The sequence below is a fragment of the Vibrio sp. 1288 genome, assembly GCF_033344475.1.
In genome coordinates, this window is the sequence record NZ_JAWPOX010000002.1 from 173014 (window position 1) to 287067 (window position 114054).

Annotated in this window: 120 protein-coding genes and 4 tRNA genes (2 of these 124 cut by a window edge); 87 read left to right on the forward strand and 37 right to left on the reverse strand. The window is 45.0% G+C overall.

Annotated elements, in window-relative coordinates; all coding sequences use genetic code 11:
* The 10 genes from uvrY to nspC all read left to right on the forward strand — a co-directional run.
* Positions 1 to 147 carry the 3' portion of a UvrY/SirA/GacA family response regulator transcription factor gene (uvrY, locus tag R8O11_RS02335; RefSeq protein ID WP_005386783.1) on the forward strand. It extends 498 nt beyond the left edge of the window, so 147 of the gene's 645 nt are visible here — the last part of the coding sequence; its start codon lies off the left edge, out of view; it ends in the stop codon at positions 145 to 147.
* A gap of 1 nt (position 148) precedes the next feature.
* A complete protein-coding gene (uvrC, locus tag R8O11_RS02340) occupies positions 149 to 1981 on the forward strand; it encodes an excinuclease ABC subunit UvrC (RefSeq protein WP_025998705.1) in 1833 nt (610 codons plus the stop codon).
* A 46-nt stretch (positions 1982 to 2027) separates the two neighbouring features.
* Positions 2028 to 2585, forward strand: coding sequence for a CDP-diacylglycerol--glycerol-3-phosphate 3-phosphatidyltransferase (pgsA, locus tag R8O11_RS02345; RefSeq protein ID WP_005394805.1), 558 nt, complete (start codon positions 2028 to 2030; stop codon positions 2583 to 2585).
* A 463-nt stretch (positions 2586 to 3048) separates the two neighbouring features.
* Positions 3049 to 3122, forward strand: a tRNA-Cys gene (locus R8O11_RS02350).
* A gap of 36 nt (positions 3123 to 3158) precedes the next feature.
* Positions 3159 to 3234 (forward strand) — tRNA-Gly (locus R8O11_RS02355).
* Between the two features lie 78 nt (positions 3235 to 3312).
* A tRNA-Leu gene (locus tag R8O11_RS02360) sits at positions 3313 to 3399 on the forward strand.
* A gap of 13 nt (positions 3400 to 3412) precedes the next feature.
* Positions 3413 to 3488, forward strand: a tRNA-Gly gene (locus tag R8O11_RS02365).
* An 898-nt stretch (positions 3489 to 4386) separates the two neighbouring features.
* Positions 4387 to 7263 (forward strand): pyridoxal phosphate-dependent class III aminotransferase, encoded by a 2877-nt coding sequence (locus R8O11_RS02370; RefSeq protein WP_262681599.1) that lies wholly within the window; start codon positions 4387 to 4389, stop codon positions 7261 to 7263.
* An 18-nt stretch (positions 7264 to 7281) separates the two neighbouring features.
* The gene (locus R8O11_RS02375; protein ID WP_170891606.1) at positions 7282 to 8526 is read left to right on the forward strand and encodes a carboxynorspermidine synthase; all 1245 of its coding nucleotides are present in this window, start codon (positions 7282 to 7284) and stop codon (positions 8524 to 8526) included.
* Between the two features lie 103 nt (positions 8527 to 8629).
* Positions 8630 to 9763 (forward strand): carboxynorspermidine decarboxylase, encoded by a 1134-nt coding sequence (nspC, locus tag R8O11_RS02380; RefSeq protein WP_213906759.1) that lies wholly within the window; start codon positions 8630 to 8632, stop codon positions 9761 to 9763.
* A 77-nt stretch (positions 9764 to 9840) separates the two neighbouring features.
* On the opposite strand, the gene R8O11_RS02385 is transcribed toward nspC, so the two are convergent.
* Together R8O11_RS02385 and R8O11_RS02390 are read right to left on the reverse strand one after the other, a co-directional pair.
* Entirely contained in the window at positions 9841 to 10353 is a 513-nt protein-coding gene (locus R8O11_RS02385) for a glycine cleavage system protein R (protein ID WP_005376814.1), read from the reverse strand.
* Positions 10354 to 10574: 221 nt separating this feature from the next.
* Positions 10575 to 11477: a DUF3943 domain-containing protein gene (locus R8O11_RS02390; protein ID WP_005376815.1), complete on the reverse strand. Its 903-nt coding sequence runs from the start codon at positions 11475 to 11477 to the stop codon at positions 10575 to 10577.
* A 191-nt stretch (positions 11478 to 11668) separates the two neighbouring features.
* Between R8O11_RS02390 and R8O11_RS02395 the strand changes: the two genes are divergently transcribed.
* Positions 11669 to 12901 (forward strand): CinA family nicotinamide mononucleotide deamidase-related protein, encoded by a 1233-nt coding sequence (locus R8O11_RS02395; protein ID WP_258659025.1) that lies wholly within the window; start codon positions 11669 to 11671, stop codon positions 12899 to 12901.
* Between the two features lie 97 nt (positions 12902 to 12998).
* Here R8O11_RS02395 and yfaE read toward each other — a convergent pair whose 3' ends face one another.
* From yfaE to ubiG, 4 genes are all read right to left on the reverse strand, one after another.
* Complete coding sequence (yfaE, locus tag R8O11_RS02400) at positions 12999 to 13280, reverse strand: class I ribonucleotide reductase maintenance protein YfaE (protein WP_005376817.1); 282 nt, start codon at positions 13278 to 13280, stop codon at positions 12999 to 13001.
* Positions 13280 to 14413, reverse strand: a complete 1134-nt coding sequence (gene nrdB, locus R8O11_RS02405; protein WP_005376818.1) for a class Ia ribonucleoside-diphosphate reductase subunit beta — start codon at positions 14411 to 14413, stop codon at positions 13280 to 13282. The genes yfaE and nrdB overlap by 1 nt, the downstream gene beginning before the upstream one ends.
* A gap of 83 nt (positions 14414 to 14496) precedes the next feature.
* Entirely contained in the window at positions 14497 to 16779 is a 2283-nt protein-coding gene (nrdA, locus tag R8O11_RS02410) for a class 1a ribonucleoside-diphosphate reductase subunit alpha (protein WP_005376819.1), read from the reverse strand.
* Positions 16780 to 17280: 501 nt separating this feature from the next.
* Entirely contained in the window at positions 17281 to 17988 is a 708-nt protein-coding gene (ubiG, locus tag R8O11_RS02415) for a bifunctional 2-polyprenyl-6-hydroxyphenol methylase/3-demethylubiquinol 3-O-methyltransferase UbiG (protein ID WP_017636129.1), read from the reverse strand.
* Between the two features lie 475 nt (positions 17989 to 18463).
* Between ubiG and gyrA the strand changes: the two genes are divergently transcribed.
* The 3 genes from gyrA to R8O11_RS02430 all read left to right on the forward strand — a co-directional run bounded on the left by gyrA (position 18464) and on the right by R8O11_RS02430 (position 22528).
* Positions 18464 to 21184, forward strand: coding sequence for a DNA topoisomerase (ATP-hydrolyzing) subunit A (gene gyrA, locus R8O11_RS02420; protein ID WP_054574746.1), 2721 nt, complete (start codon positions 18464 to 18466; stop codon positions 21182 to 21184).
* Between the two features lie 123 nt (positions 21185 to 21307).
* Complete coding sequence (locus tag R8O11_RS02425; RefSeq protein ID WP_042522844.1) at positions 21308 to 21931, forward strand: tetratricopeptide repeat protein; 624 nt, start codon at positions 21308 to 21310, stop codon at positions 21929 to 21931.
* Between the two features lie 42 nt (positions 21932 to 21973).
* Positions 21974 to 22528, forward strand: a complete 555-nt coding sequence (locus R8O11_RS02430; protein ID WP_318193882.1) for a hypothetical protein — start codon at positions 21974 to 21976, stop codon at positions 22526 to 22528.
* Positions 22529 to 22657: 129 nt separating this feature from the next.
* On the opposite strand, the gene nrfA is transcribed toward R8O11_RS02430, so the two are convergent.
* Positions 22658 to 24085 carry an ammonia-forming nitrite reductase cytochrome c552 subunit gene (nrfA, locus tag R8O11_RS02435; RefSeq protein WP_318193883.1) on the reverse strand — a complete coding sequence of 476 codons (1428 nt, stop codon included), beginning with the start codon at positions 24083 to 24085 and terminating at the stop codon, positions 22658 to 22660.
* Between the two features lie 450 nt (positions 24086 to 24535).
* Between nrfA and nrfB the strand changes: the two genes are divergently transcribed.
* From nrfB to R8O11_RS02510, 15 genes are all read left to right on the forward strand, one after another.
* Positions 24536 to 25138 carry a cytochrome c nitrite reductase pentaheme subunit gene (gene nrfB / locus R8O11_RS02440; protein WP_033905656.1) on the forward strand — a complete coding sequence of 201 codons (603 nt, stop codon included), beginning with the start codon at positions 24536 to 24538 and terminating at the stop codon, positions 25136 to 25138.
* A gap of 1 nt (position 25139) precedes the next feature.
* Positions 25140 to 25826 carry a cytochrome c nitrite reductase Fe-S protein gene (gene nrfC / locus R8O11_RS02445; RefSeq protein WP_033905654.1) on the forward strand — a complete coding sequence of 229 codons (687 nt, stop codon included), beginning with the start codon at positions 25140 to 25142 and terminating at the stop codon, positions 25824 to 25826.
* Positions 25823 to 26794 (forward strand): cytochrome c nitrite reductase subunit NrfD, encoded by a 972-nt coding sequence (nrfD, locus tag R8O11_RS02450; RefSeq protein ID WP_033905653.1) that lies wholly within the window; start codon positions 25823 to 25825, stop codon positions 26792 to 26794. Before nrfC ends, nrfD begins: the two co-directional genes overlap by 4 nt.
* Before the next feature lie 9 nt (positions 26795 to 26803).
* Positions 26804 to 28711 (forward strand): heme lyase CcmF/NrfE family subunit, encoded by a 1908-nt coding sequence (locus R8O11_RS02455; protein WP_033905652.1) that lies wholly within the window; start codon positions 26804 to 26806, stop codon positions 28709 to 28711.
* On the forward strand, positions 28689 to 29222 hold the full coding sequence (locus tag R8O11_RS02460; RefSeq protein WP_318193884.1) for a DsbE family thiol:disulfide interchange protein: 534 nt from the start codon (positions 28689 to 28691) through the stop codon (positions 29220 to 29222). Before R8O11_RS02455 ends, R8O11_RS02460 begins: the two co-directional genes overlap by 23 nt.
* Complete coding sequence (gene nrfF / locus R8O11_RS02465) at positions 29209 to 29619, forward strand: heme lyase NrfEFG subunit NrfF (RefSeq protein ID WP_033905650.1); 411 nt, start codon at positions 29209 to 29211, stop codon at positions 29617 to 29619. The genes R8O11_RS02460 and nrfF overlap by 14 nt, the downstream gene beginning before the upstream one ends.
* A 145-nt stretch (positions 29620 to 29764) precedes the next feature.
* On the forward strand, positions 29765 to 29941 hold the full coding sequence (locus R8O11_RS02470; protein WP_033905773.1) for a hypothetical protein: 177 nt from the start codon (positions 29765 to 29767) through the stop codon (positions 29939 to 29941).
* A gap of 271 nt (positions 29942 to 30212) precedes the next feature.
* Positions 30213 to 30809, forward strand: coding sequence for a GTP cyclohydrolase II (locus R8O11_RS02475; RefSeq protein WP_025767283.1), 597 nt, complete (start codon positions 30213 to 30215; stop codon positions 30807 to 30809).
* 175 nt (positions 30810 to 30984) lie between these two features.
* On the forward strand, positions 30985 to 32247 hold the full coding sequence (locus R8O11_RS02480; protein WP_033905649.1) for an imelysin family protein: 1263 nt from the start codon (positions 30985 to 30987) through the stop codon (positions 32245 to 32247).
* 92 nt (positions 32248 to 32339) lie between these two features.
* Positions 32340 to 33722 (forward strand): di-heme oxidoredictase family protein, encoded by a 1383-nt coding sequence (locus R8O11_RS02485; RefSeq protein WP_033905648.1) that lies wholly within the window; start codon positions 32340 to 32342, stop codon positions 33720 to 33722.
* 10 nt (positions 33723 to 33732) lie between these two features.
* Positions 33733 to 34770, forward strand: a complete 1038-nt coding sequence (locus R8O11_RS02490) for an imelysin family protein (RefSeq protein WP_318193885.1) — start codon at positions 33733 to 33735, stop codon at positions 34768 to 34770.
* Positions 34751 to 35833, forward strand: a complete 1083-nt coding sequence (locus R8O11_RS02495; RefSeq protein WP_033905646.1) for a DUF1513 domain-containing protein — start codon at positions 34751 to 34753, stop codon at positions 35831 to 35833. The genes R8O11_RS02490 and R8O11_RS02495 overlap by 20 nt, the downstream gene beginning before the upstream one ends.
* A gap of 153 nt (positions 35834 to 35986) precedes the next feature.
* Positions 35987 to 37528, forward strand: a complete 1542-nt coding sequence (locus R8O11_RS02500; RefSeq protein ID WP_318193886.1) for a L,D-transpeptidase family protein — start codon at positions 35987 to 35989, stop codon at positions 37526 to 37528.
* 166 nt (positions 37529 to 37694) lie between these two features.
* Positions 37695 to 38243, forward strand: coding sequence for a DUF882 domain-containing protein (locus R8O11_RS02505; protein ID WP_031778936.1), 549 nt, complete (start codon positions 37695 to 37697; stop codon positions 38241 to 38243).
* A 129-nt stretch (positions 38244 to 38372) separates the two neighbouring features.
* Positions 38373 to 39029 (forward strand): MBL fold metallo-hydrolase, encoded by a 657-nt coding sequence (locus tag R8O11_RS02510; protein ID WP_005376855.1) that lies wholly within the window; start codon positions 38373 to 38375, stop codon positions 39027 to 39029.
* A gap of 18 nt (positions 39030 to 39047) precedes the next feature.
* Here R8O11_RS02510 and R8O11_RS02515 read toward each other — a convergent pair whose 3' ends face one another.
* Positions 39048 to 39713, reverse strand: coding sequence for a DUF2982 domain-containing protein (locus tag R8O11_RS02515; protein ID WP_005386825.1), 666 nt, complete (start codon positions 39711 to 39713; stop codon positions 39048 to 39050).
* Between the two features lie 273 nt (positions 39714 to 39986).
* Between R8O11_RS02515 and R8O11_RS02520 the strand changes: the two genes are divergently transcribed.
* The 5 genes from R8O11_RS02520 to R8O11_RS02540 all read left to right on the forward strand — a co-directional run bounded on the left by R8O11_RS02520 (position 39987) and on the right by R8O11_RS02540 (position 45373).
* Positions 39987 to 40391: a hypothetical protein gene (locus R8O11_RS02520; RefSeq protein ID WP_005376863.1), complete on the forward strand. Its 405-nt coding sequence runs from the start codon at positions 39987 to 39989 to the stop codon at positions 40389 to 40391.
* A gap of 414 nt (positions 40392 to 40805) precedes the next feature.
* Complete coding sequence (locus tag R8O11_RS02525) at positions 40806 to 41897, forward strand: TRAP transporter substrate-binding protein (RefSeq protein ID WP_017636112.1); 1092 nt, start codon at positions 40806 to 40808, stop codon at positions 41895 to 41897.
* Positions 41898 to 42012: 115 nt separating this feature from the next.
* Positions 42013 to 42552 (forward strand): TRAP transporter small permease subunit, encoded by a 540-nt coding sequence (locus tag R8O11_RS02530; protein ID WP_053306570.1) that lies wholly within the window; start codon positions 42013 to 42015, stop codon positions 42550 to 42552.
* A 12-nt stretch (positions 42553 to 42564) separates the two neighbouring features.
* Positions 42565 to 43851, forward strand: coding sequence for a TRAP transporter large permease (locus tag R8O11_RS02535; RefSeq protein WP_005376871.1), 1287 nt, complete (start codon positions 42565 to 42567; stop codon positions 43849 to 43851).
* Between the two features lie 151 nt (positions 43852 to 44002).
* Complete coding sequence (locus R8O11_RS02540) at positions 44003 to 45373, forward strand: cache domain-containing protein (RefSeq protein ID WP_318193887.1); 1371 nt, start codon at positions 44003 to 44005, stop codon at positions 45371 to 45373.
* Here the strand turns inward: R8O11_RS02540 and R8O11_RS02545 are convergent.
* Complete coding sequence (locus tag R8O11_RS02545) at positions 45365 to 46393, reverse strand: IS630 family transposase (protein ID WP_225468042.1); 1029 nt, start codon at positions 46391 to 46393, stop codon at positions 45365 to 45367. The two genes, R8O11_RS02540 and R8O11_RS02545, sit on opposite strands and share 9 nt — an antisense overlap.
* A 38-nt stretch (positions 46394 to 46431) precedes the next feature.
* On the opposite strand from R8O11_RS02545, the gene R8O11_RS02550 reads away from it, so the two are divergent.
* Positions 46432 to 47085 (forward strand): response regulator transcription factor, encoded by a 654-nt coding sequence (locus R8O11_RS02550; protein WP_318193898.1) that lies wholly within the window; start codon positions 46432 to 46434, stop codon positions 47083 to 47085.
* Positions 47086 to 47125: 40 nt separating this feature from the next.
* On the opposite strand, the gene R8O11_RS02555 is transcribed toward R8O11_RS02550, so the two are convergent.
* Positions 47126 to 47602, reverse strand: coding sequence for a MarR family winged helix-turn-helix transcriptional regulator (locus tag R8O11_RS02555; RefSeq protein WP_005376877.1), 477 nt, complete (start codon positions 47600 to 47602; stop codon positions 47126 to 47128).
* 387 nt (positions 47603 to 47989) lie between these two features.
* Here R8O11_RS02555 and R8O11_RS02560 point away from each other — a divergent pair, with 387 nt between their 5' ends.
* Together R8O11_RS02560 and R8O11_RS02565 are read left to right on the forward strand one after the other, a co-directional pair.
* The gene (locus R8O11_RS02560) at positions 47990 to 49561 is read left to right on the forward strand and encodes a BCCT family transporter (RefSeq protein ID WP_005376879.1); all 1572 of its coding nucleotides are present in this window, start codon (positions 47990 to 47992) and stop codon (positions 49559 to 49561) included.
* A 231-nt stretch (positions 49562 to 49792) separates the two neighbouring features.
* A complete protein-coding gene (locus R8O11_RS02565; RefSeq protein ID WP_318193888.1) occupies positions 49793 to 51676 on the forward strand; it encodes a methyl-accepting chemotaxis protein in 1884 nt (627 codons plus the stop codon).
* Between the two features lie 72 nt (positions 51677 to 51748).
* Here R8O11_RS02565 and R8O11_RS02570 read toward each other — a convergent pair whose 3' ends face one another.
* The gene (locus R8O11_RS02570) at positions 51749 to 52468 is read right to left on the reverse strand and encodes a 3'-5' exonuclease (protein WP_005376881.1); all 720 of its coding nucleotides are present in this window, start codon (positions 52466 to 52468) and stop codon (positions 51749 to 51751) included.
* Positions 52469 to 52476: 8 nt separating this feature from the next.
* Positions 52477 to 54366, reverse strand: a complete 1890-nt coding sequence (locus R8O11_RS02575; protein WP_033905640.1) for a DUF294 nucleotidyltransferase-like domain-containing protein — start codon at positions 54364 to 54366, stop codon at positions 52477 to 52479.
* A 314-nt stretch (positions 54367 to 54680) separates the two neighbouring features.
* On the opposite strand from R8O11_RS02575, the gene R8O11_RS02580 reads away from it, so the two are divergent.
* Complete coding sequence (locus R8O11_RS02580) at positions 54681 to 55322, forward strand: outer membrane beta-barrel protein (protein WP_151514961.1); 642 nt, start codon at positions 54681 to 54683, stop codon at positions 55320 to 55322.
* Between the two features lie 89 nt (positions 55323 to 55411).
* Here the strand turns inward: R8O11_RS02580 and R8O11_RS02585 are convergent, their stop codons facing one another.
* The 3 genes from R8O11_RS02585 to R8O11_RS02595 form a co-directional block, all read right to left on the reverse strand.
* Complete coding sequence (locus tag R8O11_RS02585) at positions 55412 to 56602, reverse strand: amino acid aminotransferase (RefSeq protein WP_017636105.1); 1191 nt, start codon at positions 56600 to 56602, stop codon at positions 55412 to 55414.
* A 332-nt stretch (positions 56603 to 56934) separates the two neighbouring features.
* Entirely contained in the window at positions 56935 to 57234 is a 300-nt protein-coding gene (locus R8O11_RS02590; RefSeq protein WP_005376885.1) for a hypothetical protein, read from the reverse strand.
* A 245-nt stretch (positions 57235 to 57479) separates the two neighbouring features.
* Positions 57480 to 57710 (reverse strand): hypothetical protein, encoded by a 231-nt coding sequence (locus R8O11_RS02595; RefSeq protein ID WP_017636104.1) that lies wholly within the window; start codon positions 57708 to 57710, stop codon positions 57480 to 57482.
* Between the two features lie 259 nt (positions 57711 to 57969).
* Between R8O11_RS02595 and R8O11_RS02600 the strand changes: the two genes are divergently transcribed.
* Together R8O11_RS02600 and R8O11_RS02605 are read left to right on the forward strand one after the other, a co-directional pair.
* Positions 57970 to 59361, forward strand: coding sequence for a PLP-dependent aminotransferase family protein (locus R8O11_RS02600; RefSeq protein ID WP_258481321.1), 1392 nt, complete (start codon positions 57970 to 57972; stop codon positions 59359 to 59361).
* Positions 59362 to 59459: 98 nt separating this feature from the next.
* On the forward strand, positions 59460 to 59684 hold the full coding sequence (locus R8O11_RS02605) for a hypothetical protein (RefSeq protein ID WP_017636102.1): 225 nt from the start codon (positions 59460 to 59462) through the stop codon (positions 59682 to 59684).
* A gap of 91 nt (positions 59685 to 59775) precedes the next feature.
* On the opposite strand, the gene asnS is transcribed toward R8O11_RS02605, so the two are convergent.
* Entirely contained in the window at positions 59776 to 61176 is a 1401-nt protein-coding gene (gene asnS, locus R8O11_RS02610) for an asparagine--tRNA ligase (RefSeq protein WP_047103214.1), read from the reverse strand.
* A gap of 189 nt (positions 61177 to 61365) precedes the next feature.
* Complete coding sequence (locus R8O11_RS02615) at positions 61366 to 62991, reverse strand: methyl-accepting chemotaxis protein (RefSeq protein ID WP_318121565.1); 1626 nt, start codon at positions 62989 to 62991, stop codon at positions 61366 to 61368.
* Positions 62992 to 63284: 293 nt separating this feature from the next.
* Here R8O11_RS02615 and queD point away from each other — a divergent pair, with 293 nt between their 5' ends.
* Entirely contained in the window at positions 63285 to 63647 is a 363-nt protein-coding gene (gene queD, locus R8O11_RS02620; RefSeq protein WP_318193889.1) for a 6-carboxytetrahydropterin synthase QueD, read from the forward strand.
* An 89-nt stretch (positions 63648 to 63736) separates the two neighbouring features.
* Here the strand turns inward: queD and R8O11_RS02625 are convergent, their stop codons facing one another.
* The 5 genes from R8O11_RS02625 to R8O11_RS02645 form a co-directional block, all read right to left on the reverse strand.
* The gene (locus tag R8O11_RS02625; protein WP_017636099.1) at positions 63737 to 64204 is read right to left on the reverse strand and encodes a GNAT family N-acetyltransferase; all 468 of its coding nucleotides are present in this window, start codon (positions 64202 to 64204) and stop codon (positions 63737 to 63739) included.
* 94 nt (positions 64205 to 64298) lie between these two features.
* Positions 64299 to 66014 (reverse strand): EAL domain-containing protein, encoded by a 1716-nt coding sequence (locus R8O11_RS02630; RefSeq protein WP_318193890.1) that lies wholly within the window; start codon positions 66012 to 66014, stop codon positions 64299 to 64301.
* Between the two features lie 211 nt (positions 66015 to 66225).
* A complete protein-coding gene (locus R8O11_RS02635) occupies positions 66226 to 67587 on the reverse strand; it encodes an L-serine ammonia-lyase (RefSeq protein WP_258476817.1) in 1362 nt (453 codons plus the stop codon).
* Between the two features lie 97 nt (positions 67588 to 67684).
* Entirely contained in the window at positions 67685 to 68938 is a 1254-nt protein-coding gene (locus R8O11_RS02640) for an aromatic amino acid transport family protein (protein WP_005388284.1), read from the reverse strand.
* Positions 68939 to 69283: 345 nt separating this feature from the next.
* A complete protein-coding gene (locus R8O11_RS02645; protein ID WP_318128445.1) occupies positions 69284 to 69883 on the reverse strand; it encodes a CoA pyrophosphatase in 600 nt (199 codons plus the stop codon).
* A 231-nt stretch (positions 69884 to 70114) separates the two neighbouring features.
* Between R8O11_RS02645 and R8O11_RS02650 the strand changes: the two genes are divergently transcribed.
* Together R8O11_RS02650 and R8O11_RS02655 are read left to right on the forward strand one after the other, a co-directional pair.
* Positions 70115 to 70654: a heme NO-binding domain-containing protein gene (locus tag R8O11_RS02650; protein WP_005388282.1), complete on the forward strand. Its 540-nt coding sequence runs from the start codon at positions 70115 to 70117 to the stop codon at positions 70652 to 70654.
* A 7-nt stretch (positions 70655 to 70661) separates the two neighbouring features.
* Positions 70662 to 72362 carry an ATP-binding protein gene (locus R8O11_RS02655; RefSeq protein WP_318193891.1) on the forward strand — a complete coding sequence of 567 codons (1701 nt, stop codon included), beginning with the start codon at positions 70662 to 70664 and terminating at the stop codon, positions 72360 to 72362.
* Positions 72363 to 72673: 311 nt separating this feature from the next.
* Here the strand turns inward: R8O11_RS02655 and pabB are convergent, their stop codons facing one another.
* Entirely contained in the window at positions 72674 to 74038 is a 1365-nt protein-coding gene (pabB, locus tag R8O11_RS02660) for an aminodeoxychorismate synthase component I (protein WP_318193892.1), read from the reverse strand.
* A 270-nt stretch (positions 74039 to 74308) separates the two neighbouring features.
* Between pabB and R8O11_RS02665 the strand changes: the two genes are divergently transcribed.
* The 8 genes from R8O11_RS02665 (at position 74309) to R8O11_RS02700 (ending at position 82198) form a co-directional block, all read left to right on the forward strand.
* The gene (locus R8O11_RS02665; RefSeq protein ID WP_318193893.1) at positions 74309 to 75826 is read left to right on the forward strand and encodes a fumarate hydratase; all 1518 of its coding nucleotides are present in this window, start codon (positions 74309 to 74311) and stop codon (positions 75824 to 75826) included.
* A 174-nt stretch (positions 75827 to 76000) separates the two neighbouring features.
* A complete protein-coding gene (locus tag R8O11_RS02670) occupies positions 76001 to 76186 on the forward strand; it encodes a hypothetical protein (protein ID WP_005376906.1) in 186 nt (61 codons plus the stop codon).
* 256 nt (positions 76187 to 76442) lie between these two features.
* A complete protein-coding gene (locus R8O11_RS02675; RefSeq protein WP_318131913.1) occupies positions 76443 to 77819 on the forward strand; it encodes a YcjX family protein in 1377 nt (458 codons plus the stop codon).
* Positions 77816 to 78856 carry a YcjF family protein gene (locus R8O11_RS02680; RefSeq protein WP_005388274.1) on the forward strand — a complete coding sequence of 347 codons (1041 nt, stop codon included), beginning with the start codon at positions 77816 to 77818 and terminating at the stop codon, positions 78854 to 78856. Before R8O11_RS02675 ends, R8O11_RS02680 begins: the two co-directional genes overlap by 4 nt.
* A gap of 100 nt (positions 78857 to 78956) precedes the next feature.
* The gene (tyrR, locus tag R8O11_RS02685) at positions 78957 to 80501 is read left to right on the forward strand and encodes a transcriptional regulator TyrR (RefSeq protein ID WP_047103197.1); all 1545 of its coding nucleotides are present in this window, start codon (positions 78957 to 78959) and stop codon (positions 80499 to 80501) included.
* A 36-nt stretch (positions 80502 to 80537) separates the two neighbouring features.
* Positions 80538 to 81122, forward strand: coding sequence for a ribosomal protein S5-alanine N-acetyltransferase (rimJ, locus tag R8O11_RS02690; RefSeq protein ID WP_025767303.1), 585 nt, complete (start codon positions 80538 to 80540; stop codon positions 81120 to 81122).
* Position 81123: 1 nt separating this feature from the next.
* Positions 81124 to 81711: an HD domain-containing protein gene (locus tag R8O11_RS02695; protein WP_005376917.1), complete on the forward strand. Its 588-nt coding sequence runs from the start codon at positions 81124 to 81126 to the stop codon at positions 81709 to 81711.
* 13 nt (positions 81712 to 81724) lie between these two features.
* Positions 81725 to 82198, forward strand: a complete 474-nt coding sequence (locus R8O11_RS02700) for a DUF2947 domain-containing protein (RefSeq protein ID WP_017636094.1) — start codon at positions 81725 to 81727, stop codon at positions 82196 to 82198.
* Positions 82199 to 82681: 483 nt separating this feature from the next.
* Here the strand turns inward: R8O11_RS02700 and R8O11_RS02710 are convergent, their stop codons facing one another.
* From R8O11_RS02710 to R8O11_RS02760, 11 genes are all read right to left on the reverse strand, one after another.
* Positions 82682 to 84058, reverse strand: coding sequence for a hypothetical protein (locus R8O11_RS02710; RefSeq protein WP_238778014.1), 1377 nt, complete (start codon positions 84056 to 84058; stop codon positions 82682 to 82684).
* 202 nt (positions 84059 to 84260) lie between these two features.
* A complete protein-coding gene (locus tag R8O11_RS02715; RefSeq protein ID WP_238778016.1) occupies positions 84261 to 85496 on the reverse strand; it encodes a site-specific integrase in 1236 nt (411 codons plus the stop codon).
* Complete coding sequence (gene xisR / locus R8O11_RS02720) at positions 85496 to 85726, reverse strand: excisionase family protein (protein ID WP_014232338.1); 231 nt, start codon at positions 85724 to 85726, stop codon at positions 85496 to 85498. The genes R8O11_RS02715 and xisR overlap by 1 nt, the downstream gene beginning before the upstream one ends.
* Positions 85727 to 85830: 104 nt before the next feature.
* The gene (locus tag R8O11_RS02725; RefSeq protein WP_170890380.1) at positions 85831 to 86046 is read right to left on the reverse strand and encodes a hypothetical protein; all 216 of its coding nucleotides are present in this window, start codon (positions 86044 to 86046) and stop codon (positions 85831 to 85833) included.
* Positions 86039 to 86251: a hypothetical protein gene (locus R8O11_RS02730; protein WP_208870971.1), complete on the reverse strand. Its 213-nt coding sequence runs from the start codon at positions 86249 to 86251 to the stop codon at positions 86039 to 86041. The genes R8O11_RS02725 and R8O11_RS02730 overlap by 8 nt, the downstream gene beginning before the upstream one ends.
* 1 nt (position 86252) lies before the next feature.
* Entirely contained in the window at positions 86253 to 86630 is a 378-nt protein-coding gene (locus R8O11_RS02735; RefSeq protein WP_318193894.1) for a hypothetical protein, read from the reverse strand.
* Positions 86631 to 86681: 51 nt separating this feature from the next.
* Positions 86682 to 87500, reverse strand: a complete 819-nt coding sequence (locus R8O11_RS02740; protein ID WP_238778020.1) for a DUF2303 family protein — start codon at positions 87498 to 87500, stop codon at positions 86682 to 86684.
* A gap of 40 nt (positions 87501 to 87540) precedes the next feature.
* Positions 87541 to 87933: a hypothetical protein gene (locus R8O11_RS02745; protein ID WP_014232330.1), complete on the reverse strand. Its 393-nt coding sequence runs from the start codon at positions 87931 to 87933 to the stop codon at positions 87541 to 87543.
* A gap of 359 nt (positions 87934 to 88292) precedes the next feature.
* Positions 88293 to 89135, reverse strand: coding sequence for a DUF3037 domain-containing protein (locus R8O11_RS02750; RefSeq protein ID WP_238778022.1), 843 nt, complete (start codon positions 89133 to 89135; stop codon positions 88293 to 88295).
* Entirely contained in the window at positions 89132 to 89854 is a 723-nt protein-coding gene (locus R8O11_RS02755; protein ID WP_238778024.1) for a HipA family kinase, read from the reverse strand. Before R8O11_RS02755 ends, R8O11_RS02750 begins: the two co-directional genes overlap by 4 nt.
* 13 nt (positions 89855 to 89867) lie before the next feature.
* Entirely contained in the window at positions 89868 to 90668 is an 801-nt protein-coding gene (locus tag R8O11_RS02760) for a helix-turn-helix transcriptional regulator (protein WP_274616322.1), read from the reverse strand.
* A gap of 35 nt (positions 90669 to 90703) precedes the next feature.
* Here R8O11_RS02760 and R8O11_RS02765 point away from each other — a divergent pair, with 35 nt between their 5' ends.
* The 12 genes from R8O11_RS02765 to R8O11_RS02820 all read left to right on the forward strand — a co-directional run bounded on the left by R8O11_RS02765 (position 90704) and on the right by R8O11_RS02820 (position 95958).
* Entirely contained in the window at positions 90704 to 90916 is a 213-nt protein-coding gene (locus tag R8O11_RS02765) for a hypothetical protein (protein ID WP_020335501.1), read from the forward strand.
* Between the two features lie 31 nt (positions 90917 to 90947).
* Entirely contained in the window at positions 90948 to 91457 is a 510-nt protein-coding gene (locus tag R8O11_RS02770; RefSeq protein WP_065274648.1) for a phage regulatory CII family protein, read from the forward strand.
* Positions 91454 to 91645: a hypothetical protein gene (locus R8O11_RS02775; protein ID WP_238778030.1), complete on the forward strand. Its 192-nt coding sequence runs from the start codon at positions 91454 to 91456 to the stop codon at positions 91643 to 91645. The genes R8O11_RS02770 and R8O11_RS02775 overlap by 4 nt, the downstream gene beginning before the upstream one ends.
* A gap of 32 nt (positions 91646 to 91677) precedes the next feature.
* Positions 91678 to 91839 carry a hypothetical protein gene (locus R8O11_RS02780; RefSeq protein ID WP_238778032.1) on the forward strand — a complete coding sequence of 54 codons (162 nt, stop codon included), beginning with the start codon at positions 91678 to 91680 and terminating at the stop codon, positions 91837 to 91839.
* Entirely contained in the window at positions 91826 to 91999 is a 174-nt protein-coding gene (locus tag R8O11_RS02785; protein ID WP_238778039.1) for a hypothetical protein, read from the forward strand. The genes R8O11_RS02780 and R8O11_RS02785 overlap by 14 nt, the downstream gene beginning before the upstream one ends.
* Positions 91999 to 92199, forward strand: coding sequence for a hypothetical protein (locus R8O11_RS02790; protein WP_238778041.1), 201 nt, complete (start codon positions 91999 to 92001; stop codon positions 92197 to 92199). The genes R8O11_RS02785 and R8O11_RS02790 overlap by 1 nt, the downstream gene beginning before the upstream one ends.
* Positions 92196 to 92489 (forward strand): hypothetical protein, encoded by a 294-nt coding sequence (locus R8O11_RS02795; protein ID WP_238778043.1) that lies wholly within the window; start codon positions 92196 to 92198, stop codon positions 92487 to 92489. The genes R8O11_RS02790 and R8O11_RS02795 overlap by 4 nt, the downstream gene beginning before the upstream one ends.
* The gene (locus tag R8O11_RS02800; protein ID WP_238778045.1) at positions 92489 to 93478 is read left to right on the forward strand and encodes a helix-turn-helix domain-containing protein; all 990 of its coding nucleotides are present in this window, start codon (positions 92489 to 92491) and stop codon (positions 93476 to 93478) included. Before R8O11_RS02795 ends, R8O11_RS02800 begins: the two co-directional genes overlap by 1 nt.
* Before the next feature lie 191 nt (positions 93479 to 93669).
* A complete protein-coding gene (locus R8O11_RS02805; protein WP_238778047.1) occupies positions 93670 to 94368 on the forward strand; it encodes a phage antirepressor KilAC domain-containing protein in 699 nt (232 codons plus the stop codon).
* Complete coding sequence (locus R8O11_RS02810) at positions 94365 to 94673, forward strand: endonuclease domain-containing protein (RefSeq protein WP_238778055.1); 309 nt, start codon at positions 94365 to 94367, stop codon at positions 94671 to 94673. The genes R8O11_RS02805 and R8O11_RS02810 overlap by 4 nt, the downstream gene beginning before the upstream one ends.
* On the forward strand, positions 94670 to 94975 hold the full coding sequence (locus R8O11_RS02815) for a DUF4406 domain-containing protein (protein WP_014232321.1): 306 nt from the start codon (positions 94670 to 94672) through the stop codon (positions 94973 to 94975). The genes R8O11_RS02810 and R8O11_RS02815 overlap by 4 nt, the downstream gene beginning before the upstream one ends.
* A gap of 11 nt (positions 94976 to 94986) precedes the next feature.
* Positions 94987 to 95958, forward strand: a complete 972-nt coding sequence (locus R8O11_RS02820; protein ID WP_238778057.1) for a DUF968 domain-containing protein — start codon at positions 94987 to 94989, stop codon at positions 95956 to 95958.
* Positions 95959 to 95974: 16 nt separating this feature from the next.
* On the opposite strand, the gene R8O11_RS02825 is transcribed toward R8O11_RS02820, so the two are convergent.
* From R8O11_RS02825 to R8O11_RS02835, 3 genes are all read right to left on the reverse strand, one after another.
* A complete protein-coding gene (locus R8O11_RS02825) occupies positions 95975 to 96223 on the reverse strand; it encodes a hypothetical protein (protein WP_238778059.1) in 249 nt (82 codons plus the stop codon).
* Positions 96224 to 96432: 209 nt separating this feature from the next.
* The gene (locus R8O11_RS02830) at positions 96433 to 97038 is read right to left on the reverse strand and encodes a type VI secretion system-associated protein TagO (protein ID WP_065274638.1); all 606 of its coding nucleotides are present in this window, start codon (positions 97036 to 97038) and stop codon (positions 96433 to 96435) included.
* A 195-nt stretch (positions 97039 to 97233) separates the two neighbouring features.
* A complete protein-coding gene (locus R8O11_RS02835; protein WP_140154874.1) occupies positions 97234 to 97506 on the reverse strand; it encodes a hypothetical protein in 273 nt (90 codons plus the stop codon).
* 207 nt (positions 97507 to 97713) lie between these two features.
* On the opposite strand from R8O11_RS02835, the gene R8O11_RS02840 reads away from it, so the two are divergent.
* From R8O11_RS02840 to R8O11_RS02955, 24 genes are all read left to right on the forward strand, one after another.
* Entirely contained in the window at positions 97714 to 98403 is a 690-nt protein-coding gene (locus R8O11_RS02840; RefSeq protein ID WP_238778061.1) for a hypothetical protein, read from the forward strand.
* 70 nt (positions 98404 to 98473) lie between these two features.
* The gene (locus R8O11_RS02845; RefSeq protein ID WP_238778063.1) at positions 98474 to 98764 is read left to right on the forward strand and encodes a hypothetical protein; all 291 of its coding nucleotides are present in this window, start codon (positions 98474 to 98476) and stop codon (positions 98762 to 98764) included.
* Complete coding sequence (locus R8O11_RS02850) at positions 98697 to 99104, forward strand: D-Ala-D-Ala carboxypeptidase family metallohydrolase (RefSeq protein WP_274616323.1); 408 nt, start codon at positions 98697 to 98699, stop codon at positions 99102 to 99104. Before R8O11_RS02845 ends, R8O11_RS02850 begins: the two co-directional genes overlap by 68 nt.
* A gap of 40 nt (positions 99105 to 99144) precedes the next feature.
* Positions 99145 to 99408: a hypothetical protein gene (locus tag R8O11_RS02855; protein WP_238778071.1), complete on the forward strand. Its 264-nt coding sequence runs from the start codon at positions 99145 to 99147 to the stop codon at positions 99406 to 99408.
* Between the two features lie 111 nt (positions 99409 to 99519).
* Positions 99520 to 99762 carry a hypothetical protein gene (locus tag R8O11_RS02860; protein ID WP_238778079.1) on the forward strand — a complete coding sequence of 81 codons (243 nt, stop codon included), beginning with the start codon at positions 99520 to 99522 and terminating at the stop codon, positions 99760 to 99762.
* A gap of 209 nt (positions 99763 to 99971) precedes the next feature.
* A complete protein-coding gene (locus R8O11_RS02865; RefSeq protein WP_238778081.1) occupies positions 99972 to 100331 on the forward strand; it encodes an HNH endonuclease in 360 nt (119 codons plus the stop codon).
* 358 nt (positions 100332 to 100689) lie between these two features.
* A complete protein-coding gene (locus R8O11_RS02870) occupies positions 100690 to 101142 on the forward strand; it encodes a phage terminase small subunit P27 family (protein ID WP_054701170.1) in 453 nt (150 codons plus the stop codon).
* 2 nt (positions 101143 to 101144) lie between these two features.
* Complete coding sequence (locus tag R8O11_RS02875; protein WP_274616324.1) at positions 101145 to 102878, forward strand: terminase large subunit; 1734 nt, start codon at positions 101145 to 101147, stop codon at positions 102876 to 102878.
* Entirely contained in the window at positions 102875 to 103036 is a 162-nt protein-coding gene (locus R8O11_RS02880) for a hypothetical protein (RefSeq protein WP_318193895.1), read from the forward strand. The genes R8O11_RS02875 and R8O11_RS02880 overlap by 4 nt, the downstream gene beginning before the upstream one ends.
* Positions 103029 to 104228 (forward strand): phage portal protein, encoded by a 1200-nt coding sequence (locus R8O11_RS02885; protein ID WP_238778085.1) that lies wholly within the window; start codon positions 103029 to 103031, stop codon positions 104226 to 104228. The genes R8O11_RS02880 and R8O11_RS02885 overlap by 8 nt, the downstream gene beginning before the upstream one ends.
* On the forward strand, positions 104221 to 104835 hold the full coding sequence (locus R8O11_RS02890; RefSeq protein WP_238778092.1) for an HK97 family phage prohead protease: 615 nt from the start codon (positions 104221 to 104223) through the stop codon (positions 104833 to 104835). Before R8O11_RS02885 ends, R8O11_RS02890 begins: the two co-directional genes overlap by 8 nt.
* 32 nt (positions 104836 to 104867) lie before the next feature.
* Positions 104868 to 106070 carry a phage major capsid protein gene (locus tag R8O11_RS02895; protein WP_238778094.1) on the forward strand — a complete coding sequence of 401 codons (1203 nt, stop codon included), beginning with the start codon at positions 104868 to 104870 and terminating at the stop codon, positions 106068 to 106070.
* 61 nt (positions 106071 to 106131) lie between these two features.
* A complete protein-coding gene (locus R8O11_RS02900) occupies positions 106132 to 106344 on the forward strand; it encodes a hypothetical protein (RefSeq protein WP_206970663.1) in 213 nt (70 codons plus the stop codon).
* Positions 106337 to 106669, forward strand: coding sequence for a head-tail connector protein (locus R8O11_RS02905; protein ID WP_238778097.1), 333 nt, complete (start codon positions 106337 to 106339; stop codon positions 106667 to 106669). The genes R8O11_RS02900 and R8O11_RS02905 overlap by 8 nt, the downstream gene beginning before the upstream one ends.
* Positions 106670 to 106675: 6 nt before the next feature.
* Positions 106676 to 107026 carry a phage head closure protein gene (locus tag R8O11_RS02910; protein WP_238778100.1) on the forward strand — a complete coding sequence of 117 codons (351 nt, stop codon included), beginning with the start codon at positions 106676 to 106678 and terminating at the stop codon, positions 107024 to 107026.
* A 2-nt stretch (positions 107027 to 107028) separates the two neighbouring features.
* Positions 107029 to 107466: an HK97-gp10 family putative phage morphogenesis protein gene (locus tag R8O11_RS02915; RefSeq protein WP_238778106.1), complete on the forward strand. Its 438-nt coding sequence runs from the start codon at positions 107029 to 107031 to the stop codon at positions 107464 to 107466.
* Entirely contained in the window at positions 107463 to 107849 is a 387-nt protein-coding gene (locus R8O11_RS02920) for a hypothetical protein (RefSeq protein ID WP_238778108.1), read from the forward strand. Before R8O11_RS02915 ends, R8O11_RS02920 begins: the two co-directional genes overlap by 4 nt.
* A gap of 15 nt (positions 107850 to 107864) precedes the next feature.
* Positions 107865 to 108314 (forward strand): hypothetical protein, encoded by a 450-nt coding sequence (locus R8O11_RS02925; protein ID WP_318193896.1) that lies wholly within the window; start codon positions 107865 to 107867, stop codon positions 108312 to 108314.
* Between the two features lie 13 nt (positions 108315 to 108327).
* A complete protein-coding gene (locus R8O11_RS02930) occupies positions 108328 to 108678 on the forward strand; it encodes a hypothetical protein (protein ID WP_222716487.1) in 351 nt (116 codons plus the stop codon).
* Positions 108679 to 108785: 107 nt separating this feature from the next.
* Complete coding sequence (locus tag R8O11_RS02935; RefSeq protein ID WP_222716486.1) at positions 108786 to 108929, forward strand: hypothetical protein; 144 nt, start codon at positions 108786 to 108788, stop codon at positions 108927 to 108929.
* Positions 108929 to 111115 carry a hypothetical protein gene (locus R8O11_RS02940; RefSeq protein ID WP_238778112.1) on the forward strand — a complete coding sequence of 729 codons (2187 nt, stop codon included), beginning with the start codon at positions 108929 to 108931 and terminating at the stop codon, positions 111113 to 111115. Before R8O11_RS02935 ends, R8O11_RS02940 begins: the two co-directional genes overlap by 1 nt.
* On the forward strand, positions 111105 to 111578 hold the full coding sequence (locus R8O11_RS02945; RefSeq protein WP_238778114.1) for a hypothetical protein: 474 nt from the start codon (positions 111105 to 111107) through the stop codon (positions 111576 to 111578). Before R8O11_RS02940 ends, R8O11_RS02945 begins: the two co-directional genes overlap by 11 nt.
* A complete protein-coding gene (locus R8O11_RS02950) occupies positions 111578 to 113476 on the forward strand; it encodes a hypothetical protein (RefSeq protein ID WP_238778116.1) in 1899 nt (632 codons plus the stop codon). The genes R8O11_RS02945 and R8O11_RS02950 overlap by 1 nt, the downstream gene beginning before the upstream one ends.
* Positions 113464 to 114054 carry the 5' portion of a hypothetical protein gene (locus R8O11_RS02955; RefSeq protein ID WP_238778118.1) on the forward strand. It continues 171 nt past the right edge of the window, so only the first 591 of its 762 coding nucleotides appear in the window; its start codon is at positions 113464 to 113466; the stop codon falls past the right edge of the window. The genes R8O11_RS02950 and R8O11_RS02955 overlap by 13 nt, the downstream gene beginning before the upstream one ends.

The window sequence follows — 114054 nt, forward strand, 5'->3', positions numbered from 1 at the left end:
ACGGATATTTCTGAGCAACTTAATTTAAGTCCAAAGACAGTCAACAGCTATCGCTACCGACTCTTTAGTAAATTGGACATTAATGGTGACGTTGAGTTAACTCACTTAGCGATTCGCCACGGAATGCTGGACACCGAGACCCTTTAGCGTGAATCCTCCTTTCGATTCGGCTTCCTTTCTCAAGACAGTAACTCATCAGCCCGGCGTTTACAGAATGTACAACGCCGAAGCTGTTGTAATCTACGTAGGTAAAGCCAAAGACCTTAAAAAGCGCCTTTCAAGCTACTTTCGAAAAAAAGTAGACAGTGAGAAAACTCGCGCGCTTGTCAGTAATATCGCCAAAATAGACGTCACGGTGACTCACACTGAGACAGAAGCGCTGATCTTAGAGCATAACTACATCAAGCAGTATTTGCCGAAATACAATGTGTTGCTGCGAGATGATAAGTCTTACCCTTATATCTTTATTAGCGGTCATAAGCACCCACGGCTTTCTATCCACCGTGGCGCCAAGAAGCGCAAAGGTGAATATTTTGGCCCCTACCCAGATTCTGGTGCAGTAAGAGAAACATTGCATTTGCTGCAAAAGATATTTCCTGTGCGCCAGTGTGAAGACACTGTCTATTCCAACCGAACGCGCCCATGTTTGATGTACCAAATTGGTCGTTGTGCAGGACCATGCGTTAATACCATCATTTCTGATGAAGAATATGCAGAGTTGGTTGGCTTTGTGCGCATGTTTTTGCAAGGCAAAGATCAGCAAGTACTCAAACAGTTGATTGAGAAAATGGAAGTTGCCAGTCAGCAATTGCGCTTTGAAGATGCCGCTAAATTTCGCGATCAAATCCAAGCGATTAGGCGTGTTCAAGAGCAGCAGTACGTCTCAGAAGACAGCATGGATGATATGGATGTACTCGGGTTTGCTCAGGAGAATGGTATCGCGTGTATCCATATCCTGATGATACGCCAAGGCAAAGTGCTTGGTAGCCGTAGCCATTTTCCGAAAATCCCACAAAATACAAGCCAGCAGGAAGTGTTCGATAGTTTTCTGACTCAATACTACTTGAGCCATAACGAAGCACGTACAATTCCTTCTCGTATTATTTTGAATCAAGAGTTGGCAGAAGATATTGCGCCAATACAGAAAGCGTTAAGTGAAGTGGCAGGCCGTAAGGTTCATTTTCATACGTCGCCAACTGGCTCTCGAGCAAGGTATCTCAAGCTTTCGAACACGAATGCACTAACGGCGATTACCACCAAAATCAATCACAAGATGACGATTAATCAGCGTTTTCATGCGCTTCGCGAAACATTGAAGTTGGAGTCTATAGCTCGAATGGAATGTTTTGATATCTCCCATACGATGGGGGAAAGCACGATTGCGTCATGTGTGGTGTTCAACAACGAAGGCCCCGTAAAGCAAGAGTATCGTCGCTACAACATTACTGGGATTACCGGTGGTGATGATTACGCAGCAATGGGACAAGCGTTGGAGCGCCGTTATTCGAAGCAATTGGACGTAGAGAAAATTCCCGACATCATCTTTATCGATGGCGGTAAAGGTCAGTTAAATCGTGCGCATGACATCATTTCGCAATATTGGGGGGATTGGCCAAAGCGTCCCATCATGATTGGTATTGCAAAAGGCGTTACTCGCAAACCAGGTTTAGAAACGCTGATTACAGTCGATGGGGAGGAGTTTCATTTACCAAGCGATGCTCCTGCGCTGCACCTTATCCAACATATTCGTGATGAAAGCCATAACCATGCTATAGCGGGGCACCGTGCTAAGCGAGGTAAAACCAGACGTACGAGTGCACTCGAAGGGATTGAGGGAATCGGCCCTAAACGACGTCAGGCGTTACTCAAGTACATGGGTGGGTTACAAGAACTTAAACGTGCAAGTGTTGAAGAAATCGCCAAAGTACCGGGAATAAGTCACTCTTTAGCAGAAATTATTTTCCAAGCATTGAAACAATAAGGAAAATCGCGCAACATTAAGCCGCAATGTGTAAGAGAATAATAAAATGCGTTTGAATATCCCGAACATTCTGTCTCTTCTTAGACTGTTCCTAATCCCTGTTTTTGTGGTTGTCTTTTATCTACCTTATTCATGGGCACCGTTTGCAGCAGCAATGGTGTTTTGGGTAGCGGGTTTTACTGACTGGCTTGACGGCATGTTGGCCCGTAAACTTGGCCAAACTTCTCGTTTTGGCGCGTTTATTGATCCTGTCGCTGATAAAGTGCTAGTGGCAACGGCATTGATTCTAATCACGGAACATTATCATTCAATTTGGGTGACCATTCCTGCGGTAACGATGATTGCGCGAGAAATCATTATCTCAGCATTGCGAGAATGGATGGCTGAAATCGGTAAGCGAGCAAGTGTTGCGGTATCTTGGGTTGGCAAAGTAAAAACTGTTTCGCAAATGTTCGCCTTATGGGTGTTGATATGGCGTTACGATGAATGGATGGTTTGGCTAGGCTTTGCGGCCTTGTATGTGGCAACTTTCTTGACATATTGGTCAATGATTCAATATTTGGCTGCTGCGAAAGACGATCTGTTGAATGAAGAGCACCATTAAATTCTGATGTTAGAAAGCAGGCTTAATAGCCTGCTTTTTTGTATCTAAGACAATCTACAGCATTTTTTGGCTTCTCTCGCTTTTCAATGCTTGCTAACGGCCATGTTTGCAATTTGTATCTGGGGCTTTTGCTTCGATAGAGTTCTATTTGTGATCTAAGTCTTGTTTTTGTCCTTGGAGAGTCTTAGAGAGGCGAGTCTTCTGATTATTAATACTTCAATGCACGCAACGCACGGCCAGCAGTGTAAGGCGTAGCCAAAGTTTTATGATAAACAAGTGTATTTAAGCGATTTTTAGTATTAAAACTAAGCAATCCATCGTCTTTCGCACAAATTCTAGTCAAACGATTTAAAAAAATAAAAATAGTGTTGACTCGATCGCTCGAATCCGTAGAATGCATCCCGTACCCAAGAGAGCACGGCTCGAAAGGGTGGTGAAAAAGCTTAGCTTTATTCACAAATGAGGCGCCTTGGCAGAGTGGCTATGCAGCGGATTGCAAATCCGTGGACCTCGGTTCGACTCCGGGAGGCGCCTCCATTATTCTTTTGAGATCGAATGGCTTTCGAGAAAAATGCGACACTAGCTCAGTTGGTAGAGCGCAACCTTGCCAAGGTTGAGGTCACGAGTTCGAACCTCGTGTGTCGCTCCAAATTTTATTGATATGGCATTTAGCGGTATCAGATGGTGTTTTACTTTTCTGTAAAGGCATAACAAAGAATATTTGTGTGCCCTGGTGGTGGAATTGGTAGACACAAGGGATTTAAAATCCCTCGACGTTCGCGTTGTGCCGGTTCAAGTCCGGCCCGGGGCACCATCTCATATTAAATGCGACACTAGCTCAGTTGGTAGAGCGCAACCTTGCCAAGGTTGAGGTCACGAGTTCGAACCTCGTGTGTCGCTCCAGATTTAAGGCCTAACATGAAAATGTTAGGCCTTTTTCGTATTTTTTTGGAAATCTCAAACTTCTTTTCTGTCACAGACTTCGTTAAGTAGCGAACCCTTTGTCTCATTGACTCAAGTGATTGTTAATTCTGCCATTGCAAAACATCTTAGCTATTCCTACTAGTCTATGTTTAAACCATCACTTGTGGTGAATAACCACTCTTACTCCAGGCAAAGCTGTGACGAGAATGCTATCTTTTTAAATGTTCCGGATATAGAAAGGAATGTTTTACGATTAAGCAGCACAACCTTAAACCTCTGTTGGATGAGGTGATGATATCTCAAGAATATTTGTTTAAATAACAGCTGTTTGAGAGAAGCAGAAAAGCATAGCTCATGAATATGAACATGCGAGTTACGATGGGGTATGTTTTGTTGTGATTTACATCACTGTTACTAATATGAAAAATCGTTGCCAGAAGATTTTATTTTGTGATAAATTCGCGCGCAATCTCGGAGCGTAATTAACAACGTTTGATCTCTGGGGGATACGCGTAGTGACCATTCAAGCTGATTGTGACACTGCGTAGGGTAGGTATCGGCAAAGCCTTTTGTCGATAGACGGGATACTAATGCTGTAAACGCGGCATATTAATGGGAAACCCAACATTGAAACCTTTGAATAAACACACACTAATCAGCTTCATACTGCCGAAATGTCCTGTTTTACAAAACGGGTGCATTACAGAACCTTGATTAATCCCTTTTACATATAAAGCCGCGAGTATCGTGGCGGATGATCTGTATTTGTCATTTATGCACTGACAAATGCGGAGGGGTATTCACACCTCCTGTAATTTCATTCTAATGATTATTAATACAGGATACAGAATTATTATAATTCAAGGGATTATGTAGTATGAGCACTGCCTTTGAAGTCGATAGCAATATCGCAAACATTTTTTCGTCTCAGGTTCCTATCGTTGAGGGAACGTATGACTTAACGCCAGATCAAGTATTGATTGATCAGGCTGAGCATGAATCTGAAGTACGTTCTTATCCACGTCGTTTGCCGATCGCAATTAAACAAGCCTTTGGGTGCTTGGTTGAAGATACGCGTGGACAGATCTTTCTAGACTGCCTTGCGGGGGCAGGCACTCTAGCTTTGGGGTATAACCATCCTGAAATAAACCAAGCTCTGAAAGAGCAATTAGATTCAGGACTGCCATATCAGACGCTAGATATTGCAACATCAGCAAAAACGACGTTTATTCAATCTGTTAAGTCTTTTCTTCCTCAAGAGTTAAGCGAGAACAGCGTTATCCAATTTTGTGGCCCGTCTGGAGCTGATGCGGTTGAAGCTGCTATCAAGCTCGCGAAACAGACTACCGGTCGCAACACTATGTTTGCCTTCCGTGGCGCATACCATGGTATGACTAATGGTACGATGGGGATGATGGGTAACTTAGGCACCAAAGCTCGTCGAACTGGTTTGATGTCGGATGTGCACTTTATGCCTTTCCCATACAACCTGCGTTGTCCTTTTGGGCTTGGCGGTGATGAAGGTGCAAAAGCAAGTATTCGCTATATCGATCGTCTTTTAAACGATGATGAGTCAGGCATTATGAAGCCTGCCGCGATTATCGTGGAGCCAGTGCAAGGTGAGGGTGGTGTTGTTCCTGCGCCAGCATTCTGGCTACGAGAGTTACGTCGTATTTGTGATGAACACGGTATCTTACTGATCTTCGATGAGATCCAGTGTGGTGTTGGTAAAACTGGCTACAATTTCGCGTTCGAAGAGTCGGGCATTGTTCCAGATATTCTGTGTTTATCAAAAGCAATTGGCGGTGGATTACCAATGTCGCTATTGGTTATCAACAAGCAACATGATACATGGAAGCCGGGCGAGCACACAGGTACATTTCGTGGTAACCAGTTAGCCATGGTCTCTGGTGCGAAAGCATTAGAAATTATCCAGCGTGATAATCTTGTTGAGCATGCCAATATTGCGGGTCAGTACTTGCGCTACGGCCTTGAAAGTATTCAAAAGCGTGTGAACTGTATCGCAGAGGTTCGTGGCAAAGGTTTGATGCTAGGCGTGGAGATTAAAAATCCAGACGGTGAGCTCAATAAATTTGGTGAACCTCAAGCGGATAGTGAACTCACACTTTCCATTCAACGCGCAGCACTCGAGCGTGGCTTGATCGTTGAGAAAGGTGGACGCGAAGGCGCAGTAATTCGTTTCCTTCCTCCTCTTATCATCTCGTTTGAGCAAATCGACTTTGTTTTACGTGTATTTGAAGACGCGATTTTAGCCGCTGGCGGTAGTCACATCGAAACTCAGCCACAAGATGAATGGAAGAAGCATTTCATCCACACTGGAGAGATGGGCAGCAATGAATTTGCTTCGGTGATGAATCACACTACTACGGCAATGAAGTCAGTGTTTGAACAAGTGACTGCACCGTATTCAGGTATGGATCCAAAAGCATTGGAAGCAGCGATTCACGACGTTGATCTTGATAATGGAAATGCACCTCTTAAATCCGTTATCGACGATGCTGCTGAGCTGGTCGCGAAAAACGCAATTTTTACTCAACATCCAGATTGTATTGCTCACCTACATACTCCACCGTTGATGCCAGCGATCGCGGCAGAGGCAATGATTGCGGCTTTGAACCAGTCGATGGACTCATGGGATCAAGCTTCATCAGCGACTTATGTTGAACAGAAAGTTGTGAACTGGCTATGCGATAAATATGAGTTAGGTGCAAAAGCGGACGGTATCTTCACGAGCGGCGGCACGCAAAGTAACCAAATGGGTTTGATGCTTGCGCGAGATTGGATTGCTGACAAACTCAGTGCACACTCAATTCAAAAGCTTGGCCTTCCTGAATACGCAGACAAGCTACGTATTGTATGTTCGAAAAAATCCCACTTCACGGTTCAAAAATCAGCGTCTTGGATGGGGTTGGGTGAAAAAGCGGTCATGACTGTCGATGCTAATGCCGATGGAACGATGGATGTCACTAAATTAGACGAAGTTCTCAATCAGGCCAAAGCAGAAGGTTTGATCCCATTTGCCATTGTTGGTACAGCGGGTACAACGGACCACGGTGCTATTGATGACTTAGACTTTATCGCCGATATCGCAGCGAAACATGACATGTGGATGCACGTCGACGGTGCATACGGTGGAGCTCTGATTCTAAGTAGCCAAAAAGCGCGTCTGAAAGGTTGTGAGCGTGCACATTCCATCAGCGTAGACTTCCATAAGCTGTTTTACCAAACCATCAGTTGTGGTGCGCTATTGGTAAATGACAAGTCTAACTTTAGATTCCTGCTTCACCATGCAGACTATTTGAACCGCGAACACGACGAACTACCGAACTTGGTGGATAAGTCTATTGCGACAACTAAGCGTTTTGATGCGCTCAAAGTGTTTATGACGATGCAAAGCGTAGGGCCAAAAGCCCTAGGCGATATGTATGATCATTTGCTTGAACAGACGCTTGAAGTGGCGGACATGATTCGAGATAACAAACACTTTGAGTTGTTGGCTGAACCATCACTATCTACGGTTCTGTTCCGCGCGACACATGAATCAGCGGATCTTGATGAACTGAACAAAACGTTGCGCTTAGAAGCGTTAACACGCGGTATCGCGGTATTGGGTGAAACCATTGTCGACGATAAAACTGCATTGAAATTTACGATTTTGAACCCGTGTCTGACGACGGCGGACTTTGAATCTTTGCTCTCAAAAATCAATACGCTAGCGGCAGAGCTAGTTTAACAAAGGTAACGGAAAACTATGGCAATTCTACAGATTGGTGCAGGCGGCGTTGGCTGGGTAGTTGCACATAAAGCAGCACAAAACAACGACGTTCTGGGTGATATCACAATCGCATCACGTACCGTAGGTAAGTGTGAGAAAATCATCGAATCGATTCAGAAGAAAAACAATCTGAAAGATTCAACTAAGAAATTAGAAGCGCGAGCGGTAAACGCGGACGACGTAGATTCTTTAGTTGCTTTAATTAAAGAAGTACAACCTGACTTAGTGATCAACGCAGGTCCTCCTTGGGTGAACATGTCTATTATGGAAGCATGTTACCAAGCTAAAGTGTCATACCTTGATACATCTGTTGCGGTTGATTTGTGCTCTGAAGGCCAACAAGTACCTCAAGCTTACGATTGGCAGTGGGGTTACCGTGAGAAGTTTGAAGAAGCGGGCATTACAGGTATTCTTGGTGCTGGTTTCGATCCGGGCGTAGTATCGGTGTTTGCCGCATACGCAGTGAAGCATCTGTTCGATGAAATCGATACTATCGACGTAATGGATGTAAACGCAGGCGACCACGGTAAGAAGTTCGCAACTAACTTTGATCCAGAAACGAACATGCTTGAGATTCAAGGCGATTCGTTCTACTGGGAAAACGGCGAGTGGAAACAAGTACCTTGTCACTCACGTATGCTTGAGTTTGAATTCCCGAATTGTGGTTCACACAAAGTGTACTCAATGGCGCACGACGAAGTTCGATCTATGCAAGAGTTCATCCCGGCGAAACGCATCGAATTCTGGATGGGCTTTGGTGACCGTTACCTAAACTACTTCAATGTGATGCGCGACATCGGTCTACTCAGCCCAGATCCACTAACGCTTCACGACGGTACGGTTGTTCAACCTTTGCACGTGCTAAAAGCACTACTACCAGATCCAACATCACTCGCACCAGGCTACACTGGCCTAACGTGTATCGGTACTTGGGTTCAAGGTAAGAAAGATGGTAAAGAGCGCAGTGTATTTATTTACAACAACGCTGATCACGAAGTCGCATACGAAGATGTTGAACACCAAGCTATCTCATACACCACTGGCGTACCAGCGATCACTGCGGCTTTGCAGTTCTTCCGTGGCAAGTGGGCAGACAAAGGCGTGTTCAACATGGAACAACTAGATCCAGACCCATTCCTAGAAACCATGCCATCTATTGGTCTAGATTGGCATGTTCAAGAACTGGATCCAGGACAACCTGTTATCCATAAATTGAAGTAAGAATTTAGCGACTCTTATTTGTACGTTTAAGCCGATGCACTTGCGTCGGCTTTGTTCGATTTTATAGTGCCTTTGCTAAGGCGAAGGGACGTAAGGTATCAAAATGCAACAAAACGAACTAAAAACGCCATACTTCATGATCAATGAAGATAAGCTGATTGAGAACCTAGAGAAAGCAAAACAGCTAAAAGACATCTCTGGTGTGAAGCTTGTATTAGCTCTGAAGTGCTTCTCAACATGGGGTGTATTCGACATCATCAAGCCTTACCTAGACGGAACAACAAGTTCTGGCCCGTTTGAAGTGAAGCTTGGCTACGAAACGTTTGGTGGTGAGACACACGCATACAGCGTGGGTTACAGCGAAGATGACGTTCGCGATGTGGCGGACATCTCTGACAAGATGATCTTTAACTCTCAGTCACAGCTAGCGGCTTATCGTCATATTGTCGAAGGTAAAGCATCGATTGGCTTGCGCCTGAACCCAGGTGTGAGCTATGCAGGGCAAGACTTAGCAAACCCAGCGCGTCAATTCTCTCGTCTTGGTGTTCAGGCTGATCACATCAAACCGGAAATTTTTGATGGTATTGATGGCGTAATGTTCCACATGAACTGTGAGAACAAAGACGTGGATGCGTTTATCGGTTTACTCGATGCTATTTCAGCTCAGTTTGGCGAGTACCTAGATAAGCTGGACTGGGTAAGCATGGGTGGCGGCGTGTTCTTCACATGGCCGGGGTACGATATCGAGAAGTTGGGGTTAGCACTTAAAGCGTTCTCAGAGAAACACGGCGTACAAATGTATTTAGAGCCGGGTGAAGCGATAATTACTAAGACCACTGATCTCGTTGTAACAGTGGTTGATATTGTAGAAAACGTAAAGAAGACGGCGATTGTCGATTCAGCCACAGAAGCTCACCGCTTAGATACGTTGATCTACAATGAGCCAGCGTCAATTCTTGAAGCATCTGAAAATGGTGAACATGAGTATGTGATCGGCTCGTGCTCTTGTTTGGCTGGTGACCAGTTCTGCGTGGCGAACTTCGAACAGCCTCTAGAGATAGGACAGCGTCTGCATATTCTAGATAGTGCCGGTTACACCATGGTGAAACTGAACTGGTTTAACGGTCTACGTATGCCGTCGGTTTACTGTGAACGCTCGAATGGTGACATTCAAAAACTGAATGAATTTGACTACTCTGATTTCAAACGCTCACTATCTCAGTGGTCAGTGAAATAAAACGTATTGAGTATTAGAACGACAAAGAGCAGCTGAATTGCTGCTCTTTTTATTGGGGAAGCGTTAAAGGTATGCAGTTAGCTTTCTACAATTACACGAGTGTCTTCACTCAGAGATTCTAACTCATTGGCTATGTCTTCAATTTCTAGCTCGCTAGGTAGTTTTATCGCCATTTTCGCGCTGAATAAGCTAGAGCTTACCCCTCCGCCTCCAGCAATGAATACACGCTGACAATCCATATCTAAAATTGAGATACCTTGATTATCGAGAACGTGAGTAATTTCATTCACAATACCCGCTCTATCGTTGGCATCTAAACGAAGTTGGAAGATAGTGTCTTCACGATATGAGTGAGGCTCAGAGTCGACGAACCTAACAACAAGAGTCTGACAAGAAGAGAACGCCTGTTTAACGATGTCGGCATTTTCTCTTGGAAGCTCCACTTTGATGACACCTGCAACTTGGTCTTCGATAAAGTTTACTTTGCTGATCAGCCATTTCCCGCCGTTTTCGTGTGTGATTGCAGCGAGCTCTTTAATCGTGGCGGGTGACGCTTGTCCGACAAAATTAACAATAAATACGGTGTTCATAATGTCCCCTCCTGGAATCAAGGTTTGGACGCAGTACGAATAAACGTGCTACTTAAGTTATTGGAATAAATCCTTTTATTTAGTGTAGGTGCTAAGGGCAGGTAATGTTTGATGAAAGTCAATTTTTAACACTAATTCGTGATGGAAATAATTAAAATAATGTTCAGAGCACAAAAAAGCAGCCATCGTAAGGCTGCTTTTTACCGAGTATCAACTTAGGATTAGAAGGTTACTTTTAACTCGACACCATAAAATTGACTGTCGTAGTTTGCGCCTGCGTCCATGGCGAATTTTGCAACATCTTGGTTTCCAAACCAAGGTGATGAATTGAATTGTAGTTCTGCACTACCGCCCCATGCATCAGTTACCCAATAATGAATATGTCCAACAGGGTTTAAGAAGAAGAGCGAAACATCACCTGCGGTTTCAGAGCCCATAACTTCGCCGCCGTTGGCAATAATGTCTTGCTCAGCCGTTAACATCATTTCACCAACAACAGCACCAAAGAACGGTGTAATAAAAATATCCTGCCAAGACGGTACTTCTGCAAACGCCTCTACGCCATACTCCCAAAAGAACGTCGACATAGTTGCGGAGTACAAAAACGACTGAAATTCATTATAGCCAGCGTGACGTGCTGCCGTGTAGTAAACGCCGCCAAAATATGGGTGCATGATGTAGTTGAGGACATGTTCATCGCGATCCCAAACGGGGCCGTCAGAGACATTATCTTTCCACTTTTGCCCCAACTTACTCATGTCTCGGTCTTCTTCGTCCCATTTGGTGATACTTTCTGGAAGAAAAGTCATCATGCCTACGGTCGCGATACTGAGGCCCAGAATGGTGTAGGTTTGCCCCATCAGATAATCCCAGTCTTTATCTTGAGGGATGATGAGATGTTTAGGCTGAAGCCCTGCGTCAAGGTTTAGCGAATCATCATTATTCTGTTCATACATAACACCGCGATTTTGAGCCTCGAAGGTGTACAGAGTCGTCGTTTCGCAGTAACCTGACAAGCAATCAGGTGTGTAAGAAAACTCTGTATGACGGCTTAGGTCATAGTGACTTGCGTGCGCAAGCGCTGACGAAGCCAAGCAAAGGCCTGTTAGAGTCGTCTTGAACATGGATGATTTTGACACAAAGGTCTCCGAGTTAATGGTGTATGTTCGGGCTCGTAATTATCCCTCAAAACATCAATCATTTAAACACTTGACCCTTATTTAGTCCCAACAAACCTCGGCGAGATTTGTCCAAATAAAAAGAAAAATAAGCGCTATAACGAAAATAGGATTGTGCTTACGTTCAGGAGTCAGTTGTGAAAATAGCAATGCTTAGTACTGGTGAGGAAGTCCTCCACGGTGATATTGTTGATACTAATGCGGCATGGTTGTCTAGCCTGTTTTATCAACATGGATTTGGCTTAACAAAGCGCTCAACGGTTGGTGATAGCCTATCGAGTTTGGTTGAAGAGTTTTTAATGCTCAGCTTTAACAACGATGTGGTTATTGTTAATGGTGGTTTAGGCCCTACAACGGATGACATGAGTGCTGCCGCCGCCGCGAGAGCTGCCGATTGTAAACTGGTGCTATTCAAAGAGTGGTTGCAGCATCTAGAAAGTTTGTATGCTCGACGTGGCATCCCTATGCCGGACAGTAATTTAAAGCAAGCAATGCTGCCAGAAGCGGCAGAGATATTGGACAACCCGATAGGCACTGCTTGCGGTTTCAAAATGCTGATTAATGATGCCATTTTTTATTTCACACCGGGTGTACCAAGTGAATTTAAGCTCATGGCAGAGACGCAAATTCTTCCCGATCTGAGAAGAGTGTTTCCCGATGTTCAAGGTTCATGTTGTAGTCGAATCTACACGTTTGGTCTATCTGAATCCGGTATTTCAGATAAGCTAGATCAGCTAAAACTTCCTCAAGGCTATGAGCTAGGGTATCGCTCTTACTTGCCTTTTATTGAAGTGAAACTTTTTGGTCCTTCAGATCAGATTGAACAGCGTTTGAAACTAGTACAGATAATTAATAAACACCTTGAGAGTAATACCGTTAGTATTGACTTACCTATGGTTGAAAATGTCGGCCAGTTGTTGGTCGATAAAGGACTAACGGTGTCGATCTCCGAAAAAAGTAGCAGGGGATACTTAACGTACTGGCTAAACAGTGATGAAAACGCTGAAAAGCAAGTAGGGCATGGTTGGGTACTACCGAGTCTGACTCAGGCGATGGGCAACAGCGGAGATCCATTAGCAGAAACGTTTGCTCTGGCTGGTGCTACGCGAGAGAAGTGTGGGACGGATTTATCACTTGTCACTGGCCATATTGAAGAGGGTGTTTTTTCCGTCGCTTTATCGACACCGTCAGGCGAGTGGGGAGCATTATATAAACTCTCGAAAAAGTATCAGCGAAATGATCAAGTTAAAGTGATCAGTACGGCAGCACTAGACTTGTTGCGTCGCTACCTAGAACGTAAACCGATGTTTGCGCATTATGCATTTTTAGAGAAAGTTAAAGAGATGCACCTCCCGAGCAGTGCTTTATAACCAAAGCTCTCTACAGTAGCCTGAGAGACAAAAAAACAGAGACAAAAAAGCCAAGGTGATTACCTTGGCTTTTGCATTTTATACCGTCGAGTCAACGTTATGCGCGCTGCTTTTCTTTCATCGCGTAGTTAACGCCGCTAAGTGACAAATCTGATTTTGCTTTACAGATACAAGGTAATATTTCATCACTTTGTGTGTAAGCCATGGCAAAACCAACATACTCCACTTCACCAGACTCCAATTTGCAGCGACAGGCGCCGCAGTGCCCATCACGGCAGTTGTATTCTGGTAATAGGCCAGCTTGCTCCATTGTTTCCAAAATCGTATTGGAAGGGTTGGATTCAATGCTGATCAGTTTGTTGATTTTGAGTGTTGCCATTACAGCTCGAATCCTTCGAAGTCATCTGCGCGAACTTCATTGTCAATTTGACCCACAAGGTAAGAAGAGATTTCTGCTTCTTGAGGCGCAACTTGAACGTTATCTGAAGACAACCAAGCGTTAATCCATGGAATTGGGTTGGTTGTTGCTTCTGGATACGCTGCTGGTAGACCTACCGCTTGCATACGAATATTTGTGATGTATTCAACGTATTGGCTTAGGATGTCTTTGTTTAGACCGATCATAGAGCCATCTTTGAATAGATACTCTGCCCACTCTTTTTCTTGCTCAGCCGCTTCTTTGAATAGGTCAAAACAGTCCTGTTTTGCCTCTTCTGCGATTTGCATGAAAGTGAAGTCATCTTGACCGTTACGTAGCAGGTTGATCATGTGCTGCGTGCCGTTTAAGTGAAGTGCTTCGTCACGAGCGATCAGCTTGATGATTTTCGCGTTACCTTCCATTAGTTCGCGTTCTGCGAAAGCGAAAGAACATGCGAAACTGACGTAAAAACGAATAGCTTCTAATGCGTTAACAGACATCAAACAGATGTACAGCTTCTTCTTAAGATCGTACAGACTAACCTTAACCGTTTCACCGTTAAGGACATGCTCACCTTCACCGTAGCGATGGTAATCATTCGTCGCTTGAATCAAATCGTCGTAGTAGTGCGCGATGTCTTTTGCACGCTTCAGAATGTGCTCGTTCTCAACGATATCATCAAACACTACAGCAGGGTCGTTCACGATGTTACGAATAATGTGTGTGTAAGAACGAGAGTGAATCGTTTCAGAGAAAGACCAAGTCTCAATCCAAGTCTCTAGTTCTGGCAAAGACACAAGCGGCAGCAGTGCCACGTTAGGGCTGCGGCCTTGGATAGAGTCAAGAAGCGTTTGGTACTTCAAGTTAGAGATGAAGATGTGCTTCTCGTGATCTGGCAGTTTGTTGTAATCGATACGGTCGCTAGATACGTCTACTTCTTCTGGACGCCAGAAGAAAGAAAGTTGTTTCTCGATAAGTTTTTCGAAAATCTCAAACTTTTGTTGGTCGTAACGTGCAACGTTTACTGATTGACCTAGGAACATTGGTTCCTTCAATTGGTCATTCTTTTTTTGGTTAAAAGTACTGTAAGCCATAATGCCTCAATTCCTTTTAAACCTCCCCGTAAGGGGGAGGTTATCGATAGTCTGTCTTTACGGGTTCGCTAGGTACGGGAAGATTAAATCTTACAACCGCCGCCAGCACAATCGTCATCTTGTGGTTGAACAGCGTCTTTCTGTTCATCTTTCGCGCCATCACGAGTGTTGTGGTAGTAAAGCGTTTTCACACCAAACTTATACGCTGTTAGCAGGTCTTGAAGTAGTTTCTTCATTGGAACCTTGCCAGTCTCGTAACGTGACGGGTCGTAGTTAGTATTAGCAGAGATAGCTTGGTCAACAAACTTCTGCATAATACCCACAAGGTGTAGATAACCGTCGTTCGAACCGATATTCCAAAGCAGTTCATAGCTGTCTTTAAGTTCTGTGAACTCTGGTACAACTTGCTTCAGGATACCGTCTTTCGAAGCTTTTACTGAAACGTAACCACGTGGTGGCTCAATACCGTTAGTTGCGTTTGAAATCTGAGAAGAAGTCTCAGAAGGCATTAGCGCAGTCAGTGTTGAGTTACGTAGGCCGTGCTCCATAATTTCTTTACGTAGGCTGTCCCAGTCGTAGTGCAGCGCTTCGTCACAAATTAGGTCGATATCTTTCTTATACGTATCAATCGGCAGTAAGCCTTTCGCGTAGTTCGTCTCGTCGAATGAAGGACACTTACCTTGTTCTTTCGCCAGTGCTACAGATGCTTTCAATAGGTAGTACTGCATTGCTTCGAACGTACGGTGAGTTAGGCCGTTCGCGCTACCGTCAGAGTATTTCACGCCATTCTTCGCTAAGTAGTAAGCAAAGTTAATCACACCAACACCTAGCGTACGACGGTTCATAGTCGATTTGTATGCCGCTGGTAGAGGGTAATCTTGGTAATCAAGCAGTGCATCTAACGCACGAACAACAAGATCGGATAGCTCTTCGAAATCATCTAGAGACTTGATAGCACCTAAGTTGAATGCAGAAAGCGTACACAGTGCGATCTCGCCTGAGTCATCTTCAACGTTAGTTAATGGTTTCGTTGGCAGTGCGATTTCTAAACATAGGTTCGACTGACGAACCGGAGCGACTTCAGAATCAAATGGGCTGTGAGTATTACAGTGGTCCACGTTCTGGATGTAGATACGACCCGTTGATGCACGCTCTTGCATTAGCAGAGTGAACATTTCAATCGCTTTAACCGTTTCTTTCTTGATTGAAGGATCGTTCTCGTACTTCACGTATAGACGCTCAAACTCTTCTTGGTTTTCGAAGAATGCGTCGTACAGACCAGGTACATCAGATGGTGAGAATAGCGTAATATTGCCGCCTTCAACTAAACGTTGGTACATCAGTTTGTTTAACTGAACACCGTAGTCCATGTGACGAACACGGTTTTCTTCAACACCACGGTTGTTCTTAAGTACCATTAGTGAGCGTGCTTCACCGTGCCACATTGGGTAGAACACAGTAGCTGCGCCACCACGTACACCACCTTGTGAACAACATTTTACTGCTGTTTGGAAGTACTTGTAGAACGGAATACAACCAGTGTGGAATGCTTCACCACCGCGAATCTCTGAGCCTAATGCACGGATACGACCTGCGTTGATACCAATACCAGCGCGCTGAGATACATAACGAACAATTGAGCTTGCTGTTGCGTTAATAGAATCAAGACTGTCGCCACACTCGATCAGAACACATGAGCTGAACTGGCGAGTAGGGGTACGCACGCCAGACATAATTGGCGTAGGTAGAGAAATCTTAAATGTCGATGTCGCATCGTAGAAACGTTTGATGTAATCAAGACGCGTCGCTTTTGGATACTTCGCAAATAAGCACGCTGCTACAAGGATGTATAAGAACTGAGCACTTTCGTAAATTTGGCCCGTAACACGGTTCTGTACGAAGTACTTACCCTCTAGCTGCTTAACTGCCGCGTATGAGAAGTTTAGGTCGCGTTTATGGTCGAGGTACGCATCAAGTTCGTCGAGTTCTGCTTTCGTGTAGTCTTCTAGAATATGTTGATCGTACTTACCCATATCGACGAGGCGAGACACGTGATCATAAAGCGTTGGTGGCTCGTATTGGCCATACGCTTTTTTACGCAGATGGAATACCGCTAGGCGAGCAGCTAGGTATTGGTAATCCGGAGTCTCTTCAGAGATCAGGTCTGCCGCAGACTTGATGATTGTCTCGTGAATATCTGTCGTTGTGATGCCGTCGTAAAACTGGATGTGAGCGCGAAGTTCTACTTGAGAAACCGAAACATTATCTAGACCTTCTGCAGCCCAAGTGATAACGCGGTGGATTTTATCCAGATCGATACTTTCTTTACGGCCATCACGCTTGGTGACGGTAAGTTGTTGGTTCATTCTGCTTTATTTCCCTAAGAAAACTGATAAAAGCCGTATTTTTGTTTGTTTATGTGCAATATGAGTAAAGCTTGCGGCGGCTTTGTGATCAAAGTCTATCTATATATTGTCGCTTAAACACAACATATAGGGGTTCATTTGTTTGCGGGTTACAAGATAGTGCTATTACACTGATTTATCAAGGTACAGATCGGGGATGACTTGTGGATAACTGACAAAATGAAAAAAATCAGTAAGTGAACACTAACCGATGAGAAAAGGGCAGACTTGAATGGTTAAAAGTACGGTTTCGAGATCGGTTTAGAAATAACCGCATGCAAAAATATTTTCCTTGATCTTTGGCCGTTTTTATCTACGAAAAATGGCTTGGTCAAAATGGAATCTAGAGCACGAATTTTAGCCATAAAAAGACAAAAAAAGCGGCAACTTTGTGCTACCGCTTCCGATTCATTTTCTTTAAAAAATGTCAATCACAAAACACATTTTTTAACGCAACAGCGTTCAGTATTTTTTAGTATGAACGATGTAGTTTACATCTACATTACGACCGAGTTTGTAGCTATCATTTAGAGGGTTGTAATGAAGCCCAGTAATGCCCATTTCCGTCAGGTCAGTTTGGTCTATCATCTTCATCATTTCGGCTGGCTTGATAAACTTATCGTGCTCATGAGTGCCTTCAGGAACAATCTTAAGAAGCTTCTCAGCACCGACAATAGCAAATAAGTACGACTTAATGTTTCGGTTCAAAGTTGAGAAAAACACGTGACCACCGGGTTTGACTAGCGCAGCACAAGAGCGGATAACGGAGAGAGGATCTGGAACGTGTTCAAGCATCTCCATACAAGTCACGACATCGTAAGTTCCTGCGTTTTCTATAGCGTGGTCTTCTATTGTGCTCTGAATGTAGGTCAGTTGAGTGCCTGTTTCTAATGCATGTAGTCGCGCGACTTCTAATGGTTCTTTACCCATATCAAGCCCCGTCACAATAGCGCCTTCTTTTGCCATGCTTTCAGCAAGAATGCCACCACCACAGCCGACATCAAGTGTTCGCTTGCCAAACAAGCCATTTGCTTTTTCAAGTACATAGTTCAAACGAAGTGGGTTAATTTGATGAAGCGGCTTAAACTCGCCTTCTAAATCCCACCATCGAGAAGCCATGTCCTCGAATTTCTTAATTTCACTTGGGTCGACGTTTTGTGCTTTAGTCATAATTGGTTTTATTGCATTCAATCTGAGTCCTTTAGAGGGCGCCAGTATACTCCAACGTTTTACACCCAAACAACCTCGATGTGCTTAGTTAAGGGACAATGACAGAGTTCACTGGCGCGGCAATCGAGACAGGTGCCTGTAATTTGTAAAGCGCTAACTATTGTTTTTGCTTCATCCTTGAACTGGTGCCAGTGACAATAACTCTAAAACCTGCATTTTCGCGTTGTGTGGTTAAAGGAATTTACCTCGCTTTTCCGCGTAAAGGGTCCGATTTTGCTCAATATTGACCGAAATATAACCACTAATCAGAAAGATATGGGATGAGTGTGCAAATTCTCGACATTTGATTCATAACCAAGCTCACAACCTGATAAAAGGAGAGGGAAAGTGATGCCGAAGTGATGAATTGTGTGTTATATTTTTGCACCTTACACGTATCGTAATTACGATCAGATAATAGAGGGATAATGGCTCTATGAGCGATTTAGCTAAAGAGATCACGCCCGTAAACATTGAAGATGAGCTTAGAGGTTCATACCTAGACTATGCGATGTCAGTCATCGTGGGTCGTGCTCTTCCAGATGTGCGTGATGGCCTAAAACCAGTACACCGCCGCGTTTTATTCGCGATGAACGTACTAGGCAACGATTGGAACAAACCATATAAAAAATCAGCCCGTGTTGTCGGCGACGTAATCGGTAAATATCACCCACACGGTGATAGTGCTGTGTACGACACAATCGTACGTATGGCTCAGCCGTTCTCGCTTCGTTACATGCTGGTCGATGGTCAAGGTAACTTTGGCTCGATCGATGGCGACTCTGCTGCGGCAATGCGTTACACCGAAGTTCGAATGGCAAAAATTGCCCATGAACTATTGGCTGACCTAGATAAAGAAACCGTAGACTACGTACCAAACTACGACGGTACTGAGCAGATCCCAGCGGTTCTTCCAACTAAAATTCCAAACCTATTGGTTAACGGTGCTTCTGGTATCGCAGTAGGTATGGCAACCAACATCCCGCCTCATAACCTTGGCGAAGTGATTGATGGCTGTCTTGCATACATCAATAATGAAGAAATCACTATTGATGAACTAATGGATTACATTCCTGGTCCTGATTTCCCAACGGCGGCGCTTATCAGCGGTCGTAAAGGCATTGTAGACGCGTACAAAACAGGTCGTGGCAAAATCTACATGCGTTCGAAAGCGGACATCGAAGTGGAGAAGAATGGTAAAGAGACCATTATCGTCACTGAAATTCCTTACCAGGTGAACAAAGCTCGCTTGATCGAAAAGATCGCTGAGCTAGTTAAAGATAAGAAAGTAGAAGGCATCAGTGCACTGCGCGACGAGTCAGATAAAGACGGTATGCGCATTGTTATTGAGTGTAAGCGCGATGCTGTGGGCGAAGTAGTTCTAAACAACCTTTACGCTCAAACTCAGCTGCAAACCACTTTCGGTATCAACATGGTGGCCCTAAACAATGGCCAGCCACAGCTATTCAACCTAAAAGATATGTTGAAGTGCTTCGTTGATCACCGTCGTGAAGTTGTGACACGTCGTACTATCTTCGAACTGCGTAAAGCGCGTGAACGTGCTCATATCCTTGAAGGTTTAGCTCTAGCGCTTGCTAACATTGATGAAATCATTGAGCTTATCCGTAAGGCACCTACACCGGCTGAAGCAAAAGCGGGTCTTATCGCTCGTGGTTGGGATTTAGGCAACGTTTCAGCAATGCTAGAGCGTGCTGGTACAGATGCTGCGCGCCCTGAATGGCTAGAGCCTGAATATGGTATTCGTGATGGTCAGTACTTCCTGACTGAGCAACAAGCACAAGCTATCCTAGATCTACGTTTACATAAACTAACAGGTCTAGAACACGAGAAGATTCTTGGCGAATACAAAACACTTCTAGAAGAAATCGCTGAACTCATGCATATCCTTGCGAGCACTGAGCGTTTGATGGAAGTGATCCGTGAAGAACTTGAAGCGGTTCGTGACGGCTTTGGTGACGCTCGTCGTACAGAAATCACAGCTGCGAGCCATGATATTGACATGGAAGAGCTGATCGCACGTGAAGACGTTGTGGTTACTCTATCTCACGGTGGTTACGTTAAGTACCAAGTACTGAGCGACTACGAGTCACAGCGCCGTGGTGGTAAAGGTAAGAGTGCGACTAAGATGAAAGATGAAGACCATATCGAGCGTCTTCTAGTGGCGAATACCCACGATAACATCTTGTGTTTCTCTACTCGTGGTAAGACATACCGCCTGAAAGTTTACCAATTGCCTCTAGCGAGCCGTACTGCGCGTGGTAAGCCAATTGTGAACATCCTTCCGCTCGAAGAAGGTGAGCGCATTACCGCGATTCTACGTGTAGATGAATTCTCTGAAGACAAATTCATCTTCATGGCAACAGGTGACGGTACGGTTAAGAAAACGCCGTTGAACCAGTTTGCAAACGTACGTTCAAACGGCCTAATCGCTGTGAACCTACGTGAAGACGATTCGTTAATCGGTGTGGATATCACTAACGGCGAAAACGAAATCATGCTGTTCTCTAAAGCGGGTAAAGTGGTTCGCTTTAAAGAAGCAGAAGAGATTCCAGTACTTGATGAAAATGGTAAACCAGTTCTTGATGAGAATGGTCAGCCAGAGATCAAGTTTAAAGGTGTTCGTCCTATGGGTCGTACCGCCTCTGGTGTTCGTGGTATGAAACTGGCTGAAAATGACCAAGTTGTATCACTTATTGTTCCTTCGCACGAAGGCGACATCCTAACGGTTACAGAAAACGGTTATGGTAAACGTACAGCACTTAGCGAGTACCCGACAAAAGGTCGTGGCACTCAAGGTGTAGTTTCTATCAAAGTTTCTGAGCGAAATGGCCCGGTAGTTGGTGCTATCCAGGTTGTTGAAGGTGATGAAATGATGATGATCACCGACGCTGGCACGTTAGTACGTACTCGTGTGGGTGAAGTTAGCCAGGTTGGTCGTAACACACAAGGTGTAACGCTTATCCGTACTGCGGAAGATGAATCAGTTGTTGGTTTGCAACGTATTGAAGAAGTTGATGATGAAGAGCTGCCTACTGATGAAGATGCAGAAGCGTTAGAGTCAACAGACGAAAATACGCAGCAAGACGCTTCAGAAGCTCCAGCTGCTGATGATGCAGAGGAAGGTAACGAAGAGTAATCTTACATCGTTATCCTGATATGAAAAGCCGAGCCTTAGTTGCTCGGCTTTTTTGTATCTGTATCAACGCATTTAAAGTAAGAAATGCGTACACTGACGTTATCTTTGTTTACAGGACGTGTTATGTCTGTTTGGTTTTTCGCTGCCATCACTCTGATGGGGCTGTTTATCGTACTCTTATCACTGAGTGCATCAAAAGTTAAACCTGCTCAATGGTTTGGCTTTTGCCTGTTAGTACTTGTCGTGACGAGTGCCAGTTTCTTATTGCTGCATCAAACTCCGCCTAAACCAATACAAGCGGAAATGTCACGAATGATGACTGCTCGTGACATCATGAAAGAGATTCAAGACCAGTTGCGTGAAGATCCGAACAACGCTGAATTGTGGTTCCAACTCGGGCAGGGCTACCTGCTAGAGGGGGAATTTGATGGCGCGCTGATTTGTTTTGATTACGCGATCCAGCTGACTGAGCCAGTCAGTGCCACGCAACTTGCCGCAAAAGCGACGACCTTGTACTACATTCACCAGCAATCAATGACGCAAGAAGTTAGCTTGCTTTTGGAGCAAGCTTTGCAGATAGAACCGCACAATGAAGCCGCTTTGTCTTTGATCGCAAATGATCATTTTCTGTCATTCCGATTTCAGGAAGCGATTGATGCCTGGGTACTATTATTAGATTCTAATGATCCAAATTTAGATAGGGTGAAAATCATTAACTCTATTAACAAAGCAAAAGAGCTGTTGTAAGCGTACAATTTAACAAGCAATAGAGGGAAAGGTGGGCAACGAATGAAAAATAAAGCACTAAGCATATTGGTTTTGCTGTGCGGCTCTGTGCTGGCGGGTTGTAGCTCTTCCGATCATTCTGGCTCTTCCTCTTCGGTTTATTACTCTTCAGGTTACTATGATCCTTGGTGGTACGATCATGACGACTACTGGATTTATTACTATCCGGGTTGTTGCGACAACGACGACGAATACAAAGAGAAGCTGGAAGAGTGGTGGAATGGTTTAGATGAAGACCAACAGCAATCCATCAAAGACAAAGTCGAAGATTGGAAAGACGACGATATGTCCGCCAATATCGATAACATGAAACGCCAACTTGACGATCATTGGCAATCACTGCCTGACGAGCAAAAGCAAGAGATTCGAACCCAATGGGAGAATCGTCCGGAGCATATTGAACCAGCGACTTTACAAGGCAAGGCGGTGAAAGAAAAGGTTCAACAAAGAAAAGCATTACCGGAAACGAAGATCCAGCGCCCAGTTGCTCGTCCAAATGTGCAGATGCCTAAAGCACGTCCAAATATTCAACCTAGACCTAGGCTTCCTCGTCGCTAGTACATTCGATTTTGTCTCTCGATAGAATCGGGGATGAAGAAATAAAGATAACAAAGAAACAAATAAACAAAAAAAGGGGCGTTCAGTGCGCCCCTTGTTGTATCTATAAATTAACCTCCGCCAGTTAGACTAATACGTGGCTTCGCGTTCAGCCGCTGCTTTATCCCAGTCTGGCGCTACTGTTTCTAGGAAGTGTTTCTTGTCTGCGTTCATTTTCTCCATATCCATGCCCAGTGCTTGTTGTGCTTTCGCTTTGGTCGAGATATCTGGAATTTGAACAGAGTCAGTAATGCCTTTGGTTGCCAGTAAACGAACCAATTTGGTACGGGCGTCAGCAGCGCGATCAACTGCACTACCTAGTACTTCAAGTGCTATCTCAGGAGCATGCATGTGGACACCGTGAGAAGCAATCGCGTAGTCCCAACGCCATTGTGCATGGCGAATATCTTGTAGGATAGGTTCCATCTCTGCTTCTGTTGCACCTGCTTTCCACGCTGCGCCTGCTTCAAAGTGTGCCGCTACGATTTGCTTCTCGGCGGTTAGCTTCATGTTCAGTACTTGCGCTTTGCGAGTCAAGACGATGCCTTGTAGCTGCTCTTTAGTTTGGGTATGGCATTGCGCACAGGTGTCTTCAAAACGATCAAACGGGTTACCCACTTTGTGGTCTGTGTAGACTGTACCGTCTTCTTTGGTCACTTTAGGCATGTGGCAGTCCACACACACCACTTTGTTTTTACCATGAATACCCGCTCTCCAAGTTTCGAAACCTGGATGTTGCGCTTTTAGCATCGGCGCTTTAGATACGGCATGCGTCCAATCTTTGAAATTCAACGCGTCGTAGTATTTCTCCATGTCATTAACGGTGGTGCCCATATCCCATGGGAATTTAACCGCTTTAGTTGGGCCGGTGAAGTAGTATTCAACGTGACATTGAGCGCAGACCGATGCTTGCTTATCTAGGCGAGACTGTTCATCAAAGTTTTTACCAATAGTATCAAAAGCACGCTCGACGTATGGGCGAGTCAGTGCTAGCGCAGGTTCGCCTTTCTTGAAGGCTTCAGAGCCTGTGTTGTGGCAATCGGAACAACCGATAGGGTTGACGATTTCTGAGCCTAAGCGTGCCCATTTACCTTCGAAATAACCGTCTTCACCACGTTCATCAATCACGCGAGCAACGTCTGGGCTTTTACAGCTCCAGCACGCCATCGGCATAGGCCCGGACTTCTCGTCGGTTGGTGCGCCGGTACGTAAGGTTTGGCGAACATCATCAAGTGCGTAAAAGTGACCGCGCGCTTTGTTGTAGTCTTTCGCGAAGCCATAACCTGCCCACAGGATAACCATGTTTGGGTCTTCACTTAGAGCATCTTCAATGTGCTCACTTTCGGATGTTGCTTTCCAAGAATGGTATTGATCAGGGTGGTTCTGTTCAAAGACATCGTTACGAGGATCGATAAAATCCTTCTCTTCTGCCGCTAACGGAGCGTCAACCAAAAATAATTGGCTGGCGAATAAGGTCGCAACCGCAATAGGTGCGCTCATCCAGTGTTTTATGCTCACAGTGTTATCTCCATATTCGTTTTTATTAGCAGCGTTGTGAGGAGCTATTCCAAATAAGAACTGGAGATCTACGATTAATAATATTGCTTAATTGGATAGATGAAATAGTGAGTGAATCTTGTCTTGTTTTAGATCAATTTACACCAGTGATCTCAGTCATGTTTGAATTTATATACCTCTAAAGTGGTAGTTGTTAAGTAATTGTTCTGCAATGCTTTGGGTTTTTAACCTTTTTAAAAATAGGGTGATTCAGTTCGCTTTTTGAGCAGGCGTTTCTACCCCTTATGAATAATAGAGGTATTATAAATATAGGTTTAGCGTTGTGGCTTTCCGAAATAAGAATTGATGTCATTTGAAGATCTAAAAAATATCTTCAGAGGAAATTAATTGTCGCTCAAATAAATAATTGAGAATAGTTATCAATTATTATCGAGCTAAGGAAAGAACAATATGGGCAGTATAAAATTGACCATAGAGACAATGCTGAAACTTCTCTTCGTCTTTGCCATCTATGGTTTCTCCATCGCCGCCCATGCGACTTCTTCAGAGCCGATTGAAGGTGCTCAAGCTGAGCGTCATCAAGTCGAGTTGATCCGTGACCGTGACTACAAGTGTCTGCAATGTCATAAGGATGCAAAAGAGACTCTGAACCTTTCGCATGACCCGCAAGCTCTACTCAGCCAAGGGAAGCAACTTAATTGCACCAATTGCCATAGCAACATTGGTCCCGACCATCGTGAAGGCGCGCCTGATGTGATTAAGTTTTCTGCCGCGCAATCGAAAGAGGTACACGACAAAGTGTTACTTGATCCAAGCATGATTCTTAAAGCTAACAGCCAATGTGTGGATTGCCACGCACCGACACAGCTGAGAGAAAGCCACTGGACGCACGATGTGCACGCCAAAAACCTCACTTGTTCAAATTGCCACGATGTACACGCAGCGAAAACCAAAGCGTTGTCGTACGACAGAAAACAACTGATCAAGCAGTGTGTGGATTGTCACTCTGAATTTGCCGTCGAACCTGAACTTGCCAAAGAAGAGGATAGATAGCATGAAATGTTCGAGAAGAAACTTTTTAGCCGGCAGCGGCGCGTTGATTTTAACTACAGGCGTTGCAGGCACTTCCGTTGTTAGCTCCTCTCTTTATGCCAGCAACAGTGAACAAGCGAAACGCATGGGTATGGTTCACGATGAAAATGCCTGTATTGGCTGTACCGCTTGTACCGATGCTTGTCGCGAAGTAAATAAAGTCCCTGAAGGCGTAACGCGACTTAAAATTCATCGCAGTGAACCGATTGGCGAATTTCCAGATGTGGAATACCAGTTTACTCGCGAATCCTGTCAGCACTGTGATAACCCACCATGTGTGTACGTTTGTCCAACAGGCGCTGCATACAAAGATGAAGCGACAGGCATCGTGGATGTACACAAAGAGAAATGTGTCGGATGTGGTTATTGCCTTGCTGCTTGCCCTTACCAAGTGCGCTTCTTTAATCCAGCCGATCACTCTGCGGATAAATGTAACTTCTGCCGTGATACCAACCTAGCGCAAGGTAAGCAGCCAGCTTGCGTGGAATCTTGCCCAACAAAAGCACTCATCTTTGGTGATTTGAATGACCCAACTAGCGAGGTGAGCAAAGCTATCGAAAGCCATGTTGTCTATCGCGATAAATCGCATTTAGGTACGCAACCTAAACTGTACAAAATTCCGCATAGCAAAGGGGAGGTGTCATCATGAACGGCTTCGAAAGTGCATTCCACTTTGACTCGTTAGTCTGGGATTGGATCATCGCGATTTACTTATTCCTTGCTGGGATGTCAGCGGGTACGGTGATGATTTCAATCTATTTAAAACGCAAAGTGATTGAAGGTGATCCCGCAAAAAACGGCATCATGAAAGCGATGGCTTGGCTCGCACCATTTGGCATCATTGCTGGGTTGGTAATTTTGATTTTCCATTTAACCAAGCCTTTAGAGTTTTGGAAGATCATGATCTACTACAACCCAACGTCTGTGATGTCGATGGGCGTGATCTTGTTCCAAGTGTACATGATCGTGTTGTTTGTTTGGATTGGCGTTATCTTCCGCCATCAAATCATCAGCTTCTGTGAAGGGAAGTTACCAAGCAAACTGCTGGATTTTGCCGATGGCATTTTGATTAAGGCGGGGAAAGCCAACAACGCCATTGAATTGTTCTTGGGCTTCTTAGCCATCGTACTTGCAGCGTACACTGGCTTTCTATTGTCTGCGTTGAAGACTTATCCAATGCTAAACAATCCAGTACTGCCAATCTTGTTCCTGTTCTCTAGTTTGTCCTCGGGCGCAGCGGCATGCTTGATGTTCGGCATCTTGGTGTTTAAAGAGTCGACCAGCAGCCCAAGTGTATCTTGGGTGCACGGATTTGAACGCCCAGTAGTGTTGTTTGAGTTGTTTGTCTTAGTGACCTTCTTTACTGGATTGATCTTCAGCGGTGGTCAGAACGAAGTCGCGGCTTGGAATGCAATTTCGAGTGGATTCTGGGCTCAATGGTTCTGGGTTGGGGTAGTGTTCATCGGCATGATTACGCCTTTGACTCTCAATTGGTTGACGCCTTCTGAAGTGCGCCACAAAGGCAGTTACGTTTTTGTGGTCACGATGTTGAGCTTGGTTGGCGTACTTATGCTGCGTACTTTCATTCTCTATGCCGGTCAAATGACCGTAGTGTAAGGGGGATAAATGGAAGCTGAGCTAGGGTTCTTCTTACTGATATTGGTGGCTGTAACATCGACTTGTGCATCGTTGCTGCATTGGCTACGTCGTGCTATGAGTAAGAAGGCGACATTGCCGCATCAAGTCGCGATGTCCCACATCATTAGCTTAGCTTCCTTCATTTGTTTAGCACTTCTGATAGTCTGCTTCGTGCAAGACAACTTCGCGTTGGAATATGTTGTTACGCATTCCAACAGTCAACTTCCCGTAGCATTCAAGATTGCTGCCGCTTGGGGCGGGCACCAAGGCTCCATGTTGTTTTGGGTCGTCACCCTGAGTTTATGGGCGTCGTTTATTGCATTTAAGTCACCGCTCAACGCCCAATATACTTGTGACTGTTTAGGAATCATGAACGTTCTTATTGCAACATTTGCTTGGTTCACGTTAATGACCTCTAACCCGTTCGAATATGCCCAAGTATTGGCGTCGGAAGGGCGAGATCTAAATCCAATGCTGCAAGATGTTGGGCTTATCATTCATCCACCATTGCTTTATCTCGGTTATGTCGGTTACGCAGCAATATTAGCTTTTGCATTAGCGGCGCTATTGGGTAAACAACCGATGAGCGATTGGTATGTGGTCGCTCGTAGCGCAGCGTTTTTTGCATGGGGAACGCTTACATTAGGTATCTTGGTGGGATCATGGTGGGCGTACAATGAGCTAGGGTGGGGCGGCTGGTGGTTTTGGGACCCTGTGGAGAACGCTTCTTTACTGCCTTGGCTTACGGGTACTGCTTTGTTGCACAGCGGTGTTGTCGCAACACGTATCAGAGGCGCAATTTGGAGCTCCTATGCACTGGCGTTTACCACGTTCTGCCTAAGCATTTTAGGGACATTCGTGGTGCGCTCTGGCGTGCTGACTTCAGTGCACGCTTTTGCGGTGGACCCAACTAAAGGTTTGGTGCTGCTTGGTGTATTGAGCTTGCTTGTCATCATCACTTTTGGCGTACTGATTTTGCGAGGAGAACAACTCCCTCGCTTCAAACTTCAATCTCTAGCGAGCCGAGCTTACACTGCTTATATCGCCAAAGGTCTGCTGGTTATTGCGACTGCCATCGTTTTTCTTGGCACTTTTTATCCGATGGTTTATCAACTGCTCGGCTTAGGGAACATTTCGGTTGGCGCACCTTACTTTAATAGTTTGACCTTTCCATTAAGCATACTGGCTCTGATTGCCTTAGCTTTCATGCCGCTGCTGAAATGGACAAAAGGCACAGTGCCGAGTGTAAGCGCTGATATTGCGATCAGTATTGCGTTATCTCTTGTCTCTGGGATCGGGTTTATCTTCTTAGTGCACGCACTGCATTTCGAAGTATTGCTAACCATAACGTTGGCTACTTGGGTGATTGCGGCGCATCTCGTTATGCTGTTTCGTTGTTCCAATAAGCGCAAACTCATGCCAATCGTGATGGCACATATCGGTTTTGCGCTGGCGGTGAGTGGAGCTGTATTCAACAGTCACTACTCATATGAACACAATTTACGTGTCGAATCCGGCAGTTCTCAGCAAAGGGCGGGGATCACTATCGATTATCATGGTATCGAATGGCTGGTGGGGCCAAACTACACTGCGGAACAAGGACAGATCACCTTACACTTGGAAGATGGCCGCATGCTCAATTTCAACCCGCAAAAGCGTCATTACCCTGTGCGAGTGATGAATATGACCGAGCCTGCGATTCGTTCACTATGGCATGGCGATTATTACGTGACATTGGGTGATAAAGTCGATACTCATGCTTATGCGATTAAAGTTCAGTACCGCGCAGGTATTTGGTGGATATGGTCTGGCGGGCTACTAGCTGTGTTTGGTGCGCTATTAACAGGCCTAAAGAAAAGGAGAGAGGCTATCAATGCGATCGAGAAATACGCTTAAACTCGCAGGTCTCGTTGTGGCTGTTGCCGTGTTTGCAGTAGTAACTGCGGTGGCTTTGTCTGAGCGACCGCATGTTGAATTGTCCCCACAACGAAATTTAGAGACACCTAATTTTCGCTCTACTTCTCTGATCTCTGATGACATGGTTTCTGAGCAGTTGTTCAAAGGCGACGGATATAAATTATTGAATGTTTGGGCATCTTGGTGCGGAGTATGCAAACGAGAGCATGAAGAATTATTGCAGTTAGCAGAACTCGGTGTGCCTATTATTGGGCTGAATTATAGAGATCAAAAACAAGCCGCTCGTGAATATTTGAGCTCTAAACGAAACCCATATATTGAAGTAATAAGTGACCCTAATGGAAAGCTCGCTGTGGAGCTAGGCGTTATAGGAACACCAGAAACTTACTTGATTGATCCAAATGGTCGTATATTGATCAAATATCGTGGAGAGTTAACGGCAGATAAATGGAACGATATATTTTCAGGATATTTGAATGTTTCGATTTAATAATCTTCTCCTCACATTAATCCTATTTACACTATTTTCCCCTTTCACGAGAAGTGCGGATTTAGAGCAGAATGTTGATCTGTTTGAGTTTCATTCTGTTGAAGTGCAACAGCGCGCAACCTCGTTAGCCAAGACATTACGCTGCCCGCAGTGTCAAAACCAAAACCTTGTCGAGTCTAATGCACAAGCGGCTAAAGACCTGAGGTTGAAAGTGTATACGATGGCCAATGAAGGCAGCTCAGATCAAGAAATAAAGGACTATCTAGTTGCTCGTTATGGGAATATTGTTCTGTATCAACCACCATTAAATTATTCCACGGCGCTGTTGTGGATCTTTCCTGTGCTATTTTTGATCTTTTTTGTCTTATATTCGATCCGAATGGTGAAGCGTAATTAATGTGACCGTTATTCCACTATTAAAAATAAATTGTGCACTTAACAAGCAGAATGTTATCATTTTTCCGAATTTATGAAGTTTCCAGTATAAAGAAAATAAAAATTTTGAGCTGGATAAGTAATAAAAGAACGAATAGGTGCACGCAGTGGATTCAGTTATATTACAACTTAAAAAAGACTTCTATTCGCAGATTCGTGCATTGCAATCACCGAACCTGCCTCAAGTTACTTCAACGCTCGCCGTGTTGACCGACGAGGAAATCCAAGAACTCGCAGCAGTTTGGATTGAACTCGCCGTTTGGAAGCGCAGTCAGACCCATTAAAAGATAGACCAAACGACCTTCTTGAAACCCCAGACAAAATTTGTCTGGGGTTTTTTATTGTAGTTTTTTTAAATTGTTATAATATAACAATTGTTCAGTTGGAGAGTGTTTCTCTTTTGCTATCTTGAGTGGATAACTGCCCTCAATTGTGATCTCTATATTGCAAAATGCGGTATCAGTCCCCATAGTTGAAGAGCAACGAGTAAATCCCATGAATGCAATAACGAAAACGCATCAAGCGCATCAAGCAATAAATCGAGTGAGTATAGATATGGCGGAAGTACGTGCCAGAGTAGATTTTAAAGTCGGGGCAAAAAGTAACATTGATGCCGAAATTCTGTCTTTCCATGGTCTGAAGACAGACAAAGAGCATGTTGCTATTATCTTTAAACAAGCGGACCAAACTCAGGACATGCCTTTAGTTCGTATGCACTCTGAGTGTTTGACAGGCGATGTGTTCCACTCTTCACGCTGTGACTGTGGTGAGCAACTAGAAGAGACGATCAATCGCATGGGCGAGTCCGGTGGTATCATCTTGTATCTCCGTCAGGAAGGTCGTGGTATTGGTTTGTACAATAAGATCGATGCATACCGCTTACAAAGCCAGGGCATGAACACGTACGAAGCTAACAACCATTTGGGCTTTGATGATGACCTGCGTGATTTCACAGAAGCAGCACAAATGCTAGAAGCTTTAGGCGTGAATAAGATCCGCCTCGTGACGAACAATCCTAAGAAAATTCGTGAGTTATCTGAGTACGGAATTGAAATTGGCGAGGTTGTCAATACCTCTGCACATATCAAAGATGGCAACGAAAATTATCTGAAGGCAAAAGTCTCTCACGGAAAACATGACCTAAAGGTTTAATCCTAAAGATAAAACTGATAATAAAGTCTGTGAAAAAACCTCATTTTTATGAGGTTTTTTTGTATCTGGAGTTGCAAATAAATTGTAAATTTGTATTATCTTGAGACTAAAGTGCAAATAAGAATAATTAGCACTACCAATACGATAATTGAAAAGCTCAACAAGGATCCTTCAGATGAATGCAAAAAAAGTTTTAGTCCAATCTATTGCTGCATCACTCCTCATTGCCAGTGGTTCTACCGTTGCTGCCACAGTAACTAAACAACAAGTAGTCGAACATTACGCGGACGTTGCCCATGCTGTGTTTGTTGATTCAGTAACAACAGCGAAAGCGCTTGATGTAAAAATCGACGAATTTCTAAAATCACCATCAGCGAAAAAGCTTGAAGAAGTAAAACAAGCTTGGCTAGATTCTCGCGTGCCTTACCAACAGTCTGAAGTTTTCCGTTTTGGTAACGCGATTGTTGACGATTGGGAAGGTCAGCTGAACGCATGGCCACTTGATGAAGGTCTGATTGACTACGTAGCAGCTGATTACCAATACGAATTGGGTAACGAGGGCGCGGCTGCCAACATCATCGCGAACACTAGCCTACAGATCGGTGCTTCTAAACTGGACGTTTCAAAAATCACTCCAGAATTGCTAGCGGATCTAAACGAAGTAGGCGGTTCTGAGGCAAACGTTGCATCAGGTTACCACGCGATTGAATTCTTGCTTTGGGGTCAAGACCTAAACGGCACTAACGCGGGTGCAGGTCAACGTGCTTACACTGATTTCGTTGTCGGTTCTGAGTGTACGAATGGCCATTGTGAGCGTCGTGGAGAGTACCTAAAAGCAGCCGCTGATCTACTGGTTCAAGACCTTGAGTGGATGGAAAAGCAGTGGTCTGCTGAAGTAAAAGGTAACTACCGTGAAGAGCTACTGAACGACTCAGCGGACAATGGTCTACGTAAGATGCTATTCGGCATGGGTTCTCTTTCTCTAGGTGAGCTAGCGGGTGAGCGTATGAAAGTGGCACTAGAAGCGAACTCAACTGAAGACGAGCACGATTGTTTCTCAGACAACACGCATAATTCTCACTACTACAACGAGCAAGGCATCTACAACGTTTACACAGGTACATACAAAGGTGTAAACGGCAAAGAGCTATCTGGTCCAAGTATTGCTGATCTTGTTGCTCAAAAAGATAAGAAAGCCGCGACCGACATTCAAAAGCAGTTTGATACAACACTTAGCCAAGTTGGTGAGCTAGTGACTTCTGCAGAGAAGAATAACCAGCATTTTGACCAACTTATTGCGGCGGGTAACGCACAAGGCAACGCGCTGGTAAACGACACCATCATGTCGTTGGTAGCGCAAACTGGTGCGATTGAGCGAGCGGCAAACATTGTCGGCATCGACAGCCTAAGCCCTGATACTGCTGACCACGAGTTTTAATAAGAAAACCATAATAAATAAGGGCTCTTTTTGAGCCCTTTTGCCGTTTGAGCTCGTTGTTATCACCCTTGTTGTCTATGTAGAGCAATGATATGAAGCCATACCTAATTTCTGCGCTAGCCGCGATCCTTTCTTCTTCTGCCATGGCTTACGATGTTAAGTCTGGTGGCAAAACCAGTGTTAAAAAAGATGGCGCGAATGCCTATTCTCTTCCTGCTGCCAACCTGCCGATGAGCAAACGCCTAGATTTTAGTGTGGGTAACAGCTTTTTCCGCAACCCTTGGGTACAAGCGCCAGCGTCAACAGACGCTCGTGATGGCCTAGGTCCGCTTTTTAACACCAATGGTTGTCAGAACTGTCACATCAAAGACGGTCGTGGTCATCCGCCAGAGAAAGATGATTTACATGCCGTGTCTATGTTAGTGCGCTTAAGCATTCCTGCGATGACGCCAGAACAAAAGAAAGCCTACATCAAAGACGGTGGCATACCTGAGCCGACTTATGGTGGTCAGCTTCAAGATTTCGCTCTGCAAGATCAAACGCCAGAAGGCAAAATCGAAATCACTTACACCGATGTCCCAGTGAAATTTAAAGACGGTACGACGGTGACGCTAAGAAAACCTCATTTGAACATTACCGATCTGGGTTACGGCGATATGCACCCTGATACCGAGTTCTCAGCACGCGTGGCACCGCCAATGATCGGCCTTGGTTTGTTAGAGAGTATTCCCGACGAAACGCTACTTGCTTGGGCTGATGAACAAGATGCCGACAAAGACGGTATCTCAGGCAAAGTAAATAAAGTGTGGGATATTGAGAGGGACAATTTCTCGATTGGTCGTTTTGGCTGGAAAGCAGGACAACCGACGCTAATGCAGCAAAATGCAGCAGCATTTAATGGTGATGTGGGTCTTACGAGCCATTTATTCCCATATGAAAACTGTACCTCGAAACAAAGCATTTGTGACGACATGCCAAATGGCGGCAAACCAGAAGTGAGTGAAAATATTCTCGATTTCGTTGAGTTTTACAGCCAGCACTTAGCTGTACCTATTCGCCGTAATGTCAATGACCCTAACGTGAAACTTGGTCAGCAAATCTTTGCTACGTCTGGTTGTGAAAGCTGCCATAAAACCAGTGTCAAAACGGCGAAACGACCAGAGTTACCAGCGCTTTCTGAGCAGCTTATCCACCCATACACCGACATGCTTTTGCATGACATGGGTGAAGGCTTAGCCGATAACCGTCCGGAATACTTAGCAAACGGCCGTGAATGGCGAACGGCACCTCTATGGGGTATTGGTTATACCGAAGAAGTAAACGGACATACTTACTTCTTACATGATGGTCGAGCTCGTAACCTGATGGAAGCGGTGTTGTGGCACGGCGGCGAAGCTGAAACGGCGAAACAAAATGTTTTAGCTCTGAACAAAAAAGAACGTGATGCTCTCATTGCGTTTCTGAACTCTCTATAAGGACCTAACCATGAAAAAGACACTGTTAGTGAGTGCGATTGCCGCAACGTTAAGTTTGGTTGGTTGCCAATCGACTATCGGTTCGAGCTCTGCCAAGCCTGAGAGTACAAGTCATATTTCTCAAAGCGTGTACGAGGTGGAGTTTCAATCAGCTCAGACGTTTTTAGCGCAAACCACAGAACTTGAACAACGCTTCGCAGATTACTGCGCATCAGAGTCGAAAGATGATGCACAAGTAAAACAGCGATGGCATCAAACTATGCTTGCGTGGATGGCATTACAAGGTCAAGAACGTGGCCCTGCTACGGCGCTGGAGCAAAGCTGGAATGTTCAGTTTTGGCCAGATAAAAAGAACACTACTGGTCGTAAAATGTCTGTATTGACGAAATCTGATCAAGCTTGGAGTGCAGAAGATATCTCCACCCAAAGTGTCACCGTGCAAGGTTTAGGGGCTCTGGAATGGCTGCTTTACGATAAAGCGTCGACCTTATCTAGCAACAGCAATACTTGTGTGACAGGCGTAGCGATTGCAGAAAACCTCGATAACAAAGCGCAGATCATCGCGGATTCTTGGGCAGAGAACCCTTGGAAATCGCTAGAGATGACGGAATGGGAGTCTGAGTACATTTCACTGCTCTCGAATCAGCTTGAATACAGCATGAAGAAGTTGAGCCGACCGCTAGCGAAGATTGGTAAGCCTCGCCCGTATTTCTCAGAATCGTGGCGTTCAGAGACCTCGCTTTCAAACTTAAAAGCCAACCTTCAAGGGATGGAAGCGTTGTACTTTGCTAACGGGAATGGTCTAGATGCGCTACTTAGAGAGCAAGGCCATGCAGATCTCGCAGACCGTGTCGTTCATCAGTTTGAAATGGCGTTAGAAACTTGGCCAGAGGATAAGAGCTTGTTTGCTGCACTACAAACAAAAGAAGGTTATCGCATGGTGCTCGCTCAATACAACAAGCTAGAGCAATTGAAGTACCTGATTCACGAAGAAGTGGCGATCGAGCTTGGCGTAGTTATAGGATTTAATGCAACCGATGGTGACTGATCAAACCCGCCGAACCTTGCTGAAAGCCGCTCTATTCGGGGCGGCTATACCTATGATGCCATTTGGTTGTGCTTCAACAAGCTCACGTGAACCTGCGTTGATCGGCTGTTCTATCATTGGTCGAGATAAATTCGCAGCGGTGGTGGCGGATGAGCATGGTATGCCGCTATCTTCATTGCCGATTCCTGAGCGTGGTCACGGTGTAGCAACCAACCAACAAGGCCACGCCGTAGTTTTTGGTCGTCGACCTGGTACTTTCTTCATGGTGTTTGATTATCGCTCAGAGCAGATGATCAAACTGCAACTAGCAACGCCAAATCGTCATTTTTACGGACATGGTGTTTACTCCCATGACGGCACGTTGCTATTTGCCACAGAAGGGGAGAGGGGGACAAGCCGCGGGATCATTGGTGTTTATGATGTGCAGAAGCAATATCAAAAGATTGATGAGTTAACGGGTTTTGGCCTTGGTCCTCATGAAGTGATCATGATGCCTGATGGCGCACTAGCGATTGGCGTCGGTGGCGTAAACACTAACGGTCGTGAACCTCTCAATCTTGATAGCATGAAACCCAGCCTGAGTTACCTTTCACAGAAGGGTGAGCTACTGGATCAAGTGTCTTTACCGGAACATAAGTTGAGTATTCGCCATTTAGCTCATGATGGTGCGGAAACCGTGCTTTGTGGTCAGCAATATCGTGGTGAGCCGGACGAGTATCCAGCCTTGATCGCCATGCACACGCGTGGTGGTGAAATGCAAGATCTTCAAGCTGAGCCTGAAGAGTGGGCGCGTTTCAATCACTACGTTGCGAGTATTGCAGCAACCGATGAATGGATCTTAGCCACTTCGCCTCCGGGCAGTTGTTATGGTATATGGTCTAAATCTACGGGCAAATTGGTCGAGCTAAGTGCGTTACCAGATGCCTCTGGTGTTGTGGTCTATGGCGATGAGTTCCGAGTCAGCTCTGGGGCGGGAAAAGTGGTAGAGCAAAGGCCTGAAGAGTCAAAAAATACCTTCGCAAGCGGTGTGCAATGGGATAACCATTGGTCGAGAATTATCTAGAAAGATCATTGAGTAATTACTTATAGAGAGTTTTGTTGTCGTTTTCGGCATCAGATTCTTAATTTTAAACCTGCAAGCTGTGAGATATTTGCCATACTTTTTATTATGGCAAGTAGCGCAAGGATCATTTCAGTGTTTGCTAGGGTTTTAATCATGACGGCACTTCTGGTGCCGTTTTGCAGCTTTTCCACCGTCGTTTCTCTCGAAGCTTCAGCGCAAGTCGAGCAAGAGGGAGCGGTACAAAAGCTGTCTGTAGAAAAAATGATCCATTATCCAGAGGTGATTGATCAACTGTATCAAAGCACCAATTACCGTTTGAACTGGGAAAATGAAAGTGATATTGAGCAGTTTCTTTTTCAAGTAAACCTGGTTGCACTTGCGGATGTCACCGATGAATTCGAAAATCAACTTCACCGGATAAACCAAGTAAGGTGGCTGGGAGATAATCTCGACTTCGATTTAGTGATGACAGATTCACTCTTGATGTACCTTAGTTATCTTGAGCAACTCCCCGAAGAAGGGATTAATTGGCTATTTACAGACAAAGCCCATGTTACGTTACCCGCTCCTAGCATCGATACTTTATCGGTTCTGAGTAATGAGATTACGGTTGGCAAACTTGGTCAGTTTTTGGCAAGTCTCCGGTCTCCATTACAAACAGATGATGCTTTCTACTCCGCCTATTCTTCGCTATCGGAACATTCTCAGTACCAATATCCTGCCTATCAACAAACTGGGCTAGCACGTGTTGGCGATATATTAGAAAACAGACCCCTATTGATTGAGCGAATGGAGATCGTAGGCGTAGATGTTTCTTACTTGGATTTAGTCACTGAAGAATATGACGAACAATTAGAGCTTGCGATAAAAGAGTTCCAGCGTATTCATGGTTTGAAAGAAGATGGCGTTATCGGCCCGAATACCATTCGATGGATCAACTTTTCTCCTCAAGAGCGATTGCATCTGCTGGCGTTGAATTCTGAGCGTTCAAGAATTTGGTCGAAAGAAAGGGATAATGTTGTCTTTGTTAACGTGCCTGGATACGAAGTCACGTATTGGCATGACGGTCAACCCTTGTTTGAGTCTAAAGTTGTGGTAGGGAGAGCATCAAGAAAAACACCCATCATGTCGGTGGCATTGGATTCAGTTATTCTCAACCCAACTTGGAACGTGCCTTGGACTATCATGGTTAAAGACATTATTCCTAAAGTAAAACGTAATCCGATGTATTTGATTAACCATAACATTCAAATCATTCGGTCTTGGACTTCGAACGAAATTATTGACCCTACAACCATCAATTGGGCAACGGTGAATCCGAGAACATTTCCTTATCGTATGCGACAGGCGTCAGGCTTACAAAATGCACTGGGATTGTACAAGTTCAATATGCCTAACCCACAAGCTATTTATTTGCATGACACGCCAAGTAAGAACTTGTTTGAACAGGACAGACGCGCATTCAGCTCAGGATGTGTTCGTGTAGAACATGCAGACCGGTTAGCAGAACTTCTGTTCAAAACTCAGGGGTTGGAAGAACGTTTAGCGAAAAAGCGAGAAAGTTCTCGTCGGTCTAACACGTCAGTTCCTTTGGGAGAGCGCATTCAAGTACACATCATTTATCAAACAGCATGGTTGGAAGAGGGAACGCTTTACTACCGTGATGATATCTATAAGTACGATCACCGCAGTTGAAATTTTTAAGGAAAATTTACAAAACGAAGAATTCTCTTTTCGTTCAATAATTAAGCAATAATTACTGCATCTGAAAATCAAGATGGAGCGTTTTATGCATTTGACGTGACAAATGTGTTTGGTTAATGTCCACGACTTGTCTAGTTGTTGAGCACTGTATTTTGAAATGGTAAGTCGTAACTTTTCCCGCCGAGATTTCCTTAAAATGACCGCTGGTGGTGTGGTGTTGGCGTCTGCCCTGCCATCATTTTCTTGGGCTTCACTCCCTGACGAGCCACGTGCGCTGGCGATGAACAATCTTAATACTGGAGAGATCCTCGAAACATGCTATTTCGATGGAAAACGATACATTAATGATGAACTTCAAAGGCTGAATGAGTTTTGTCGAGACCATCGACGGAATGAGGTTCATCCGATGGATCGACGCTTGTTCGATCAAATAAGCCAAATTCAAAAGTTAATTGGTACAGAAGCAGAGGTGATCGTCATTTCAGGTTACCGTTCTCCTGCCACTAACGCCTCGCTGCGCAACGGGTCTTCTCGTGTAGCGAAAAAGAGCATGCACATGGAAGGAAAGGCCATTGATTTTCGTTTAGACGGCGTGAAGCTTTCAACGGTTCGTGATGCTGCATTAAGCCTAAAAGCCGGTGGCGTGGGTTATTATCCAGGTAGTAACTTTGTTCATATCGATACGGGAGCTGTTCGTTCCTGGTAGTGCTAGTTGAGACAAGGTTTCTAGTCTCAGAACGTCGTCGATTACCCACAGTTCAAAGCTTGAAGTCGCTAGGCCTTAGTGTCATAGTTGCGGCAGTTTTCATGCAAATTTATTCGGTATAGGTTATCTATGGCTCTGAAATACCAAGTTGTTCCAGTAACATCTTTCTCTCAAAACTGTTCTATTGTCTGGTGTGACGAAACCATGAAAGGTATTGTGGTTGACCCAGGCGGCGATGAAAAGCAGCTCGCTATGCTTATCAAAGAGCTGGGTGTTGACGTGGTAAACCTAGTGCTAACACACGGTCACTTGGACCACGTAGGTGGCACGGAACCTCTGTCTGCACTGCTTGGCGGTACAGAGATTGTTGGTCCTCACAAGGCAGATAACTTCTGGTTGCAAGGTTTGGAAGGTCAGAGCCAAATGTTTGGTTTCCCGCTGACAGAAGCGTTTGAACCGCACCAATGGCTAAATGAAGGTGACACTGTCACTTTTGGTAATCAAGTGCTGAACGTATTCCACACACCTGGTCATACACCTGGTCACGTTGTGCTTTACAGTGAAGAAGCGCGTTTAGCGTTTGTGGGTGACGTTTTGTTTAACGGTAGCATTGGTCGAACTGACTTCCCACAAGGTGATTTCAATACGTTGATTAGTTCTATCAAAGAGAAATTGTGGCCTTTAGGCAATGATGTCACGTTTGTCCCTGGTCACGGCCCTCAATCGACTTTCGGTCATGAGCGTAAAACTAACCCGTTCGTTGCTGACGAGATGCCGCTTTACTAAAAGTGCGTGTACTAAGCATTATTCTGGCTCGGCGGCAGCTAAGTATCGCCGAGTCAGTCCCACAAAATCCTCAGCCTCACGATCTAGATCACTTGCTGATATAAATAGATCGTAGCCATAAAAGCCTCTCTGATACTTCATCCGGTTGGCGAGCATCGCTAACAAACCTTTGTACTCAATCCCATCTCTGTTTATATACGGTTTAGGGTCAAGCACTATATCCTCAAACTTATCTTCACACTGATTTTGTTTCGCGCCTAAGTAAAGCAGTGCTCGCTGGCTGAGGAGAATTTCTGTCGCTATACGAGGGCAGATTGAATTTAAGTAGGGCGAGTAGTGTTTTAGACGAATACCGATCCAAGGTAGCGGTTGGTGCCACCCTTCCTGTTGGTAGCTACAAATACCGATTGACTCAATATTTCGCCATCGGACGACCCAACCTCCTTTAAAAAGGTGTTGCTGAAAGTGAGAAGCAGTCAGCGTAAAAGTGACTTGGCTTTTCTTAATCATCAAGATGGCGAAACCAACGATTGCAGACATCAAAATGACCGACAACATGGCTTGCTTCCATCCCGGAGAAATGGCAACCAAAAACAAAGTGATGAGTGCAACAAGCAACAAAAGTATTCTGTTGATAGGGGAGTCGGGTTTGAAATGTGAATTTGTTAGGTGCAGCGTTTCCATGCTTATAACCTCATCGAATACTTGTCCAAAAATAAGTGGGTAGCTTTATGTGCATTGATTTGCATTTAAAATAAAACAAACCTCTGTTTTTATACCCAGTATTCAATAAATCCGTTCATAAAATATCTGATTAAATAGTAGACGTTCTATGCTTTGAGCGCATTTTTCATCGCGTTTCGCCGCTAAAACCTACAAATTGCTTGTGAATTTTGGTATAAAACGCGCTTCAAATTTTCATCCCTGCTGAGATGCAGTGAACTGGAGAAATATTCAATGAGACTTGCTCATAAGCGTAAAGTGCAGATGAAACTGCAAAAACGCATTAAAGCGACAGTAGCAAACTTAGCTGCAGCACCTAAAGCAGTGAAGCCTGTTGCGGAAAAAGCAGTAGCACCTTCTGTTGCTGAAAAAGCTGTTGCGGAGAAAGTAGTAGCTGATAAAAAAGTAGCTGCAGTGAAAACAGTTGATGTTGCCCTTACTCCTAAGCAACAACAAGTATTAGACATCGTTATGGCGAATGCTGAAGGTATTAACCCTAAAGGCATCGGTCTAGCTGCAGGTCAAGAAGATACTAAAGCGGCATCATGGGCTACTGGCGCACTAAAGAAGCTTCTTGAAGAAAACCTAGTTCAAAAAGAGCAGTTAGCAGGTAACAAAGTTATCTACAAAGCAGTTTAATTACCGCTACCGTTCTGGATTGAATACCTCGGCCGATGCCGAGGTATTTTTTTATCTTGGTATTGGAAATAATGCATTAAGTACTGACTTTAACACTGCCAATAAGTGGTTTGTCACATTTTCTTAAATACTATGTAAATTTTTTGGCAGAAAAATACGTACGTATTGTTTTTTATTTTTATTCATAGATAAAAACATAATTTATTGATTTTGCTATTAACAGTCTTTTGTCATGACGATTATCCTACGTACTTGTACGTAATACCTTAGGCTAATGCCTTATTGATGAATTACTCGCTTCCGTGTTCATGCCCATTTCGCATTAGACAACATTGTTACATCTTTTATACCGAATACAGCCAATCCTAATGAAATGGATGACAACAATAACCTTGGTGATAAAGGACGTGAACGATGAGTCTAATCCAAAAATCTTTAAAACGAGTGCTCAAAACAACCGCTGTCGCTGCCGCGATGGCACTCGCAGCGACTTCTGTAAACGCTGCTGAAAAAGTCTATCGTTTAAAGCTTGCTGAAACTTGGGGGCCTAATTTCCCAATTTTTGGTGATACCACAAAAAACATGGCCAAAATGGCGGAAGAGATGTCCAACGGACGTTTGCAAATCCGCATTGATTCCGCAAACAAGCATAAAGCGCCTTTTGGGGTGTTTGATATGGTTAAGTCGGGTCAGTATGACATGGGCCACTCAGCGTCTTATTACTGGAAGGGTAAGGTTCCAAACACACTTTACTTCACTTCTATGCCCTTCGGTATGTTGCCAACTGAGCAGTATGCATGGTTTTACTATGGCGGTGGTATGGAGCTGATGGAAAAAGTGTACTCTCCACATAACTTGATGTCTTTCCCTGGCGGTAATACCGATACTCAGATGGGCGGGTGGTTCCAAAAAGAGATCAAGTCCGTCGAGGACTTACAGGGTTTGAAAATGCGTATCCCAGGGTTTGCTGGTGAGATTTTGGCTGAGTTAGGTGCCAAGCCAACGAATATCGCCCCTGGTGAGCTATATACTTCTCTAGAGCGTCGCACAATTGATGCCTTGGAATGGGTTGGTCCATCGCTGGATCTACGTATGGGCTTCCACAAAATCGCGCCTTACTACTACACAGGTTGGCATGAGCCAGCGACTGAGCTTCAGTTCCTCGTTAACAAGCGTACCTGGAATCGTCTACCTGATGACCTAAAAGCGATTTTGCAAGTAGCCATGAAAACGGCCGCTTACGATATGTACACGCAATCGAAACACGAAAGTGGCAAAAACTGGGCATCTATTAAGTCTGAATACCCAAATGTTGAAGTAAAAGATTTCCCACCTGAAGTAGTAGCTGCGTTGCGAGAAGCAAACGATCGTTTGTTGAAAGAACATGCAGAAAAAGATGCTTTGGCGAAAGAGATTCAAGAGTCGCAAGCGAACTATATGAATCAAGTTCGACCATGGTCAGATATTTCGCACCGAGCGTACTTAAACAGTCAAGCTCAACAATAACGTTATGAAGCAGGCGATGCCGAGAGGTTTAGCCTGCTATCGAAGCCCAAGAAAACTTCATAATGAATGCTCCGCACCATAGCGGAGCGCATCTAAACGTTCCACGGAGTTCGGAATGAGAAGTCTTATTTATATTGAGCGATTATTTAACCGCTTTAGCGATTTCCTCGGATGGTTATCCAGCATCCTGTTTATTTTGTTGTTAGCAAACGTTGTGTACGACGTTGTCATGCGTTACGTGTTTAATGATGTGTCTATCGCATTCCAAGAAATGGAATGGCATCTATTCTCTGCCGTGTTCTTGCTTGGTGTGCCTTACGCAATTAAGTCCGGTGGCCATGTTCGCGTCGACATTTTTTATGAACGCTTATCTTACAAAGCACAATCCATCATCGACATCATAGGCACACTATTTTTCTTATTCCCTTTTTGCCTACTGGTAGCTTGGTTTGGTGTTGATTTCGCTAAGGAAAGTTACGCGTTAGGCGAGACGTCTGGTGACCCAGGTGGCTTACCATATCGTTGGATTATCAAAGCGATGATTCCGCTGTCATTTTTCTTTATGGCGGTGAGTGGTATTGGATTGTTACTTCATTCAATCAACAAAATTGTCAACCCTCATCTCATCTATGCCGGTAATAACGGTAAGTCGTAAAAGGAAGTCATTATGATCGGTATAGTGATGTTTTTTGTTGCGCTCTTTGCGCTTCTATTGGGATTTCCCGTTGCCTTTACTTTTGGTGGTATCGCGCTGATTTTTGGTGTTTGGGCTGAAGGCATCGAGATGTTTGCTTTTATGCCATATCGAATTCAGTCCATTATGGAAAATACGGTGCTAATGGCCGTACCGCTGTTCGTTTTTATGGGGCTAGTGCTACAGAAAACGAAGCTTGCTGAACAGCTACTAGAATCAATGGGGCGTTTGTTCGGTGGCGTTCGCGGTGGTATCGCTATTTCTACCGTGTTAGTTGGCGCATTGCTTGCAGCTTCAACGGGTGTGGTAGGCGCATCAGTTGTTGCGATGGGCTTAATATCTCTTCCTGTGATGCTCAAGTACAATTACGACAAAGGTTTAGCGTGTGGGACTATTTGTGCGTCTGGCACGTTGGGCCAAATTATCCCACCTTCTATCGTGTTGATCTTGTTGGGTGATGTACTTGGCGTACCGGTAGGGGACCTATTTCAAGCTGCGATCTGGCCCGGTATTACACTTGTTGGCGCCTATGTGATCTATATTCTCATCTACGCGAAGTTGAACCCTCAAGCCGCACAGGCGATAGAGCGTGATGAGTCGATCAGTCGTAAACAAGAAGTGCTCACCGCACTGAAAGCTGTATTGCCACCTTTAGCATTGATCATCGTGGTATTGGGCTCCATCTTTGCAGGGATTGCAACACCAACAGAGTCAGCGGCACTGGGTGGTGCAGGTGCGATAATTTTATCGCTATTGTATAAACAGTTTAGTTGGTCGATGATTTATGATGCATCAAAAGAGACAGTTAAGGTAACCGCAATGGTCTTTGCGATCTTACTTGGTGCGACCGCCTTCTCAATGGCATTTACCTACACCGGTGGTGATTATTTAGTTGAAGAGTGGATGTTAGAACTGCCGGGTGAAAAGTGGGGATTCCTTATTATTACCATGGTGGTGATTCTGATTTTAGGTTTCTTTATCGACTTCGTTGAAATCTGTTTTATCATCGTGCCAATTATTGCGCCAGTCGCTGAATTGATGGGCATTAATATGACGTGGTTTGCGATTCTTATTGCGATGAACTTGCAGACGTCGTTCCTCACACCGCCATTTGGCTTTAGTTTGTTTTATCTAAAAGGTGTCGCTCCAGCAGGGGTTACTACGCGTGATATCTACAAAGGTGTGATGCCATTCATCGCGATTCAGATTGTTGTGTTGGCGTCTTTGCTGTTTTTCCCAGGTTTTTACGGTATGAGTTAATCACTCGATAATAAAGAGATTTTGTGAACTGAGAGTTTTTACCTTTTGAGACAAGTTGTTAAGCTGTTAATTATGTCTATGCAGACACAATCGATTCGTTTGTACTGCTAAGATAGTAAGCTGTAAAGGCAGCGTTTCATGGAGGGAAGGGATGCCTCTCAAAGCAAAGTTAATTCTGCTGACACTGATACCCGTGGTATTGGTGTCAGCGAGTATCAGCTGGATCTCTATCTATCAAACCAAGACCCTTGGCAAAAGGGAGGTAGAGATCTTTCATCAAAACCTGATCCAATCAAAAGAAGCGGCGCTGAAAGATACGGTCGACGTCGCTTTTGACTCCATTTCTTACATCTACAACGATCCGACTTTAGAAGAGAGTGTTGCCAAAACGCGTGTGAAAGCGATTTTAAATCGTTTGAGTTATGGGTCGGACGGCTATTTTTTTGCTTATGATAAATATGGTACCAACCTTGTACACCCAGTTCTTCCGGAGCTTGTCGGGGAAAACTTACTCTATCTTGAAGACGAAAATGGCGATCGCTTAATCGAAGCATTATTGTATCAAGCGCAATCAGGTGGTGGATTTCATCAGTACCTATGGCAAAAGCCATCTACAGGTGAAGTCGTCCCTAAGCTTAGTTACGCTGCATGGCTCGATAAGTGGGAATGGATGATAGGGACTGGGCTGTATATTGAGGATGTCAGCCGAGAAGTCGCCAATATGCGCGCGGCAGTGAACAAAAATATCGAAACGACATTTTTCTCAGTCGTCGTGATCTTAGCGGTGACCGTTGCTGTAATCATTGTTCTCACTTTGGCGATCAATCTGCACGAGCATCGCCTCGCTGATAAGAACCTGAAAGAATTGGCACATAAAACCGTGATGTTCCAAGAAGATGAGAAAAAGCATTTAGCGCGAGAACTGCACGATGGAATCAATCAGTTGTTAGTCTCCAGTAAATGTCATTTAGACTTAATGAGTCATAGACTTGAAGACGAAAAACTCAAATCCCACTTAGATAAATCACAACGATCGCTCGTCACCGCGATAAATGAGGTGCGGCATATTTCTCATCAGCTCCGTCCAAGCGCCCTCGATGATATCGGTTTAGAAGCAGCACTGACGACCTTGCTACAGGATTTTCATTCCCATTCCGGGATTGATATCGAGAGCAATTGCGATACTCAGCAGCACAAACTGACTTCGGAAGTCGCAACGACGCTATATCGCGTCGCTCAGGAGTCTTTGAATAACATTGAAAAACATGCGCGAGCGAAAAAAGTAACGGTTACTTTGCAAAAAATGGGCAATATGCTGCAATTACTCATACGTGATGATGGCGTTGGATTTGTGGTTAACCAAGCAGTGCACCAACAAGGGATTGGGTTAAGGAACATGCAAGAGCGTGTAGAGTTCATCGGTGGTGAATTTGAGCTAATGAGTGAGCTTGGCTTGGGAACAGAGATTACTGTGCTGCTTAATTTGGATGAAATAGTTTATGGATATACCCATTCAACTTGAAGATGCAGGTTTCAATATCTGAAAGTCATCCGTAATTCTGGATGACAATGAGCCTGCAACTTCTGGTAGCGTTACATCGAAAAACTCTTTGATGGCTGAAGTAAATTCTGGCTTGGAGGAGAAGTAAATATTGTTCCTCACATGCTCATTCATCACTTTCCAAAGCCGCTCGATTGGATTTAAATTTGGACTGTAAGGTGGTAAGTAATGAAGCTCAATATTGAGCACTTTTGCCGCATTTCTCACCAGCTCTGACTGATGATAGGCGGCGCCATCAAGCACTAGGTGAACTTTTTGCTCCAACGGGTAATGCTCCTTTTTGAGCTTCCAGAAGAAGCGAACGATGCTCTCGCTGTTTATCGTCTCATACGTTTCTGTCACCGTTGCGCCAATATTTTGAAGCGGTAACGCACCGATAATATTAAGACGAGTTCGACTGCCTGTTGTCTCAATCACTTTGTCTTGGCCTTTTCGTATCCAGCCATAACTGAGTTTTGTTGACTGCGTAGGATGAACGGCATCCATGAACAGCACAGGGTCTTCGCTGCTTTTTAGCGTCTCGTTATAGTATTCGATAAAGGCTTGCTGCATCTCTGGATTAAACTTGTGCGGTACACCTTTCGGCTTCTTATATGAGAAACCGTGATGATGTAACCACTTGTTCATTCCAGCAACGGTATAACGGATACCAAACTCTGCTTGTACATAAGCGACAATTTGATGGGTATGAAAGTACGTGTTTTCAGCCAGATGTTCGATAAGCTGCACGGTTTGCCCAGCAGAAAGTCGGCTTTGACTACCGCCATTTTCAGGCTTGAGTTTTTCAGAGAGAACATAATCACTGAGATGACGAGCGACGGTCGATTCGTGAATACGAAGAGCTTGAGAAATCATCATCTGACTCCAACCTTCAGAGGCAAGTAAAACTGCTTTGATGCGGTCGCAAACTCGACTATCACGTTCAATGTCGTGCATTTGTTCGAGTTGCAGTTTCTGTTGTGGAGTCAGAGTAATTTTCATGGTGCGTAGCATGATCCTGATTTCATCAGAAATCAAGCATCTTCAATGATCACGGGTATAAACCGATTAGTGTAGTGATTGTCGATGATCATCAAGTGGTATTGGATGGCTTCATGGCTCGTTTGGAGTTAGAGCCTGACATCGAAGTGGTGGGTACAGCAAGCAATGGCTTGGAAGCGATAGAGGTCGCAAAGCACTTGCAACCGGACGTCATATTGATGGATATCAGCATGCCAATAATGAACGGTATTGAAGCGACTGGTGTGATTAAAGAAGCTCGCCCAGAGAGCAAAATACTTATGTTGACCATGCACGATAATCGCGAGTACATCATGAAGGTCATGCAAGCTGGTGCCGTAGGATATATGCTCAAGGAAATCTCGGCCGAGAAAATGGTGCAAGCAATAAAAACGGTTAACCAAGGCTCGACGTATTTCTGTGAATCCGTCACACAAACACTCTTTACCCAAGAAGTGGTGCCTGCCACGCAAAAAACGAATCCTCTCAGCCGCAGGGAAGAAGCGGTACTTAAATTAGTTGCTCAAGGAAACAGCAGCAAGAAAATCGCCACTTTACTCAATATTAGTTATCGAACGGTAGAGACGCATCGCCATAACATTAAGCACAAGTTGGACTTACATTCGACGGCAGAGTTAGCAAAATATGCGTTTGAAACTGGGTTGACTGAGTAGGAGAGTAGTGCCCGCAAAAAGCGAGCACGTGGGAGCGAAACTAATCGGCTTTGGTAATGCTACCAAGCTCTAGCATTGGAGCAACATCGATGTCCTCTGCATTCATCATCGTCGAGATGCGTTGAACGGAAGATAGTAGAAGGGATTGCTCCCATTCTTCCAATTTTTGGAATCGATTAATGAAGTGCTCTTGCAGCGGCGTTGGTGCTTGTTTTAAGGCTTCTTGGCCCTTGCTCGTAAGTACAGCATGCACTTTACGCTTGTCTTGAACACTGCGCTGACGCTCAACAAACTGGCCTCGTTCTAGTCTATCTAGAATGGTCGTTGCGGTCGCTTGGCTCATGTTAGTGTGGCTAGACAACTGTTTAATCGTCACGTTATCTAAGTCATTGATAGCGCGCATCAAAATCAACTGTGGAGCAGTCAATCCAGACTCTTTGCTCAGCTTTTTAGAATGTAAATCAATAGCGCGGATGATCTGACGAATCGAGACCAATACTTCTTCGTACTTTTCCAATTTATTCATCCAGTCTGTAGGGAACATTTATCGAGGCGACACTAACTTAAATGCGCCCTTATTTAAAGGGGGGAAATCAAAAATTACCTCTACAATTTTACGCCGTGTCCTCAATACCATTTTGTCGCGCCTTTTCGACAAAATAAGAAGAGCTAAAATTATTATAGCAATAAATGTTTGTGGTCTAACTATTGTAGTAGTGATTTGTTCTATCAAAGGCCGTAATCACACAGTGAAAAGTAAGTTATTGGATTTTTTAATAGCAAAAAGATAGACAAAAACGTGTCAAATGATAGGATCTTGCGCCTTCACGGAATGCAAAACGTATCGTGTTCGAAAGATTTTTTTGTTTGGTACGTAAAAACACTACAAAAATAGAGAGGAACGATGACAAAGGGTATAGATAAGTACAGTATCGATAGTACCGACTATACGGTAGGTCAGGACAACGTTCAAAAATGGGGTTTTGATGTTCATAACCCAGTTTTTGGTATTAGTGCAGGTTTAATTGCGCTGTTTCTTGTCGCTGCATTAGTTCTAGATGCACATACCGCAAAGACGGCACTTGATGGGCTGAAGTGGAAAATTATTGGTTCATTCGATTGGTTGTTCATTATTGCAGGTAACATTTTCGTTATTTTCTGTTTGGCGCTTATCGTCTCACCAATGGGTAAGATCCGACTAGGTGGTAAAGACGCTGTTGCCGATTACTCGTTTATGTCATGGCTTGCAATGCTATTTGCAGCTGGTATGGGTATCGGTTTAATGTTCTGGAGTGTTGCAGAACCTGTCGCTTACTTCACCGGTTGGTATGAAACGCCACTTGGTGTTGAGGCAAATACACCAGAAGCCGCGAGATTGGCACTGGGTGCAACGATGTTCCACTGGGGCCTTCACCCATGGGCAATTTACGGTGTTGTAGCACTTTCTTTAGCATTCTTTGCCTACAACAAAGGTTTACCACTATCTATGCGTTCGATCTTCTACCCACTTCTGGGTGATCGTGCATGGGGTTGGGCTGGCCACATTGTGGACATTCTGGCTGTGCTTGCGACTTTATTTGGTCTTGCTACATCCCTAGGTCTAGGTGCGCAGCAAGCAGCAAGTGGTATTCATCACGTATTTGGTGTTGAGCCAGGCCTAGGTCTGCAAATCGTCGTTATTACCGTGGTGACTTTACTTGCTGTTGTTTCAGTCGTACGCGGTATCGATGGTGGTGTTAAAGTCATTAGTAACATCAACATGGTTGTGGCGTTCTTGCTACTTCTCCTTGTTGGTCTTATCGGTTGGGCGGCGAGCCTAGGTTCGATTCCAACCACACTTATGGCATATGTAGAGAATATCATCCCACTAAGTAACCCGTTTGGTCGTACGGACGAAGCTTGGTTCCAAGGCTGGACAGTATTCTACTGGGCTTGGTGGATTTCATGGTCGCCATTCGTAGGCATGTTCATCGCGCGTGTTTCTCGCGGCCGTACCGTTCGCGAGTTCATCACAGCAGTTCTACTGGTTCCAACTGCGGTTACCGTTGTTTGGATGTCTGTATTTGGTGGCCTGGCGATCGAGCAAGTTGTTGATAAAGTAGGTGAGCTGGGCACAAATGGCTTGACTGACGTATCACTTGCTATGTTCCAAATGTTTGATGTTCTTCCATTTGGTAGCATGCTTTCTATCATCGCTGTTGTGTTGGTACTTGTGTTCTTCATTACGTCTTCTGACTCTGGTTCACTTGTTATCGACAGTATCACTGCAGGTGGTAAAGTTGATGCACCTGTACTTCAACGTGTCTTCTGGGCATTCATGGAAGGTGCAATTGCGGTTGCTCTGCTATGGATTGGTGGCTCCGAGGCGGTTCAAGCTCTTCAGGCTGGTGCCATTTCTACAGCACTGCCATTTACCTTCATTCTGCTTGCAATGTGTGTGAGCTTATTGATGGGTATGAGAACAGAGCGTCAGTAATTCGGCATTTTATAAAACCGTCTGACTAACAATTAATCAAAAGGCCAGCAATTTGCTGGCTTTTTTTGTGCGGTTTTTATGACGCTAGAGACAAAAAAATGACACATGAAAGTTCATATTTTACAAAGAGTTAATGTGCTATTTTGTTTTTTAAAAATTAGTGAATAGTCGTAAAAAAGTGTGTAATATTCATGCACCTTAACTGTTCTCCCAACTCAAAAAACTATAAATATGAAATTATCATTAAAACAAAAGCTTATAGGCGCAAGCCTTTCTGCTGTTGTTGTGATGGCAACAGCACTTACTTGGTTGTCGGCTGGTCAATTATTTGATCAGACTCGTTCAGGTGTCTATTCACGTGCGCAAAGTCTTAGTACTACTGCGTCAGAGGGAATTTCTGATTGGGTCAATATCCGTAAAGATATTGCCACTGCGTTCAACGATTACTCGACCGAGCAAGACGTTGTTCCTTTCCTACAACAAGCTCGCAAGGCTGGTGGCTTCGATGACATCTTCCTTGGTACACCAAACGGTGATATGTACCGCTCTCATCCGGAGCGTAACCGTGCTGATTACGACCCTCGCACACGTCCTTGGTACAAGGATGCTGATGCCGCAGGTAAGCAAATCATCACAGCCGCATATCAAGACGCAATCACGAATGCACTACTTGTGACCATTGCTGAGCCAGTAATGAAAAATGGTCAGTTTGTTGGTGTTGTTGGTGCGGACGTACTGATCGATCAGCTTATCAGCGATGTGATTAACTTAGATGCAGGTGAAAACGCGCATGCGATGCTAATCGACATGAATGAAGGCACCTTTTTAGCGCATCCAGATAAAAGCTTGACGCTTAAGCCTATCACCAGTGTTCTAAAAGATTTTTCAGAAGAGGCAATTGAGCGCGCCGCCGATGAAGGTCGTATCGAATATACGGTAATCAAAGGAAAAGAGAAGCTTTACTACTTCAATAAAGTTCCTGGTACGCATTGGATGTTTGCGATTGAAATGGATCGCGCAACAGAAGAAGCAGGTCATGCGGTATTGCTACGAGATCTATTGTTTACTGCTGTGGCGATCACGATTGTGGTTATTCTTGCAGTTTCTTGGCTAGTTGGTTTCTTGTTCCGTGACTTGAACCGCGTATCAAATGCACTGGAAGAAATTGCATCTGGCGAAGGTGACTTAACGCAACGCCTAGAACCACGCAGTGATGATGAAGTAGGTAAACTGGCGGAAAACTTCAACCGTTTTGTTGGCAACATGCACACAATGGTTACTAAGCTTAGCCACGTATCTTCTGCGCTTTCAGAGCAAGCACGCACGACAGCACAGCAAGCAGAGGAGCGTAGTCAGCGTATCTCTTACCAGCAAGATGAAATCAACATGGTGGCGACGGCTGTGAACGAAATGGCAGCAGCGACACAAGAAATTGCAGGTAATGCTGATAGTACGGCAAGTAACTCAGAAGAAGCGGTTCAAGCTTGTTCACACGGTTCAAGCCAAGTAACTCAAACGCAAGGCTCTATTCAGAACTTAGCGCAAGAAGTTCAAGTTGCTACTGATGTGATTCAAGAGCTAGAAGCACACGGAAATAGCATCAATACGATTCTATCAACGATTCAAGGCATTGCAGAGCAAACGAACCTACTTGCACTTAACGCGGCGATCGAAGCGGCACGTGCAGGTGAGCAAGGCCGTGGTTTTGCTGTGGTTGCAGATGAAGTCCGCGTATTGAGCCAACGTACTCATGCTTCAACGCAAGAGATTCAAGAAACTATCGAGATGCTACAAGGCACAACAGCCAAAGCGGTCGGTATTATGGGTGACAGTCGTCGTCTAGCTGATACCAGTGTTGATGATGCCAATGCGGCTGCAGCGAGCTTGACGCAAATCCACACTGCTGTTGAGCGTATCAGTGATATGGCAACGCAGATTGCTTCAGCAGCAGAAGAGCAAGCATCGGTAACCACTGAGATCACTCGTAACACTGAAGGTATTCGTGACGTGTCTAACGAGTTGTCAGTCGAAGCTCATCAAGCAGCAGAACAAGCTGCTCACCTGTCTGAGCTATCACACGAACTTGAACAAGAGATTCAACGCTTTAAGCTGTAATCTTGTCTCAAGCTAAGCAAAAAAAAGGAGCCATCTGGCTCCTTTTTTGATCGCTATTAAGCGTGAAGTATATTACAGCCAGAACTCACTGATGGGTTGCTCTTCACTGTAATGATGGGCGATTTGCGCTTGCAGTAGCTCTGCGGTAGCAATTGCATCGGTTAATGCATGGTGAGGCGTATAGTCTGGCAGCCCATAACGGCGTCGAGATTGCGCTAGCCGAACCGATTCTGGTTTTTTCCCTTTTAAACGCTCCCAGAGAGAGCCTGAACGTTTCTGTTGAATCGTTTCTTCAAGGTGCAGCGTATCTAAAACAGGAAACTCAATACCTTCCCCTAAACGGCTTTTGAGCGCTTTATCCAGAAACTCTCTCTCGATACGACGGTAATGAACAACAATGATTTTCCCGCTTAAGCATGGTAGCAGCTCGCTTAAGATATCGCCTAAGTCAGGTGCATCGATCAATTCGCTGTGAGTAATACCGTGTATAATGACTGAATCTTCATCGAGTGCACGCTGTGGACGTACCTTCCAATGACGCGAGTTACGTAGGAAAATTCGCTTCAGGTTAAACGGCACCAAACCAATAGTAATGATGTCATGTTTTTCAGGATTCAAACCCGTCGTTTCGAAATCTAACGCCACGAACTCCACCTCAGATAACGGTGTTTCTGGAGCAGGCGGCTTGTTGCTATAAAACGCAATTAAATTCTCATCCTTCGCCATCTCCAGCTTTTGTTCAAACTTCGTTGGCCACTGAATGGTTGGCTTCTGAAAGAGCTTTTTAATCATGCTAAACCTCACTTAAAGCTCTTGTTCGCTTGGTAGCGGAACTTAAGGAAATTTTGGCCATTGCTTAGGATCTGGAATGCATCCTTTAGGTTGCGACGTTCAAATTCAGAGAGGTTTTCCGGTTCGATATTGTTATCAGGCTCAATGCCTAGTTCCACATCCGTCGCTTGGTGACGAATACGTACCATGGAAATAAATTCTAACGCGTCTTTTAAGTCTTGTGCTCGACCTTTTGGCAAAATGCCAGCATCAATAATGTCGTCAAGACGCTCAAACGAGTTCTGTGCACGTGAACCAACCGCCAGAGAGTGAACGCGAATTAAGTCGACCAGAGGAGCAGTACCGCGACGTTTGAGGTTGATGGAGTTGTTGTGTCTGCCATCTTTTTCCATCACGAAGTCTTTAAAGAAGCCCAGAGGTGGTGTTCTGTTTAGTGCGTTACGAGCCAAACACGCTAAGAAGCGGTTGTTCTTTCGAGCGCGACGAACAATAAAGCTAGTTAACTGTTCTGCCCATTTTAAGCGGCCATAGACGCCATCCAAGTCGAAAAAGATGGAGGCGTTGAGTAGTGCTTTCGGGTTCGGGTTATCAATCCAGTCAGCAAAACACTCTTCCCACTCTGAACGAGTCATGCGCCATAGTGGGTTGGTTGCCATAATATCGCCTGTGCAATATTTGTAGCCACAGGCATCTAACCCATCGCTGACGTATTTTGCTAGGGCTTCGAAGTATTTACCATGTTTCTCTTCTTGATAAGTCTCATCTAGAATGATGGCGTTATCTTGGTCAGTTACCAACAGTTGCTCATCTCGCCCCATTGAGCCAAGTGCAAGGAAACAATAAGGAATTGGCGGTGGGCCAAGCTCTTCTTCTGCCATTTCTAGCAGACGCTGTTTGAAGCTTCGGCCAATGACCGACATCGCGCTACCCACCATGTGAGAGTTGGCATCTTCATTGACCAAACGCACGAAGCTGCTTTTTACTTCTTCGGCAACAACGGCTAAATCTTCGATAGTCTGTTGTTGGAAAATACTACTCACCAACAACAACGAATTCTGAGATTCATAACGAACAATGTCGGTGGTTTCGATAATACCGATTGGTAATTGGTTTTTTACCACTGGTAGGTGATGTACGTTGTAACGCAGCATCGTTAACATTGCTTCATAGATGTAAGCGTTGTGGTCAAGAGACATGACCTCCGTGGTCATCACACTAGACACATCGTCCTGTGGGGACAAACCTTCAGCTAACACACGGGTACACAAGTCACGGTCAGTAATGATACCAAGTACTGGGGACTGTGGATCGTCTTCGTCACGAACGAAATCTGGGTCGACGATAAGTAAAGCCGATACGTTGTCATTCGCCATTTGCTGCGCGGCTTGCTGGATTGTCTGACCACGATCAATCGTATGAGCATCGCCAGTCAGCAAGGTTTTCACTTTCGACGTCGTCAGGTCATTGGCGTCTTTGTTTTCTGAAATGGCTTGGCGTAAACGAGCGCTATTTTCAACTTCAACAAAATCCGCAAAGGAATCAAAGTTATCGTAAATTTCTTGGAAAATGTCACCAGGAATACAGTAGAGCAGGGTATCCTCAATGGCTTTTACCGGAAAGCGGACTTTGTTATTGGTGAGCATGCCCATCTGGCCAAATAGGTCACCTTCGTCAAGGCGATTATACAGCTCACCTTTGCGTCGATAAACTTCAACAACACCGCTTCGCACCACGTATAAATCTTGGATATAGTCTCCAAAATGGATGATGGGGGTATCTTCTCGGTAGTACGAGATTTCGACACTCTCTGTCACCTTGTTTAGTGTTTCTTCAGGGAGTTCATTGAACGGGGGATACTTGGCGAGAAAGTTGTAAATCTCGAGAAGTTCTGCATCCATCGAAGGCGCCTTTTAGTTCGCAAATAATAAAGTAATCTTAACTTAGTTTTAAAACAGAGTCTTATCTGAACCGCGATTTTCGTGCTCAGTCATAAGATTCTGACATATCGCACGATAAGGGAGCTTCATTTTTACTACTATATGGTCACCTCAATTGAAAAAGACGTCGTCGATATGTTTTCTTCGTGATGACTGATTAGATCTTTGGCTGTTTCAGATCGTTATCACGTCTTTAGATTAAGCTATTCTTCTTGAGCCAAGTAGCTCAGGCGATGGAATACAGTGTTTAGATAATTCTCATGAAAGGAAGTCGAATGGTGAGAAATTTATTGCTTGTTTCTTTAGCTGCTTTGCCGGCGATATCAAGCGCAGCGGTTATGGACCAAGCAGAAAAATTTGGGTACGAACACATTCATTTGGATGTTGGTGCCGGAACGACAAACGAAGAATGGTTAGATAACTCTAATGCGACCACAGTTGGACTCGGTGGTAACTATTTGTTTATTGAGAACTGGTTGTTTAATGTTGATTACTCAGCGCAGTTTTTCCATCCGGATGATTTTACTCTTCGCATTGACCGCCTTTTGTTTGGTGGTGGTTACCGTTACGGAGTTACAGAGCAATTCGATATCTACGGGATATATGGAATAGGCGCAATCAAAGCGAAAGCGACGGACGACAAAACGGATAATACGTTGTCTTCCGATAGCGAATTGATTCAAGCTGTAACTGTTGGGGTGAATTACTTGCTCAGTGAAAAGCTTATTGCGACAGCTGAAGTGGAGTTGAACCGTAGTGATATCGTTGATGAGAACAATTTTAAGATCGGTTTTAATTACCAATGGCATAAAGTCATCGGCACTGGTCTTTTTTATCAGTTTAGAGATACTGATTACAGCGGTGAAAGTTCAGATTACGTCAATGAAGTAGGGCTGAGTTTGAAGTTTGTCTACTAGATCGGACGGGTTCGTTTTTGGCGTTAAGTTAAAACAAAAAAGGTCAGCTTATGCTGACCTTTCCTTTTAATAAAGTATGCGACAGTCGATTATAAAACCGCTGCAATGCCTTTACACAGAGGGCCCATATTTGACTTCGTCATACCAGCAACACTGATTCGGCCAGAACCGACAATGTAAATACCGAACTCTTCTTTAAGGCGGTTAACTTGCTCTTTAGAAAGACCAGAGAAAGAGAACATACCATTTTGACGTTCGATGAAACTAAAGTCTGCGTCCACACCCTCTGCTTTTAGTGTCGCTACAAATAGTTCACGCATTTCTTGAATACGGTCACGCATTTCTGCTACTTCAGCTTCCCATTCCGCACGCATTTCGGCGTTGCCAAGAATGTGAGTCACGACAGCGCTGCCGTGTGCAGGTGGGTTAGAGTAGATAGAGCGAATAATGGCTTTAACTTGAGAAAATGCGGTTGTTGCGACTTCTTCTGACTCAGCTACTAACGTGAAGGCACCTACGCGTTCATTGTATAGGCCAAAGTTTTTCGAGAAAGAGCTCGCGACTAGGATTTCTTTGTTGTACTTAGCAAAAGTACGAAGACCTGCAGCATCTTCTTCCACACCTTTAGCAAAGCCTTGGTAGGCGAAGTCGAACAGAGGAAGCAATTTCTTCTCTGCGACAAGTTTCGCCAATGTTTCCCATTCTTCAGCTGTAGGATCGATCCCTGTAGGGTTGTGACAGCAGCCGTGTAGAAGCACGATGTCGCCTTCAGATGCAGATTGCAGATCATTTAGCATCGCATCGAAGTCTTTGTCTTTTGTTTCAGCATTGTAGTAGCTGTATTGTGCCGTTTCGATACCAGCAGCAGTAAATACGCCGTTGTGGTTTGCCCATGTAGGGTTGCTGATCCAGATCTTTACATCGCCTAGTTGACGTTTAATAAACTCGCCGGCAACACGTAGTGCACCAGTACCACCCGGAGCTTGAGCTGTTTTAGCGCGTTTTTCGTTTACAATTTCTGCATCAGAGCCGAAAAGCAGTTTTTGCACTGCAATGCCGTACTCTGCTGTGCCTTCGATGGTTAGGTAAGATTTGGTTTTTTCAGTTTCAACAAGTGCTGCTTCAGCTTTCTTTACTGTCGCAAGAACGGGAGTTTCGCCTTGCTCGTTTTTGTAAATACCTACGCCAAGGTTAATTTTGTCTGCGCGAGCATCTTTTTTAAACTCTTCAGTAAGGCCAAGAATAGGGTCAGCCGGAGCGGCAACTACTTTTTCAAACATAATCTTCATCCATGTTAATCGAAGGGGTGTGCTAACATTTATACCTTTCAGCAATATTGGTTACAACCGTTACTGAAAAGAAAACCTAAAAAAGTTGCGATTTGAAACAGAATTCTAACATAACTAAAGTTTTTGCCATGAAAACGTTTGGTAGGCACAGAGTTTGAAGGGCATTTATGCCATGGTTGGAGAAGTTTTGCACACATCCCAATCGTTTCAATTCAGTGCTTTGCGTTAACGCGTTTATAATTGTCTAGTGAGGATTTGTTGAGACAAAAACGCCCCACCAAAGGTGGAGCGTTTACTGTTAGAAGTATGGATATCGGTTGGGGTTATTTCTTCAGATTGATTTCCGACTCAACCGCATTGGTTTCGATGTCAGGGTTAGAAGAAAGTTTTTCAGTCGCCCAGTCGTTCATATGCTTTAAGATCGCTTTTAATGCGTGCTTTTCGGTTGGTACTTCTGTCTTTTCAACTTCAAGTTTTTGCTTCGGATGCGTACCCGTCGCATCTTCCGCAACGTGTAGCCAATCTGGGTGCCAGTAATAAGGTTGGCCGGAAGGAGAGCTCCAAGAATGTACGCCGTTGGATTCACCTTTGTATTTAATATCTTCTTCGTTGTATTTCGCCATTATTGTTTTCTCTCATAATCCATGAGTTGAGGTGTGCATCACCATTACTATTTAAATGTAACAGATGTAATGAAAATTAATGTGATAACAATCGACTTATTTTGCCCTTTGAACGCTATAGAAGATGCGTACTTCTCATTCAGGAGAATTTACTATTTGGCAGGTTTTAGCTTTATTTGTGTTTAAAGCATACGACGATGGATTCGCCTACCTAATGCTATTCTTGAACGGTGATAGAGCCTAAACTACTCGTCATTCAAGTGTTTGAGAATCGCCGCTTTTGCATGCTCTTCTGTCGCTGTTTCTCCATCAGGGACTTCAAGGTCAGCCTTTTTGTGTTCACCCAAAGCATCTTCAGCGATATGCAGCCAATCAGGATGCCAATAATAAGGGGTGGTACTGCCAGGATGGTCCCAACTATGTACACCTTTATGTTTTCCGCGATACGAGAGATCGTCCATTGTAAAAACTTTCATCGCTTCCTCCTGATTTAAAGACCGTAGCTCGAAGTGAGTTTAACGAACTCAGTCCAACGTAAAACCTTGGCTTTTAGATATTGCAAAGATGTGAGGCAATATGTGTGTAACAGTCAAAGTATGGGATATAAACTCTCACTTCGTGGCTGAAATATCTATTGATAAGCTTGATAAATTACGTTGCTAAATTGAATACTCCCATATCAGAATGCTGGCGCGAAGTATGCTATGGTGCGGCTGTAAGTGAAATGAGGGAAACATGAACCGATACCGTCAACTGGCTGAGCTGTTCAAAACGCAGATTCAGCAAAATACATGGAGAGCAGGGGAAAAGCTGCCATCAGTGCGTGTAACAAGCCGAAACCATTCTGTCAGCGCAGGTACGGTATTACAAGCTTATCAGCTGCTCGAAGCACAAGGTTGGGTCGCAGCGAAACCTCAGTCTGGATACTTTGTGACTGCGGAGTTGGACCGCTTCGAACCGAGTTCTCCAGCCACTTCCGTTTATCGCTCTAGCATCAACGATGAACTTTACGACTACCTCAAAAATCAGGCCTCACCGAATGCGGTGAAGTTTGGCTCCGCGTTTCCAGACCCAGCATTGTTCCCATTAGAAGCGCTAAACCGCAACCTAGCCAGCTCAGGCAGGAAGATGGGGGCAGAGACGTTATTGGATAACTTGCCGCCGGGCTGTGAGTCTCTACGCCGTTTGATTGCTCAACGGTACATCCAACAAGGTATGGTGTTTACCCATGATGATGTTGTCGTTACTTCTGGCGCATTAGAAGCGTTGAATTTGAGCCTTCAGGCCGTGACCCAGCCTGGAGATACTGTTGTAGTTGAATCACCGACGTTTTATGGCGCACTTCAAGCGATTGAACGTTTAGGTCTAAAGGCGATAGAAATAACGGTGGATCCGTTAACTGGACATTCAGTGGATCAAATTGAAGCGACTTTTGCCGACAATGATGTTCGCGCATGTTGGTTAATGACTAACTTTCACAATCCAACAGGAACCTTATTAAGTGACGGGCAGAAGCAACGTATCGTCGAACTGGCTGATAAATACGATGTGTACTTGATCGAAGATGATGTGTATTCAGAGCTTTATTTTTCTGAAAAAAAGCCAAGCTCACTTAAAGCTTTTGATACACAAGAACGCGTGTTGCATTGTGGATCATTTTCAAAAAGCCTTTGCCCTGGCTATAGGCTGGGCTGGGTGGTAAACAAACGCTTCAATGAGCAACTTCAAAAGCTGCAACTTATCTCGACGTTGTCAGGCAGTGCACCAATCCAGCAGGGTATCGCGCATTACTTACAAAACGATAGTTATGATAGCCATCTTAGAAAACTGCGAAAGAATCTTGAGCAGCGGCAATTGGCGTTTATTGAACTGGTTGATAAGTACTTTCCCCAATCGATTCGTTACACGCAACCGGAAGGCGGCTATTTTCTTTGGATAGAACTGCCGAAAACAAAGTGCGGAAAAGCGATTTATCAAAAGTTATTGGAAGCGAACATCACTGTAGCATTTGGTCAGTTGTTTTCTATCGCTCCAAATTATGAGAACTACCTGAGGCTTAATACATCGTTACCTGTAAATGATGAATTAGAACAAGCCGTGAAGACGGTCGGAGAATTACTTCATTAGCCAACTGTTTACCTGTTTTTTGCTCAAACTGTATCAGTGGACGATACCGAAGCTGTGTTTCAATCATGGGCAGACAACCATTTAGGTTAGGAGCCGTAATGAAAAAGCAGTTGGTAAAGCATGAACTTAGGTTGATGGGTGTTGCTATTTTTAGCGCATTTTTGTTGGTGTTTGCACACTTGATATTGGCGAAATCTTTCTCTCATATGGTTTGGACGGAATACACTGCTGCCGTTATCCCATTTGTGATGTTTGGCTTGTGTGTGGTTGGAGTAAAATACGCAGCGCGAGCAGATGAGGATGACGATGAAAATAACAACTAGAGTGCATACACCGGTTGCTAGAAAATCATTCGTACAAAATAAAAGACCTCCACATGGGAGGTCTTTTTAATTCAATATCACTAAAAAGTGATTAGAAGTTCGCAGAGCGAGGAGTACGTGGGAATGGGATCACGTCACGAACGTTGCCCATACCAGTGACGTAAGATACTAGGCGCTCAAAGCCTAGACCGAAGCCTGCGTGTGGCACTGTACCGTATTTACGTAGGTCGCGGTACCAGCTCATGTGTTCAGGATCGATACCCACTTCACGCATACGTGCATCTAGAATGTCTAGGCGCTCTTCACGCTGAGAACCACCGATGATTTCGCCGATGCCCGGTGCTAGAACGTCCATCGCTGCAACTGTTTTACCGTCATCGTTAGCACGCATGTAGAATGCTTTGATGTCTTTCGGGTAGTTCTTAACGATTACAGGTGCTTTGAAGTGTTCTTCAGCAAGGAAACGCTCGTGCTCAGAAGACATATCGATACCCCATTCAACTGGGAATTCGAACTCACGGCCTGAATCAAGAAGGATCTGGATTGCGTCAGTGTAGTCAACCTGCGCGAAGTCAGAAGAAACGAACTGCTCTAGACGAGTGATTGCTTCTTTGTCGATGCGTTGAGCGAAGAACTCAAGGTCATCGCGACACTCTGCAAGCACTGCTTTAAACACGTACTTGAGCATGTCTTCAGCCAGTTTCGCTACATCATCCAGTTCTGCGAACGCAACTTCAGGCTCAACCATCCAGAATTCTGCTAGGTGGCGGCTTGTGTTTGAGTTTTCAGCTCGGAAAGTAGGGCCGAAAGTGTAAACTTTGCTTAGCGCACAAGCGTAAGCTTCTGCGTTTAGCTGACCAGATACGGTTAGGAACGTCTCTTTACCGAAGAAGTCTTCGTTGTAGTCCACTTTACCAGCGTCAGTGCGAGGAAGGTTTTCCATGTCTAGCGTAGATACGCGGAACATTTCACCAGCGCCTTCAGCATCTGAAGCCGTGATCAACGGCGCAGATACCCAGAAGTAACCTTGCTCGTGGTAGAAGCGGTGGATTGCTTGAGATAGGCAGTTACGTACACGTGCTACTGCACCGATTACGTTTGTGCGCGGACGTAGATGCGCAACTTCACGTAGGTACTCGATTGAGTGACGAGTTTTTGCCATTGGGTAAGTTTCAGCATCTTCAACCCAACCAACCACTTTAACGCCAGTGGCAGCAAGTTCGAAGTCTTGACCCTTTGCAGGAGATTCAACAATCTTACCAGTTACTTCAACAGAGCAGCCAGTCGTTAGCTTTAATACTTCGTCTTCGTAATTATTAAGATTATTTGGGACCACGGCCTGAATCGGGTCGAAACAAGAGCCGTCATATATGGCAAGGAAAGAGATTCCAGCTTTGGAATCACGACGTGAACGGATCCAGCCACGAACAGTCACTTCGCTGTCTACTGCTAGCTGACCTTTCAATACGTCTGATACAGGCGCGTAAGTCATGTTTTCAATATTCTCCATTGAGGTAAAAATTCAACTCAACGCTTACTTAAACTACTTGTCTGATAACATTTTTGTTCAAAAAACAAGCTAAGCGCTGAGTTGGGTAGCATTTTACAGATTCAACGAGACATATTACCTGTCAATTCGCTCGCATCAACCTTTATATTCGTTTTGATGGGGAGAATCTCTCTATTTATTCACTCTTTTGTGCTCTGAAAGTGTGAATTGGTTTAGTAATTGCTCTAAACGTTCGGATAGATGCTCTAAATCAACACTAATATCACGCGTGTGCGATGCCGATTGCGATGTGTCGTTAGCATGCAGTGTGATCACATCTATTTTAGATTGAATATGCTGACTTACATCAGATGTGGTTTGCGTCTGGTTTTGGATATCTTCTGCATGTCTGAGCACTTGGCGCATTTCGTCAACAACGTTATGCATTGTGGCTGATAGTGCCTCGACATCGACAGAGCGTTGATGAGCAAACTGGCAGACGGTATCAACAGAAGTTAATGACTCTTCACTTCCTTGCTGGAATTGAGAAATGATATGTTCAATATTACCAGTGGCTTCAGCCGTCCTAGAAGCCAGGTTACGCACTTCTTCCGCGACGACCGCAAAACCGCGTCCTTGCTCTCCGGCACGGGCGGCTTCGATAGCAGCATTCAACGCGAGCAGATTGGTTTGTTCTGCAATACCCTTAATAACCACAAGAATGGACGACACTTCTTCGGTTCTTTGATTTAGAGAGCTGATTTTTTCCCGTACGGTATCAATGTTACTTACTAGTTGTTTGATGTCTTCACTGACGTTGTGTGCTTGGCTTGCACTATGAGTGGCGACATCAACGGTGTGATTGACCAAAACAGTAGCGTTGTTAGTCGAGTCCTCAACCGCAGTTTGTTGCTGCAACATATCGGTGATATTACTTTGTACTTCGTTGGTCTCTAGCTGTTGGTTATTGGCCGCTTTATCTGTGGACTGCGCGACAGCAGTTAGTTTACTCGCGGAGTCGGCAAGTGAGTGAGAGGTGTCTTGCACACGTTCTAAGCTTTCGGAGACCGTATCCATGAATGAATTGATTGCTGTAGAAAGTTGGCCCACTTCATCCTGTTGGTGATGCATAAGTCGTTGAGATAGATCTTTGCTATGGCTCACATTCGACATGAATTTCGACGTTCTTTGAATTGGTCGTACAATGATTTTTTGAATCAAACTCATCGTTATGATGAAGCCCACAAATGCGATTACGGCCATTATTCCCATCGCAAACATTGCCTGTTTACTGATCATTGAATTGACATGATTCATGTTGTATTCCAAGCGAATCGCGCCCAACACTTCTCCTGCTGGTGCAACGTGGCAAGAAACGCAGTTGGTGCCACGGTAATTTTCGCTCGATTTCATTGGTAGCGCGACTACTAACCCTTTGCCCCAATCGGCTGAGATTGGTTCAATCACCAGTTCACCATTCAACGCTCGTTGATCAATATCATCGACAGGCTGCTGGTTTTGTTGCCCAGGTCCGTAAAGTTTGGTCACAGTATCAGCTCGCAACACGCGAACTGCTTCAATGCCTTCTTGGGTCAGGGCCTTTTGACGTAAGGTTTCTTTTTGCGACATGGTGCCCGTAAGCATCATCATATTTAGGCTATCGAAATAATTGCTAGCCTTATCATGGAGTTGTTCACTAAGAACATCATTGATTAAGGTTTTTTGTTGATGGTATTGGTAAGCCGTAGAGGCAGCTAGAACGCAGCTGAAGACAGCAATTAACGCCAGTAAGAGCTTAAAAGTGATAGTTGAGCGCATAAACTTATAAGTGTAATTGGAACGAACTGCACAATATTAATGTGCACAAATGCGCACTGCGAACAACGAAATGAATGATTGTGACCCCACACATGTTGGGGATATGTAATTGTGATGTGAGTGCTGTGTAATCAAATGTTTGGCGCGTGACAGAAATACGGCGCTTTGGTGTGAGTGATAGCAAAGAGGCAGGGAACTAGCGGAAGTTTTTGCTACGCTTGTATGGGGTAACGCTTGTCTCTTGGCAGCGAATTCCTTAGTATTGCCTGTCTTTTTAAAGCCTGAGAATCAAGATGAAAACAGAATTATACAAAGAGTTTATGTTCGAAGCAGCACACCATTTGCCACACTTACCAGAAGGTCACAAGTGTGGTCGTTTGCACGGACACTCTTTCCTTGTTCGTCTTTATGTAGAAGGTGAAGTTGATCCACATACAGGTTGGGTAGTGGATTTTGCAGAGATCAAAGCTGCATTTAAACCAATTTACAATCGCTTAGACCATTACTACCTAAACGACATTGAAGGGTTAGAGAACCCGACTAGCGAAGTATTAGCAAAATGGATTTGGCAGCAGCTTAAGCCAAGCTTACCACTGCTAAGTAAAGTAGAAATCAAAGAAACGTGCACAGCTGGTTGTATTTACAAAGGTGAATAAGTCACTTTCCATTGAGCATTAAACAAAGGCAAGCGAGAAGCTTGCCTTTGTTGTATCTGAATGCCCCAATTTTGATTAGGCTTCGCCTGCTAGCTTAGTGGGTGTCGTAGAATCCATTCTTTTTCATTATCACCCAATGTTGTTTCCTCTGTATTAATGAATCCGCACGCATCAAAAAAACTGATAGCGTATTGCTGACTTTGTGGGACAGTGGCGCAAAGAGAGGTGCTTTTAGGGTTAATGGTATACGCATAAAGGAACAGTTTACGCAATGCCTCACTCCCAACCCCTTGACGTTGGAAACGTTGATCAATCATCAAGTATTTAAGCTCCAGTTCGTATCGTTTAGCAAACGGCGCATGTTGGGAGAAACCTTTATCGATAACAAGGTAGCCTACTAATAGATCATCAGAATAAATCGTAAAGAACGCCTCTGACTTACTACGTTTTTGATAAGCCATTTCAAACGGTGTAAAAAATCCTTTTTGCTCTTCTTGCACATCCAATTGCATCAAACTTGAAAAATCTTTCAGTTTGGTGGGTTTAATCGCAATCATCGCTCAATCACAAATTGGCGGCATACCGTTATGCCACCACGAGTTTTTATAGAGTATTAAATCTATTTTAAGTAACTAACCGAGTGAAGAAAAGCTAGCAATGAAGAGGATAATAATAACCTTGGTGAATGTATGCGCCCAATGTTGTGAGTAAGTGAGCACTGTCTGCCGTTTCTACTCCTTCAACAATGACCGTGCAGCGATACGTATTGCCCATAGCCATTAACTGACGCAAGGTTTCTATCTTTTTATCATCAGTTTTTAGGCCAATAACAAATTCTCGGTCGATTTTGAGATAGTCCGGATTCAGCTTGCTGATAAGCGCCACATTATTATTGCCGGTGCCAAAGTCATCAATACTGATTTTACAATCCAGAGCTTTTAGTTTCGCGACATTGCCATAAATCTCAGAGGTATAGTACATCGATGCATTTTCTGTGATTTCGATTGTCAGCAAACGGCAATCCCGATTAGATAGCTCTCTATATAGGATTGAAAAGTTACGCCCTCGCAGCAAAGAAGGACAAACGTTAATGCTGATAGGGATGGGCAACGCTTTTTGTTTGGTGTAGATGGAATCAATCACCAGTAAGGTATGAGTTAGCAGCAATCCATTGCGTATCAGTGTTTCAATAAACCGTTGCGTATTTTTTACCTTAAACCGGGAGAGGGCTTCGTAGTGCACAATCTTTTGTGCCGAAGTGTTATAAATCGGCTCCAGTTTTATTTTGAATTGTCGAATTGCGCACAAGTAAGCCATAAAGGCTTGTAGGGAGCGGTGACGCAGTATAATGAGAAAAAGTAAGCTCAGTAGAATGATACTTTGAAACGGTCCAGAGATGTAATACACCTCTTTATAGCCACTATTCTTTACGTGATAATTGAAAAAGCGTTCATTGGTGTTACCAATCTCTAACGACGTTCCGGTATTCGTTGATAGCTTCATACCAGAAAGAAAAAAACGTGAAATATGATTTTCAACATTGTCGGATAAGTTAATGTTTTTAACACGAACCAAAACAGTTGCGTTATTTAAGTCAAATGATTGTGTCGTGTAATTGTTATTGTTACTCCACTCTTCAAAGGCTTTTTTGCTGACAGGGACAACGGTTTCTGGAGTGACTAAGCATCGAATATTGAAACGATCTAGCATCATGCTCGATTCCACCAACTTCACATTATCAAATAGCGACTTCAGTTCGCCTTCATTAGCAAAGCAACTCCTGCGGGAAAGGCTCTCTGCAATTTCGAAGGCGTTATCCAGATAATTATGTTTAACGATGCTGTTTATCGCGTAGTAACAGATAGCAAAGAAAATGATCGCAGTGATCAACACAACCCACATTGCTTCTGAATAGATCTTTTTATTACGCAGGCAAATACGAAGCGCTTTGCGAAGACTATTGGTTGTGTATTGATTGATCTTCTGTTGATGTTCGATGCCATTCTGATGGTTGTTTTGCATAGTAAAAGGGATGAAGTATCCGGTCCGGTGAATGTTTTCGATAATGTTTTTGTTAGTGGTTAAATGTTCTTCCGTGAGCTTGCGAAATTTCTTTCTTAGAGCGGCCACCGCGTTTTTAAAGCCATTTTCAGGCAGTGTCATTTTGTATTGTTGAGTGATTTTGCTTTCTATTAACCGCTGACTAATCGGCGTATTTAAACTGCCGTATGTGGCGATAGTTGACAGAATGGCGTACTCATTTGGGTTGACAGGAATGGAGTGGTGGAGTGACTGATTGAGCTCTAGAGATATTTCGTTTTCGGACAAGCAAACGCAGATTTGGTTTCCAATTTCAAACCTAATCATGTGTTGATGTGCTCCAAGTTTAATTTTTGGCTACGTTATCAATAAAGCTAGGGAAGAGATGTGATTTTTTACTGAGATATCCATAATATTTGGATATATTCAACGTTTTAGGTTTTTTTTACTTGTCCTGATAACGCATTTTCCTGGGTTTTTTAGGTATAAAAAAACCCGAGCACAGACTCGGGTTTTGATTGGTATTCAGAAAGGCGTGTTAGCAAATCACTTTGATTGCTAGACCACCTTGAGATGTTTCGCGGTATTTCGCGTTCATGTCTTTACCTGTTTCTAGCATGGTTTCGATAACCTTATCTAGAGAAACAGTTGGAGCTGAAGAGCGACGTAGTGCCATGCGAGTAGAGTTGATTGCTTTTACTGCCGCAATACCGTTACGCTCAATACATGGAACCTGAACCTGACCTGCAACTGGGTCACACGTTAGACCTAAGTTGTGCTCCATCGCGATTTCTGCTGCCATACATACTTGCTCTGGGCTACCACCCATAAGCTCAGCAAGGCCTGCTGCTGCCATAGAACATGCCACGCCAACTTCACCCTGACAGCCAACCTCTGCACCAGAGATAGACGCGTTACGCTTGTAAAGACCTCCGATTGCGCCAGAAGCTGCAAAGTAACGGATGTAATCTCTTTCAGTCACAGTTTGGATGAACTTATCGTAGTAAGCCAGTACCGCAGGAATGATGCCACACGCACCGTTAGTTGGTGCTGTAACAACGCGGCCACCTGCTGCGTTCTCTTCGTTTACTGCGAAAGCGAACATGTTTACCCAATCAACAACAGACATTGGATCATTTGTTGTCTTTTCTGAAGTAAGTAGCTGCTGGCGAAGTGCTGCTGCACGGCGAGGCACACGCAGTGGACCAGGCAAAATACCTTCTTCATTCATACCGCGATCCATACACTCGCGCATTGTGCGCCAGATGTTCGCGAAATAAGTACGAGTTTCTTCATCTGAATGAAGCGCATGCTCATTCTTCATGGTTAGTGCGCTGATGGACAATCCACTTTCGTGGCATTGGTTAACCAGTTCCTCTGCCGTTGTAAACGGGTAAGGTACTTTTACTGGGTTTTCAGCTTCTTTACCGAAATTTTCTTCATCAACGATGAAACCACCGCCGATAGAGTAGTAAGTTTTTGAGTACGCCTTTTCGTCATCAATCCAAGCGTGGATCTGCATGCCGTTTTCGTGTAGCTCTAGGTTTGTTTTGTGGAAGTTCATTCCACCTTCACGTGGGAACGATACTGTGTGACAGTGCATGCCAACAGGAAGGCGTTCAGTTTCTTCTACACGAGCGATAAAGCCCGGGATAGAATCGATATCAACTTTCTCAGGAGTGTTGCCTGCAAGACCCATGATGATAGCAATATCTGTGTGGTGACCTTTCCCTGTCAGTGATAGTGATCCATAAACGTCAACGGTGATTTTAGTGATGTCGCGCAGTTTTCCCATTGCACGAAGATCATCAATAAACTCTTTACCCGCTTTCATTGGGCCTACAGTGTGTGAGCTTGAAGGTCCAACACCGATTTTATAGATATCAAAAACACTAATCATATCGATTACCTCAGAAGAAAGCCTCCCAAGGGGAGTTGGGAGGCTTAATTTTATCGTTATATTTTTGGATTAATCATACTGCAACGGGCAGAGATGATTAAAGAGCGCCGTAGATTACAGAACTAATTGCAGCAAGACCACAGATTGCTGTGAAAATTTGCACAGGTGCTGAAGTTTTGTACTTAGCCATCGCAGGAACTTTTTGCATTGCGAAGATTGGCATCAAGAATAGGATTGCCGCAATCATCGGTGCACCCATTGTTTCAATCATACCTAGGATGCTTGGGTTAACGATAGCAACGATCCAAGTTGTGATTACAATGAAGATTAGAGACATCTTCTCGATCTTGCTTACTGGTGATTTTGAACGAGATTTCACTAGACCAACTAGACCTTCGTGCGCGCCTAAGAAGTGGCCAAAGTAGCTAGAGGTGATCGCTGCGAAAGCAACCAATGGACCCATGTAAGAGATCAGTGGAGATTCATGCACGTTTGCTAGGTAAGAAAGAACAGAGATGTTTTGCTCTTGCGCTGTTGCTAGTTGCTCTGGAGACAGAGAAAGTACAACAGAGAAAACGAAGAACATAACAAAGCCCATCAGCATCATTGCTGCGCCACCAGTGATAGCGTCAGTTTTCTTAACTGCGTCATCACCATATACACGACGTTGCTCTTTAGAGAACTGAGAAATGATTGGGCTGTGGTTGAAAGAGAACACAATAACAGGGATTGCTAGCCATACGATAGCTGGCATTGCACCCCAGTCAGGCGACACTTCCATCATTGAAGTGTTCCAACCAGGAATTAGGTATACAGACAATGCTAGTAGGATGAACACGAGAGGGTAAACCATTGCTGAAGTTGCTTTCAGCATAAGCTCTTTACCGAATACTACACCTGCTGTCATTGCTGCAATAAGCGCACCAGAAAGTAGCCAGCGAGGAATAGATTCCATGCCCATTTGGTTAACTAGGAAAGAGTCAACTGTGTTTGTGATACCAACACCGTAGATAAGTACGATTGGGTAGATAGCGAAGAAGTAAGCGAACGTAATAAGGTTTGCGCCAGTCTTACCAAAGTGCTCTTCTACTGTGTCGGTGATGTCCGCTTCAGGGTTTTTCGCAGAAAGAACGAAACGAGCTAAAGATTTGTGTGCGAACCAAGTCATTGGTGCTGCGATTAGGGCTAGGATTACTAATGGCCAAAAGCCACCTGCACCTGCTTTAATAGGAAGGAACAGTACACCTGCACCTACTGCCGTACCAAAAAGGGACAGACACCAGGTAAAGTCTTTGTAAGAAAACTTACTAGACGATTGTGCGGTAGAAACCGCAGAAGTAGTTGTATTCATTTTTTAGTTACTCATTTTGGGAACAGGAAATAAGTCGGGAGTAATTTTGCAAGATTTTACACTAGGAAAATTAGATCTAAATCATTTATTGCTTACGCTTATTGAATGATATGTCAAAAACCTGCTTTTTATCACGAAAATGATGTGCTACTCGTGATTTCTGCTAATGAGTAAAATTAGAAAAACTTATCAATAGGGCTGTTTGTATAAATTTATTTCACCGCAAGCGTTTGCGGTGAAAATGGAAAATTAATCTAATGTGAATGAATGTTTATGAAGCAACGTTTTATTAATATTGATGCGCATAATGATCGCGCCTATAAAAGCACCGATATCAACAACTGTTTAATGTGAAATAATATGTTTTTGCATTGATTCGATAATTTGTGCCGTCATGCCCCAGATGAAATGCTGTCTATATGGGATAGCAAATACACGATGACTGCCTCTTTTTAGGTCAAATTTGGTGCTATACAATTTTTTGGGGTTCAGAATATGGTTGGCAGGAACCTCAAAAACTGACTCTACTTCATTTGGGTCAATATGCGTTTTATATTCCGGAGAAACAAAAGCCAAAAAAGGTGTCACATTAAACTGACTAATCGTTGGTAGTGTAGGCAGTTGACCAACCACATGAATATGCTCATCTTCTATCCCAACTTCTTCTTTGGTTTCTCTTAAAGCGGTATTCACGAGCTGAATATCTTCCTGCTCATATTTGCCACCGGGAAAGCTGATTTGTCCCGGATGATGGCGTAAGTGGGCTGCGCGCTTAGTCAGAATGACTTGTAACCCGTCATCGCGTTCCACAAAACCGATTAAGACTGCCGCATCTCTCAGGGACTTTTCTTTCATCCATTTCAGTCGTGCAAGGGACTCTTTGTGGTAGCCCGTTGGAAGCCGAAATTGAAAGTTCTGTAGTAAATGAGTTTTGTCGATAACCAAACTGGGTCCTTATTTATCGTGCCTAACCATTATTTATTATACTCAAAGACGGCAAAGCGTATGGCGTTATCGTTACTGGTTACCAAATAAAGCATTAGCATTAAAACACTCGCCAGCACTTTCCCTCTTTGTGTTGTGTGTCTCACTCTGCTTGAACATATTAATTTGAAACTTATAAGGTTATACACCATTCTTTATTTTAGGACGTCACTATAGGGCAAGTATTGGCCAATGAAAGGGATTATTTTCACCGAGTTCATGGAGTTAGTAGAAGAGAAATTCGGTCTTGATGTGTTAGACCAAGTTCTCGATCTTTCTAACGATGAAGGTGTTTACACCGCTGTTGGTAGTTACGATCACAAAGACTTGGTTAAGTTGATCGTGAATCTCAGTAAAGTATCTGGTGTTCCCCCCGAGCAACTGCAAGAAGTGTTTGGAGAGTGCGTCTTTTTGAATTTACTTCGCTCGATTCCTAGTCACGCCAGTTTGCAACAGTGTGAAACGACGTTTCAATTTGTTCGCCATGTTGAAGACTTTATTCATGTCGAAGTTAAGAAGCTCTATCCTGATGCTAACCCTCCGCAATTTGATTTCATTAGTGAAAACCAATCCCAATTGGTATTTGACTACCACAGCGCAAGATGTATGTCTCACGTATGCTTAGGATTGATAAAAGGCTGTGCTGCGCATTTTGGTGAGGTAGTTCATATCAAACATCAAAACCAGTCAGAGGATGGCAGCAAAGTACGTTTTTGGTTAGAGGCTCAATAAGAACGATATGACGGGAAGTTCCTCATTAGAAAGGAAACTCAAACGAGAAGTTGCATCAAGAAAAGCAGCTGAGCAGCTGTTGGAACAGAAAAGCTTAGAGTTATATGAATCCAACCAGCAACTCAGTGTTGCATTGAAAAAGCTGGAGCTGAAATCTAAAAAGGATCTTCGTAAGTTTGAGTTTGAAGAGCAAATTGATGCGACGTTGATTAAGTTCGGTCGTACTTTTTTATCGAGCACGTTCGATGAAGCAATGATAGCGAGCTTTATTGAGCAGCTCACTTCTAACTCGATCATTTCTGCGGCTTACTTGTTTCTTGACGCTACAAAGCTGAGCTCATTGCGTCGTCATCACTTTGGTCACTTACAGCTTCGTCATAACAACGAGATTTTCATCACTCCTAATTGGCAGGGAGAGAATTTGCATTTGCCAGTTATCATTGATGGGGAAACGGTTGGGGAGTTGATTTTCTCCGTGTTGCAAGATCATATCGATCAGTCTTTTATTTCCAAACAGATGGAGCTCGTGTCTGACTTAGTTCATGGTGTTATTGGTCGACACTTAAGTTTAGAGCGAGAGGTCGAGCTGAGAAAGCGGGCTGAGGAATCAGAAAAAGCGACGAAGGAGTTTGTCGCCATGATTAACCATGAGCTGCGAACTCCTCTCAATGGCGTATTGGGTAGTGCGGAGTTATTGAGTCGAACCCAATTAGAAGAAGAGCAGCGTCAATACTTGAGCAATCTGACTCAATCAGGGGACTTATTGAGAGTTATCATTAATGATCTTCTTGATTTCAGTAAGATGAATGCCGGTATGATAGAAATCATACATAAAGTCTTTGCCTGGGAGGAACTTGAAAAAGCCATCATGGGTGTATTTGCAGCTAAGGCTGCGGAAAAACGCATCCATTTCTCTATCGACAAAAAGCTGGGGATCCCTGAATTTTTAGTCGGTGACTTAGAGCGCATTACACAAATTTTGGTTAACTTGGTGGGAAACGCGATTAAGTTTACTCACTTGGGTGGCGTCGTGTTGCGGGTGGAATGGCTTAACGGCACGGCTTATTTTGAGGTTGAAGACACTGGTATTGGCATCCCAATAAAAGCGCAGCCGTCACTCTTTGATCCATTTGTCCAAGTTGATCGCTCGGCGAAACGCAGCTTTGAAGGCTCAGGTTTAGGTCTCGCGATTTGTAAAAACCTCGTGGATTTGATGCAAGGTCAAATTAGCTTTGAGAGTGAAGAGCGCAAAGGGACAACTTTTAAAGTTGCTATTCCTCTTGAGGAAGGGCAAGCACAAGGCACAGCAGAGGGGGAATTGGTCACCATAGAGCGAAGCGATTTAGCAGGACGCTCAATATTAGTGGTTGATGACATCAGAATGAATCAAGTCATTGTTACTCAAATGCTGAAAAAACTCGACATCACACCTGATTTAAAAGCCAACGGCAAAGAAGCATTAGAAGCGGTGAAAAGTAAAGACTACGAACTGATATTCATGGACTGCCGAATGCCAGAAATGGATGGCTATGAGGCGACGATGTATCTGAGAGAGCGTGGCTTTACTCATCCTATTATTGCATTAACCGCTGGCACTACCATCGAAGAGCGTCAAAAGTGTATTGATTCAGGCATGGACGACATCCTCACTAAGCCGTACACCGCAACCGATATTGAACAGATTATGTGTAAGTGGCTTGAGCAGTAGACGCTGCCTTTTAAAAAAGAATTTTTGTTGGCCAACGGCTAAAAGCTAAAGTACATGCAAATAAAGCACACAAAAAACGCACCACGCTGGATAATGCCGATCATTTAACGATGTTTTTTGGGTCATTCTAGCGAGCCTTGGCGATACTGAGAATCTAGTAGCAGCACGATGAGCGGGTAATGAAACAAATTTGACCACAAAGTGCTTGAATAGAAGAACCTGTATCACGCTCTTTCGTCGCTGTGCAGGGTGATGAGATACAGAAATATGCCACTCGCTGTTAAACGAGCGGCATTGTCCGCTTTTGAAACCTACGATTGCAGCGCTGGCAAAATCTTTGAAAGCTTATCCAACGTTTCTTGATACTCAGAGGCGCAATCGCTATCTGCCACGACGCCGCCGCCAGCCCAAGCGTAAAGTTTGTTTTGTTCCGCTACAAGAGTTCGGATAGTAATGCTGGTGTCCATACGACCATGGCGTGAAATGTAGCCAATACTGCCGCAATACGCGCTGCGTCGATGCGGCTCCAGTTCTTCAATGATCTGCATTGCGCGAACTTTAGGTGCGCCCGTAATTGAACCGCCTGGAAAACACGCTCGCAGCAAATCCGCAGGAGCGTATTGTTCATCCAAATTTGCACGAATGGTGCTCACCAAATGATGCACGGCAGGGAAGCTTTCAATATCGAACAGCTTTGGAACGTGAACGCTACCCGGTGATGCAACTCGACCAATATCATTACGCAGCAAATCGACAATCATCAGGTTTTCTGCCTGATCTTTTTCCGCTGTCTGCAAGTCATGGGCATTAGCGTTATCTTGCTTTGGATCTTCGCTGCGTGGTCGAGTACCTTTGATTGGTTTCGTTTCAATGACGCGATCTTTGAGCTCTAAAAAGCGCTCTGGAGAGATACTCAAAATCGAAGACTCAGGCATACGGATAAACGCTGAGAATGGCGCTTGGTTGGCGGACTCCAATTTCAGATACGCTTGCCACTCGCTGCCTTGATACGGTGCGTTAAAGCGTTGCGCCAAATTGATCTGATAACAGTCACCGCTCAACAAGTATTCTTGCACCTGGTCAAAGCGAGTGGCGTAGCTCTCTTTCGTCATGTTTGACTGCCAATTACCAGACAAAGCGAAGTCAACGGTTTGTTCTGCTTTTTGCTCGTTTAACCATTGCCAAGCTTGCTCGATATTCTGACCAACTAGGCATGCTTTTTTTAGCTGGTGGTCAACAACAACGGCCCATTCATACAGACCTACCGCCGTATCCGGCGTGTTGAGGTCCTTTTCTGCCACTTCTGGAATCGTTTCTACGCGGCGACCTAAATCGTAACTGAAGTAACCGAGCGCACCACCAACAAAAGGCAAATCCAATTCCTTATTTAACTCAACGTGAGGAAGCCACTGTTCTTGCAACTGATGAAGCAGCGAAAATGGGTCATCTTGAGTTGAATAGGCATTCGATGGCGTATCAACTTGTGTGTTGTCGGCAGTGGTTTCTAACGTTGCAATCGGGTTGGCGACCAACACATCGAAGCGGCTATCGATATGCGTTTCTGATGCAGAACGCAGCAACATCGCCCAAGGCTGGTGTTGAATGCGAGAAAAAAGGTGAAGAGCAAACTCTGGTGCGTATTCCAACGCTTTAAAATCAATGAATTGATTGTCCATGTTGTTCATTTGTGTAATTTGTGACAAAGAGATCGTTCACTGCATGGCATGTCATGGGCAGCAAGAGTATCATATTCCTCTGTATAGCCAAACTCCCTCTATTCATAGGGTTTTGAGATGGTTTACAAGTAGGCAACTTCAGCATTTCGTGTGTCGATATCAGCCGTTCGACAATTGTTTATAAAAAACGAAGCTCAAAAGAGCAATAAGCTCAACAAACACGATTGAAGCTAAGCCAATAATGGAAGCATAACTATAACGAGGCATGTAATGACGGTAATACGCAAGCAGGATGTGATCAGCAGTGTCGCTGATGCGCTACAGTATATTTCTTACTACCACCCGCTAGACTTTGTTCAAGCTCTTGAAAAAGCCTATCACCGCGAAGAGAGCCAAGCCGCTAAAGACGCGATTGCTCAGATCTTAATTAACTCCCGAATGTCCGCAGAAGGTCACCGTCCAATTTGTCAGGATACTGGTATTGTGACGTGTTTCGTCAACATCGGTATGGGCGTGCAATGGGATTCGACCGACATGACGGTTCAGCAGATGGTAGATGAAGGTGTTCGACAAGCGTACACGAACCCTGATAACCCGTTGCGTGCGTCAGTACTTATGGACCCTGCTGGTAAACGTATTAATACCAAAGACAACACGCCTGCCGTCGTACATATCAACATGGTTCCGGGCGATAAAGTTGAAATTCAGATCGCTGCGAAGGGCGGCGGTAGCGAAAACAAAACTAAGATGGTGATGCTAAACCCATCTGACGATATTGTTGAGTGGGTAGAAAAAACGCTACCAACAATGGGGGCGGGCTGGTGTCCTCCTGGCATGCTTGGCATTGGTATCGGCGGTACGGCTGAAAAAGTAGCGGTATTGGCAAAAGAATCTCTAATGGAACACATCGATATTCAAGAGCTTATTGACCGTGGCCCACAAAACGCAGAAGAAGAGCTTCGTTTGGATATCTTTAATCGCGTGAACAAACTTGGTATCGGCGCGCAAGGCCTCGGCGGTTTGACGACTGTTGTCGACGTCAAAATCAAAACGGCGCCAACGCACGCGGCTTCTAAGCCTGTTTGTTTGATCCCGAACTGTGCGGCGACTCGTCATGTACACTTCACACTTGATGGCAGCGGCCCAGCAGAGCTAACACCACCTAAACTAGAAGATTGGCCAGATATCACTTGGGAAGCGGGCGAAAATACGCGTCGCGTAAACTTAGACACAATTACTAAAGAAGAAGTACAAGAGTGGAAGACAGGCGAAACGGTTCTTCTATCAGGTAAAATTCTGACTGGTCGTGATGCTGCGCATAAACGTATTCAAGGCATGCTAGATAATGGCGAAGGTCTACCTGAAGGCGTAGATCTAAACGGCAAGTTCATTTACTACGTAGGCCCTGTCGATGCAGTTGGTGATGAAGTCGTTGGTCCTGCTGGCCCAACAACATCAACGCGTATGGATAAATTCACCGACATGATGCTAGAAAAGACCGGCATCATGGGCATGATCGGTAAAGCTGAGCGTGGCCCTGCAACGGTTGAATCTATCAAGAATCACAAAGCGGTTTACCTAATGGCTGTCGGTGGCGCTGCGTACTTGGTGGCGAAAGCGATCAAGAAAGCTCGCGTTGTCGCATTTGAAGATTTAGGTATGGAAGCGATTTACGAATTTGAAGTTGAAGATATGCCAGTAACAGTGGCCGTCGACTCAAATGGTGTTAACGCGCACCAAATTGGTCCAGACACTTGGAAAGTGAAAATTCAAGAGATGGAAGCATAAGGCAAAGGGCAATCTTGCTGCGTCTCAGTAGAGAGAATGTGACAAGGTGCTGATTTACCTAGCAAACAATTGACAAAAGTGCAGCGAAACCTGCACTTTTTGTCTATATAATTAAGGATATAAACCTTTAGGCATAGCAATCAAACGTTATGCGAACAATAATTAGGAGACGGCATGCCTCGTTTTATTCAGATTCTACAAATTATTCTTGCTGTAGTGATAGGTGGCTTTGTTGGCTATGACTTGATTCTTCACGGTATCAGCATCTTTGATGAAAAGTACGTGACCATCACATGTGTGTTGTGGCTGATTTTAGAAATCGCTCTATTTGTTATCTATAAGTTGATCGAAGACGACTAGGCTTAAAGAAAGCGGGTTCCTGTTTAACATAGTAATCAGCGCATATAGAGTAACTAATGCTGTAGATTAAGTAAGCCTCTGAACCACTCAGGGGCTTTTCTTTTTTTGATACAGCATTAAGCCGGATGTTTTGTTCATCTTTTATTAAGGTATATAAAGTTAAACTCATAGAATTCGGGATAGAACAGTATTCATAGCTCGAAATTCGAAGTCGCTGACAACGTTGTTTTAAAGTGGAGTAAGATAAAGAAGTGTAATGAAGAGAATAAAGAAAGAAGTTAATGACTTTATCAACAGAGGTATGGACTCTAATGTTCGAATTGCTGTCACCGGACTTTCTCGTGCCGGTAAGACGGCATTCATCACGTCATTAGTGAATCAGCTTCTTCATACTGCAACCCATGACAATTTGCCTCTTTTGACTGCGGCTAGAGATAAGCGCCTTATTGGAGCGAAACGTGAGCCTCAATCGAATATGATGGTGCCACGCTTTGCTTACGATGATGCGATGAGCCAAATTCATGCTACTCCACCTCAGTGGCCAGTACCGACACGTGATGTAAGTGAGATTCGCTTAGCGCTCAAGTACAAACCAAATAAAACCACGAAAAAGCTGTTGAGTAAAACCGCAATTTTAAATGTTGATATTATCGACTATCCAGGAGAGTGGTTGCTCGACCTGCCTTTATTGGACATGGACTTTGCAACGTGGTCGCAAACTCAGTTTGATGCACTTAAAGGCCAGCGTGGCGATTTAGCCAAAGCTTGGCTTTCTGAACTAGAGAAAGTGGACCTCTATGCAGAAGTGAATGAGAAACTACTTGAGAAAGTTGCACACACATACACCGAGTACCTTCATGCCTGTAAAGACGCTGGCCTTCATTGGGTTCAGCCTGGCCGCTTTGTGTTACCTGGTGAGCTAGCAGGCGCGCCGGTGCTACAGTTTTTTCCGTGTCGTGTTGATTCGGAAAGCAAAGCGTCCAAGGGCAGTAACTTAGCGATGTTAGAAGCCCGTTTTCAGGAATACCAACAGAAAGTCGTGAAAGCGTTTTATAAGCATCATTTTGCGACCTTCGATCGCCAGATTGTACTGGTGGATTGTTTGCAGCCTCTCAATGCCGGTGATGAAGCGTTTTACGACATGCGCCAAGCGCTAGAACAGATCATGCATAGCTTCCGCTATGGTCGTAGTAGCTTTTTGCGTCGTTTGTTCTCACCAAAAATCGACAAAGTGTTGTTTGCTGCTACAAAAGCGGATCATATCACGCCCGATCAGCACCCAAATTTGGTGTCTCTGCTCCAACAAATGGTGCATCCAGCATGGCAAACGGCAGCCTACGAGAATATTGAGATGAGCTGCATGAGTATCGCTTCCATCCAAGCAACCACGACGGGGTTTATTTCCTCTGGAGATAAGACCATCCCGGCGTTACAAGGAACAACATTGGGTGGTGAGCCGATGACTATGTTTCCCGGAGAGGTGCCGAAAAAGCTACCAAATGCAGCTTATTGGCAAAACAACGGGTTTGATTTTACGTCGTTTCGTCCGATGCCCTCACCGAATGATGAGCCAGTGAAGCACATACGCTTAGACAAAGCACTGGATTACCTGATTGGAGATAAATTGAAATGAGTGAGTTGAAGCAAAAACAAGTTTTCTCTGAAAAGGTAATGGAAAAAGAGCAGCAATCGAATCAACCGGAGTTGACGGCGCAGCAAACATTCGGCGAAAAAGAAACATTTGTACCTGTTGAAGTTAAAGAAGCGCACCAGGAGACCGAACAGGAATTGCAACTCGAGCATGTCATTCGTCCAAAATCGGGCAGAAAATGGCTCGCGACTGGCGCATTTGCAACTTTTGCTGGTTTGGTTGGCTGGCAAGCGGTGGACTCGGTTATAACCGCAATTCAGGCTTCTGATTGGCTGGCCTTAAGCTGGACGGGGTTTATTGCTGCGATCGCTTCGCTTGGTTTAGGAGCTATGGGTAAAGAGCTTTGGAAACTGCGAAAACTACGAAATCATTTTAGTGTTCAAGAAGAAGCAGAAGCACTTGTTAATAGTGAGAGCGTTGGGAAAGGGAAAGCCTTTTGCGAAACCGTAGCAGAACAAAGTGGTGTGATGGCAGAGAATCCGGGCTTTGATCGTTGGCAGAACAGTATTAACCCTGCTCATAGTGACGCTGAAATTCTTGATATGTATGACTCGATGGTTGTGAGCCAACAAGACAAGTTGGCAACGAAAATCGTATCACAGCACGCAACCGAGTGTGCGGCCCTAGTCGCCGTGAGCCCTCTGGCTGCCGCTGATATGTTGCTGGTGGCTTGGCGAAATTTCAAAATGATCGACAACCTCTCCAAGGTATATGGGGTAGAGCTAGGTTATGCATCTCGCATCAAGTTACTAAGAGCGGTATTTGTCAATATGGCGGCGGCTGGTGCCAGTGAGCTCGCTATTGATGCCAGTATGGATTTGATGTCGATGGATCTTGCTGGCAAAGTTTCTGCTCGTGCGGGGCAGGGACTAGGTGTTGGTATTCTAACGGCACGTTTGGGCTTGAAAGCGATGACCTTATTGCGTCCACTACCCTGGTATCCTGACCGTCAGGTTAAGTTGGGCACCATACGCAAGGCAGTGGCGGCGAAAGTTGCATCAATTACGATGAAACCGTAACGAATATCAACTTTGATGGATAGGATTGCTTGACGCCATTCCAAGCATGATAGAAACTACTGTCAACTTTTCCTGACAGTTGTGAATTGGGATATTTTAAGTGCGTCTTGAAGTCTTATGTGAAGATCGACTCGGCTTGACCCGAGAACTGCTCGATATTTTAGCGTCTAAAAGCATCGACTTGCGTGGTATCGAAATCGATATTAGCGGTATTATCTATTTGAATTGCCCAGATATTGATTTTGATACGTTTAGTGAGCTGATGGCTGAAATCCGCCGTATTCCGGGGGTGAAAGACGTACGTAAAATCCAGTTTATGCCGATGGAGCGCCACAATACGGAGCTGCTCTCGTTAGTTGATAACTTGCCCGATCCGGTTTTTGCCATTGATCTTAAAGGTGCCGTAGACATGGCAAACATGTCTGCACTTTCATTGCTTGGCCTTCACAAGCAAGAAGTGATTGGTACTCAAATCGGTGCTTTGTTACCAAGTGTTCGTTTCTCTCGTTGGTCTGAAGGTGTTAATGGTCGAACGCGGGAAAACCTTGTGATTGATGGCTTGGACTATGTTCTAGAGTTGATGCCCGTTTATATCCGAGACGAAGCGCAAAACTCGACTCTAGCGAGTACTCTAATGACGATTCGCTCTAGTCAGCAAGTTGCCAGAATTGAAGAAGCACTACCGCTGCATAATCCTCTGGGTTTTGAGCACTTTGTTGGTATATCGAACCGTCATAAAGCACTAATGAACCAAGCTAAAAAGCTGTCTGTGCTTGACCAACCATTGTTGATTGAGGGCGAAACGGGGACTGGTAAAGAAATGCTTGCTAAAGCTTGCCACAGCCGTTCTAGCCGCGCGAGCAAGCCATTCCTAGTTTTGAGTTGTGCTTCGATGCCTGACGATGTAGCAGAAACCGAACTTTTTGGTCATGCGCCGGGTTCATTCAATCATGAACAAGGCCACAAAGGCATCTTTGAGCAAGCAAATGGCGGCACGGTATTTCTTGATGAAATCGGTGAAATGAGTTCGCACCTTCAAATCAAGCTGTTACGTTTTCTACAGGATGGTAATTTCCGTCGTGTCGGTGCAGAAGATGAGATGCATGTCGATGTTCGTATCATCGCTTCAACAAAACATAACCTTGCCGAGCTTTCTGAAGCAGGAATGTTCCGTGAAGATTTGTATTATCGTCTCAACGTACTTACGCTCAGCATTCCTCCGTTACGTAAGCGCTCAAACGACGTTGCACCATTGCTTGAGTTGTTTGTGGCGAAACATGCTCAACAGCTTGGGATTGATAAGCCAGAGTTTGATGATGGTCTAGTTGATGCCCTTGCAAATTATCAGTGGCCAGGAAACATGCGCCAGCTGGATAACATGGTTCTTCGAGCGCTCACGGAAATGGATGGTGATATACTAAACGCGGGTCACTTCAATTTACCTCAGCCTCAGTCAGTCGGCGCTGGTAGTGCAACGCTTAACATCGACGGTTCTTTGGATGAGATCATGCGTGATTATGAATCTCAAGTTCTGGAACGTTTGTATCAGTCATTCCCATCAAGCCGTAAGCTTGCTAAGCGCTTAAATGTATCGCATACCTCAATCGCTAATAAACTGCGTGATTACGGTATCCGTAAGAATTAATCGAATTGAACGAAAAGACGGAATTAATCATTTGTAATGGAAGATAACAGCTCATCTATCGCCGTTCATATGTTGGACGGTGACTTGCTTCTTCGTACCGCTGAAATCGGTGACGCAGATATGATTGCCGAATATTTTCAAGCGAACCGAGAATACCTGAAACCGTTTGAACCGAAACGTGAAGAGGCTTTTTTCTCAGTGAACGGTTGGTTGCAAAAGCTTATCAAGCTCAATGAGCTGCATCGAATGGGATTGGGGTATTATTGCCTTTTAGTCAGAGCCTCTTCGGGTGAAATGCTAGGTACGATATCCTTTAGTAGTTTGAGTCGTTTTCCTTTTTATTCTTGTAACGTCGGATATTCTCTCGCTGAAAAAGCGCAAGGGCATGGTTATATGCGTCGTGGATTAACCATGGCTTGCGACTACATGTTTAACGTTCAGAAACTGCATCGTATTCAAGCTGGCTACATGCCTCACAATAAACGCAGTGAATCTGTGCTAGAGCATGTAGGGTTCAACCGAGAAGGGTATGCAAAAGATTACCTTTTGATTAATGGTGAGTGGCAAGACCACGTTCTAACGTCGCTTATTAATCCGAATTGGCAGCAAGAAGGGCGATAGTATGGAACGATTGGAAAAGCAGTTAGCACTTGTAATCGAGCTCGATAAACTCAAAAGCATTTTGCGCCGAACTCGAGTTAAAAGTGCTGAAGGGCGCCTCGAAAATAGTGGTGAGCATAGTTGGCATGTCGCACTGATGGCAATATTGATGGAAGAGCATGCGAATGCACCTGTTGATATTTGCCGAGTGATGAAAATGTTATTGATACATGACGTAGTAGAGATCGACGCGGGCGATACCTTTGTTTATGATACTGCTGCGTCTCAAGAGCAAGCAGAAAAAGAAATTAGAGCTGCAGAGCGCTTGTTTGGTATGTTACCCAGCGATCAGGAGCAAGAGCTATTGGCGCTTTGGCATGAATTTGAAGCCGCGCAGACCGATGATGCTAAGTATGCAAAAGCACTCGATCGGTTAATTCCAATGCTCTTGAACTACCATAATAATGGTCAGAGTTGGAAGGAACATGGTGTCTCACGCGAACAAGCACTTACCATTAATAAACGAATTGAATTTGGCTCTGTTACCTTATGGGACAAAGCGAAAGAGTTGATTGAAGAAGCCACAGAGAAAGGTTGGCTGAAATCGTAATAAAGGAGACTGAATGTCTTATTTGCCTTTGGACGAATACCAAAGAAAATGGATTTTTACGCATCAGTCGATGCCTGTGCCAGAAGAAGATTTGGCTTTTATTAAGCCGATGAGCCAAGCCCGCTCAGCACAATTTTGGAAAGAAAATATCAGTGCTCAAAGCCCTGATATGGATAGACTAAGTTCCCAAGACTGGCCAATGAACGAGGCGAATTGGTCTGAAACTGTGGATTGGATGGCTGCGTGGGAGTCGGATGATCCTGACATGCCAGCGGAAGCTGAGGCACATATCGATTGGCAAGACGATGTAACCGTTTACTTTTGCTACGAGAAGTACAATGTCATCGAAACGAAATGGTCTATTTTTAAAAAGCACTGGAAGAACTTTCTCTTTTATGACGATGGTCCGATACTAATAGGACGTCGCCGTTCGCAAGCACTTTGGTTTGATTCAAAAGGCAATGTGAAACTCGGTGTTCGTCAATAACGAGTTGTAAAGCAAAGCCACCTTTCGAGGTGGCTTTGTTTTTCTAAAGGCTGGATAATGGACTCAACACACCGCCAGCCCCGCGCTCGATAACGTGAGTATAGATTTGCGTGGTATATACACCCACGTTATAAGTGATTGTTTTTATTAGTAGCTATCACGCCCTGACTGAAGTGGGGCGCTGGTGGGACAATTCAGAATTATTCATGGTTATACGGATTAAAGTTCGCGTGTGAAGATTTGAGCATTACTTGTAGCAACTCATTCTCGATCTTACACATCCGCTGGTTAGTCACGACTAGATCGTATTGTTGAACTGCTGGTGTCGTGACTCACAATTGGATATTTTCGCGTTACGAGTTAAAACAACAAGTATTCAACTCGGGTGAGAAATTGTAGGGGAAACGCTATGTCTGTGACCAACCTTAGTGAACCATTACAAAATCATGTGGTACCTTTTTATATAGAGGTACCACCTTTAATCTAAACCTCTCTAGGTATACATGATGTGATATGTCGTATTGGCTGATGTAAGCTGTAATAGTCTCTGTATAAATAACACTCGGTAGCCATAGCCAATAGAAGTCGATTGAAAAAACACATCAATACAACATTATCTCTATATAAACTAATTAAATCACTTGAACCCGTATTATTTCCATGGGCTGCATCATTTCTTCGTTGCCAAGCATTTAATTCTATCTCTCGAACATCCATCCCCAGCGTATAGAAAAAGCGTCTTACAACTTCTTTTTGTGGTGCTTGGTTTATGAAACCAACTTTATCCAATAAAAGCTTTGTTGTATCCACATCCAACGTCAACTCTTTTACAAGTTCTGTGTAGCTGGCAATAAACTTCCTTTTAACACTAGTTTCGCTTATTAATTTTGCCGAAACTTTACCTGCAGACTCTTCATGAGCTTTTTGCAGAGCCTCTATTGCAGCCCCGAAATATACGCCTTTTTTCTCTTCAGGAGCTCTAAATGCATCGAAATAAGAATTTAGCACATGCTTTAAATCAAGGCGTGAATAGCTACGAAATAAACCATCCGTAATCTTCTGAATCTGCTCTCGACTGTTTAAACTAGGTGGTCGATTCAATTTAGGGGCTGCATTCTTCTCGGTAAAAAACTTTCGCATTGTTGTTTCACCTTTAATAGCCACTCCAGTAACAGATAAAACCTCTAGCCTTACTCCTAAAGCAAAAGATAGACATAAACGAATTTTTTCTCTTTCATCACTATCAGGATCCCCCTCAATGCACAACATTCCCTCAAAATCCATAGAACTTTCTTGTAAAAGAGATATCTGCCTACCTTGCAGTTCTATATTTAAGGCATTCCAAGAACTTCTTTTAGACTGTGTTTCTTTTTGAAACTTGAAATTAGTATCTCGAATAATCATTTCCGACCGCTCCGAAGATGAATGCATAGAGATGTTTGGCCAATGTTTAAGCAATTTAGAAGGCATAGTGACAATTTCAACTACTGAGCTTGTAATTTTTCTAGGTTGATACGTATAAGATTTTTCTACAGAAGAAAACAATACTATTATCTTATAGAAGTTATGGCCGGATTCTGAAGTCTCGATACTATAGGACCTAATTCGTGCATTATGAAAAGTATTAACCGAACCATTATGATCTTCTAATATGATTTTATCGGTTATATAACTCACCGATCCCGCTGGTTTATTTTCCATCTCAGGCATGTCATTAGCACAGGCCTCTAAATATGTCCCTTCATCGTAAGATTTTACTATCTCGAACCCAAAAGTGTTTCTAGGGAGAGGTCCAAAATCCTTGACACTTGATATGTGTTTTAGCGTATCAGAAATATCAAAATCGAAAAACTTGCTCATAACTTACTATCTCTATAATATCGACGAAATCACACCATTTCATAATAAGTTACCATATTCATGTTTTATATGAATAGCCACTTTATAGAATTAACTTAAGTAGCCCAATTTATAAAAAATTTGTCCTGGTTCTTGGGCTAGAAAGTTTTGGGGCAGAATCTATTAAGGGTAACCTTTCAGATCAGGTCTGAATTAGTAAACCTTATTTATTTGCTGTCATTACGCCATTTAAGTATTCGATCTGCTCATGCGAGTGTGACTTCATGAATCGGCCGTAAACACGTTCCAACATCATCGTGCTCTTGTGTCCCATCTGTTCTGCGATAAAAGATAGGTTTGCGCCTTTGGTGATCAACCAACAGGCGTAGGTATGTCGAGATTGATATGAGCAGCGATGGCGAATGCCAGCTCGTTTAAGTGCGCGTGACCATAGTCGATTGTATGTTGTCGTCTTGTAGGTTTCACTCGGTGCTTGGCCATTGCGACGTTCTGGAATAAACACGAACCGAACACTTTCCTGGCGAAACGTGTTTGAGCCTTTTACTTCTACAAAAATATCCCTCACAGGGCTAAACATAGTTAGCTCTCTTTGAGATTTAAGGGCGAGTAGAGCGGGCTCAAGCAGGTGAATAGTTCGCTCTGACTTCTTATTCTTCGGTGTTGTGAACTTTCGTTCAATCGTGACGTTGCGAGTAACTTCGATTGTCCCTTTATCAAGATCGACGTCTTCCCAGGCTAACGCACAAAGTTCACCAGTTCGCATGCCAGTGTAAATGGCTAAGGTGAACATATTCCGCTGCTGTAAGTTTGTCGTTGATTCTATTAGCTGGTGGAATTCTTCTAGTTCTAATGGATCCGGCTCACCAGCCCCACCACTCAGCAACTCAACATGCAGAAATGGATTGTCCTCAATAAACTTTGACTTCACCGCTAAGTCAAAGCATCGGCGCAGAAGTTTGATCATATTATTGATCGTTTTTGCGCTTCGTGATGCTCCAGTGCGAGTAGGGGAGTCGACCATTAACTTTTGGCACTTTAGTGCATCCATGATCGTGATGGTGGAAATAGTGCGTTCCTCCCCAACAAACAAGCAGCATGCCCTTGCTGTAGTACTCAATACATAAATTGACTGAGAGGCCATTGTCGTTTGCTTCAATTGAATATAATCATTAAACAACTCGCGAACGGTAAGGTTCTTACCACGCTGTTCTGGCGTCGCAAAGAGTTGTGCTTTCTTTGACGTTGGAAAACGAGATAAGTAATCAAATGTGCCTAATGAAATTTCAGAAAGTATAGAAGCGCGTAGATGTCCCGCTTTTTTGAGATTGCCTTTGGTGACTTCCCAACCTTTGAGTGTCTCCCTACAGCGCATCTCGCGGTAAGTAAAACTAATGCGGATAGACTTACCGCGGATCTCTACACCTTCTGGTGTGTTCATTACGCAACCCTTTCTCTTGCTGAAAACTCATCAATGGCAACACGGTCATACTTAAAACTTTTGCCACCACCACTACTCTTACCGGATGCTTTTTTAAAGTGAACGCCTTCAACCCAACGAAACTGACGATAGTCTTTGATTTCATTGGTGGACATGCCTGTTAAATCCATTAAAAGATCTTCTTTCACCCAACGGCTAGGTTCTAGTTGAATCACCGTAAATGTTCTCATCGGTAAAACCTCCAATAAATAATGAAAACAGAAATCCCGCAATGCCCCCTAACCAAGTGATGGGGCATAGGCGAATTACACAAAATGAACTACTGGCTGAGAAGCTAAAGCAGGTCTACTGATTGCTCGGCAAAATCGGTCATGAACTCAGGTGATAGACTGATATCACTCGGGAACTCTTTACATACTCCATAACCGTTGGCTTCGTTCTCAGGCTTGATGAAAGTTAGTTGGACGACTTCACGACCTTGAATAAAGCTGAAGTAGGGGCCTTTTGCTGTCACCGCGCCCAGTTCGGTTTGGAAAGTTGCATTAGCCATGAGTAAGTTCTCCTTTTACATATTGCAGTGCATGGTTAACACAGCATTGAATGGTGTTTGCTTTGTCGTAAGTGCCGTAGTGGTAGTATTGAATGCCACGTTCGATGGCTTCATCCAGCTGGTGTCCAGAGATGCCTTGTGCTTTGAGCTTGTTGGTTAAGTGACGTTTAACAAAGTGTTCGTTTGGCTTTTTGGTTTCTGACATCTCACGCTCCCCACTGCGGTAATAAAACATTCGGTTTGAACGGATGAGCCTTTTTGACAAAGCGGAAGCCTTCACAATTAGAAGTACCTCTTGTATGCGGCTTCTTGCCTGGAAGGTTGTCTTTCTCGTCCATCATTAGCTCGTAGTAAGGGTGGAGTGATCTTGGCTCAGACTTAATACCTACGCCCTTACCACGCAGGTAGTAGACGGCTTTGCAAATCAGTTGCGACTTAACCCCTAAATCACTACAAATCTGATAGGTCGGGTTTCTGCCTGGATGTTCAAGCAAGTATCTTCCCACCGCTTTTGATCTTCCGCTGCCATTTATAGATTCAATGATGAGTTGGGCTTTTTCGTATTGTTCCTTGGTTAGTGCCATGCTTCCTCCTTTGAAGAAAGTCGGCGGCAACGTTCGTCACCGCCAACGTGATTAGCTGGAGAACGAACCGATAAAGGTATCAATCTCGATTTCGCCTTCTTTAAAGCAGGCTTGAAGCTTGGTTTGGAACTCTTCGCCCATCTCTTCTTCGTGCTGTTCCAGCTTCTTGATGCGTAGAACTAGGATTTCATTACCAATGGTGCTCATACGCATTTCAAAGGTGCGTTCAGCTAAGCCTAGGTACGGAATACAGGTGAACTTGAAGACAGCAGGCATTGGGAATTCTTCTTTAGTACGAACGGCAATGGATTCATACTCAGATTGGTGATGGCTGAAATCATCTACGTTTGATTCACGGCCAGCCTTCGCTTCGAATTTCATGTTACGAATCGCCGCTGAAGCGACAGAGTTTTCGATTAGCTCACCAGTAGTAGAGAACACCTGAACAAATTCGCTATAGTCTTCAACCCATTCAGCCAGTTGTTTTTGGTTGTTCTTTTTCTCATCCATATTGATGAGCGCTTTAAATGCAGCGGTTTGGCGCAACACTAATTTTGCTTGATGCTTGCAGTGACCAGGAACAGTTTGAGTACCAAGGTCAAAGATAGTGACTGAGGCCATTTGGTCTGCGTCAATAAAGCATTGGTTACCTTCGGTTTGGTAATGCTCGTGATAGCGTACGAACTCATCGATGTTAGCGGTACGCATTAAGCCGCGGAATTGATTGCGGTTTGGCATGTACTTCTCTAAGTCATGTAAATCGAATGACTCAGGTAGAGCTGCAACAGGGAAACCTGCCTTTTGTAACTGTTCTAAGAACTGTGGGGCATTCGCTGATTCTTGAATCTGTTGGATTGCTGATTTATCCATTTATCTGTTCTCTCTTTAGAGTGATTGCTGGTGGACTGGGTTAGCCGCGTACTTCGCGAAGCTGACCTTCTTCAATAACGGCTTGGCCGTGAATATCTTCTTTTGGTCGGTCGTAGGTGAGTTTTCCGCCTTTGCCGACATAGGCGATAGAGGTGTACTGAAAGTCCTCACTCTTGGCACCAAAGCCCGTTTTAGGTTCTTTCACTGACATGTTGGCCGTGATTTCTACCATTTCGTTGTTGGTGCCCATTGGTTTGAGCTTTAGGTTCAGCTTTACTTCGCCTTGCTTATCGCTGTAAGAAACAGCGCGTGAAACGTTAGATAGTGCAAGGCCAATAACGTTGGAGATGACACCGCCATCTAGCTCTTGCATCAATTTGGGAAAGTTGGTTGTACGGTCTTCTATGCTTAGGTTGCCTGCTTCTTGGCTCATGATTTGTTCCTCAAGATTGGTTATCCACACCCTAAAACCCTTGCTCTGAAAGGCTTTAGGTTGTGCCCTTAGTAAGGGCATTCCCGTTCCCATCCTTGGATAGTCACTTCCGGTCACCGTTTCACTTTTCGTCGTAAGACAGACATAGGCAGAGACGCTCCGGTGCAGTGGTTATTCGCCCCACCAGCTGCTGGGGTAAGTCGTTGGAATGAACCAAATGTACCATAAGTACATATTAAGTAAAGAACCAAAAGTACATTTATTTGTGTTGGGTACAAAAAAACCGCCCGGAGGCGGTTTGATTGAAGTTGGATAGGTATTTAAATCGTTTTAACTATAGGTGACACCAAGGTCGCAGATTAGCTTAAAGCAAAATCTTTGGAGTTATTAGAAAGATCTGGTTCTGCAAAGTCCAAAATATCATCTGTACTGGCGAATGGGATAACGTGAACACCAATGCCTTTCATCCCTTTTAATACAGTGTTGTAGGCCATTAAAACGTCGTCATTTTTCGAGCGAGGGCCTTCAACAGTGAACAAAAAGTTCTCGGGGCTTATCGCTTGCGCTTTCAGTGCGTGGCCAATACGAGATATCCATTTGTCACCATGATCAGCAATTTCCATCGGTTTAGTATGATTAAACGCCATCGGTTTTATTGCCCGCAGGTCATTACCTATAGTGGTAACAAGTGGCACTTTGATTTTCCCAAAACCTGTATTTAGCGGCTTTTCCCTATATTTCAAGGGTAAGGTATTAAAGCACTCCTTCAGCTCTCGAACCATGCTGTGTTCTCGCTGCTCTTTTGTTACTTTAAGATCGCGCCCTATGTAGGTGTTATATAACTGTTCTAACGCTATTTGAGGATCATTCGTAAGAAGTGCACCTGGCTCGCTAAAGGTCATAACGCCTTCTCGCTGTCGAGTGAACTCCTTCATTATACTATCAGTGTATTGCTGGCCGTTCCCATGAACATAGGTTGTTATGCGTGCAAGTTCTGCTTCCATAAAAGAACGCGCGACTTTGTACAAATTCCCATCGACATCGTCAAAGAAGTTATTGATACGATGGAAAGGAGCGGGAGCTAACTTGGTTAGTACTTTGTGTTCTGTATTGCTCCATAACACTATGCCAACGTTTGCAAATTCTTGGGTTTCTGAAATCGGCATAAAACGAACAATGGCATATTCAACAAATGTTTTCATTCTATGTCCTCCCAAAAATTGTTTGATTTGTATAGTTCAAGTATAGGTCTGATTTCGGCGTTAATCCGTTCAACGGAATAGCCTTCTAGCCATTCTTCATCGATTTCATTAATCGCTTCATCTAGTTTGCTCAACGCTTTAGCGAACATTTGTTCATATCGCTGGCGCTCAATTTCAAAAAGTGACGCCCACTTCTTTTTTTTGGAGCATACATGTAATGCCTTATGCTGTTCAACACAAAATGTGGTGTCAAACGCTAAGTTATGATCTATTACGTAGGGCTCGCCAGTTTGCTGGTGGATGAATAAATTGGGGTTACCTTTTCCCGTTTCTGGAGATTGGTTACGATCCGCATTTCTAACCCAATAGTCAAACATGTAAAGGTCATTAATAAACTGCTGGTCAAGCCTTTCAAGAGTTGTTGGCGTAACATCTTGAATATTTGCAATAAAGCTAGATGCAAAGTTATTTTCGAATAGTTCGCGATTATTTTGAAAAGGTGTGTCTGCCCATGCCATAGAGTAGTTTGGTATTGGCAGGCCAAACTCTGTTCCTAGCGTTGCACAAATCCACTCTTTGACCAATCCCTCTCTATTTGCTCGTCGTCCTTTTACAACAAACTGTTGATCTTGGTCGTCTTTACACAAGTATGGGCTGGTAAAACCTTGTTTCATCTCCCGTATCACTTGAGCAATACAGATTTCTGGCTGCTTTGCCATCAGCTTATATTCCTTACAACATTACCGAATACCAAAAGACTCTGCCGAGTACGACTATATCGGTGGCTTCTTCCTGGGAGTAACGTTCTTCTGGGTGTTCTTCTGAGTTATAGCTTCGTACTCTTAAGCCACCACCTGGTGTTTTGTACAAGAGTTTTACGCGAAGTTCACCACAGTGATTAATGGCGTACATTTTTCCGTCCACTACCCCAGTGCTAGAAGTATCAATCCCGACAGTTGAACCGTCCGGTAATACGGGCTCCATACTATTGCCCGTCGCTTTTACGCATACCGCACACTCTGGCGGAACGTTGTAGCGGCGTAACGTCGATTTGGCAAAACGCAGTTTAAGACCGGTATGTTCACGTTCGACTACTTCACCACTGCCAGCTGAAAGGCGAATATCTGCAAAAAACGGCACTTCTACCTCATCATCTGAAAGTGGGGTTTTACGATCCCATGCGTCAATTTCTCCTAAAATTTCCGCATTGGCTTCCGTTGGTTGTTGAGGTTCGTTGGGGTTGGAACCGCTGTGTTGTTTTCCGTACTGCAGCCAGAACAGATCAACTTTGAGGAGGTTCGCTAATTCTTCCATTTTATTTTGGCGCGGCATTGACTCTGCGTTAAGCCATTTGCTTACAGCTTTTGGCGTCACTTTAAGTGCCTTAGCTAAAATAACGCCCCTTCCATGATCTTCTATCCCAGCTTTTGTACAGGCCTGTGCAAGCCTTTGGGCGAAGTTTGAACGCACATTTTCACTATGAACCATAGGTTCAATAGTAAAACTTCTTGATTGTACTTTCAGTTCCGTCATAATATGTACTTATAGTTCATTGTAAGGGCGAAATTATGCTAAAACAGGTTATTACTCAGATAGGTGTACCAAAAGTAGCGCTAGCTTGCTGCGTTAGTAATAGAGCTGTTTATAAATGGTGTGAGAGAGGTGTACTTCCTAGAACGGATTTCACTGGTGAAACCAATTACGCCTCGATCATTTCGGAATTATCTCAAGTGACAGAAACCCCCGTCACTAAAGAAGAACTTCTCAACATTCCACGATAGAACAATCTACAGATTGCCAAGGAGGTACTCCATGACCCACACACAAGGCAGGGGGAAATTCCCTCGCTTCTATGAAGGCGTTATTCGTTTTAAGAAACACCACAGCCTACGCGCTATTGCGTTAAGGCTTGGTTACTCAGAAGTGGATTACAGCAACCGACTAAAAAAACGCTTTAACACCAATCAACCGGAATCGAAGTTGTTTGTTGATGATGTTATCGCGTTCACCAAAGAGTCTGGCGACTACAGCATGATCGACGGCTTATGCAAAGAGGTAGGGCTGTGCACACCTATGCCGTTTAACTACAACTCCCAGGCAAATCTCAATACCGAGTTTTTGGTTGCTACCAAGGCACTTGGTGAGATGGCCGAGCAACTTAACGTAAACAAGCTTTCTGCCAATGGGGTTAGCCGTTTGTCTTCATCCATTCACACGCTGGTGGCTTCGGCAATGACGATTGGTTACGCCGCAGAAAGTCGCTTTGGTGGGATCAGCATGGCCATGATGTTTGGCGATATGTCTTCGGGAGTTTTGTCATGAATGTGATGGAAACGCTCAACACCATAGAGCAGTTGGTAGAGATCTATCGCAGTTCTATTGCGCTGGAGCAGAACGCCGCGGTTAAGAAGCAACTGGAAAAGGAAGCACTCAAGGCGATTAACACAAAGAGCCAGAGATATTTAGCACATCTAGAAATGGAAAAGCCCCAACAAGCGGCAACTTGTTAGGGCCGTGAATCAACAAGCAAAGGTGAGATTCAATGGAAAGAGTAACACAACAGCGTGATCGCGCAAAGATTAAGGCCGTCTTAGTTTTTGATAACTACGTCTATTTTTTGGCGACTAAGCAAGGTGATTGGAAGTGGGTAAGCAAGCGAACTGTAAGCCGAATGAGACAGGAGCAGGGCTATGGAATTAAGTGAGCGTTTAAAGCAGGTTGATAACCTCCGTCGCGCTGCGATGGGAGACGCCAAGTTTAAGGCGAGTGCCAAGCAGCATGAGTCGGCATTAAAACCAAAGCAGCGAGTTCCGGCAAAGAGTAAGCCACGCAGTTCGTTTGCAGACTGGGCAGGGGGTAAGTGATGTCTTTTTCTGCTGCGTATTTTGACTTATCCGGTCAGCAGCTCAGCAGTGGAGAGTTCTCACTGCTGACCAAATCAATCGATACGGCTATTGAAGATGCTATCGCATTAAGTGGTTTTGATGTGGTTTCGTCATCCACCTCGTTTGCTGTGTTGGGTCAAGGTAATAAACGTTTGGTAGTAGGGAGAGTGGAAGCATGAATTTGTCGGGGTTTGATAAAAAATGCGCACTCGACCGCATTAAGCAATTAGATGTGAAGCCGTTCCTGACCAGTGACGAGCAACAGGACTACCAAAACAGAATTGAAATTGTTGAAGACTACGACAGGCAGTTTCGAAAAAACTGGAAGTCGGAGCGTCGCGATTGGATAAAAGCTCAGCTACGCAAAGGATACTTAACAACTGAGCAATCTGAAGAAAAACTTTCACAGCTTGATAGTGACGCTGATTTGATTCTCGGAAAGCCAATATACCCATGGGGGATCGCATAATGTCAGTCAAAGTAATGAGCTACGTTTGGGACATTCCGAGTTTTAAAGGTTCTGATAAGTTGGTGATGCTTTGCCTAGCTGACCATGCGGACGATAGCGGCCTTTGCTGGCCGTCTATCGATACCATTGCTCGTAAATCTGGTGTTTCACCTACCACCGTTAAATCGACGCTTAAGAAACTGGAAAAGGGTGGTTGGCTATTCAAAAAGAACCAATTCAAAAAGGCGGATACGGGTCGCTTAGTCCGTTCGAATAACCAGTACCAATTGCCTGTGATGCTGCTGAAAAAGAAAGCAGATGAACAGACGGATTTTGAACAGTCGAATTTCGTCTGTTCAAAAGTCGAACGTTCGAAACTCGAACAGACGAAACAACCAGAGGGGGTAGGTCAAATTCCGGCTGGGGGTAGGTCGGAATCCGGCTATAAACCACCAATAGATCCACCAATAGAACCATCAAGTAAAGATCTTGCTCCGAGCGAACCGCTCGAAGCCAGCGAGCCTCCGGTTATTTGTCTGCCTACCAATCGCAAAGATCAATTCTACGAAGTCAGCACCACTCAGGTGATGGAATGGAAACAGACCTACCCAGCAGTGAATGTGCTTGAGCAGCTGCGCAAAATGAAAGTTTGGGGTGATGCGAATCCACGTAAGCGCAAGACCTTAGGTGGCATGGTTCGATTCATCACCGCATGGCTAGGCCGTGAGCAAGACAAGGGGCGTTACTTGCCGCCAGAGCAGAACCCGCAGCAAACCAAATCCGATGGTGACGAGCTTAAGGCTCAGGTTCGCCAGATTGAGATGGACATCGACAGCGAGAACCAACATCTCGTTCGAGTGATGAGCCATGGCGGTACTGAGCAGGCGATTCAAGCCAGTAAGAACAAAATCAAACGTCTCTCGGACGAACGCAGGGAATTGTTAAATCAACTAGCGGAGGTGAATTCAGATGGTGGAGAAGTTAGTTGGGGTGATGGTTTCGCGGCCTAAAGTTTGGGCGCCTGGAGAGCTTTGCAAGGAGTTAGGGGTTTCCTCGTTGGAGTTAACTCAGCTGATCGCCAAGGCTCGCAAGCAGGGTGTGGAAATTAATCGGATGTCGGACACAAGAACCGGCAACACAAACAAGATTTGGATTAGGGCCTAGGGTTCTTGAGCAAATACTGGTGAGCGGAGGGAGTTGAATGCTAAGTATCAGTACCCAAACAGAGATGACAATGAGCAGTCGAGAGATTGCGGTATTCGTTGGAACTACGCATGACAGTGTACTAAGAACATGTCGTGAATTAATTCACAGGGGTGTCGTTTTCGGAACGGAGACCCAGTACCAGCACGAACAAAACAAACAATGGTACCCAGAGTTTCATTTTAACTATCGCAACACGATGGTTCTTGTTTCTGGATACAGCGTTGAGATTCGAGCAAAGATCATTGATCGCTGGCAAGAGCTAGAAAAACAAACTCAGCCTCAAGTTCCGCAATCATTTGCTGAAGCACTTCAGTTAGCGGCTAACCAAGCCAAGGAACTGGAAGAAAAGAACCAGGCATTAGCAATTGCGGCACCAAAAGCCGAGTTTGCCGATGCGATTGCTGGAGCAGATAAAGGGGTGAAGCTTGGTCAGTTTGCAAAAGCAGTAGGTTTAGGGCCTGTCACTATTTTCCGTGTACTACGAGAGTTAAAGATCCTCATGAGCCGTGGAGACTCTTACAACCTACCGTATCAAGACTATGTCGAGCGTGGCTACTTTACGGTGAAGCAGGGCACTTACGAAACTAACTCCCAAACACGTATCAGTCACACAGCATTGATCACCGGAAAGGGTGAAATCTGGCTACGTAAAAAGCTTCTTGAAACAGGTCATTTAAAGGCGGTGGCAGCGTGAGCGCATTAGAGAAAACGCTTCTTTTCCAAATCAAGGCGATGGGGTTAGCACTGCCAGAGAAGGAGTACCGGTTTCATGAGACACGGCGCTGGCGTTTTGATTTTGCTTACCCAGAGCAGCAGCTGGCGGTGGAAGTGGAAGGCGGTACCTGGGCGGGAGGTCGTCACACTCGCGGCAGTGGCTATGAGAAAGATTGCGAGAAATACAACGCAGCAGCATTAAGAGGTTGGTCAGTACTTCGATTCACCGGAAGTATGATTAAGAGCGGAAAAGCAGTAGAGACATTAAAGGAAGCATTATCGTGAAGAAGGTTTACATTGCAGGCCCAATGACGGGATTACCAGAGTTTAACAAGCCAGCGTTCTTTGCGATGGAAGATGAGTTGAAACGCCGTGGGTGTATTGTTATGAACCCCGCTATTCTGCCGGATGGTTTTGAGTGGGAAGAGTACATGCACATTTGTATTCCAATGTTGGCCTGCTGCGATACGGTGGTATTTTTGGATGGTTGGCAACTTTCGAAAGGGGCTCGTTTGGAATATGACAAAGCGGTCGAGATGGGTAAGCAGCTGGTTACCAAGCCGTTGCTTGAGTCCAAAGTCGCTTAAAGGGAGGGAGGATGTTAAAAGTCAGCTTAGATGTGGTCCCGACACTGAATGCCGCACTCATTCCGCTAAGCCCAAACAAAGAGGCCATTCAACGCTTGCTGGTGGACGGTAAGATCGGGTTAGTTTCTCCCAATCAACGTCTGGCTACAAAGACCGCGGGAGGGTTGTCTTCGGATGACCTCTCTTTGGTGGCGTTCTTCGCTCATGAAGATGTGCAACTGCTTATCGGTAGTACGGCTAAGTACGTTGATACGATTTCCGAGTGTCAGCTAAAGGATGAAGGCTACTGCAATCATAACCTGAAGACTCGAGTAACCGGCGAGGGAGCGATTCGTTTGTGTTGGCATCACGACAACATGGCCGATGACAGTCACCAGGCGTTTTCGATAGCTCGAAAGAATACGGTTCGGCATGGTTTGATGGTTATCTCTCGCCAGCTGCATGGTGAAGTAAGGCGCATCACGGATGTTGATTTGTGCTGGTGGGCGGTTCGCAATGACGTGTATGCGTTATTGCCACAGTCTGTTCTCGATCGTCAGTTCAAACGAGAAGAAGGCAGCAAGCGAGTAGGTGTGCTTGGAAACGTGGATACTGATGCTCGGTATGTATTCGAAGGTCAGCGTGAGCAACTACAACGTTTAGCAAAACCAGTTCTGAAATTAGTCATCGATGACGACCCACCAGCCATGTACCTAAGAAAACCAAAGCCAATCCGTTGGGAGAGTGAAAAGTACTTATCGTTCGTGCGTAAGTTACCTTGCCGGGTATGCGGTAAAACTGCAGGTATCGCTCACCACCTAATAGGCCATGGTGAAGGAAAGATGGGCAGCAAAGCCTCGGATATGTTCACCATTCCGCTGTGTCATGATCACCACCAGGAGCTACACCGCAATGTGGCCATCTGGGAAGGTAAACACGGCGATCAGCTCTGGCATGTGAAAGAGACGATTAATAGGGCGCTGATGGTTGGGGCGTTATGCTAGATCTTAGGTGCAACAGTTATGCGTTGTTTTTGCTCACTAAATTCTTAATCTCAATAATGTTTTTGTTGTGCTTGTAAGTGCAGTGATCACCAATAGCTATCGCTAAAACCCAACATATCACTGGACCTATAATTGTTCCTGCACTGAGTACTGCTACTACTAACAGGACTATTCCACCAGCCAAAGAAGAATAAAACAGCCCCAATGGACCGAAAAACAGTGTAAGTAAGAAGGATGTTAGTCTTGATTTTTCGTTTAAATTCATCTCAATAACTCTCTATGGGCCAAATTGAATTGCAATTAATAGAATAGGTGAGTGGTTGATTATAGAGAAGTTATTTTTTTATAAGTTTGGGTGAACTGTGAATTGGCGCTGCACTTATTCAGGGGTTAATAAGTGTTGATATTCTATCACCAAGATAGAGAATGGCTGCTGATGCAGCCAAACTTAAACTGTTCGGTAGCCAAGAAACGTTACCAACTACAAGTTTTACGCAAAGGAATTAGTGCGTTAGATAAACCCGCAGTATCAAAGATCGCGGTTACAGGGCTTTCATTGTAAGGAGTAGTTTGTGCTATCAGAGTATCTGCTTTTTCCATACTTTTTAGGAAAGAAATTGGTTTTCTATGGAATGTTGCTTGACTGTCGGTAGACAGACTCCACTTTGAAGTTACCGCTTTGTTAGAACCAATGCGCGTAAGTACCGATGCATCTCTACCTAAGTAATCGTTCCAACCAATATACACATCTGTTTTATTGCTTTTGCAACGAGCGATAAAATACACTTTTTTATTCCATTTGCTTTTACCTGATGAGGCATCTAAAACTAATGTAACCGTTTTGGAGTCGTCTATAGGGTTTACTTCTTCAGAGACCATCCACTTTCCAGTGTCTGTTGGCTTAGAACCTGTAGGCTGTGGCTTATCAAGCTTATGCTTATTTGCAAGGGAGTCATAGCAATCCAGACGAGCTAACTCACCTTCTACCGCAGCACAAGAAGCTATTTCTTTTTCCAACTCAGCAGAGAGTACGCTTGTGGGTAGGAGCAATGAAGCCCCCAGCAACACTACTTTTTTCATAATTGTTTCTCGATTATTGAACGACAACTGACGCCTAACACTTATTTGCAGTCTTTAATACAAAAATCATGCAGGTGCTAATTTTAATATATAAATTTATATCAGCGTCTTAGGCTACATTTTTTGAAGCGAGATTGCATAGTTTAGGTCATCTTTTGATTACGCTGATCACAATTTAGATATTCAAATGGGCACTTATAACCAAACCACGTTGTTCTTGGTGTCTTGGTCTGCGTTCTTGTCCAAGTAGTGCTTCACTTCTCCATCATAGAGAAGAATGAAGCACTTCCCGTTTAGATACGTTCCTACCAGGTAGTGGTATCTGGGAATGGTATAAACAACTTCGTACCCGTCATCATCAGAACAGAGTGCGGACACATCCATAATCTTGAGTCGTCTTACACCCACGACGTTTGCTACTTCCATAAAGCCGCCAAAAGGGATGGTCTTCCAGTCGCCACTAGCCATTAACACCGATACTTTATCTTCGGTGCTGTTGTAACCACATGGGCCATCAGGGCCAATTCTGTATATGCGGTGTCCTACCAGGCGTTGAATCGTTTTGTACATCTCAAAAAGGGATTACTATTTAACTGTATATATATACAGTTTATCATTGGTGGTTGAGCTGTCCAATTTGATTGATTCAATATTGTGGTGAGGGGAAATAAGATTATGGGTTTGTGTGTAAACATCGAAAAGTGGCAGATGCCCGCGGCGATTGGTATGGCGACGGAGGCTATTCGTGCTAAGTATAACGAAGGCGCTGGTGGCGGTGGTTTTGGCATGGCTGATATTGAAATGGGTTCGAAGCTGGATGCCGGTAAGGTGCTTTCTACATTGGATCAAATTAATGCTGTACACCCTCACTTATCTGATTGGGCGTTCTTTGCCTACGCTTCGCCACTTTGGAACTCCCAAAGCCTGACTCATCGCTTTATTGAACATCTGCTGAATGATTGGCTCATGGAGTGCTGTTTTACAGGTATTACTCTACAAGCAAAGGTGGTGAAACGTATTGAAGCAATTCTTCCTTTGATTGCTGGTGGATTTGCGCTCGAGCAAATGGCAGGTGCTGACGTTCAGTTCGTGGCGGGTGAGGGGCACTATAAGCCAGTAGCGAGTCGAACCGCTATCATCAATGCGCTGGTGGAACATGATTGTGTGGCTAACCAGGTTAACTCCGAAACGTATAAGAAAAAACGCAAGCGTTACTATCAATCCAATTTCGATGTTATCCAACCTCACATTGAGTTCATCAGAACGATATTGTTGGGCTATGACTCATTGTGTCAAAAACTCTTTAGGATTGGGGTTGAAAAACAGAATCTGTCAAATTACTATGCAAATATCCAGTATGGATAAATACACATGAATTCTGAAAGCCGCCTTTTTGGCGGTTTTTTTATGCCTGAAATTTGAGTCGAGAGAGCTGATGTCATTCTGTTTTTCTGAAGTGTGGCTCAAGCTGCACGACTTTAAAGGCCGTTTAATTGCTTACGGTGGAGGCGGTGGCGTTAGCTTATTCAGTAATGAAGTGGCAGCGAAAGCCCAACAAGCTGCACAAACGGCTGCATCCACACCAGATATTACCCTCGCAAACTTAATCTCTTTGGGTGGATTAGCTCTGATAGCCGCCCGTTTTATCTTTGATGTTTATGTCTATTTCGACAAGAAACGCGCCAAAGGAGGTGCTCGTGGCACTTGCTCAAACCAAGAACTTTAACCCCAAAACAGATATCAAATTGAACTGCTCCTGTGGATGTGGGAGCAACAAGGTGAGCCAATCAGCATTGGACCAGCTGCAGAAGGTTCGTGATGAGTTTGGTAAGGCTATGGTCGTTCGCTCTGGCTTTCGATGTGAAAAGCATCCGAGTGAAGCTCGCAAAGAAAAGCCCGGGCAACACTTCAACGGCGTGGCCTTTGATATCGCTTGTAATAACGGCTTTGATCGCCTTCGTCTTGTAGAGATTGCTCGTAAGCATGGCGCGAGAGGGATTGGGATTGCAAAAACCTTTGTTCATCTGGATTGGCGGAAAGGGTTACCCGTAATGTGGACTTACTAACAAGCGACCAGAACGGTCGCTTTTTTTATGGAGAAAGGAAATGAAAAAACTGTATCAGTTTACGGTCGCAGTGGTGGCTCTGCTGTTTGCGTCTTTCGCTCTGGCGAGTTCGGGAATGATGGAGCCTGACACACCAGCTTGGGCGGTAGCTGCATTTGGCTTTGTCGCAACAGTCGTCGGGGTTGTTGCTCAGATTGATGCGCAAGTGTCTGAAGAGTTCAAACGAAAGTGGCCGTGGTGGCTGCGCTGGGTTTGGAATGCAGCAGCTGGCAACTATAAGCACTCACAGAATATCGGTAGCTAGTTGTGGGTTGGGCATCGTCGGTCCCGATTATTGGAGCGCTAATCCTTAAAGCCATTGAGGTTTGGGAGAGTCTTCAACGTGCCAGGCAAGTAGAGCGTCAGGAGCAAGACCATGAAGATATCAAGCAAGATGCTAAAAGCCGCCATGCTCAGCGGTTTGGTCCTAGTAGTGGGCGGATGCGCGATAAGCCGTGATGTGTTTGTTCCTTCATGCAAGCCAGTCGCTCCTGTTCTTGAGTGGTATGAGAATGGCCAAGGCGGGATTTATTACCCAGAGAGCAGCGTCACTAACCTGATGTTGTATATCGAGCAGCTCAATGACTGCATTGACTACTACCAAGTTAATCCTGGTTAGTTCAACTACCCGGTAATTCCGGATAGTTGCCGAGTGTACTTACTGGCTGCCTTAAAGCCAGCTCTAACACCGCCAAAGGCAAAGTATTGCTAGTGATTTGCGATGTCGTCGAGCGTCGCCAGGCTTAGGCCATTAAACAGCAGTGTCCACGGCGGTGACCCTTTAAATATCCTTTGTGTATTTAGTGAGTATTCAAAGGATATTTGATTATGCCTCCACGTACCCCTAAGCCTTGTCGTCATCCACACTGCGGTGGGCTGACTAATGACAAGAGTGGTTACTGTGATAAGCACCGCAACACTGGTTGGGAAGTTCATCAAGCAGGCCGCAACCGCCATCAGCGTGGTTATGGCAGCGATTGGGATAAGAGGCGCCGGATCATCCTTAAGCGTGATAAGTATCTATGTCAGGAATGCTTGCGCGCTGGACGTGCCATTCCTGCCAAAGATGTTGACCATATTAAGGCTAAGGAACATGGCGGAACAGATGAATACAGTAACCTGGAGGCACTATGTCGGGCATGTCACAAGGCAAAAACTGCACGGGAACGCATGAAACCACGACAATAAAACGCAAAGAAGTGATCGTTTGTCATATCAAAGTGGCGTTTTGGGTACCGATTTATTTAAAAACCTTGGTGCTGTTTTGTTGGTTGTTTGGTACCTACCCAGACCTTGTCAGAGTCACTGAGACGGTAACAAAAGGTACTAAGGTGATAACCCTCGAACCAATAAGGTAAAAGGTATCACAGCGATATTAGGTCGCTTGTTATTACCGTTCTCACGCATAGGGGGGGCGGGGTAAATCTCTGTAGCCTTTTCGATGGGGACCGCAGCCTCAGAGAAATTTTTATACGCAATAAATAAGGATCTTTTTTTGACGCGCGAGATCACACATTTTCGCGGTTGAGTTTTGAGAGGTAATTGTATGGCGCGAGCAGCTGGTGGTGGTCGCAAAGGTGGCAAAAGCACTTTGCCATCCGCACCTGCCCATGAAGCATTGATAAAAATTGATCCGCCAGATGAGTTACGTGATGACAACGCGCTGGCTATTTGGCAAACACAAAGTCGTGTACTGATGGACAGAAAAATTCTGACTATCGACCATGGACCTTTGCTGCTGGCTTATTGCAACAGCTTCTCTTTGTACCTCCAAGCTGAGTTGGAAGTTTCTCGAGAAGGGCTGACCGTTGATACACCGATGGGAGGACAAAAGAAAAACCCTAGCGTGAATGTTCGCCAGGATGCGTTGGCCAGTATGGTGCGTATTGGCAGTCTACTTGGATTAGACCCGTTATCCATTCGACGGATGACTGGTGGGGGTAGCGGTAGCAAGGACAGCGACGAAAACGAATTCGACGAATTCTTACCAGCGAGATAAGTATGGCTAAGTATCCGAACGTAAACGCCGCCGCAAAGTATGCGCGTGACGTGGTCAGCGGTCGGATCGTAGCTTGTAAGTATGTTATCCAGGCATGTCAACGACACCTAGATGATCTCGAAAAGAGCAAAAGCAAAGCCTATCCGTACCGGTTTAACAAAGACAAAGCCGAAGGGGTTTGTCGTTTTATACAGCTGCTTCCACACACCAAAGGTAAGTGGGCAAAAAAGCCTCTCAAAGAACGCCGCATCAGTCTGGAACCATGGCAGTTGTTTATCCACGCGGTTCTCTATGGTTGGGAGCGAAAGAAAGATAAACGTCGCCGTTTTCGGGTGGCTTACGTCGAAGTGCCACGAAAGAACGGCAAAAGCATCATAGCCGCGGGCAACGGCCTTTGGATGTTTGCACCAGATAACGAATACGGCGCTGAGGTGTACTGTGGTGCCACCACAGAGAAGCAGGCTTGGGAGGTGTTCAAGCCAGCCAAGAAAATGGCTGAAGCGCTGCCGAACCTGCGTCGCTCATTCATGATTGACGTCATGGCCAAGAAGATGGAACGGCCAGACGGCAGCATCTTCGAGCCAGTTATCGGTGACCCGGGTGATGGTTCCAGTCCTCATTGTGCAATAGTGGATGAGTACCACGAGCATGATGGTCCTGAACTTTATGACACCATGTCGACAGGGATGGGCGCTCGCGAGCAGCCACTCATCTTTGTGATCACCACATCGGGTTACAACATCGCGGGCCCTTGTAAAGACTTGCATGATGACTTGGTCAAAATCTTAGAAGGTACCACTGACGACGATGAAGTCTTTGGCATCATTTACACCATCGATGAAGGTGACGATTGGACTGACCCGGCAGTACTGGCCAAAGCCAACCCAAACTTGGGGATCTCCGTGGATGAGGATTGGCTCAGAAGTCAGCAGTTGCGCGCGATCCGCAATCCTAGATACGCCAATACCTTCAAAACCAAGCACCTTAACCAGTGGGTTTCAGCCTCAAGCGCCTTTTTCAACATGGAAGATTGGAAGGCCGCTGAAGATACCAGTCTGATGATTGACGATTTCCACGACAGCTCATGTTGGTTGTCACTGGATTTGGCATCAAAAATCGATATCTGTAGCCAGGTGATGCTGTTTACACGCAAGGATGAGCGCAGCCAACTGCATTTCTATATTTTCTCTAAGCATTACTTACCAGAAGAGACCGTGTTTGACCCAGACACCAAAAATCGAAAGGTCTATCAGAAGTGGGTAGCGACACCATGGTTAAACAGTGGTGGCAGTGCATTGATTTCTACCGATGGTGCCGAAGTCGATTTCAACGAAATTGGGGAAGACATTCAGAGCTTTTCTGATGAGTTCGAGGTACGGGAGGTACCGCATGACCCGTGGGGATCTACCCAGCTCGCTCAAGAACTCACGGCCGCAGGTATCACTGCTGTCAAGGTGCCGCAAACGACCGCACACTTATCGCCGGGAATGATAGAACTTGAGGCTGCCTTGAAGTCGGGCCGTGTGCATCATGACGGAAACCCTGTGCTGACCTGGATGATGAGTAACGTTGTAAGCAAACCAGACGCCAACGAAAACCACTTTCCTCGAAAAGACAAACCTGACCAAAAGATTGATGGTGCGGTCGCGCTGATCATGGCGGTGTATCGCGCGCATCTGGCAACGGATGCCTTTGACCCTTATGACGATCTAGATGATGAGGATTTATTCCTGTGAAATATGTACTCAACCTGATTGGCCTCGCGGGGTTTTCCGCGTTGGTGAGTGGGGTTTATCTCAAATTCGGGTTGTCGGATACCTTAATGTTTGGCGGAGCCATGTTGTTGATTTTTGCCTTGTTGGCATTAAGAAAATTAGGGGGCCGCTATGCTTGATTTGTTATTTGAAACCCGATCAAACCCCGAAGATCCTTCCGTTCCCCTGTCTGAACTCGATCCAGCCGATTGGGGTGGTGGCTCTGGTGTTAGCGTGGAATCTGCCATGGGCTTGTCGGCGGTGTACTCCTGTATTGGCGTACTTGGTCGCTCAATGGGCCAGTTACCTTTACATGTAATGCGACGTGATGCCAATGGTGTCGTTTCTCGTGCCACGGATCACCCTGTTTACTACCTATTGCATGATGAGCCTAACCCATTTCAAACCAGTTATGACTGGCGGGAATCCGGCATGGTTCACGTCAGCGGTTGGGGTAACCACTACACCGAAATTGTGCGCCATCCACGTTCGGGTGAAGTACGCGAACTCGGGTTGATTCGACCTTGGGAGTCCAACCTAACCAAAACCAATTCAGGGCGTCACACCTACGCAGTTACCGCTGATGATACTCGGGCGAGGGCGGTCAGCCCTGAAGATATGATCCACATTAAAGCGATTGGTTCTGATGGCAAAGTGGGCAAAAGCCCCATCACCCAATGTCGAGAGGCCTTTGCGCTAGGCATCGAAACCCAAGGTTACGGCAACCAGTTCTTTCGAAGTGGTGGCAAGCCAACCGGTATTGTCTCCGTCAAATCGCAATTAGAGGAAAAGAGCTGGAAACGCTTGCTTGACCGTTGGCGAAAGTCCAAAGCGGAGATGCAAAGCAACGACAATAAAACGTTGTTCTTGCCATCAGAGCTGGCGTATCAGTCGATCACCATTCCTCCAGAAGATGCGCAGTTTCTGGAAACGCGAAAATTCAGTCGTTCTGAAGTCGCCGGTATCTACAACGTGCCGGCACACATGATTAACGATCTGGAAAAAGCCACTTTTTCCAATATCTCAGAGCAAGCTATCCAGTTCGTTCGTCACACCATGATCCCATGGGTTGTGAAGTGGGAGCAGGAGCTCAACCGAAAGCTGTTTACTGAGCAAGAGCGCCGAGCCGGGTATTACGTCAAGTTCAACCTAAACGGCTTGTTACGCGGCACTGCCAAAGAACGAGCTGAGTTCTATTCGAAAGCCATTCGTGATGGCTGGATGAACCGTAACCAAGTACGAGAGCTGGAAGATATGAACCAAGCCGATGGTTTGGATACTTATCTGCTAAGCGCCGATCTTCAACCAAAAGAGGTCAACCCAAATGAGTAAAAACCTCAATGAGATTTTTATCCGCAGTGATGAAATCAAAATTGAAAAACGGGAGGACGGAGAGGAACCACGTATTGTCGGGTACGCGGCCAAGTTCAACACTCGCAGCAATAATCTTGGCGGCTTTGTTGAAGTGATCGCCCCAGGTGCCTTTGATGACGTTCTGGACGATGACGTCCGAGCCCTGTTTAACCATGACCGAAACTTTGTCCTTGGCCGAACCAAGGCGGGAACGCTAACGCTGATCGTTGACGAGGTCGGCTTGCGTTACGAGATCACCCCGCCAGACACCCAAACGGTACGAGACATGGTGATCGAACCAATGGGCCGTGGCGATGTAAGCCAAAGTTCCTTTGCGTTTCGTTTGCCTTCAGACGGTTATCGATGGGATGAGGGGGATGATGGGGTATATATCCGCACAATCACCCGCGTTTCAAAACTGTTGGATGTCAGCCCAGTAACCTATCCAGCCTACAACGACACCGAAGCCAGTACCCGTGCCCTTGAAGAAGCGCGCGAGGCTTGTTCTGGCGACAGTGAGGAACAGCGCCAATTGGCGCAGCATCAAGAGCAGCAGTACCGCGATCGGTTGTTGCAAACCCTTTAATACCTTTCATTACTCTATTTGGAGAAAATTTAATGAAATACCATGAAATGAAGAAAAAACGTGACACGATCGCGCGCCAAATGCGTGAGTTAAACGACAAGGCGAAAGAAGAAAAACGCGCGTTCACGGATGATGAAACCACCCAATGGCGCGGTATGACGTCAGAATTGGAAGGTCTGGATTCGCAAATCGAACGTGAAGACCAGTTACGAGCTCAAGATGAGCGCTTTGTTCGTGAAGATGACAACAAAGACACAAACAACGGTGAAGAATCGCCGACTGAGCAACGTCAGGCTGAGGCCTTTACCAGCTACCTGCGACATGGTTTTGCGGAGCTATCACAAGAAGACAAAGCGCAACTTCGCGCGTTAGGTACAGCAACAGGGGCTGGTGGTGGTTTTACAGTACCAAAAGCTTTTGTAAATCGAGTAGTTGAAAGCATGGCGGTTTACGGTGGTATCGCGAACGTCTGTCAGGTCATCAATACTCAAGATGGACGCGCTATGCCTTGGGCGGTATCCGATGGCCGAACTGAAATCGGTGAAATGTTGGCAGAAAACCAAGAAGCTGGTAAAGGTGATCCAACCTTTAGCCAAGTTGAGATTGGTGCGAAGAAAGGCAGCTCTAAAATCGTACTAGTATCGAATGAGCTACTGCAAGATAGCATGATTGATATCGATGCGTTTGTGGCGCGCCGTATCGGTCAGCGTTTGGGCCGTCTCGAAGCTGGTCAAATCATTACGGGTGATAACACGGGTAATAACCTGAAAGGCCTGAACCTACAGGTTCAGCTGAAACAAGAAGCGGCGGCAGTCTCTGGTGTGTCTTACGCGGACTTGATCAACTTGAAACACAAAGTGGACCCAGCTTATCGCAACAGTCCAAACACACGCTGGGCATTTAACGATGACACATTCAAAGGCTTCAAGTTGATGAATGACAGTAACGGTCGTCCGCTATGGTTGCCAGCGATTGCCGGTGTTGCTCCGTCAACCATTGATGGTGACCAATACGTCATTGACCAGGGCATTGCAGCTGCGGGCGCAAGTGCGAAGTCGGTGTTCTATGGTGACTGGATGTCGTTAGTTCTCCGTCGTGTGACGTACATGAACCTACGCCGTTTAACAGAGCGTTACGCTGAGTTTGACCAAATGGGCTTCATCGGCTTCCACCGTTTTGATGTGCTGTTGGAAGATGTTGCCGCTATCGCCGCGCTAGAACACGCAGCGGCTTAATTCTAACCACTATATCTAGCCCACCGTTTGGTGGGCTTTTTTATGTACTAAGGAATTGAACATGGCAACCACGAAAGCCAAGACAGCAGAGATCATCAAAGATTCTACAGAGGCTTCGGAGCAACCAAACGGAAATACTCAAGTGAAGTTAAAGATGCCGTTGTGGGATTCAGAAAAACAGCAGTCTTTCACAATTGGTGACCTTTACCCGTGCTCGGAAAAAGAAGCGCAACGCCTGATTGACAATGGCACAGCGGTAAAAGCCGATGCTTGATCTGGTTAGAGTCAAAAACCAGTGCAGTATCGATGACGACATTACCGACCATGACACCTTGCTCACGCTCTACCTATCAGCAGCTAAGAAATCTGTCGAGAACTACCTAAACCGTCCCGTTTACTGGACGCAAGAGGAAGTGCCAGCAGACCCAGAGCAGGTGCCAGAAAATGCTTTTGTGGCCAGAGAGGACACAGAGCTGGCGGTGTTGTTGTTAATAGGTCACTGGTTTGGACATCGAGAAGCGGTGACAGAAAGCAGCGTTAAAACACTTCCTTTAGGCGTCAGCTTTTTGTTGGATTTTGATCGAGACATTAATCTGTGAGGTGTTATGCAAGCTGGCAAACTCAACCAACGCGTGATCCTGTATCGCTCTGTTGAAGGTAAAAGCAACAGCGGTGCGCCTACGCTTGAACTGGTAAAAGCAGCTACAGCCTGGGCGGAGCTCATCACCAGTTCTAGCGGCCAAAGCGCCGTCAACGACCGCGAGCAGACCCAGAACGGGTACCAGTGGCGGTTGCGCTGGCGTGAAAATATCGAGCCTGGCTACTGGATGCAGTGGCGCGGGCGGTGGATGAAAATCTCAGGCGTGAACGATTCGGACCCGCGCCGGCAGGAACTTATCCTGGACGCTGACGCCAACCCGAAATCAACCCCACCGCCCATTCAAACGGAGGTGTGATCATGCAGCTTGACCGATGGGAAGTATCTGGCTTGAAAGAGTTAGAAAAAGCCCTGACCGATATTGGTGAAAAGGCCGGCTTGCGAACCTTGCGTAAAGCCAGTCGTGAAGCCATGGGCGGTGTGCAACTAGCCATGGCAATGGGGGCTGGTTATGACGCGGTTGGTGCCGATGGTGAGCACATGCGTGACAGCATCAAGATCACCACCAAAAAGATGGACAGTAAACACGGCGGAAAAGATAACGCTTTGGCCACCCGTGTTGGTCCGTCTAAAAAGCACAGCCAGAAAGCGATTGCTCAGGAGTATGGCACCGTAAAACAGGAACCAGATCCGTTTATGCGCCCATCTTTATTTGAGAACCGTCACCGTGTGGTTAACACGTTCCGCACTGTGTTGGCCGTCGAGATTAAAAAAGCCATCAAGAAGCAAGCCAAATGACCTTAGAGACTGCCTTAAACGTCTGGTTAACCACGTTAACCGGACTGGATTGCTATTGGTTGAGGCGCTCAGAGAAAGCCGATAACGCCGTGGTGTATCGATGCATCACTCCCGGTGTTATTCCCGGAAACTTGCGAAAGACCGGGATCCGTGAAGACGTCTACAGCTTGACGGTGTATCACCAAGATCCTGATGCCGGCAAGCAATTGGCGGATCAGATAGTGGATAAGTTACACGAATTTAATGGGGTGTTAAACGAAGGGGCAGCCAGTGCCTACCGAATACAATCGGCCACGTTAAACGGCGGTTTTGACCAATGGCTCGAAAACGAAACTAAACCGACTACTTACCAATTTAACCGAGATTTTGTAATTAACCACTAACGGGAGACAACACCCATGCCAATCGCAGATCCTAGCACTTATGCCCGACTACCAGCTGGCACACGTATGCTTTACGGCGCGCCAACCGATGAAACCGCCAATCTTAAGCTACTAAAAGATGCCAATGCCATTGGTGTTACAGGCCGCACGAATGGCTTTGTTGAAGCAGATCGCCTTATCGATACCGAACGCAAATACATTGCGGATATGCCGGAAGGTCCAGACAAAGAATACGTTTTGCTCGATGATCCTACCGATGCGTATTTACAAGGCTTCTTGGACCAGGCGAACGCCAACGACACGGTCAAAATTCGCATTGAATTTCCTAACGGCCGATGGGCTGACTCAATTGTCGTGCTTGGCGGATGGAGCCATCAAGAGCTAGACAAAGGCCAGCCTATGTACCTGGTGGTAAATGGCAAACAAAACTCAATTGACCGTGGCTACACTGCCCCGGCTGCATAAGGATAATTAACCCATGAATTTAAAAAGCAAACTATTGACACCCGTAGAACTGGCTCCTGTAACAGTCACTATCTTGGGTGATGAGTTCCCGGCGCGTCGTTTAACTGCTGCTTGTTTGAGTGAACACGACAAATTGGTGCGAAAGTACCAGGCGGACAATAACGGTGAGAAGTTAAACATTCAGGCAGCCAAGCTCATTCTTGACTCTATCCTGGATGAAAACAATCGGCCTATGTCCGAAAGCGTGAAACCCGCTGACCTGATGGCTATCCATACGCCACTGGCGATTAACGCCGCAGTTACAAAGATTATCAATATTAACTACTTATCGGATGATGCCGAGGACACCGCAAAAAAAGACTAACCGACGATCCGGCCCTTCGCTTTTTCTTTGGTCTGGGTGAAGTGCTGGGCATCGTCGATCCTCGCCTCTTATACCACAGCGTGGACAGCGAATTAATGGCGCTATGGATGGCCCATTTCGCCTTAAAACGCGAAGCGGCCGGAGTGAACCAGTCAGGCTCTAGCCATGGCAACGACACCCCACAAAGCCGAATCCTTGATTATCAAAACGTTGACCAACAGGTGAACGTCTGCGAAAGGCTGCTCTTGTAATGTCAGATATTGCCAAACTTACCGTGGCGCTGTATGCCAACAGCGCCCAGTTCACCAGTGAACTGCAAAAATCGCAGAAAAAAGCCAAAAACTGGTCTGATTCAATCAGCAAAACCATGTCGATAGCAGCGAAAGCCACCGCAGGTGCTGCCGTTGCTGCCGCTGGTTCACTGGCGTTAGTGTACAACCAGCAAGCGGCCCTGATAGACCAAACGGCTAAGTTTGCGGACCGTATCGGTATCTCAACCGAAGCGTTAACCCAGTTCCGTCATGCCAGTGAATTAACGGGAGTTGGGGCTAAAAACCTCGACATGTCATTGCAACGTATGACCCGCCGTATTGCCGAGGCAGCCACTGGCAGCGGTGAAGCAGCCCCAGCTCTAAAGCAGTTGGGTTTGGATGCTCAAGCCCTTGGCCAGATGACCCCAGATCAGCAATTGTACGCGCTGTCTGATGCGTTTACTCAGGTGGAAAGCCAGTCGGAGCGTGTGCGCCTGGCGTTTAAGCTCTTCGACTCCGAAGGCGTTGGCATGGTGAACATGTTAGCTGGTGGATCCGATGGCTTAAGAAGTATGGCTGATGAAGCTAATAGGCTTGGCATTACGTTGTCACGTATCGATGCCGCAAAAGTCGAAATGGCCAACGACGCCATGTATAAAGTGAACGCGACCACCACGGCGCTCAAGAAAGAAATTACGACCCAGCTTGCCCCGATAGTGGCGGCATTATCTGAAGAATTCTTGAACTACGCTCAGCAGTTTGGTGGCATGAACAATATGGTGACGGAGGGCATTCACAGCACGGTCAACGGTATTGGTTTCCTGGCTGACTCATTCCGTGGTGTACAGCTGATCATTGACAGCATGACGGTTGCATGGGATGGGTTCAAGCTTGGTTTTATGGTGGCTTCACAGGCTATCACAACCGGCTTACATGAACTCGGGCAGTTTCTGTTTAAAGTTATCATTTCGCCACTCCAAGGAGTGTTGGATTTAGCGGGGAACTTCAGTGATGAAGCAGCCAATATGGCCGCCTCGTTGCGTCAGTTCTCTAACATGCCGCCACCACAGTTGTTTGATGCGGCAACGGTCAACCAAGCCGAACTGGATCTTAACCAATCCCTTTGGGAATTGCGTGATCTAGCCAGCCAGCCGTTACCTTCAGAAGGGATTGAATCCTGGTACCAAAACACCAAGGCAAGGTTTGAACAGCTGGCCAAAGACTACGCGGGCAGCATCAACTATAACACCCCAGATGCTACGCCATTGCCAAGCGCAGAAGGCGACAAGGAAGACCCAGCAGTTACGGCCTTTAAAAACGCCACTGACCAACTGGAAACAGAATGGCAACGCCGTTTGGCCATTAACGCAGCTGGCGATCAGGCTGACTTTGCGCGCGAGTCGTTTGCCTATGACGACCGCATGGCGCGCCTGTCTGAGCAGTTCCAAGCCGCTTATGAAGCGGCCGCGAACAACCAGGCCATGCAACAGCAGCTGGAAGATCAGTATTTTGCCAGCCGTGAACTGTTGTGGCAGCAGCACCAGAACAATATTGCGGATATTGAGAAAAAATCTGCTAAAGCCCGCCATGCAGCTCAGATTGTACAGCTTCGCAATTATTCCGATTTGTTCGGCAATATGGCCGATGTGGCCGGCGCATTCGCTGGTAAACAGTCGGGCATCTTCAAGGCCATGTTTGCCGCGTCAAAAGCGTTCTCTATTGCTGAATCTATCATCAAGATCCAGCAAGGCATTGCGAACGCGGCCGCACTTCCGTTCCCTGCGAACATCGGTGCCATGGCGAGTGTTGCGTCAACCACCGCTGGCATTGTCAGCACGATAAAAGGCACTAACTTACAAGGCATGGCCCATAACGGGATCAGCAGTGTGCCGAATGAGGGTACCTGGCTGCTGGATAAAGGCGAACGGGTTTATACCAATGACAGCGCCAAGCAACTGGATCAGATGTATTCCGCTGTGATGGCGGGGAAATCTGGCCAAAGTAGCCCTGCCAATGTCGTTGTAAACCTGATTGAAGACGCCAGCCGAGCTGGAACGGTGGAGCAATCGAACGACGGTGATATGGTCACCTTAGACATTAAGGTCGCCAAGATCCTGCAGTCGTCATCCACTCAGACCTCGCAGGTCATGCAAACCCGATACAGGAATCAGCAATATGGCAGTTAAATTTACTTACCCCAGTATGTTGCCGGTGCCGTTGTTGTCTGGGTATAGCCTCAATCAGAAACCCAGTGTGATTGCGACCGAGTTTAGCACCGGTCGCACCCGCGCCCGGCAGATAAAAAACCGTCCGAGTACCATGAAGGCGACCTGGCGCCTTGATGAGTCAGAAGCCGAGATGTTTGAAAGCGCGCTCGAAAACTGGCTGCTAGGTCGCTGGTTTCTGATCACTATCAAGCTTCCACGAAGTACGCGCCTTCAGGAAGTGGAAGCGCTGATCACCAAAGACCCGCGAGACAACCGCAAGCCAACCAGTAACACCTTAAAACACTGGGATTACACCGGCGAATTGTTAATTAAACCGTTGCCACAAATGGACGAAGGCGCACTGCTGGATGCCATGTATGCACCGAACACCTTTGCTGGTCTGATTGAAAAGCTAGAAACAACAATGATGGAGTTACCTTAATGTCACGTAGTTTTCCTGATTTATTAACCGCCTTTGAAGAAGCGGTGGAAGCACTCAAAGTCAAATTGAGTCAGGACGAAACATCCTCAACCACTTATAACGGTGAGTTCATCCAGTCGATTGCAAAAGATATTCAAGACAAGTGGGCTGAGATTAAGGCAATGGTGAAAGGCAGAAACGCTTTTGAAACCAAAGCCGATCTTTTAGCTTCTGGTGCGCCGCCAGCTGATCAGGTGCTTGCTGAGGTTTGGAATGACTCAACAGCCATAAACAATGGTTTATATGGTTGGACTGGCAGTGTGTGGGAAAAATCAAAGTATGATGCGGTTGAGATTTTGGATGGCCGCATTACTACTGAAGAAGACCACACAAACAACTTTTTGACGCTTATCGATTTGGATGATGAACCTTATCTTGAAATCACCGCTGAAGATGGTTCAGTGTTGGCTCGGCTTGATGAAAATGGCGTGCATGTGCCTGGTACATTATCGTCTGATTGCGTATCAGCACGACGACAAGATGGTAGTCGTTCTGCTTGCTTGATTGGTGATGAAACCATTCCATTAGAGTTTGCAGCAGAAGATGACAGCATCATTTCAAAGGTTGGTTTATTTGGTTTTGAGTCCAAAGAACTGACTGCACAAAACTTGAATCTTCGCTCGGACGCTCAGGGCGACATGTCGCGTGTGATTTCCGATTCTATCCAGGGTAGTGGTCTGCGAGAAATTAACCACATGATTTTGCTGGGTCGTTCACTTGCAGTAGGCCGTGGTTTTACTCGGTATCGCAACACTCGCTATAAAAACGGACGCGCGACACTGAAAGCAGACGGTGATGTTAATGGTGTTTCTGTCAGTAAAATAGTTGGATTTCAGGATTTTAATCAGGTCGGTCCAACTACTGATGGTGAGCGATATCATTATGTTGCCGCTGACCATGTCATGTCGTTACTGGAGAGGAAAAAGCGCATCGATCCGATGCAAATAGGGACAAAATTCATGGTCAGCCTCGTGGCTTACGGTGGTACTGAGATCGATGGTTTAATTACTAACAGCCCTGCAAACATTGAGCGTCAAATTTCATCAGCAAAAGAAACGTTCGAGGCACTGGGATATAAATACCGTTTTGCTGGATTTTCATTAACCCACCGAAATGATACAACCTACACAGCCCAAGAGTACCACGATAAATTTGTTGATTTCATTGCGCTTTGTCGTGAGGCTGCTGGAAACGCAACGGGTGAATCACCACATGCAATTCCAGTTTTTGTTGCTCCGTGGGGTTACAGCGGCATTAATCCTTATGATTGCGCTCAGGCTGTAGCGATCGAAAACGACGAGAACCTGCATAAATTTGGTATTGTCGCATGCGCTCAATCTGCACAGGACCCTGATGGTGCTGGTGTTCACCCGTCAGGGCATGGAACCATGGAGGTGGGAATGCAACTTGGTCGCAGTTGGTATAAATACTTTATTGAAAATAAAGACCCATCAGGGCTAAAACCTGTTTCAGTCACTGCAATTGGTAACAAAATTACAGTAAAAACTAACCGCAACAACTTGGTGGTTAGGACAACCAATGCTGTAGGTACCACAGACAGGTATACCGATAAGAATGCCGCTACGCTTGGTATGATTATCACCGATACGCCACCGCTAGCAGCTACAGCTGGTGAGTCAACAAAAATCGCCATTACTAATATAAGCCTGGTTAACGACTCCATTGTGATCACTGCCGAGTCCGCCATACCAGACGGTTACTATTTAGGCTGTTCAGGCTCTGAAATTGCACACAACTTAGATTCAAATGTATACGCAGAACAAGACTCTGAAGGTGTAGAGCTTTCTGCCTATGACTCAATGACAATGTTTTACGAGGAGATTGTATGTCAAGGTTAATTATTCGAGGTTTACCAAGCTATGCCGCCGGTCTTGGGTTCGGGTCTAGCATCATTCCTCCAGTCCTGCCAAGTACTGAAAACTTAGTCAAGGCGGCGTTTTTTGGAAACGCTTATTCAAATCAGGAGGACACGGCAAAGATTGTTTTTAATCCTGATTCGGAGTCATGGCCAGCTTGGATGCAGAACCAGAACAATCATGTCAAACTGGCCAGCGTTTCAGGTAATCCCTCGTTTCCATTAAATGGTCTTTCTGAACTCGGTGGTGATTCAACCTATTTTGTGTTTGGTCAGGTCATTAAAGGTCAAGCTGATGTAAATCCCGTTGGGTTTATTTCCGGTAGCCAGTATTTCAAAATGACCGTGCGGACGTACACCTCTAATGGCGTTCAATACCATATGCCTAGTGGTAGTTTAAACGCTACCGATTCCACACTCGTCAGTGGCCATAACGGTTTATACACGAATAGTTGGGTGCTGACTGAACCTGTTTTGTGGGTCATAGTAAAGGACGCTACTAATAATCAAGCGCGTGGCTATGCGTTCTCAGGTAATCAGTTCTCAAGCTACGAAGCGGAT

Excerpts from the sequence above, each read along its gene's own strand:
- nrdB (WP_005376818.1), bottom strand. The coding sequence starts at position 14,413 with ATGGCTTACAGTACTTTTAACCAAAAAAAGAATGACCAATTGAAGGAA.
- R8O11_RS02800 (WP_238778045.1), top strand. The coding sequence starts at position 92,489 with ATGTCAGTCAAAGTAATGAGCTACGTTTGGGACATTCCGAGTTTTAAA.
- R8O11_RS02675 (WP_318131913.1), top strand. The coding sequence starts at position 76,443 with ATGAAGAGAATAAAGAAAGAAGTTAATGACTTTATCAACAGAGGTATG.
- R8O11_RS02820 (WP_238778057.1), top strand. The coding sequence starts at position 94,987 with ATGTTAAAAGTCAGCTTAGATGTGGTCCCGACACTGAATGCCGCACTC.
- R8O11_RS02625 (WP_017636099.1), bottom strand. The coding sequence starts at position 64,204 with ATGATTGCGATTAAACCCACCAAACTGAAAGATTTTTCAAGTTTGATG.
- R8O11_RS02590 (WP_005376885.1), bottom strand. The coding sequence starts at position 57,234 with ATGGCGAAATACAACGAAGAAGATATTAAATACAAAGGTGAATCCAAC.
- R8O11_RS02935 (WP_222716486.1), top strand. The coding sequence starts at position 108,786 with ATGGCCCATTTCGCCTTAAAACGCGAAGCGGCCGGAGTGAACCAGTCA.
- R8O11_RS02845 (WP_238778063.1), top strand. The coding sequence starts at position 98,474 with ATGTCATTCTGTTTTTCTGAAGTGTGGCTCAAGCTGCACGACTTTAAA.
- R8O11_RS02655 (WP_318193891.1), top strand. The coding sequence starts at position 70,662 with ATGACGGGAAGTTCCTCATTAGAAAGGAAACTCAAACGAGAAGTTGCA.
- R8O11_RS02725 (WP_170890380.1), bottom strand. The coding sequence starts at position 86,046 with ATGGCTAATGCAACTTTCCAAACCGAACTGGGCGCGGTGACAGCAAAA.
- rimJ (WP_025767303.1), top strand. The coding sequence starts at position 80,538 with ATGGAAGATAACAGCTCATCTATCGCCGTTCATATGTTGGACGGTGAC.
- R8O11_RS02830 (WP_065274638.1), bottom strand. The coding sequence starts at position 97,038 with ATGAAAAAAGTAGTGTTGCTGGGGGCTTCATTGCTCCTACCCACAAGC.
- R8O11_RS02805 (WP_238778047.1), top strand. The coding sequence starts at position 93,670 with ATGCTAAGTATCAGTACCCAAACAGAGATGACAATGAGCAGTCGAGAG.
- R8O11_RS02740 (WP_238778020.1), bottom strand. The coding sequence starts at position 87,500 with ATGGATAAATCAGCAATCCAACAGATTCAAGAATCAGCGAATGCCCCA.
- R8O11_RS02910 (WP_238778100.1), top strand. The coding sequence starts at position 106,676 with ATGCAAGCTGGCAAACTCAACCAACGCGTGATCCTGTATCGCTCTGTT.
- R8O11_RS02730 (WP_208870971.1), bottom strand. The coding sequence starts at position 86,251 with ATGTCAGAAACCAAAAAGCCAAACGAACACTTTGTTAAACGTCACTTA.
- R8O11_RS02425 (WP_042522844.1), top strand. The coding sequence starts at position 21,308 with ATGTCTGTTTGGTTTTTCGCTGCCATCACTCTGATGGGGCTGTTTATC.
- R8O11_RS02915 (WP_238778106.1), top strand. The coding sequence starts at position 107,029 with ATGCAGCTTGACCGATGGGAAGTATCTGGCTTGAAAGAGTTAGAAAAA.
- R8O11_RS02925 (WP_318193896.1), top strand. The coding sequence starts at position 107,865 with ATGCCAATCGCAGATCCTAGCACTTATGCCCGACTACCAGCTGGCACA.
- R8O11_RS02895 (WP_238778094.1), top strand. The coding sequence starts at position 104,868 with ATGAAATACCATGAAATGAAGAAAAAACGTGACACGATCGCGCGCCAA.
- R8O11_RS02560 (WP_005376879.1), top strand. The coding sequence starts at position 47,990 with ATGACAAAGGGTATAGATAAGTACAGTATCGATAGTACCGACTATACG.
- R8O11_RS02525 (WP_017636112.1), top strand. The coding sequence starts at position 40,806 with ATGAGTCTAATCCAAAAATCTTTAAAACGAGTGCTCAAAACAACCGCT.
- R8O11_RS02520 (WP_005376863.1), top strand. The coding sequence starts at position 39,987 with ATGAGACTTGCTCATAAGCGTAAAGTGCAGATGAAACTGCAAAAACGC.
- R8O11_RS02495 (WP_033905646.1), top strand. The coding sequence starts at position 34,751 with ATGCAACCGATGGTGACTGATCAAACCCGCCGAACCTTGCTGAAAGCC.
- R8O11_RS02385 (WP_005376814.1), bottom strand. The coding sequence starts at position 10,353 with ATGAACACCGTATTTATTGTTAATTTTGTCGGACAAGCGTCACCCGCC.
- R8O11_RS02870 (WP_054701170.1), top strand. The coding sequence starts at position 100,690 with ATGGCGCGAGCAGCTGGTGGTGGTCGCAAAGGTGGCAAAAGCACTTTG.
- R8O11_RS02580 (WP_151514961.1), top strand. The coding sequence starts at position 54,681 with ATGGTGAGAAATTTATTGCTTGTTTCTTTAGCTGCTTTGCCGGCGATA.
- R8O11_RS02430 (WP_318193882.1), top strand. The coding sequence starts at position 21,974 with ATGAAAAATAAAGCACTAAGCATATTGGTTTTGCTGTGCGGCTCTGTG.
- R8O11_RS02475 (WP_025767283.1), top strand. The coding sequence starts at position 30,213 with ATGGCGGAAGTACGTGCCAGAGTAGATTTTAAAGTCGGGGCAAAAAGT.
- R8O11_RS02860 (WP_238778079.1), top strand. The coding sequence starts at position 99,520 with ATGAAGATATCAAGCAAGATGCTAAAAGCCGCCATGCTCAGCGGTTTG.
- R8O11_RS02875 (WP_274616324.1), top strand. The coding sequence starts at position 101,145 with ATGGCTAAGTATCCGAACGTAAACGCCGCCGCAAAGTATGCGCGTGAC.
- R8O11_RS02575 (WP_033905640.1), bottom strand. The coding sequence starts at position 54,366 with ATGGATGCAGAACTTCTCGAGATTTACAACTTTCTCGCCAAGTATCCC.
- R8O11_RS02695 (WP_005376917.1), top strand. The coding sequence starts at position 81,124 with ATGGAACGATTGGAAAAGCAGTTAGCACTTGTAATCGAGCTCGATAAA.
- R8O11_RS02500 (WP_318193886.1), top strand. The coding sequence starts at position 35,987 with ATGACGGCACTTCTGGTGCCGTTTTGCAGCTTTTCCACCGTCGTTTCT.
- R8O11_RS02375 (WP_170891606.1), top strand. The coding sequence starts at position 7,282 with ATGGCAATTCTACAGATTGGTGCAGGCGGCGTTGGCTGGGTAGTTGCA.
- R8O11_RS02635 (WP_258476817.1), bottom strand. The coding sequence starts at position 67,587 with ATGATTAGTGTTTTTGATATCTATAAAATCGGTGTTGGACCTTCAAGC.
- R8O11_RS02390 (WP_005376815.1), bottom strand. The coding sequence starts at position 11,477 with ATGTTCAAGACGACTCTAACAGGCCTTTGCTTGGCTTCGTCAGCGCTT.
- R8O11_RS02480 (WP_033905649.1), top strand. The coding sequence starts at position 30,985 with ATGAATGCAAAAAAAGTTTTAGTCCAATCTATTGCTGCATCACTCCTC.
- nrfD (WP_033905653.1), top strand. The coding sequence starts at position 25,823 with ATGAACGGCTTCGAAAGTGCATTCCACTTTGACTCGTTAGTCTGGGAT.
- nrfC (WP_033905654.1), top strand. The coding sequence starts at position 25,140 with ATGAAATGTTCGAGAAGAAACTTTTTAGCCGGCAGCGGCGCGTTGATT.
- R8O11_RS02455 (WP_033905652.1), top strand. The coding sequence starts at position 26,804 with ATGGAAGCTGAGCTAGGGTTCTTCTTACTGATATTGGTGGCTGTAACA.
- R8O11_RS02750 (WP_238778022.1), bottom strand. The coding sequence starts at position 89,135 with ATGAAAACATTTGTTGAATATGCCATTGTTCGTTTTATGCCGATTTCA.
- R8O11_RS02920 (WP_238778108.1), top strand. The coding sequence starts at position 107,463 with ATGACCTTAGAGACTGCCTTAAACGTCTGGTTAACCACGTTAACCGGA.
- R8O11_RS02785 (WP_238778039.1), top strand. The coding sequence starts at position 91,826 with ATGGAATTAAGTGAGCGTTTAAAGCAGGTTGATAACCTCCGTCGCGCT.
- R8O11_RS02460 (WP_318193884.1), top strand. The coding sequence starts at position 28,689 with ATGCGATCGAGAAATACGCTTAAACTCGCAGGTCTCGTTGTGGCTGTT.
- R8O11_RS02640 (WP_005388284.1), bottom strand. The coding sequence starts at position 68,938 with ATGAATACAACTACTTCTGCGGTTTCTACCGCACAATCGTCTAGTAAG.
- R8O11_RS02570 (WP_005376881.1), bottom strand. The coding sequence starts at position 52,468 with ATGATTAAAAAGCTCTTTCAGAAGCCAACCATTCAGTGGCCAACGAAG.
- R8O11_RS02945 (WP_238778114.1), top strand. The coding sequence starts at position 111,105 with ATGGCAGTTAAATTTACTTACCCCAGTATGTTGCCGGTGCCGTTGTTG.
- ubiG (WP_017636129.1), bottom strand. The coding sequence starts at position 17,988 with ATGACTAAAGCACAAAACGTCGACCCAAGTGAAATTAAGAAATTCGAG.
- R8O11_RS02795 (WP_238778043.1), top strand. The coding sequence starts at position 92,196 with ATGAATTTGTCGGGGTTTGATAAAAAATGCGCACTCGACCGCATTAAG.
- R8O11_RS02530 (WP_053306570.1), top strand. The coding sequence starts at position 42,013 with ATGAGAAGTCTTATTTATATTGAGCGATTATTTAACCGCTTTAGCGAT.
- R8O11_RS02755 (WP_238778024.1), bottom strand. The coding sequence starts at position 89,854 with ATGGCAAAGCAGCCAGAAATCTGTATTGCTCAAGTGATACGGGAGATG.
- R8O11_RS02770 (WP_065274648.1), top strand. The coding sequence starts at position 90,948 with ATGACCCACACACAAGGCAGGGGGAAATTCCCTCGCTTCTATGAAGGC.
- R8O11_RS02940 (WP_238778112.1), top strand. The coding sequence starts at position 108,929 with ATGTCAGATATTGCCAAACTTACCGTGGCGCTGTATGCCAACAGCGCC.
- pgsA (WP_005394805.1), top strand. The coding sequence starts at position 2,028 with ATGCGTTTGAATATCCCGAACATTCTGTCTCTTCTTAGACTGTTCCTA.
- R8O11_RS02585 (WP_017636105.1), bottom strand. The coding sequence starts at position 56,602 with ATGTTTGAAAAAGTAGTTGCCGCTCCGGCTGACCCTATTCTTGGCCTT.
- nrfB (WP_033905656.1), top strand. The coding sequence starts at position 24,536 with ATGGGCAGTATAAAATTGACCATAGAGACAATGCTGAAACTTCTCTTC.
- R8O11_RS02545 (WP_225468042.1), bottom strand. The coding sequence starts at position 46,393 with ATGAAAATTACTCTGACTCCACAACAGAAACTGCAACTCGAACAAATG.
- R8O11_RS02780 (WP_238778032.1), top strand. The coding sequence starts at position 91,678 with ATGGAAAGAGTAACACAACAGCGTGATCGCGCAAAGATTAAGGCCGTC.
- R8O11_RS02490 (WP_318193885.1), top strand. The coding sequence starts at position 33,733 with ATGAAAAAGACACTGTTAGTGAGTGCGATTGCCGCAACGTTAAGTTTG.
- pabB (WP_318193892.1), bottom strand. The coding sequence starts at position 74,038 with ATGGACAATCAATTCATTGATTTTAAAGCGTTGGAATACGCACCAGAG.
- R8O11_RS02950 (WP_238778116.1), top strand. The coding sequence starts at position 111,578 with ATGTCACGTAGTTTTCCTGATTTATTAACCGCCTTTGAAGAAGCGGTG.
- xisR (WP_014232338.1), bottom strand. The coding sequence starts at position 85,726 with ATGAGAACATTTACGGTGATTCAACTAGAACCTAGCCGTTGGGTGAAA.
- R8O11_RS02510 (WP_005376855.1), top strand. The coding sequence starts at position 38,373 with ATGGCTCTGAAATACCAAGTTGTTCCAGTAACATCTTTCTCTCAAAAC.
- R8O11_RS02680 (WP_005388274.1), top strand. The coding sequence starts at position 77,816 with ATGAGTGAGTTGAAGCAAAAACAAGTTTTCTCTGAAAAGGTAATGGAA.
- R8O11_RS02715 (WP_238778016.1), bottom strand. The coding sequence starts at position 85,496 with ATGAACACACCAGAAGGTGTAGAGATCCGCGGTAAGTCTATCCGCATT.
- R8O11_RS02905 (WP_238778097.1), top strand. The coding sequence starts at position 106,337 with ATGCTTGATCTGGTTAGAGTCAAAAACCAGTGCAGTATCGATGACGAC.
- R8O11_RS02890 (WP_238778092.1), top strand. The coding sequence starts at position 104,221 with ATGAGTAAAAACCTCAATGAGATTTTTATCCGCAGTGATGAAATCAAA.
- R8O11_RS02485 (WP_033905648.1), top strand. The coding sequence starts at position 32,340 with ATGAAGCCATACCTAATTTCTGCGCTAGCCGCGATCCTTTCTTCTTCT.
- R8O11_RS02735 (WP_318193894.1), bottom strand. The coding sequence starts at position 86,630 with ATGGCACTAACCAAGGAACAATACGAAAAAGCCCAACTCATCATTGAA.
- R8O11_RS02855 (WP_238778071.1), top strand. The coding sequence starts at position 99,145 with ATGAAAAAACTGTATCAGTTTACGGTCGCAGTGGTGGCTCTGCTGTTT.
- R8O11_RS02865 (WP_238778081.1), top strand. The coding sequence starts at position 99,972 with ATGCCTCCACGTACCCCTAAGCCTTGTCGTCATCCACACTGCGGTGGG.
- nrdA (WP_005376819.1), bottom strand. The coding sequence starts at position 16,779 with ATGAACCAACAACTTACCGTCACCAAGCGTGATGGCCGTAAAGAAAGT.
- R8O11_RS02670 (WP_005376906.1), top strand. The coding sequence starts at position 76,001 with ATGCCTCGTTTTATTCAGATTCTACAAATTATTCTTGCTGTAGTGATA.
- R8O11_RS02760 (WP_274616322.1), bottom strand. The coding sequence starts at position 90,668 with ATGACGGAACTGAAAGTACAATCAAGAAGTTTTACTATTGAACCTATG.
- R8O11_RS02885 (WP_238778085.1), top strand. The coding sequence starts at position 103,029 with ATGCTTGATTTGTTATTTGAAACCCGATCAAACCCCGAAGATCCTTCC.
- R8O11_RS02650 (WP_005388282.1), top strand. The coding sequence starts at position 70,115 with ATGAAAGGGATTATTTTCACCGAGTTCATGGAGTTAGTAGAAGAGAAA.
- R8O11_RS02775 (WP_238778030.1), top strand. The coding sequence starts at position 91,454 with ATGAATGTGATGGAAACGCTCAACACCATAGAGCAGTTGGTAGAGATC.
- R8O11_RS02765 (WP_020335501.1), top strand. The coding sequence starts at position 90,704 with ATGCTAAAACAGGTTATTACTCAGATAGGTGTACCAAAAGTAGCGCTA.
- R8O11_RS02535 (WP_005376871.1), top strand. The coding sequence starts at position 42,565 with ATGATCGGTATAGTGATGTTTTTTGTTGCGCTCTTTGCGCTTCTATTG.
- R8O11_RS02565 (WP_318193888.1), top strand. The coding sequence starts at position 49,793 with ATGAAATTATCATTAAAACAAAAGCTTATAGGCGCAAGCCTTTCTGCT.
- nspC (WP_213906759.1), top strand. The coding sequence starts at position 8,630 with ATGCAACAAAACGAACTAAAAACGCCATACTTCATGATCAATGAAGAT.
- R8O11_RS02595 (WP_017636104.1), bottom strand. The coding sequence starts at position 57,710 with ATGAAAGTTTTTACAATGGACGATCTCTCGTATCGCGGAAAACATAAA.
- R8O11_RS02790 (WP_238778041.1), top strand. The coding sequence starts at position 91,999 with ATGTCTTTTTCTGCTGCGTATTTTGACTTATCCGGTCAGCAGCTCAGC.
- R8O11_RS02515 (WP_005386825.1), bottom strand. The coding sequence starts at position 39,713 with ATGGAAACGCTGCACCTAACAAATTCACATTTCAAACCCGACTCCCCT.
- R8O11_RS02710 (WP_238778014.1), bottom strand. The coding sequence starts at position 84,058 with ATGAGCAAGTTTTTCGATTTTGATATTTCTGATACGCTAAAACACATA.
- R8O11_RS02600 (WP_258481321.1), top strand. The coding sequence starts at position 57,970 with ATGAACCGATACCGTCAACTGGCTGAGCTGTTCAAAACGCAGATTCAG.
- R8O11_RS02605 (WP_017636102.1), top strand. The coding sequence starts at position 59,460 with ATGAAAAAGCAGTTGGTAAAGCATGAACTTAGGTTGATGGGTGTTGCT.
- R8O11_RS02630 (WP_318193890.1), bottom strand. The coding sequence starts at position 66,014 with ATGATTAGGTTTGAAATTGGAAACCAAATCTGCGTTTGCTTGTCCGAA.
- R8O11_RS02840 (WP_238778061.1), top strand. The coding sequence starts at position 97,714 with ATGGGTTTGTGTGTAAACATCGAAAAGTGGCAGATGCCCGCGGCGATT.
- nrfF (WP_033905650.1), top strand. The coding sequence starts at position 29,209 with ATGTTTCGATTTAATAATCTTCTCCTCACATTAATCCTATTTACACTA.
- R8O11_RS02825 (WP_238778059.1), bottom strand. The coding sequence starts at position 96,223 with ATGAATTTAAACGAAAAATCAAGACTAACATCCTTCTTACTTACACTG.
- R8O11_RS02930 (WP_222716487.1), top strand. The coding sequence starts at position 108,328 with ATGAATTTAAAAAGCAAACTATTGACACCCGTAGAACTGGCTCCTGTA.
- R8O11_RS02665 (WP_318193893.1), top strand. The coding sequence starts at position 74,309 with ATGACGGTAATACGCAAGCAGGATGTGATCAGCAGTGTCGCTGATGCG.
- R8O11_RS02835 (WP_140154874.1), bottom strand. The coding sequence starts at position 97,506 with ATGGCTAGTGGCGACTGGAAGACCATCCCTTTTGGCGGCTTTATGGAA.
- R8O11_RS02850 (WP_274616323.1), top strand. The coding sequence starts at position 98,697 with ATGTCTATTTCGACAAGAAACGCGCCAAAGGAGGTGCTCGTGGCACTT.
- R8O11_RS02370 (WP_262681599.1), top strand. The coding sequence starts at position 4,387 with ATGAGCACTGCCTTTGAAGTCGATAGCAATATCGCAAACATTTTTTCG.
- R8O11_RS02540 (WP_318193887.1), top strand. The coding sequence starts at position 44,003 with ATGCCTCTCAAAGCAAAGTTAATTCTGCTGACACTGATACCCGTGGTA.
- gyrA (WP_054574746.1), top strand. The coding sequence starts at position 18,464 with ATGAGCGATTTAGCTAAAGAGATCACGCCCGTAAACATTGAAGATGAG.
- R8O11_RS02900 (WP_206970663.1), top strand. The coding sequence starts at position 106,132 with ATGGCAACCACGAAAGCCAAGACAGCAGAGATCATCAAAGATTCTACA.
- asnS (WP_047103214.1), bottom strand. The coding sequence starts at position 61,176 with ATGACTTACGCGCCTGTATCAGACGTATTGAAAGGTCAGCTAGCAGTA.
- R8O11_RS02615 (WP_318121565.1), bottom strand. The coding sequence starts at position 62,991 with ATGCGCTCAACTATCACTTTTAAGCTCTTACTGGCGTTAATTGCTGTC.
- yfaE (WP_005376817.1), bottom strand. The coding sequence starts at position 13,280 with ATGGCAACACTCAAAATCAACAAACTGATCAGCATTGAATCCAACCCT.
- queD (WP_318193889.1), top strand. The coding sequence starts at position 63,285 with ATGAAAACAGAATTATACAAAGAGTTTATGTTCGAAGCAGCACACCAT.
- R8O11_RS02745 (WP_014232330.1), bottom strand. The coding sequence starts at position 87,933 with ATGAGCCAAGAAGCAGGCAACCTAAGCATAGAAGACCGTACAACCAAC.
- R8O11_RS02700 (WP_017636094.1), top strand. The coding sequence starts at position 81,725 with ATGTCTTATTTGCCTTTGGACGAATACCAAAGAAAATGGATTTTTACG.
- R8O11_RS02505 (WP_031778936.1), top strand. The coding sequence starts at position 37,695 with ATGGTAAGTCGTAACTTTTCCCGCCGAGATTTCCTTAAAATGACCGCT.